General features: G+C 38.0%; 118 protein-coding genes, 1 tRNA gene and 1 rRNA gene (1 of these 120 cut by a window edge). 69 read left to right on the top strand and 51 right to left on the bottom strand.

The features are described from left to right. From IQI_RS11950 to IQI_RS20630, 3 genes are all read left to right on the top strand, one after another. On the top strand, nucleotides 1-1,005 hold the 3' portion of the coding sequence (locus IQI_RS11950; protein WP_064092875.1) for a Na+/H+ antiporter NhaC family protein. Its footprint begins 555 nt before the window's first position; only the last 1,005 of its 1,560 coding nucleotides appear in the window; its start codon lies beyond the left edge, outside the window; the stop codon is at nucleotides 1,003-1,005. 430 nt (nucleotides 1,006-1,435) lie between these two features. After that, the gene (locus IQI_RS11945; RefSeq protein WP_064092874.1) at nucleotides 1,436-2,962 is read left to right on the top strand and encodes a sodium-dependent transporter; all 1,527 of its coding nucleotides are present in this window, start codon (nucleotides 1,436-1,438) and stop codon (nucleotides 2,960-2,962) included. A gap of 1 nt (nucleotide 2,963) precedes the next feature. Then, nucleotides 2,964-3,071: a methionine/alanine import family NSS transporter small subunit gene (locus IQI_RS20630; protein ID WP_156509890.1), complete on the top strand. Its 108-nt coding sequence runs from the start codon at nucleotides 2,964-2,966 to the stop codon at nucleotides 3,069-3,071. Nucleotides 3,072-3,113: 42 nt separating this feature from the next. On the opposite strand, the gene IQI_RS11940 is transcribed toward IQI_RS20630, so the two are convergent. Continuing rightward, nucleotides 3,114-4,094 (bottom strand): M23 family metallopeptidase, encoded by a 981-nt coding sequence (locus IQI_RS11940; RefSeq protein WP_064093174.1) that lies wholly within the window; start codon nucleotides 4,092-4,094, stop codon nucleotides 3,114-3,116. Nucleotides 4,095-4,341: 247 nt separating this feature from the next. Here IQI_RS11940 and lipA point away from each other — a divergent pair, with 247 nt between their 5' ends. Continuing rightward, entirely contained in the window at nucleotides 4,342-5,259 is a 918-nt protein-coding gene (gene lipA / locus IQI_RS11935) for a lipoyl synthase (RefSeq protein ID WP_064092873.1), read from the top strand. Between the two features lie 301 nt (nucleotides 5,260-5,560). Here the strand turns inward: lipA and IQI_RS11930 are convergent, their stop codons facing one another. Further along, entirely contained in the window at nucleotides 5,561-6,283 is a 723-nt protein-coding gene (locus IQI_RS11930; RefSeq protein WP_082892685.1) for a YhcN/YlaJ family sporulation lipoprotein, read from the bottom strand. A 101-nt stretch (nucleotides 6,284-6,384) separates the two neighbouring features. On the opposite strand from IQI_RS11930, the gene IQI_RS11925 reads away from it, so the two are divergent. Then, entirely contained in the window at nucleotides 6,385-6,660 is a 276-nt protein-coding gene (locus IQI_RS11925) for a YutD family protein (RefSeq protein WP_064092871.1), read from the top strand. A 68-nt stretch (nucleotides 6,661-6,728) separates the two neighbouring features. On the opposite strand, the gene IQI_RS11920 is transcribed toward IQI_RS11925, so the two are convergent. Together IQI_RS11920 and IQI_RS11915 are read right to left on the bottom strand one after the other, a co-directional pair. Continuing rightward, the gene (locus IQI_RS11920; RefSeq protein ID WP_064092870.1) at nucleotides 6,729-7,037 is read right to left on the bottom strand and encodes a hypothetical protein; all 309 of its coding nucleotides are present in this window, start codon (nucleotides 7,035-7,037) and stop codon (nucleotides 6,729-6,731) included. A gap of 90 nt (nucleotides 7,038-7,127) precedes the next feature. Further along, the gene (locus IQI_RS11915) at nucleotides 7,128-7,397 is read right to left on the bottom strand and encodes a DUF3055 domain-containing protein (RefSeq protein ID WP_064092869.1); all 270 of its coding nucleotides are present in this window, start codon (nucleotides 7,395-7,397) and stop codon (nucleotides 7,128-7,130) included. 153 nt (nucleotides 7,398-7,550) lie between these two features. Between IQI_RS11915 and IQI_RS11910 the strand changes: the two genes are divergently transcribed. From IQI_RS11910 to IQI_RS11900, 3 genes are all read left to right on the top strand, one after another. Next, nucleotides 7,551-7,988 (top strand): DUF86 domain-containing protein, encoded by a 438-nt coding sequence (locus IQI_RS11910; RefSeq protein WP_064092868.1) that lies wholly within the window; start codon nucleotides 7,551-7,553, stop codon nucleotides 7,986-7,988. Nucleotides 7,989-8,083: 95 nt separating this feature from the next. Continuing rightward, a complete protein-coding gene (locus tag IQI_RS11905) occupies nucleotides 8,084-8,848 on the top strand; it encodes a TIGR01457 family HAD-type hydrolase (protein WP_064092867.1) in 765 nt (254 codons plus the stop codon). A gap of 555 nt (nucleotides 8,849-9,403) precedes the next feature. Continuing rightward, complete coding sequence (locus IQI_RS11900; protein ID WP_064092866.1) at nucleotides 9,404-9,643, top strand: helix-turn-helix domain-containing protein; 240 nt, start codon at nucleotides 9,404-9,406, stop codon at nucleotides 9,641-9,643. A 5-nt stretch (nucleotides 9,644-9,648) separates the two neighbouring features. On the opposite strand, the gene sda is transcribed toward IQI_RS11900, so the two are convergent. Together sda and IQI_RS11895 are read right to left on the bottom strand one after the other, a co-directional pair. Then, nucleotides 9,649-9,762, bottom strand: a complete 114-nt coding sequence (sda, locus tag IQI_RS20310) for a sporulation histidine kinase inhibitor Sda (RefSeq protein ID WP_408007420.1) — start codon at nucleotides 9,760-9,762, stop codon at nucleotides 9,649-9,651. Nucleotides 9,763-10,100: 338 nt separating this feature from the next. Next, nucleotides 10,101-10,601 (bottom strand): phosphatidylglycerophosphatase A family protein, encoded by a 501-nt coding sequence (locus IQI_RS11895; protein ID WP_064092865.1) that lies wholly within the window; start codon nucleotides 10,599-10,601, stop codon nucleotides 10,101-10,103. 200 nt (nucleotides 10,602-10,801) lie between these two features. On the opposite strand from IQI_RS11895, the gene yutH reads away from it, so the two are divergent. Further along, complete coding sequence (gene yutH, locus IQI_RS11890; RefSeq protein WP_064092864.1) at nucleotides 10,802-11,803, top strand: spore coat putative kinase YutH; 1,002 nt, start codon at nucleotides 10,802-10,804, stop codon at nucleotides 11,801-11,803. Between the two features lie 516 nt (nucleotides 11,804-12,319). Further along, nucleotides 12,320-13,282, top strand: a complete 963-nt coding sequence (locus IQI_RS11885; RefSeq protein ID WP_064092863.1) for a 2-hydroxyacid dehydrogenase — start codon at nucleotides 12,320-12,322, stop codon at nucleotides 13,280-13,282. A 63-nt stretch (nucleotides 13,283-13,345) separates the two neighbouring features. Here the strand turns inward: IQI_RS11885 and IQI_RS11880 are convergent, their stop codons facing one another. Then, nucleotides 13,346-13,582 carry a NifU family protein gene (locus IQI_RS11880; RefSeq protein ID WP_064092862.1) on the bottom strand — a complete coding sequence of 79 codons (237 nt, stop codon included), beginning with the start codon at nucleotides 13,580-13,582 and terminating at the stop codon, nucleotides 13,346-13,348. Nucleotides 13,583-13,831: 249 nt separating this feature from the next. Between IQI_RS11880 and IQI_RS11875 the strand changes: the two genes are divergently transcribed. Beyond that, nucleotides 13,832-14,158 carry a YuzD family protein gene (locus tag IQI_RS11875; RefSeq protein WP_064092861.1) on the top strand — a complete coding sequence of 109 codons (327 nt, stop codon included), beginning with the start codon at nucleotides 13,832-13,834 and terminating at the stop codon, nucleotides 14,156-14,158. Nucleotides 14,159-14,380: 222 nt separating this feature from the next. On the opposite strand, the gene IQI_RS11870 is transcribed toward IQI_RS11875, so the two are convergent. After that, complete coding sequence (locus IQI_RS11870; protein ID WP_064092860.1) at nucleotides 14,381-15,448, bottom strand: NAD(P)/FAD-dependent oxidoreductase; 1,068 nt, start codon at nucleotides 15,446-15,448, stop codon at nucleotides 14,381-14,383. A gap of 323 nt (nucleotides 15,449-15,771) precedes the next feature. Here IQI_RS11870 and IQI_RS11865 point away from each other — a divergent pair, with 323 nt between their 5' ends. Then, a complete protein-coding gene (locus IQI_RS11865; protein ID WP_064092859.1) occupies nucleotides 15,772-16,008 on the top strand; it encodes a YuzB family protein in 237 nt (78 codons plus the stop codon). Nucleotides 16,009-16,112: 104 nt separating this feature from the next. Then, nucleotides 16,113-16,487: a VOC family protein gene (locus IQI_RS11860; protein WP_064092858.1), complete on the top strand. Its 375-nt coding sequence runs from the start codon at nucleotides 16,113-16,115 to the stop codon at nucleotides 16,485-16,487. Between the two features lie 26 nt (nucleotides 16,488-16,513). On the opposite strand, the gene IQI_RS11855 is transcribed toward IQI_RS11860, so the two are convergent. Next, nucleotides 16,514-17,212: a DUF2225 domain-containing protein gene (locus tag IQI_RS11855; protein WP_064092857.1), complete on the bottom strand. Its 699-nt coding sequence runs from the start codon at nucleotides 17,210-17,212 to the stop codon at nucleotides 16,514-16,516. Between the two features lie 236 nt (nucleotides 17,213-17,448). Here IQI_RS11855 and IQI_RS11850 point away from each other — a divergent pair, with 236 nt between their 5' ends. Further along, nucleotides 17,449-17,811 (top strand): HesB/IscA family protein, encoded by a 363-nt coding sequence (locus tag IQI_RS11850; RefSeq protein ID WP_064092856.1) that lies wholly within the window; start codon nucleotides 17,449-17,451, stop codon nucleotides 17,809-17,811. 57 nt (nucleotides 17,812-17,868) lie between these two features. Here IQI_RS11850 and IQI_RS11845 read toward each other — a convergent pair whose 3' ends face one another. The 3 genes from IQI_RS11845 to IQI_RS11830 all read right to left on the bottom strand — a co-directional run bounded on the left by IQI_RS11845 (nucleotide 17,869) and on the right by IQI_RS11830 (nucleotide 20,562). After that, nucleotides 17,869-18,510 carry an SDR family oxidoreductase gene (locus tag IQI_RS11845; protein ID WP_064092855.1) on the bottom strand — a complete coding sequence of 214 codons (642 nt, stop codon included), beginning with the start codon at nucleotides 18,508-18,510 and terminating at the stop codon, nucleotides 17,869-17,871. A gap of 322 nt (nucleotides 18,511-18,832) precedes the next feature. Next, nucleotides 18,833-19,450, bottom strand: coding sequence for an FMN-binding negative transcriptional regulator (locus IQI_RS11835; protein WP_064092853.1), 618 nt, complete (start codon nucleotides 19,448-19,450; stop codon nucleotides 18,833-18,835). A gap of 113 nt (nucleotides 19,451-19,563) precedes the next feature. After that, nucleotides 19,564-20,562, bottom strand: a complete 999-nt coding sequence (locus tag IQI_RS11830; protein WP_064092852.1) for an NAD(P)/FAD-dependent oxidoreductase — start codon at nucleotides 20,560-20,562, stop codon at nucleotides 19,564-19,566. A gap of 464 nt (nucleotides 20,563-21,026) precedes the next feature. Here IQI_RS11830 and IQI_RS11825 point away from each other — a divergent pair, with 464 nt between their 5' ends. The 5 genes from IQI_RS11825 to IQI_RS11810 all read left to right on the top strand — a co-directional run bounded on the left by IQI_RS11825 (nucleotide 21,027) and on the right by IQI_RS11810 (nucleotide 24,561). Then, on the top strand, nucleotides 21,027-22,244 hold the full coding sequence (locus IQI_RS11825) for an NAD(P)/FAD-dependent oxidoreductase (protein WP_064092851.1): 1,218 nt from the start codon (nucleotides 21,027-21,029) through the stop codon (nucleotides 22,242-22,244). A 66-nt stretch (nucleotides 22,245-22,310) separates the two neighbouring features. Continuing rightward, complete coding sequence (locus IQI_RS11820) at nucleotides 22,311-22,799, top strand: NUDIX domain-containing protein (protein ID WP_156509901.1); 489 nt, start codon at nucleotides 22,311-22,313, stop codon at nucleotides 22,797-22,799. Between the two features lie 159 nt (nucleotides 22,800-22,958). Next, the gene (locus IQI_RS21255) at nucleotides 22,959-23,084 is read left to right on the top strand and encodes a YuiA family protein (protein WP_162266043.1); all 126 of its coding nucleotides are present in this window, start codon (nucleotides 22,959-22,961) and stop codon (nucleotides 23,082-23,084) included. A gap of 248 nt (nucleotides 23,085-23,332) precedes the next feature. After that, nucleotides 23,333-23,650 carry a YuiB family protein gene (locus IQI_RS11815; protein ID WP_064092849.1) on the top strand — a complete coding sequence of 106 codons (318 nt, stop codon included), beginning with the start codon at nucleotides 23,333-23,335 and terminating at the stop codon, nucleotides 23,648-23,650. Between the two features lie 197 nt (nucleotides 23,651-23,847). After that, on the top strand, nucleotides 23,848-24,561 hold the full coding sequence (locus IQI_RS11810) for a 3D domain-containing protein (protein WP_064092848.1): 714 nt from the start codon (nucleotides 23,848-23,850) through the stop codon (nucleotides 24,559-24,561). Nucleotides 24,562-24,586: 25 nt separating this feature from the next. On the opposite strand, the gene IQI_RS11805 is transcribed toward IQI_RS11810, so the two are convergent. Both IQI_RS11805 and IQI_RS11800 read right to left on the bottom strand, forming a co-directional pair. Continuing rightward, complete coding sequence (locus IQI_RS11805) at nucleotides 24,587-25,393, bottom strand: cobalamin-binding protein (protein WP_064092847.1); 807 nt, start codon at nucleotides 25,391-25,393, stop codon at nucleotides 24,587-24,589. A 10-nt stretch (nucleotides 25,394-25,403) separates the two neighbouring features. Next, on the bottom strand, nucleotides 25,404-25,883 hold the full coding sequence (locus IQI_RS11800) for a divergent PAP2 family protein (RefSeq protein ID WP_064092846.1): 480 nt from the start codon (nucleotides 25,881-25,883) through the stop codon (nucleotides 25,404-25,406). Nucleotides 25,884-26,039: 156 nt separating this feature from the next. On the opposite strand from IQI_RS11800, the gene IQI_RS11795 reads away from it, so the two are divergent. The 3 genes from IQI_RS11795 (at nucleotide 26,040) to IQI_RS11785 (ending at nucleotide 29,679) form a co-directional block, all read left to right on the top strand. After that, nucleotides 26,040-27,548 (top strand): leucyl aminopeptidase, encoded by a 1,509-nt coding sequence (locus IQI_RS11795; RefSeq protein WP_064092845.1) that lies wholly within the window; start codon nucleotides 26,040-26,042, stop codon nucleotides 27,546-27,548. 426 nt (nucleotides 27,549-27,974) lie between these two features. Beyond that, entirely contained in the window at nucleotides 27,975-29,291 is a 1,317-nt protein-coding gene (locus IQI_RS11790; RefSeq protein WP_064092844.1) for a Na+/H+ antiporter family protein, read from the top strand. Nucleotides 29,292-29,472: 181 nt separating this feature from the next. Continuing rightward, nucleotides 29,473-29,679 carry a hypothetical protein gene (locus IQI_RS11785; protein ID WP_064092843.1) on the top strand — a complete coding sequence of 69 codons (207 nt, stop codon included), beginning with the start codon at nucleotides 29,473-29,475 and terminating at the stop codon, nucleotides 29,677-29,679. A gap of 77 nt (nucleotides 29,680-29,756) precedes the next feature. Here the strand turns inward: IQI_RS11785 and IQI_RS11780 are convergent, their stop codons facing one another. Further along, entirely contained in the window at nucleotides 29,757-30,149 is a 393-nt protein-coding gene (locus tag IQI_RS11780; RefSeq protein ID WP_064092842.1) for a hypothetical protein, read from the bottom strand. A 141-nt stretch (nucleotides 30,150-30,290) separates the two neighbouring features. Here IQI_RS11780 and IQI_RS11775 point away from each other — a divergent pair, with 141 nt between their 5' ends. Both IQI_RS11775 and IQI_RS11770 read left to right on the top strand, forming a co-directional pair. Continuing rightward, nucleotides 30,291-30,692, top strand: coding sequence for a PaaI family thioesterase (locus tag IQI_RS11775; protein WP_408007410.1), 402 nt, complete (start codon nucleotides 30,291-30,293; stop codon nucleotides 30,690-30,692). Nucleotides 30,693-30,772: 80 nt separating this feature from the next. Next, nucleotides 30,773-31,141: a DUF2188 domain-containing protein gene (locus IQI_RS11770; RefSeq protein WP_064092840.1), complete on the top strand. Its 369-nt coding sequence runs from the start codon at nucleotides 30,773-30,775 to the stop codon at nucleotides 31,139-31,141. A gap of 52 nt (nucleotides 31,142-31,193) precedes the next feature. Here the strand turns inward: IQI_RS11770 and mnhG are convergent, their stop codons facing one another. From mnhG to IQI_RS11735, 7 genes are read right to left on the bottom strand one after another with little or no spacing between them, the layout of a single operon-like run. After that, nucleotides 31,194-31,553, bottom strand: coding sequence for a monovalent cation/H(+) antiporter subunit G (gene mnhG / locus IQI_RS11765; protein ID WP_064092839.1), 360 nt, complete (start codon nucleotides 31,551-31,553; stop codon nucleotides 31,194-31,196). Continuing rightward, nucleotides 31,537-31,821: a Na(+)/H(+) antiporter subunit F1 gene (locus tag IQI_RS11760; RefSeq protein ID WP_064092838.1), complete on the bottom strand. Its 285-nt coding sequence runs from the start codon at nucleotides 31,819-31,821 to the stop codon at nucleotides 31,537-31,539. Before IQI_RS11760 ends, mnhG begins: the two co-directional genes overlap by 17 nt. Further along, nucleotides 31,821-32,297, bottom strand: coding sequence for a Na+/H+ antiporter subunit E (locus IQI_RS11755; protein WP_064092837.1), 477 nt, complete (start codon nucleotides 32,295-32,297; stop codon nucleotides 31,821-31,823). Before IQI_RS11755 ends, IQI_RS11760 begins: the two co-directional genes overlap by 1 nt. Nucleotides 32,298-32,303: 6 nt before the next feature. Further along, complete coding sequence (locus tag IQI_RS11750; RefSeq protein WP_064092836.1) at nucleotides 32,304-33,785, bottom strand: Na+/H+ antiporter subunit D; 1,482 nt, start codon at nucleotides 33,783-33,785, stop codon at nucleotides 32,304-32,306. Continuing rightward, nucleotides 33,778-34,119, bottom strand: coding sequence for a Na(+)/H(+) antiporter subunit C (locus tag IQI_RS11745; RefSeq protein ID WP_064092835.1), 342 nt, complete (start codon nucleotides 34,117-34,119; stop codon nucleotides 33,778-33,780). Before IQI_RS11745 ends, IQI_RS11750 begins: the two co-directional genes overlap by 8 nt. Beyond that, nucleotides 34,119-34,547, bottom strand: coding sequence for a Na(+)/H(+) antiporter subunit B (locus IQI_RS11740; protein ID WP_064092834.1), 429 nt, complete (start codon nucleotides 34,545-34,547; stop codon nucleotides 34,119-34,121). The genes IQI_RS11745 and IQI_RS11740 overlap by 1 nt, the downstream gene beginning before the upstream one ends. Beyond that, a complete protein-coding gene (locus IQI_RS11735; protein ID WP_064092833.1) occupies nucleotides 34,544-36,940 on the bottom strand; it encodes a Na+/H+ antiporter subunit A in 2,397 nt (798 codons plus the stop codon). Before IQI_RS11735 ends, IQI_RS11740 begins: the two co-directional genes overlap by 4 nt. 300 nt (nucleotides 36,941-37,240) lie before the next feature. On the opposite strand from IQI_RS11735, the gene IQI_RS11730 reads away from it, so the two are divergent. Then, nucleotides 37,241-37,510, top strand: a complete 270-nt coding sequence (locus IQI_RS11730; RefSeq protein WP_064092832.1) for a hypothetical protein — start codon at nucleotides 37,241-37,243, stop codon at nucleotides 37,508-37,510. Between the two features lie 190 nt (nucleotides 37,511-37,700). Beyond that, nucleotides 37,701-38,276, top strand: coding sequence for a DUF5366 family protein (locus IQI_RS11725; RefSeq protein WP_064092831.1), 576 nt, complete (start codon nucleotides 37,701-37,703; stop codon nucleotides 38,274-38,276). Between the two features lie 52 nt (nucleotides 38,277-38,328). On the opposite strand, the gene IQI_RS11720 is transcribed toward IQI_RS11725, so the two are convergent. After that, nucleotides 38,329-40,179 carry a transglycosylase domain-containing protein gene (locus IQI_RS11720; RefSeq protein ID WP_064092830.1) on the bottom strand — a complete coding sequence of 617 codons (1,851 nt, stop codon included), beginning with the start codon at nucleotides 40,177-40,179 and terminating at the stop codon, nucleotides 38,329-38,331. Nucleotides 40,180-40,196: 17 nt separating this feature from the next. Next, the gene (locus tag IQI_RS11715; protein ID WP_082892713.1) at nucleotides 40,197-41,411 is read right to left on the bottom strand and encodes an MFS transporter; all 1,215 of its coding nucleotides are present in this window, start codon (nucleotides 41,409-41,411) and stop codon (nucleotides 40,197-40,199) included. A 268-nt stretch (nucleotides 41,412-41,679) separates the two neighbouring features. Here IQI_RS11715 and kapD point away from each other — a divergent pair, with 268 nt between their 5' ends. Beyond that, the gene (gene kapD / locus IQI_RS11710; protein ID WP_064092828.1) at nucleotides 41,680-42,300 is read left to right on the top strand and encodes a 3'-5' exonuclease KapD; all 621 of its coding nucleotides are present in this window, start codon (nucleotides 41,680-41,682) and stop codon (nucleotides 42,298-42,300) included. Between the two features lie 51 nt (nucleotides 42,301-42,351). On the opposite strand, the gene IQI_RS11705 is transcribed toward kapD, so the two are convergent. Continuing rightward, a complete protein-coding gene (locus tag IQI_RS11705; protein WP_064092827.1) occupies nucleotides 42,352-42,750 on the bottom strand; it encodes a kinase-associated lipoprotein B in 399 nt (132 codons plus the stop codon). A gap of 96 nt (nucleotides 42,751-42,846) precedes the next feature. Here IQI_RS11705 and IQI_RS11700 point away from each other — a divergent pair, with 96 nt between their 5' ends. The 3 genes from IQI_RS11700 (at nucleotide 42,847) to IQI_RS11690 (ending at nucleotide 44,672) form a co-directional block, all read left to right on the top strand. Then, on the top strand, nucleotides 42,847-43,593 hold the full coding sequence (locus IQI_RS11700) for a peptidylprolyl isomerase (RefSeq protein WP_082892682.1): 747 nt from the start codon (nucleotides 42,847-42,849) through the stop codon (nucleotides 43,591-43,593). Between the two features lie 222 nt (nucleotides 43,594-43,815). Next, nucleotides 43,816-44,013: a hypothetical protein gene (locus IQI_RS11695; RefSeq protein ID WP_064092826.1), complete on the top strand. Its 198-nt coding sequence runs from the start codon at nucleotides 43,816-43,818 to the stop codon at nucleotides 44,011-44,013. A 119-nt stretch (nucleotides 44,014-44,132) separates the two neighbouring features. Then, complete coding sequence (locus tag IQI_RS11690; RefSeq protein WP_064092825.1) at nucleotides 44,133-44,672, top strand: superoxide dismutase family protein; 540 nt, start codon at nucleotides 44,133-44,135, stop codon at nucleotides 44,670-44,672. 119 nt (nucleotides 44,673-44,791) lie between these two features. Here the strand turns inward: IQI_RS11690 and IQI_RS11685 are convergent, their stop codons facing one another. Next, complete coding sequence (locus IQI_RS11685) at nucleotides 44,792-45,973, bottom strand: MalY/PatB family protein (RefSeq protein WP_156509889.1); 1,182 nt, start codon at nucleotides 45,971-45,973, stop codon at nucleotides 44,792-44,794. A 77-nt stretch (nucleotides 45,974-46,050) separates the two neighbouring features. On the opposite strand from IQI_RS11685, the gene IQI_RS11680 reads away from it, so the two are divergent. After that, the gene (locus IQI_RS11680) at nucleotides 46,051-46,323 is read left to right on the top strand and encodes a DUF1871 family protein (RefSeq protein WP_064092823.1); all 273 of its coding nucleotides are present in this window, start codon (nucleotides 46,051-46,053) and stop codon (nucleotides 46,321-46,323) included. On the opposite strand, the gene IQI_RS11675 is transcribed toward IQI_RS11680, so the two are convergent. Next, nucleotides 46,307-47,215, bottom strand: a complete 909-nt coding sequence (locus tag IQI_RS11675; RefSeq protein WP_064092822.1) for an alpha/beta fold hydrolase — start codon at nucleotides 47,213-47,215, stop codon at nucleotides 46,307-46,309. The two genes, IQI_RS11680 and IQI_RS11675, sit on opposite strands and share 17 nt — an antisense overlap. Nucleotides 47,216-47,381: 166 nt before the next feature. Here IQI_RS11675 and IQI_RS11670 point away from each other — a divergent pair, with 166 nt between their 5' ends. Together IQI_RS11670 and IQI_RS11665 are read left to right on the top strand one after the other, a co-directional pair. After that, a complete protein-coding gene (locus IQI_RS11670; RefSeq protein WP_064092821.1) occupies nucleotides 47,382-47,882 on the top strand; it encodes an Lrp/AsnC family transcriptional regulator in 501 nt (166 codons plus the stop codon). Beyond that, a complete protein-coding gene (locus IQI_RS11665; protein ID WP_064092820.1) occupies nucleotides 47,879-49,051 on the top strand; it encodes an aminotransferase in 1,173 nt (390 codons plus the stop codon). The genes IQI_RS11670 and IQI_RS11665 overlap by 4 nt, the downstream gene beginning before the upstream one ends. Before the next feature lie 191 nt (nucleotides 49,052-49,242). On the opposite strand, the gene IQI_RS11660 is transcribed toward IQI_RS11665, so the two are convergent. Both IQI_RS11660 and IQI_RS11655 read right to left on the bottom strand, forming a co-directional pair. Further along, a complete protein-coding gene (locus IQI_RS11660) occupies nucleotides 49,243-49,605 on the bottom strand; it encodes a helix-turn-helix domain-containing protein (RefSeq protein ID WP_064092819.1) in 363 nt (120 codons plus the stop codon). Nucleotides 49,606-50,041: 436 nt separating this feature from the next. Further along, on the bottom strand, nucleotides 50,042-51,370 hold the full coding sequence (locus tag IQI_RS11655; RefSeq protein WP_064092818.1) for a sodium-dependent transporter: 1,329 nt from the start codon (nucleotides 51,368-51,370) through the stop codon (nucleotides 50,042-50,044). 329 nt (nucleotides 51,371-51,699) lie between these two features. Between IQI_RS11655 and IQI_RS11650 the strand changes: the two genes are divergently transcribed. Further along, nucleotides 51,700-51,984 (top strand): spore morphogenesis/germination protein YwcE, encoded by a 285-nt coding sequence (locus tag IQI_RS11650; protein WP_064092817.1) that lies wholly within the window; start codon nucleotides 51,700-51,702, stop codon nucleotides 51,982-51,984. 119 nt (nucleotides 51,985-52,103) lie between these two features. Here IQI_RS11650 and qoxD read toward each other — a convergent pair whose 3' ends face one another. From qoxD to qoxA, 4 genes are read right to left on the bottom strand one after another with little or no spacing between them, the layout of a single operon-like run. After that, on the bottom strand, nucleotides 52,104-52,469 hold the full coding sequence (gene qoxD / locus IQI_RS11645) for a cytochrome aa3 quinol oxidase subunit IV (protein ID WP_064092816.1): 366 nt from the start codon (nucleotides 52,467-52,469) through the stop codon (nucleotides 52,104-52,106). Next, complete coding sequence (qoxC, locus tag IQI_RS11640; protein ID WP_064092815.1) at nucleotides 52,462-53,079, bottom strand: cytochrome aa3 quinol oxidase subunit III; 618 nt, start codon at nucleotides 53,077-53,079, stop codon at nucleotides 52,462-52,464. Before qoxC ends, qoxD begins: the two co-directional genes overlap by 8 nt. 16 nt (nucleotides 53,080-53,095) lie before the next feature. Then, nucleotides 53,096-55,027: a cytochrome aa3 quinol oxidase subunit I gene (gene qoxB, locus IQI_RS11635; protein ID WP_064092814.1), complete on the bottom strand. Its 1,932-nt coding sequence runs from the start codon at nucleotides 55,025-55,027 to the stop codon at nucleotides 53,096-53,098. A gap of 18 nt (nucleotides 55,028-55,045) precedes the next feature. Beyond that, nucleotides 55,046-55,939, bottom strand: a complete 894-nt coding sequence (gene qoxA, locus IQI_RS11630) for a cytochrome aa3 quinol oxidase subunit II (protein ID WP_064092813.1) — start codon at nucleotides 55,937-55,939, stop codon at nucleotides 55,046-55,048. Nucleotides 55,940-56,248: 309 nt separating this feature from the next. Between qoxA and IQI_RS11625 the strand changes: the two genes are divergently transcribed. From IQI_RS11625 to IQI_RS11595, 7 genes are all read left to right on the top strand, one after another. Further along, nucleotides 56,249-56,806 carry an RNA polymerase sigma factor gene (locus tag IQI_RS11625; RefSeq protein WP_064092812.1) on the top strand — a complete coding sequence of 186 codons (558 nt, stop codon included), beginning with the start codon at nucleotides 56,249-56,251 and terminating at the stop codon, nucleotides 56,804-56,806. Further along, entirely contained in the window at nucleotides 56,799-58,460 is a 1,662-nt protein-coding gene (locus tag IQI_RS11620; RefSeq protein ID WP_064092811.1) for a hypothetical protein, read from the top strand. The genes IQI_RS11625 and IQI_RS11620 overlap by 8 nt, the downstream gene beginning before the upstream one ends. 187 nt (nucleotides 58,461-58,647) lie before the next feature. Continuing rightward, nucleotides 58,648-59,064, top strand: a complete 417-nt coding sequence (gene yugI, locus IQI_RS11615) for a S1 domain-containing post-transcriptional regulator GSP13 (protein WP_044338107.1) — start codon at nucleotides 58,648-58,650, stop codon at nucleotides 59,062-59,064. Nucleotides 59,065-59,447: 383 nt separating this feature from the next. Further along, entirely contained in the window at nucleotides 59,448-60,017 is a 570-nt protein-coding gene (locus IQI_RS11610; protein ID WP_064092810.1) for an MEDS domain-containing protein, read from the top strand. Between the two features lie 363 nt (nucleotides 60,018-60,380). Beyond that, nucleotides 60,381-61,901, top strand: a complete 1,521-nt coding sequence (gene adh, locus IQI_RS11605) for an aldehyde dehydrogenase (protein ID WP_064092809.1) — start codon at nucleotides 60,381-60,383, stop codon at nucleotides 61,899-61,901. A gap of 1 nt (nucleotide 61,902) precedes the next feature. Beyond that, nucleotides 61,903-62,235, top strand: a complete 333-nt coding sequence (locus tag IQI_RS11600) for a DUF779 domain-containing protein (protein ID WP_064092808.1) — start codon at nucleotides 61,903-61,905, stop codon at nucleotides 62,233-62,235. Between the two features lie 175 nt (nucleotides 62,236-62,410). Beyond that, nucleotides 62,411-63,871 (top strand): catalase, encoded by a 1,461-nt coding sequence (locus IQI_RS11595; protein ID WP_064092807.1) that lies wholly within the window; start codon nucleotides 62,411-62,413, stop codon nucleotides 63,869-63,871. A gap of 98 nt (nucleotides 63,872-63,969) precedes the next feature. On the opposite strand, the gene IQI_RS11590 is transcribed toward IQI_RS11595, so the two are convergent. Next, the gene (locus tag IQI_RS11590; RefSeq protein WP_064092806.1) at nucleotides 63,970-65,352 is read right to left on the bottom strand and encodes a sigma-54 interaction domain-containing protein; all 1,383 of its coding nucleotides are present in this window, start codon (nucleotides 65,350-65,352) and stop codon (nucleotides 63,970-63,972) included. A 179-nt stretch (nucleotides 65,353-65,531) separates the two neighbouring features. Between IQI_RS11590 and pruA the strand changes: the two genes are divergently transcribed. From pruA to IQI_RS11570, 4 genes are all read left to right on the top strand, one after another. Then, nucleotides 65,532-67,076 carry an L-glutamate gamma-semialdehyde dehydrogenase gene (gene pruA / locus IQI_RS11585; protein ID WP_064092805.1) on the top strand — a complete coding sequence of 515 codons (1,545 nt, stop codon included), beginning with the start codon at nucleotides 65,532-65,534 and terminating at the stop codon, nucleotides 67,074-67,076. A 95-nt stretch (nucleotides 67,077-67,171) separates the two neighbouring features. Further along, on the top strand, nucleotides 67,172-68,368 hold the full coding sequence (locus tag IQI_RS11580; RefSeq protein WP_064092804.1) for an ornithine--oxo-acid transaminase: 1,197 nt from the start codon (nucleotides 67,172-67,174) through the stop codon (nucleotides 68,366-68,368). Between the two features lie 173 nt (nucleotides 68,369-68,541). Then, nucleotides 68,542-69,786, top strand: coding sequence for a Glu/Leu/Phe/Val family dehydrogenase (locus IQI_RS11575; RefSeq protein ID WP_064092803.1), 1,245 nt, complete (start codon nucleotides 68,542-68,544; stop codon nucleotides 69,784-69,786). A 227-nt stretch (nucleotides 69,787-70,013) separates the two neighbouring features. Next, nucleotides 70,014-71,405, top strand: a complete 1,392-nt coding sequence (locus IQI_RS11570) for an aldehyde dehydrogenase (protein ID WP_064093172.1) — start codon at nucleotides 70,014-70,016, stop codon at nucleotides 71,403-71,405. 180 nt (nucleotides 71,406-71,585) lie between these two features. Here the strand turns inward: IQI_RS11570 and IQI_RS11565 are convergent, their stop codons facing one another. After that, nucleotides 71,586-71,819, bottom strand: a complete 234-nt coding sequence (locus IQI_RS11565; RefSeq protein WP_064092802.1) for a DUF378 domain-containing protein — start codon at nucleotides 71,817-71,819, stop codon at nucleotides 71,586-71,588. 213 nt (nucleotides 71,820-72,032) lie between these two features. Between IQI_RS11565 and IQI_RS11560 the strand changes: the two genes are divergently transcribed. From IQI_RS11560 to IQI_RS11550, 3 genes are all read left to right on the top strand, one after another. Further along, nucleotides 72,033-73,196, top strand: coding sequence for an iron-containing alcohol dehydrogenase (locus tag IQI_RS11560; RefSeq protein ID WP_064092801.1), 1,164 nt, complete (start codon nucleotides 72,033-72,035; stop codon nucleotides 73,194-73,196). A gap of 216 nt (nucleotides 73,197-73,412) precedes the next feature. Then, nucleotides 73,413-74,762: a glucose-6-phosphate isomerase gene (locus IQI_RS11555; protein WP_064092800.1), complete on the top strand. Its 1,350-nt coding sequence runs from the start codon at nucleotides 73,413-73,415 to the stop codon at nucleotides 74,760-74,762. A 94-nt stretch (nucleotides 74,763-74,856) separates the two neighbouring features. Beyond that, a complete protein-coding gene (locus IQI_RS11550) occupies nucleotides 74,857-75,264 on the top strand; it encodes a YugN-like family protein (RefSeq protein ID WP_064092799.1) in 408 nt (135 codons plus the stop codon). On the opposite strand, the gene IQI_RS11545 is transcribed toward IQI_RS11550, so the two are convergent. Both IQI_RS11545 and IQI_RS11540 read right to left on the bottom strand, forming a co-directional pair. Continuing rightward, the gene (locus IQI_RS11545; protein WP_064092798.1) at nucleotides 75,257-76,252 is read right to left on the bottom strand and encodes a potassium channel family protein; all 996 of its coding nucleotides are present in this window, start codon (nucleotides 76,250-76,252) and stop codon (nucleotides 75,257-75,259) included. The genes IQI_RS11550 and IQI_RS11545 overlap by 8 nt on opposite strands. A gap of 62 nt (nucleotides 76,253-76,314) precedes the next feature. Then, nucleotides 76,315-76,860 (bottom strand): GNAT family N-acetyltransferase, encoded by a 546-nt coding sequence (locus tag IQI_RS11540; protein ID WP_064092797.1) that lies wholly within the window; start codon nucleotides 76,858-76,860, stop codon nucleotides 76,315-76,317. 206 nt (nucleotides 76,861-77,066) lie between these two features. Between IQI_RS11540 and IQI_RS11535 the strand changes: the two genes are divergently transcribed. Next, entirely contained in the window at nucleotides 77,067-77,351 is a 285-nt protein-coding gene (locus IQI_RS11535; RefSeq protein ID WP_064092796.1) for a hypothetical protein, read from the top strand. Between the two features lie 439 nt (nucleotides 77,352-77,790). On the opposite strand, the gene IQI_RS11530 is transcribed toward IQI_RS11535, so the two are convergent. From IQI_RS11530 to nagA, 5 genes are all read right to left on the bottom strand, one after another. Further along, nucleotides 77,791-78,048: a hypothetical protein gene (locus tag IQI_RS11530; RefSeq protein ID WP_156509888.1), complete on the bottom strand. Its 258-nt coding sequence runs from the start codon at nucleotides 78,046-78,048 to the stop codon at nucleotides 77,791-77,793. Between the two features lie 112 nt (nucleotides 78,049-78,160). After that, on the bottom strand, nucleotides 78,161-78,691 hold the full coding sequence (locus IQI_RS11525) for a GNAT family N-acetyltransferase (protein ID WP_082892680.1): 531 nt from the start codon (nucleotides 78,689-78,691) through the stop codon (nucleotides 78,161-78,163). Nucleotides 78,692-78,851: 160 nt separating this feature from the next. Then, a complete protein-coding gene (locus tag IQI_RS11520; protein WP_197489746.1) occupies nucleotides 78,852-80,246 on the bottom strand; it encodes a methyl-accepting chemotaxis protein in 1,395 nt (464 codons plus the stop codon). Between the two features lie 364 nt (nucleotides 80,247-80,610). Beyond that, nucleotides 80,611-80,683: transfer RNA gene (locus IQI_RS11515), tRNA-Ala, on the bottom strand. A 76-nt stretch (nucleotides 80,684-80,759) separates the two neighbouring features. Next, on the bottom strand, nucleotides 80,760-81,953 hold the full coding sequence (gene nagA / locus IQI_RS11510) for an N-acetylglucosamine-6-phosphate deacetylase (protein WP_064092792.1): 1,194 nt from the start codon (nucleotides 81,951-81,953) through the stop codon (nucleotides 80,760-80,762). A 184-nt stretch (nucleotides 81,954-82,137) separates the two neighbouring features. Here nagA and IQI_RS11505 point away from each other — a divergent pair, with 184 nt between their 5' ends. From IQI_RS11505 to IQI_RS11480, 6 genes are all read left to right on the top strand, one after another. Then, nucleotides 82,138-82,581: a GNAT family N-acetyltransferase gene (locus IQI_RS11505; protein ID WP_231893415.1), complete on the top strand. Its 444-nt coding sequence runs from the start codon at nucleotides 82,138-82,140 to the stop codon at nucleotides 82,579-82,581. A 68-nt stretch (nucleotides 82,582-82,649) separates the two neighbouring features. Continuing rightward, nucleotides 82,650-83,603, top strand: a complete 954-nt coding sequence (locus IQI_RS11500; RefSeq protein ID WP_064092791.1) for an aminoimidazole riboside kinase — start codon at nucleotides 82,650-82,652, stop codon at nucleotides 83,601-83,603. A gap of 70 nt (nucleotides 83,604-83,673) precedes the next feature. After that, complete coding sequence (locus tag IQI_RS11495; protein WP_064092790.1) at nucleotides 83,674-84,495, top strand: Cof-type HAD-IIB family hydrolase; 822 nt, start codon at nucleotides 83,674-83,676, stop codon at nucleotides 84,493-84,495. Between the two features lie 337 nt (nucleotides 84,496-84,832). Continuing rightward, a complete protein-coding gene (locus tag IQI_RS11490; RefSeq protein WP_064092789.1) occupies nucleotides 84,833-85,705 on the top strand; it encodes an ABC transporter permease subunit in 873 nt (290 codons plus the stop codon). Nucleotide 85,706: 1 nt separating this feature from the next. Further along, nucleotides 85,707-86,717 (top strand): ABC transporter permease, encoded by a 1,011-nt coding sequence (locus IQI_RS11485; RefSeq protein ID WP_064092788.1) that lies wholly within the window; start codon nucleotides 85,707-85,709, stop codon nucleotides 86,715-86,717. A 57-nt stretch (nucleotides 86,718-86,774) separates the two neighbouring features. Further along, nucleotides 86,775-87,548: a DUF4931 domain-containing protein gene (locus tag IQI_RS11480; RefSeq protein ID WP_064092787.1), complete on the top strand. Its 774-nt coding sequence runs from the start codon at nucleotides 86,775-86,777 to the stop codon at nucleotides 87,546-87,548. Between the two features lie 44 nt (nucleotides 87,549-87,592). Here IQI_RS11480 and IQI_RS11475 read toward each other — a convergent pair whose 3' ends face one another. Then, nucleotides 87,593-88,006 carry a CotY/CotZ family spore coat protein gene (locus tag IQI_RS11475; protein WP_064092786.1) on the bottom strand — a complete coding sequence of 138 codons (414 nt, stop codon included), beginning with the start codon at nucleotides 88,004-88,006 and terminating at the stop codon, nucleotides 87,593-87,595. A gap of 79 nt (nucleotides 88,007-88,085) precedes the next feature. Continuing rightward, nucleotides 88,086-89,288, bottom strand: a complete 1,203-nt coding sequence (locus IQI_RS11470; RefSeq protein ID WP_064092785.1) for an ATP-grasp domain-containing protein — start codon at nucleotides 89,286-89,288, stop codon at nucleotides 88,086-88,088. 434 nt (nucleotides 89,289-89,722) lie between these two features. On the opposite strand from IQI_RS11470, the gene IQI_RS11465 reads away from it, so the two are divergent. After that, complete coding sequence (locus tag IQI_RS11465; protein WP_064092784.1) at nucleotides 89,723-90,973, top strand: ATP-grasp domain-containing protein; 1,251 nt, start codon at nucleotides 89,723-89,725, stop codon at nucleotides 90,971-90,973. Nucleotides 90,974-91,193: 220 nt separating this feature from the next. Here the strand turns inward: IQI_RS11465 and IQI_RS21045 are convergent, their stop codons facing one another. The 3 genes from IQI_RS21045 to IQI_RS11445 all read right to left on the bottom strand — a co-directional run bounded on the left by IQI_RS21045 (nucleotide 91,194) and on the right by IQI_RS11445 (nucleotide 95,914). Further along, nucleotides 91,194-92,300 (bottom strand): UDP-N-acetylmuramoyl-tripeptide--D-alanyl-D-alanine ligase, encoded by a 1,107-nt coding sequence (locus IQI_RS21045; protein ID WP_156509887.1) that lies wholly within the window; start codon nucleotides 92,298-92,300, stop codon nucleotides 91,194-91,196. 14 nt (nucleotides 92,301-92,314) lie between these two features. Continuing rightward, nucleotides 92,315-93,358, bottom strand: coding sequence for a YheC/YheD family endospore coat-associated protein (locus IQI_RS21040; protein ID WP_156509886.1), 1,044 nt, complete (start codon nucleotides 93,356-93,358; stop codon nucleotides 92,315-92,317). 579 nt (nucleotides 93,359-93,937) lie between these two features. Next, a complete protein-coding gene (locus tag IQI_RS11445) occupies nucleotides 93,938-95,914 on the bottom strand; it encodes a M14 family zinc carboxypeptidase (RefSeq protein WP_064092781.1) in 1,977 nt (658 codons plus the stop codon). A gap of 191 nt (nucleotides 95,915-96,105) precedes the next feature. Between IQI_RS11445 and IQI_RS11440 the strand changes: the two genes are divergently transcribed. From IQI_RS11440 to IQI_RS11415, 6 genes are all read left to right on the top strand, one after another. Then, nucleotides 96,106-96,537 carry a GNAT family N-acetyltransferase gene (locus IQI_RS11440; protein WP_064092780.1) on the top strand — a complete coding sequence of 144 codons (432 nt, stop codon included), beginning with the start codon at nucleotides 96,106-96,108 and terminating at the stop codon, nucleotides 96,535-96,537. Then, nucleotides 96,518-97,927 carry a UDP-N-acetylmuramoyl-tripeptide--D-alanyl-D-alanine ligase gene (locus tag IQI_RS11435; RefSeq protein ID WP_064092779.1) on the top strand — a complete coding sequence of 470 codons (1,410 nt, stop codon included), beginning with the start codon at nucleotides 96,518-96,520 and terminating at the stop codon, nucleotides 97,925-97,927. Before IQI_RS11440 ends, IQI_RS11435 begins: the two co-directional genes overlap by 20 nt. Further along, a complete protein-coding gene (locus IQI_RS11430; protein ID WP_064092778.1) occupies nucleotides 97,924-99,309 on the top strand; it encodes a UDP-N-acetylmuramoyl-tripeptide--D-alanyl-D-alanine ligase in 1,386 nt (461 codons plus the stop codon). Before IQI_RS11435 ends, IQI_RS11430 begins: the two co-directional genes overlap by 4 nt. A gap of 48 nt (nucleotides 99,310-99,357) precedes the next feature. After that, a complete protein-coding gene (locus IQI_RS11425; RefSeq protein ID WP_064092777.1) occupies nucleotides 99,358-100,749 on the top strand; it encodes a Mur ligase family protein in 1,392 nt (463 codons plus the stop codon). A gap of 198 nt (nucleotides 100,750-100,947) precedes the next feature. Further along, nucleotides 100,948-102,504, top strand: coding sequence for a C40 family peptidase (locus IQI_RS11420; RefSeq protein ID WP_064092776.1), 1,557 nt, complete (start codon nucleotides 100,948-100,950; stop codon nucleotides 102,502-102,504). Nucleotides 102,505-102,970: 466 nt separating this feature from the next. Then, a complete protein-coding gene (locus IQI_RS11415) occupies nucleotides 102,971-104,953 on the top strand; it encodes an LTA synthase family protein (RefSeq protein ID WP_064092775.1) in 1,983 nt (660 codons plus the stop codon). A gap of 87 nt (nucleotides 104,954-105,040) precedes the next feature. Here IQI_RS11415 and IQI_RS11410 read toward each other — a convergent pair whose 3' ends face one another. Both IQI_RS11410 and IQI_RS11405 read right to left on the bottom strand, forming a co-directional pair. After that, nucleotides 105,041-106,270 (bottom strand): NAD(P)/FAD-dependent oxidoreductase, encoded by a 1,230-nt coding sequence (locus IQI_RS11410; protein WP_064092774.1) that lies wholly within the window; start codon nucleotides 106,268-106,270, stop codon nucleotides 105,041-105,043. Nucleotides 106,271-106,437: 167 nt separating this feature from the next. Beyond that, nucleotides 106,438-106,647 carry a hypothetical protein gene (locus IQI_RS11405; RefSeq protein WP_064092773.1) on the bottom strand — a complete coding sequence of 70 codons (210 nt, stop codon included), beginning with the start codon at nucleotides 106,645-106,647 and terminating at the stop codon, nucleotides 106,438-106,440. A 554-nt stretch (nucleotides 106,648-107,201) separates the two neighbouring features. On the opposite strand from IQI_RS11405, the gene IQI_RS11400 reads away from it, so the two are divergent. The 4 genes from IQI_RS11400 to IQI_RS11385 all read left to right on the top strand — a co-directional run bounded on the left by IQI_RS11400 (nucleotide 107,202) and on the right by IQI_RS11385 (nucleotide 111,619). Further along, nucleotides 107,202-107,957, top strand: coding sequence for a DeoR/GlpR family DNA-binding transcription regulator (locus tag IQI_RS11400; protein WP_064092772.1), 756 nt, complete (start codon nucleotides 107,202-107,204; stop codon nucleotides 107,955-107,957). Continuing rightward, entirely contained in the window at nucleotides 107,954-108,868 is a 915-nt protein-coding gene (gene pfkB / locus IQI_RS11395) for a 1-phosphofructokinase (protein WP_064092771.1), read from the top strand. Before IQI_RS11400 ends, pfkB begins: the two co-directional genes overlap by 4 nt. Nucleotides 108,869-108,889: 21 nt before the next feature. Then, the gene (locus tag IQI_RS11390; protein ID WP_064092770.1) at nucleotides 108,890-110,770 is read left to right on the top strand and encodes a PTS fructose transporter subunit IIABC; all 1,881 of its coding nucleotides are present in this window, start codon (nucleotides 108,890-108,892) and stop codon (nucleotides 110,768-110,770) included. 126 nt (nucleotides 110,771-110,896) lie between these two features. Beyond that, nucleotides 110,897-111,619: an MgtC/SapB family protein gene (locus tag IQI_RS11385; protein WP_064092769.1), complete on the top strand. Its 723-nt coding sequence runs from the start codon at nucleotides 110,897-110,899 to the stop codon at nucleotides 111,617-111,619. A 27-nt stretch (nucleotides 111,620-111,646) separates the two neighbouring features. Here IQI_RS11385 and IQI_RS11380 read toward each other — a convergent pair whose 3' ends face one another. Beyond that, nucleotides 111,647-112,330, bottom strand: a complete 684-nt coding sequence (locus IQI_RS11380; protein WP_064093169.1) for an MgtC/SapB family protein — start codon at nucleotides 112,328-112,330, stop codon at nucleotides 111,647-111,649. A gap of 103 nt (nucleotides 112,331-112,433) precedes the next feature. Here IQI_RS11380 and IQI_RS11375 point away from each other — a divergent pair, with 103 nt between their 5' ends. Continuing rightward, nucleotides 112,434-113,363 carry a DMT family transporter gene (locus IQI_RS11375; RefSeq protein ID WP_064092768.1) on the top strand — a complete coding sequence of 310 codons (930 nt, stop codon included), beginning with the start codon at nucleotides 112,434-112,436 and terminating at the stop codon, nucleotides 113,361-113,363. After that, on the top strand, nucleotides 113,344-113,841 hold the full coding sequence (locus IQI_RS11370; protein WP_064092767.1) for a GNAT family N-acetyltransferase: 498 nt from the start codon (nucleotides 113,344-113,346) through the stop codon (nucleotides 113,839-113,841). The genes IQI_RS11375 and IQI_RS11370 overlap by 20 nt, the downstream gene beginning before the upstream one ends. A 201-nt stretch (nucleotides 113,842-114,042) precedes the next feature. On the opposite strand, the gene IQI_RS20860 is transcribed toward IQI_RS11370, so the two are convergent. Then, nucleotides 114,043-114,219, bottom strand: a complete 177-nt coding sequence (locus IQI_RS20860) for a hypothetical protein (protein WP_197489745.1) — start codon at nucleotides 114,217-114,219, stop codon at nucleotides 114,043-114,045. Nucleotides 114,220-114,552: 333 nt separating this feature from the next. On the opposite strand from IQI_RS20860, the gene IQI_RS11365 reads away from it, so the two are divergent. Further along, nucleotides 114,553-114,922: ribosomal RNA gene (locus IQI_RS11365) — 16S ribosomal RNA — on the top strand; the annotation flags it as partial.

The raw sequence follows: 114,922 nt of genomic DNA, 5'->3' as shown, positions 1-114,922 counted from the left end.
ATTACAGAATACACAGCATTCTCAGCGTTCATTCAAATGATACCAATGAACCTATATGTATGGGCAGCTATCTTACTTGTTGTCATGGTAGCGTGGAAAGGTCTAGACTTCGGTAAAATGAAAGAACACGAAGACCGAGCTTTAAAAACAGGTGATCTATATGATCCTCAAAAAGATATTCCTGGTGAACTGAAGAACGATTTACCTGTAAGTTCAAAAGGGACAGTAGGAGATCTTGCTTGGCCTATTATAGCTCTAGTAATTGGAACGGTTGGTATGATGCTATTTACAGGTTATCAAGCAGTAGGTGAATTTAATTTACTACCTGTTTTTGAAAATACAGATGTTACAAAATCATTATTATATGGTGGATTATTTGGTCTTGTCGTTGCCCTTATCTTCTTCCTACGCCAAGTTATCTTAAACGGAATTGAAGGAAAAGCAGTTGGGGTTGCAGTAGTTGAAGGAATCAAATCAATGCTGCCAGCTGTCTATATTTTAATATTTGCATGGACAATCGTTACTTTGATTGATCAGCTTCAAACTGGAACATACTTAGCAGGTTTAGTTGAACAGTCCAGTCTGCCTATGGGAGCACTGCCGGTCATCTTATTCTTAGTAGCTGGAGTTATGGCCTTCTCAACAGGAACGTCTTGGGGATCTTTCGGAATCCTACTTCCAATCGCAGGAGAAATTGCAGCTGCAACGGATGTGAGTATTTTACTTCCATCTATGGCGGCGGTTTTAGCTGGATCTGTACTGGGAGATCATTGTTCCCCTATTTCAGATACAACGATTCTATCCTCAACGGGAGCAGGAAGTAATCATATCGATCACGTAATCACACAGCTGCCTTACGCGTTAATTGGAGCGGTTGCTGCTTCGATTGGGTACCTTGTTCTTGGTTTCACTGGAAGCACGTTATTTGGATTAGCCGTTGTAATCGTGTTAATCCTGGCATATGCTTTCCTATTTGGCAATAAAGAAGAAACAATTACAGAATAAATTGATAGTAAAACCAGAAGTGAAAGAGTCATTCACTTCTGGTTTTTTTGCTTTTTAGAATATGGGTGTTTTCGTAAACACTGTTTTAATATGAGTTATGTTAATGTCTCTATCAACAAGTGTGTACTGGAGGGAGAGGGGGAGATCACATGGAGTGTAAATCAACAACTCCTTTCTTCAATTAATAGTAAGTAAGGGCCTGGATAAATGATACGAAAAATACCCCTTCAAAAATGTTTTCATGGACACAAAATCCATTATAGTGATATAGTACTATTTTTGCTCTGAAATTCTCTTTGAAAAGAAGAAATAAAGCTTTGACAATTGTCCTAGAACTAGCTATACTGACTTTAGGTTGTGAATAATCTGAAAATATAAAAATTTCAATTACCTTTTAATTGGTAGTTGGAAAGAACTAGGGGGGAACCATATGGAGAATCGTGCCCAGTTTGGTACACGAGCAGGATTTATTTTAGCTGCGGTCGGGTCAGCGATCGGTTTAGGAAACATTTGGCGTTTTCCAGCTGTAGCGTATGAAAATGGTGGAGGAGCATTCTTTATTCCTTATTTATTTGCTCTTTTAACCGCAGGTATTCCATTATTAGTATTAGAATTCACGTTAGGACATAAGTATCGTGGTTCAGCGCCTTTATCTTATTTCCGTCTTAACAAAAAGACAGAATGGCTGGGTTGGTGGCAAGTTATTATTTCCTTTGTCATATCGACCTATTACGCTGTCATTATAGCTTGGGCAATGTCATACAGTGTGTTTGCCTTTAACCTAAGCTGGGGTACTGATACAGAAGGATTCTTATTCGGTGAGTATTTAAAGCTTTCTGTTAATCCTGGTCAAACAGGTAGTATCGTTCCAGGAGTATTTATTCCATTATTATTAGTTTGGATCATTACATTAGGCATTCTATTCAAAGGTGTAAAGAAAGGAATCGAAGTAGCGAACAAGATATTTATTCCCGCATTAGTAGTATTATTCTTAATTATTGTCGTTCGTGCTTTAACATTACCGGGAGCATTTGAAGGACTAGATGCATTCTTTAAACCGGATTTCAGTAAAATTGCCGATCCAAGTGTTTGGGTTGCAGCATATGGTCAAATTTTCTTCAGTTTATCCATCGCTTTTGCGATTATGATTACGTATTCTAGTTATCTGCCTAAGAAGTCAGATATTACGAATAATGCCTTTATTACTGGTTTTAGTAACTCAGGTTTTGAATTACTTGCTGGTATTGGAGTGTTTGCTGCATTAGGTTTCATGGCTCAATCTCAAGGTGTAGCAGTTCAAGATGTTGTAAGTGGAGGAGTGGGGCTTGCATTCGTCGTATTCCCACAAATCATTAACGAATTTCCAGCACTCAATGGTCTATTTGGATTCTTATTCTTTGCGTCTCTAGTGTTAGCTGGGTTGTCTTCACTTATTTCAATCACAGAGACGTATGTAGCAGGTGTATCAGAGAAATTTGGTATCACTCGTACAAAAGCCGTTCTATTTGGTGGAGGATTATCAGCAGTCATCTCTATTTTATTCGCAACTCAAGGCGGATTATTATTCTTAGATGTGGCGGATTATTTCATTAACCAATTTGGTATTGCCTTTGTTGGATTAGTTGAAGTAGTTGTCATTGCGTGGTTCTTACGTAAGCTAAAACCATTTGAAGAACATGCAAATGGTGTTTCAGATATTCAACTTGGATCTTGGTGGAAGATATGCTTAGGTGTTATCACACCAATCGTTCTAGGTTGGATGATGTTCGGTTTATTCAAAATGAACCTTTTAAAAGAATTTGAAACGGAAACAGGTAACTATGGAGGCTATTCAGATGCCTTTATTCTATACAGTGGGTGGTTTGTTGCAGCCTTCGCAATTATCGCCGGTGTAGCCTTTACCTTTAAACGCTGGCATGCAAAAACGGATGCTGAAAGCTATAAGGAGGTAAGCTAACATGACTGGTAGTGCGATTGTAATGGCGATTGTTGGTATTGTAATCATTTGGGGTGGATTAGCAGCAAGTATCTTAAATGCTGTTTCCAAATCTAAAAAACAAGTGTAATCGTATAGAAGCAGACGATGGTATGACCATTGTCTGCTTCTTTTAACGTTTTCTACTCTTCATTCTTTCTTGGCGTTCCCACATTCTTAAATGTGGATACGGATCAAAAGACCATTCTGTATAGCCGTTATCCTTGTACATTCCATAATGTAAATGGGGAGGGAATTTACCTGATGTTCCAGGTGGACCATAACCAGAACTACCTACTCCCCCTATCAACATACCGGGTTCAACTACTTGACCAACTTGAAGGTCCTTAGCAAACCCGCTTAGATGGGCAAAGTAATGGTAGGTGTTATTAATGTCTCTAATTCCAATTCTCCAGCCTCCATAGCGATTCCAGCCCTTCATTTCGATAATGCCATAGGAAGTGGCTCGGACTGGAACCCCGTAATCTGCAAAGAGATCTGTTCCTTCATGAATTCTTCGGCCACCCCAGCCACGAGCGTCACCCCAAGTGTTTCGATAGCTGTAATTAAATCGAAGTGGAAGAGGGAATGCCTTCTGATTTAGATGAATGGTGCCATATTGTTTATATATCTTCGCGTTCCCCATGATTATACTTACAGTCTTATCCCGCTTGTAATAGTTCCATAATGCCAGTTTAAAGTTATCTCGATCAATTCCATAGGTCAAGACATAATCAGTAAAGGCTGTTAATATGTCTTCATCATTTTTAAGGCTGGCCTTTCCATCATAATCCCCATCCCTTCCCACTCCTTGAAAAAGAGTGATGGTCTTAGGGTTTTCATCTTCCAAATTCGGATTTAAAGGTCCGACCCATTTTTCCTGATCCATATGAATGGATATAAGAGAAGTCGGTTTTTCTCGATCCTTACGAGCAAAGCGGAGACTACGTTCGTATTGATCAACCGCGGCTAAGTAATACCATGGGATCTGAGTGAGGGCTTCAGCTTTTTGGAATAGCTCCATTCTCTTTGTGTGAATTTGTTCCTCAGACAGTTTTTCTTCGGCAAACGTTTGATAAGGAGAAGTGAATAAACAAATCACCACAAAGGCCATGACCAATCGTTTGTACAAAATAATCCCTCCTTATTTAGAGACCTACTTCTAGTTTGTTTCTTATTGCAGGAATCATAATCATCAATAAATGGTAATAGGGTATCACATGCTTGTTTTCATTTTTTTAGTATGATAAAGTGACAAAAGAAGTATATTGATGATGGCTTTATTTACATAGAATGAACGATCAAGAAAGCGTTTCACTCTTTGCCTAAATCAGAACTAGTTAGGATTGGAGATGAGAGGTATGACTAAGAAAGATGAACATATTCGTAAACCGGATTGGCTTAAAATAAAGTTAAATACGAACGATAATTATATGGGCTTAAAAAAGATGATGCGTGAAAATAATCTTCACACCGTATGTGAAGAGGCACGTTGTCCTAACATTCACGAATGCTGGGGAACAAGAAGAACAGCAACATTCATGATCCTAGGGGATATCTGTACACGTGCGTGTCGTTTCTGTGCTGTTAAAACAGGATTACCAAATGAATTAGATCTAAAGGAACCAGAGCGTGTAGCAGATTCTGTTCAATTAATGAACTTAAAACACGTAGTTATTACAGCGGTTGCACGTGATGATCTTAAAGATGGTGGTTCACAAGTATTTGCTGAAACCGTGCGTGCTATACGTCGTAAAAGCCCGTTTACTTCCATTGAAGTTTTACCATCTGATATGGGTGGGGTATTCGAAAATATCAAAACATTAATGGATGCTAAACCTGACATCATGAACTACAATGTAGAAACTGTGCGCAGACTGACTCCGAGAGTTCGTGCTCGTGCAACGTATGACCGTACTTTAGAATTCCTACGTCGCGCTAAAGAGTTAAACCCTGACATTCCAACAAAATCGAGTATCATGGTTGGCCTCGGTGAGACAAAAGAGGAAATTCTTGAAACAATGGATGACCTTCGTGCTCATCAAGTAGATATTGTGACATTAGGTCAATACTTACAACCATCGAAGAAACATCTAAAAGTTCAAAAGTATTACCATCCAGATGAATTTGCTGAATTACGTGAAGCGGCTATGGAAAAAGGCTTCAGTCACTGTGAGGCCGGTCCACTGGTACGTTCTTCATACCACGCAGACGAGCAAGTCAATGCTGCTGCAAAAGCAAGGCAAGAAGCTGGAGAACAGGAAGTTCAAAAGGCATAATGTTTAAAAAAGGACTGACTTGAAGGAGTTTTCTCTCTTTAGTCAGTCCTTTTTGAAAAGTGGAAAGATAAACTTGGATTCTACTGTTAAGCTTGTCAGTCGGGCTCCGCTTTTGTGATTGTCCAGCTCTGGCAGCTAGAGGCTCGAGGTCATAAGGTGAACCGCCTCCGCTTTTCTTTGTCTAGCTGCGCCTCCTAGTCCCTCGAGGTCACAACAGAAAAATACCATAAGGCAAAAAGCGCCTATTGGTATTTCCTGTTTTGCATGTCGGGCCTAACCAGTCGGGCTCCGCTTTTCTTTTTTAGTCCATCATATTTCCTGTTTTGTCTTGACGTTTTTGGCGATCTTTGTTGATTTTATGCACATCGTCGTCTTGCATTTCATATTTATCGTCCGTCATTTCGCCGTTGGCATTTTCACCAGCATCTATGTTTCTTCCTTGAGGAGATGCTTGGAGCATGAGGTTAATGGTATCATCAATGGCTGTGTTTACGTTGCGACTATCACTATCCATTTTTGCTAAGTTTTCTACATTCCTCATCAGGTTTTTATCATCTGTTACATACACGTGATACCAGCGAGGAACAACAGACATAGCTGTTTTTTTCACTTGATCGGCTACTTCAAAGCGTGCGTCCTTGTCTTTCTTATCTGTCACGTATGAAACTAACACTTCTTCGTCTGTGACAAGAGTAGAACAATCTTTTACATTTGGAAGGGCAACGCTCATTTTACTAATGCTATCAGCCACTTGTTCACGGTTAATACTATACATATTATCATTTGAAATGGTACGTCCTTGAATCGGGCTCTTCTGCTGACGAACATAACCGAAATCTTCACTACGTTGAGTTTTATCTTTACTTGGATTATTGTAAAGATCTTCTTGGTCATTTACGTTAATGGTATTTCCATTATCATGAAACAGTTCTTCATTCGCCGTATCGATCCCGTTACAGGCCGCACCAATTAGTGAAAAACTTAAAATGGTCGTACCTAAAATTAATTTGTTCAACTTAAACACCCCCTATTTGATAGGGTGACCAACTTGTATGTAAATTTTCATAGTAATTAATGGGCAATCCGTTATAATTTAAGATAAGGAAATGAAAGTAGGTGGATGCGATGATCTGTGTACAGAATACATGCTACGAAATTGTTGAGGAATATCGAGAGGGATTCAACGAAGAAGCATTTAAGGAAAGATACAGTGATATTTTAAGCAAATACGATTATATTCTTGGTGATTGGGGATACGGTCAATTGCGACTAAAGGGTTTCTTTGATGACCATAATCAAAAGGCGTCATTTGATACGAAAATCAGCACACACAAGGATTATCTGTATGAGTATTGTAATTTTGGCTGCGCTTATTTTATGGTAAAAAAAATAAATAAATAGTGGTGAAAAAGGAACAAACGATGAAAAGTTTGTTCCTTTTTGTATAGGTTTCTACAAGAGGTACTTGTTTATTTGTTTTCGGTATAAGGAGGTTCCTCGTTTCGATCAGGATCAGCATGGACGGGGTGTGAACCTGGTTCTTGACGTGGAATATCCTGATGCAAAGATTTATTCTCATAGTTGAAGGCACTATAATATCGCTGTCCCTTTTCCCATGGAGTACTTTTGTTTTCAACTGGAGTATGTTTCCCTCTTGGACTGCCATACGGCCCTTCTGGTAGGGTTTCGGGAACGATAAAGTTTTGATACGTTTCTACGTTAGAGAAATCACTGTATGCTTCGTCTTCTTTATCCCTTGAGTTAGGATCTTTACTCAATGTGTCTCCCACCTTTCATACAATTAGTATGTGTGAGTGAGTTATACTTCATTCGTTCAAAAGGGGAAAGATACCTGCAAGAGATATAAGCTATAGAATGATTTCGCTTAAAAACTCCCTCAATTCATTCGCTTCCTCTTCTGTTAGTTTAAAGACCCTTTCAACATATCCAGGTTCTTCTAAATCATCTCTACCCATAATGGCAAAGAGGCTGCCTTGTAAATCTAATACTAATGACTTTCCATAATAACGATCGGTTTGAACGATGGCTAAATCATAACGTTGTTCCTCTCCCATAAAGCTAACAAACCGAGTTCTCGTGTTTTCCATATCATCATATAAGTAAAATCGTTCAGTCATCACGATTGTCCTCCTCTATTGATTACTTTCACCATCATAACAAAATCTGTCAAGGAATGCAGGACAGAAGGATGATTTCCTACTGATAGCTTGAATATAAACAATTATGTTAAAATAAAAAGTGATGATTTTGATCTTTAAGAGGTGAAAGTAATGTATTTTGTAGACAGAGAGAAAATTGAAGCAACATTAGTATATATGAGTGACCAATTAACAATCCTACAGAGCCATGATCAATGGAAATCTACTGTAGAAAAATTAGCACTTGAAAGAATAGCTCATACCCTAACTGAATCTGTACTTGATGTAGGAAATAGCATGATTGACGGATTTATCATGAGAGATCCAGGGAGCTATGATGATATTATTGATATTCTTTTAGATGAGAATGTGATTAACAATGCAATGGGGAAAGACCTTAAACTACTCGTCAAGGAGCGCAAAGGACTGGTACAAGAATATATTTCTGTGAAGCATGATGAACTACATACCACTCTTAAAAGCATATCCTCCTCTTTAGAGGAGTTTCCTCAATGTGTTCGAGCTTATCTTGAAAATGAACTTGGTCCAGTATCTGCTTTTAAAAATTAAAATAAAGAAAACGCTTTCTGGTTTAAGGAAAGCGTTTTCTTTATTTGGAATGAAGTAATGGGATATACTACAAGCAAGAAAAATGGAGGTACATAATGAAACAATACAAAGGGTATTTAATCGATTTAGATGGAACGATGTATAAAGGGAAGGAAAAGATAGAAGAAGCTGGAGATTTTGTTCACCGTTTACAGGAAAAGGGTCTACCGTATCTGTTTGTAACGAATAATTCCTCAAGGACACCAAAGCAGGTTGCTGAAAAGCTTCAATCTTTTGATATTCCAGCCTCAAAGGAACAGGTATTTACCACTTCAATGGCAACGGCTCAATTTATTTCTCAGCAAAAATCCAATGGAACGGCCTATGTCATTGGTGAAGAAGGAATTCGCTCTGCCCTTCAAGAGAAAGGGATAACGTTAAAGGAAGAAAACCCCGATTTTGTTGTTGTGGGTATTGACAGAGATATTAACTATGAAAAGCTTGCCCTGGCCTGTTTAGGAGTAAGAAATGGTGCTACATTTATTTCAACTAATGGGGATATTGCTATTCCAACAGAAAGAGGACTGCTACCTGGAAACGGTTCACTCACGTCTGTTGTAACGGTTTCTACTCAAACAGAACCAATATTTATTGGAAAACCCGAATCGATTATTATGGAACAAGCATTATCTGTATTAGGAGTAGCGAAAGAAGATACGTTAATGGTTGGAGACAATTATGATACGGATATTTTAGCCGGGATTCATGCTGGATTAGATACGTTGCTCGTCCATACAGGAGTAACGACGAAAGAGGGTTTACGTCAAAAAGGAATACAACCAACTTATACAATTGATTCATTAGATCAATGGGATGTTTAATAGTAAAAGGTGGAGACTATACAATCTTCACCTTTTTTGTAAGTCGAAAAAAGAGTGTCTATAACATATTCATGATAGACAATTATAGTATGTATAGGTAAAATATAACTAGTGTTTAAGTAGTAACGAAAATACATTTTAATTATGTTAAGAGTAAGCACATAGATTTATTCAAACCTTCTTCTAATATAAGAATAATTACTCCTTGAGAATCACTAGATTTTCTTCTATTTAACTAACTTATCCTATTAATATATTTGAATGATTTATTAGGTCAAGGAATTGAGTCTTGAAGCAATCCAATAATGTATCCTTTTGAAATTGATACCCAATAAAATTAATTGAACGATTTTAGATTTTTATGTGTATGTGTGTTTAAGTAGGGTAAACAACTAATGAAGATGATTAGTAGGGGACTATTAGCATTGATACCTTTTCAATTTCTAACTATTCTTTACGAAAATTAACAACTTTAAGAGTGAAGTCATTGTTTCTTGATTATTGAAACAACAACATTCGTCATTTCTAAAGAATATTTAAAAGGGTAGTGAGGTAATGAGTATTACAGAAGTTGTAGGAAAGAAAATTAGACACCATAGAAGATCGAAGGAAATAACAATACAAGAATTAAGTCGAAAATGTGGTTTGACGGTTAATTATATTTCGTTAATTGAAAAGGGAGAAGCTAATCCATCCTTAAACAAATTAAATGCCATAGTTAGTTCGTTACAAGTCAATTGGTCAGATATTATGCCCTCTAATGAAGAACAAAAGAGCACACAAATAAAACAATAGGGTTATTACTGAACTATATTTCTTTTTACTAATTCTTGTTCAATTAATTTAATGAACTCTTGGTTAAGATTTAACAATTTCGCTTTTTTGTATGCATCAATAAGGGTTTGATCACTCAATATTTTAATGAAGTTTCACCTCGATTGTTTCCATGGCCCTGGAAACGTGGATTGGTATGTATTACGATTAGAGTGATAGCCTTTATTGGTGGACTGTGTTTTTTGGATGATACTCAATCCTACAACTATAATGGAAATAATTACAACTATATTTGTAATTATATATAATTTTTCAATACTGTGCAATAGAAAGTTAGTAAAAAGGATCTATCGATTTATTTGGAAGATAATTGAATGAGAAATTGCAGCACTTTAGCATATCAAATGTGGTTTCGAGACTGCTTTTACCACTGAAAAATCAGACGGCAATTTGCGTCTGATTTTCATTTTTTCATCCTCTATTCAGCACATTCTGCTCGGTGAGCTAACCGACTTGAGGCAGCCGCCGCGATCGCTCCCACGATATCATCTAAAAATGTATGACACATTCCAGAAGATTTATCATTTAATCTTTCCAACACACCAGGCTTTTGTTTATCGATATAACCATAGTTTGTAAATCCGATGGATCCATACACATTCACGATCGAGAAAGCTAAGATTTCATCTACCCCATATAAGCCTTCATCCACTTCAATGATAGACTGCAAAGGTTCTTCCAACATCTTCTTTTCAGCTAAAATGTCCAGTTGAATTCCCGTTAAAATAGCATTTTGAACTTCTCTTTTTGTTAAAACACGCTCAACATTATATACACATTCTTCTAATTCTAAATCAGGATGATATTTTTGCTGAAGGTACATGACTAGCTGAGCAATTTCCTCAATGCTCACTCCTCTGTTAAGTAACCACTGACGTGCTGTTTTTTCTAATAAATCCATCGATTTCTTGTCCTTCATCCTTTTCACCTTTTCCTTGATAGTTAATAAAACCCCTATTTCGATTAGACGAAGCCTTGTTTTTACTCATATGAATTCCCTTTAATAAATAGACATAATAATAGCTTCTATTCTCTTTTTTGCCCATCTCTGGATGTGGATATTCATGTAGAGGTTTTTTTGGGAAGATTAGACTTTAAAATTAGATGGGAGAGGTCACTATGTCACGAGAAATATTAATTAATCATTTTGGATTGCATCCTGAGCGGGCGTTCTTTGATGGAATGATGGATCGATATATGGTCGGGGGATTATTATATAGTATTGTCGGTGTTTCAAATGTGGAACAGGAAACGCTGGTTGAGATTTATAAATTAACGGAGCATCTTAAATCTCAAGGAGATCGCTATGTTTCTTCTTTTGTCCCATCAAAAAATGGACGATTTCTCGTCGTAGAAAAAGAGAAAGACTACGTAGTACTTAAAAACGAATCCATTCAATCGCCTCCAGAAAAAAAACTAGGCAGAAAACTAAGCAAATTTCATGTTAGGGGACGGACCTACGAAGAGAAGGTCGTGAAAATGAATCGAATGGGTCAGTGGAAGAACTTGTGGGAGAAACGATTAAATCAGTTAGAAAAAGCCTATTATCAAGTATTGCAGGATCAACCAATTGATGAGTTTGAAAGAATGTTTCTAGAAAGTTACCCTTATTACACTGCGTTATCTGAAAATGCCATTCAATATTTAGTAGATACAGAGCTGGATGATGATCCTAAAGCAGAAGATGCAGGGACCATTTCTCATGAACGTTTTTTGCAGTCTACTTGGGGAACAGAAGTGTGTATCCATTTTCCATTTCATTGGGTATTTGACCATAGCAGTCGGGATATAGCTGAATGGGTGAGGGAAAAGTATTTTAAGAGGAGTCAAACCTTCCACCCTGACCTGCAGGAATTCATCAAGGAATATGAATCCATCTCACCACTCTCTCCCTTCGGATGGAGATTAATGTATTCTCGGTTGTTGTTCCCTCTCCATTATTTTGAATGTATTGAGGAATATTATATTTCTGATTCCGAGCAAAAAAAGAAATCCGTTGAAGATAAGCTGGAACGGTATTTAAAAAACTCTAAGCATTATGAATCCTTCCTTTCTGATTTTTATCATTTAGCAGAAGTACCAGTGAAGAAGTGGGGCATTCCATTAGTTGGATGGCTGTAAAACTGAACTAAGGTGAATTTTTCTTAATGTTCTTTTCGTAAAGTGTGTGGCTATCTTAGAGAAGAAATTATCTCCATGATGCTCGCTTCCCACAGGGTGGCGAGTGAGCCTCCTCTCCACGCCTGCGGGGTCTGTACCTGTCCAGCAATTCCCTTAGGAGTCTGAGTCTAGTAGCTTCCGCTCCAATCAACTTTCCCATCATGTTTCTATAAACCCTTAGCAACCAACCTTATTAAAATGAGTAGAGATTGATATCCTAGAAGAAGAATTCTGTTTTAAAGATCATGAGAGGAAATGCGTAGACTCCTCCGGAAGTACGGGCGTGCCGGAACCTTGGAAGCAAAGTTGAGGAGGGTAGGCCGAACGTTGGCTGCAAAAGGGAGAAATTTCTCTCACTATCCACCACATACTTGTTGACAAAGCCATTGGCACAACTCAAGTGATAAAACAACAATCATTATGAAAAAAACTATATGGTAAAATAGGGAGGATTATGAGGTAAAGGTAGGTCATTATATGAAGCCATCCATTTTTATTACAAGAAAGCTGCCACATTCGATAATCTGTTCCTTGGAGTCACAATATGAGGTTGAGATGTGGGAATATGAAGATGTTCCCGTACCAAGAGAAGTACTTCTAGATAAATCAAAGCATGTCTCCGCTTTATTGACTATGCTTTCAGACAATGTTGACAAGGAGCTGTTATATGGCACAGCTTCCCTAAAAGTCGTCGCTAATTTAGCTGTAGGGTACGACAATATTGATCTAAAAGCAGCTGGAAATCTCGGAATTATCGTTTGTAATACCCCAGATGTATTAACAGAAACGACAGCTGATTTGACCTTTGGCTTACTGATGGCGACGGGTCGCCGTCTAATTGAAGGGGATCGATACATTAGAGAAGGTCGGTGGAAAAGCTGGTCCCCCCTTTTGTTAGCTGGAACAGACATACACCATAAAACAATTGGAATTGTGGGAATGGGTAGTATTGGTGAAGGAGTGGCAAGAAGAGCAAAAGGATTTAACATGAATATTCTCTATCACAATCGATCAAGAAAATACGAAGCAGAAGAGAGAATTGGAGCAGTTTATACTTCCTTTAATGACCTTCTTGCTCATTCAGATTTTGTTGTCATTCTTGCACCCTTAACTGAAGATACAAAAGGAATGTTTCAAAGAGAACAGTTTATTAAGATGAAGAATACAGCCATTCTTATTAACGCAGCCCGTGGTCCTATTGTAAACGAAGAAGCTTTAGTGGAAGCATTGAAAACAGGGGAAATTGCAGGAGCTGGATTAGATGTATTTCAAGAGGAACCGATTGATCCCCAGCATCCTCTTTTATCAATGGAGAATGTAGTGGCAGTTCCTCATATCGGTAGCTCATCAAAAGAAACACGATTTAACATGATGAGCCTATGTGTTGAAAATATTGAAGCTGTATTAAATGGGGAATCACCAAAAACTCCTGTGAAATGAGATTAACCATACGGAAAAATGCTTATGAAAAAGCCCAAATCCAGTTTGGATTTGGGCGATAAATTAAAATACTTGTTCTACTTCAACGATACCTGGAACCTCTTCAACAAGTGCGCGTTCAATACCTGCTTTTAACGTGATAGTCGAACTTGGACAGCTTCCGCAAGCACCTAAAAGGCGAAGCTTTACGATACCATCTTCAACGTCTACTAGTTCACAGTCTCCACCATCGCGAAGTAGGAACGGACGTAATTTATCTAAAACTTCCTGTACGGACGCAACCGTTTCTTGATCAGCCATAATTATCTACTCCTTTCCTTACTCTCTATTATAATGACATATTCCTAAAAAATCTATCAACCTGCAAACAATTGGGAATTTCTTTTTTTTAAAGCTGTTTTCGTAAACTTTGTTGATAAGTGGAGACTAAGCTGATGACTGTTCTCATAAATGGGCAGAGATTCCCAACATTAATTCGTACATAAGTGTTCCCACATTTCCGTTTTTTTTGTAAAATGAAAATAAGAGGGGAATAAAGGGGAGATTATGATGGAGCGTAAACCAGTTCAAATACACGTCTATGGTGCCGAGGTACTGTGCCCTAGTTGCGTTAATTTACCATCTTCTAAAGAAACATACGAATGGCTTGAGGCTGCTGTTGGTCGCAAATATCCAAATCAACCATTTGTTATCAAATATATAGATATTTATAATCCGCCGGAAGAAGAGGATGTAAAACAATTTGCTTCAAAAGTGATTGAAGAAGATATGTTTTATCCAGTTGTTCTTCTAGAAGGAAACGTTGTAGGGGAAGGCAACCCACGACTGAAGACGATTTATTCGGAATTAGAGAAATTTGGATATAAAGCGGTTTGATTGAGGGAGCTTCTCCATGCTGGAGGGCTTTTTTTATTTTTGAGTGCCCCAAAAATGAAATGCGTGCCCATTTATTGATTTACATGCCATAAAAATAAAATGCATGCCATTTTTTAAATTTACATGCCAAAATTTCAAAATAAAGACGATTCTTCCATTTTCGACATATCTCTAACACTACAAAAAAACCACACAAGGGAAACCTTGTGTGGTTTTGCTTCATCAACCATTATGGTATCGGTACATCCATAATACACCGGACTTTAGTAATCTGGCTACACGACCAGTTATGGAACGTTCATTTACTAATCCAAATCCGTGTTTCTTTCCAAGAGAACCAAGAATTCCTTTTAGTTTAATTTTAGGTAATTCTTCAGGTAATTCTTCATTCTTCCATCTCTTCAGCAATACGGTAACAATCTGCTCGGCTTGTCCTTCTGCTAATTGAGCACTAGGAGCTTGAGGCAGGCTTGCGCAATCCCCTACAACATACACATTTTCGTCTTGAGGCAGGTTATGATACTTAGTAAGGATGACGCGCCCACTGGAGTCCTTCTCAACGTCCATCTCTCTCACTACACGACTAGGTTGGATCCCTGCTGTCCATACAATGGCATCACAGAAAATTTGTTCTTCATGATTATGAAGAGTATTCGGCTCAACCTTTGTAATGTTAGAGCTATTCACAATGTCCACATCATTTTCATCAAACCAACTATGAACATAAGAACTTAAGCGCTCTGGGAAAGCATTTAGAATTCGAGGCCCACGGTCGAATAATTTAATTTTTAAATCTGATCGACTTTCACGAAGCTCACTTGCAAGCTCAATGCCGCTTAGGCCGGCTCCAACTATTCCAACAATGGAACCGGCTGGGAGGTTACACAGTGTTTGGTAAGTTCTACGAGATCGTTCAATGGTTTGGATACTAAAAGTAAATTCATCAGCACCTGGCACATTGTGATATTTGTCTTCACAGCCTAATCCAACCACCAGGTCATCATAGGAAACGGGATCTTGATCTTTCATGTGAACAAGCTTGTTTTTCATATCAATCCCTGAGATATCTCCATAAACATAGTTTAATCGAGAATGTTCCGGGAATGATACCCTTACATGTTGGTCTGAAATGGTACCTGCGGCCAGGGCGTAATACTCGGTCTTAAGACAATGATATGGGTTGCGGTCAATGAGTGTTATTGACACATCATCGGGTAATTGATTAGGTAATAAGCGAAGAAGAACACGCATGTTGCCATATCCTCCGCCAAGCAAAACTAATTGTTTCATGAAAATTTCCCCTTTTGCACTCTACGTATAGTCGAAATAGTGTGTTAATATATCAATTAATGGTCCCTTTATCCTTAAGTTTAAGGACAGACATGTTGTTACATAAGGGTCCTGAAAAAGTAAGCATTTTCAATATGATTCATAATTAGAAGGTTTTCATCATATGTAAACCTATTAACATTAAAAGTATATCGAAATAATGGCGTTTTCACAATAAAAATAAGGGAAAATGTTCACAATCTGTTATACGAATAGATAAAACACAATGATTGACGATTTTTTCGAAAAAAGGTAGCATAACAAAGAGTAGTGAGGTGATAGAATTGAAACCTATTATAGAATTTTGTATAAGTAATCTTGCTAGTGGTGCGCAAAAGGCGCTTGAAATATTAGAAAGAGACCCAAATTTCGATGTCATTGAGTATGGGTGTTTAGGTTATTGTGGGAAGTGTGCCCAATCCCTTTATGCTCTTGTGAATGGAGAAGTGGTAACAGGAGATACACCAGAAGAATTGGTGGAAAATATCTATCAATTTCTTGAGGAAAACCCAATGTTTTAATAGTACTTTAGAGCGGATCCTAGGATCTGCTCTATTTTTTTGACGTTTTACAGCAGGAATTTCCCATCTTTAAAGGAAAATAATGTACAGGAGGTTGATGGCCAATGAGTTATTTTCAAGGTGTTATGCAAACGAATGTAATGGTAAGTGATATGAGAAGGGCAAAAAAATGGTATTCAGAACTTCTTGGGTTAAAAGTGGATAAGGACTATGGCACGACAGTAGTGTTTTCATTTGGGAGTAGTGAGTCTCTTGGTACAATCTGTTTAATCGAGAAAGTAAATAGTCATACAGATGACGACTCTACTTACCCGGTTTTGCAGATTTCGCATCCATACAAGGATGTGCTATACCAGACATTAAAGGATAATGAGGTGAAGGTAGAAGAGAATCCAAGTCACCCAAGCCATTTTATATTTTACGATTGTGATGGAAATAAGCTTGAAGCCTACTGTTCTGGAATATATGAAGAAAACTAGAGTTATAAAAAACTCTAGTTTTTCTTTTATATCGTTTTTGCCTGCTTATATATTTCTCTCATTTCAAACCAACGATCTTTAGCCATTTCGACGATTTTAGGTTCAGTAGAAAGATGTTGTTTTTCAATTACTCTTGAAAAGTATTTTACCGCTTCATCATATTTTTCCTGTCTTCGGAGTAGTTCTGCAATTAGATATAGAAGCTTCGTCTCAGACATAGAAGAGCCTGTGAAATCATCATTTATATACGAGTCGATATATTCGTGAGTGGCAAGATTAATAAAGCGTCTTTCTTGCTCATGATTTTTTATTTTACGGTAAAGCCATGCCGTTCGAAGATATAAACCGGCAATTGTGACTTTTTTTTCTTTTTTAATTAATGCACAATATGCAGCAAGCTTATATGTTTTAATGGCATCCTCCACATTTCGATTACTCCCGTAGTCTTGTGGATGCCAATGCTGACTGATTTTGGCTTCGAGGTCTGATTTTAGAACGGGAACAATATATTTAGTGAATTCATCTGTAAAGGAAAAACCGCAATGAGGACAAACGTTTACATTGTAAAGTAAAGGGTTTACTTCGTCAGAATCGTACAAGGGGCAAAAATCGCTGTCATATCCAGTAACTTTAACAAACCTGGAACGGATTCTAGTCGTCGTATACGAATGCTTACAGGCTATACATTGAACTTTTCGATCATAGAAAGCTGATACTTTCGTCATGTTCCTCACCTCTATAACGGAATTCTTTTATTTATTATAACGCGAAATGAGTAAAACGGACTAGTCTTTTCGTTTAAAATATGAGTAATATGACATAGTCGATTCCAACTTTATGTTGACTAATATTGTTTATCGTAAATCTTTCTTACTTTATTCACCAAAGCTTCATTGGTTGAGTAGTAAAATAGAAAGGAGTATACTGAATAGTAAGATACGATAAGTTGGAGGTGTAGAGAATGAGTGAAGTTGTTATTCTTACAGAAGCCGCTGCCCTTCAAGTGAAAGATATGATGAAGGAACATGATGAAGTAGACGCCATGTTACGAGTAGCGGTTAAAGGGGGAGGCTGTAGTGGTCTTTCTTACGGAATGGGCTTTGAACACGAGATTCAAGAAGGAGATACGACTTTAGAACAGCACGGAATTAAAGTCATAGTAGCGAAAAATGATGCTGCCATCCTTAATGGCACAAAAATAGATTATAAACAATCCATGATGGGCGGCGGATTCACCATCGACAATCCGAACGCCATCGCGTCATGCGGGTGTGGATCATCGTTTGTAACGGCGACGAATAAGGGTACGCCTGAGGATTGTTAAAGAAACGCAAAGAGGGACGGACCTCCATTTTTGGAGGTCCGTCCCTCTTTCAATATATTAAATACTTTTTAATGCTTCTGAAATTGAAGTGTTTCCTTTTAATATTTCGAACACTTTGTGGTTGGTTTCCTCTGTGTTGAGGGATTCGACAAGAACTTTTGCTACATCTTCCCGAGGGATGTCGCTACTTTTATCTGTGATGGAGCTTGATGCAATGATTTTTCCGGTTCCTTCATCAAAAGAGAGGGCACCAGGTCTGACGATGGTATAGTTTAATCCGCTTTCCTTTAGGTAAGCATCTGCTTCACCTTTTGCTTTAAGGTAAAATTGTAAGCCTTCAGGACCGCTTGACGGTTGGTCTGCTCCCATGGAACTCAACATAATAAAGCGTTCAATACCCATTTTCTTCGCATAATCAACGGTTTTCTTCGCGCCCTCTAGATCAACAGCCTGTGTTTTATCGTCTCCCGTATCACCGCCACTACCAGCTGCGAAAATAACGGCGTTAACATTTTCTAACGCATAGGAGAAATCCTGCTCTAAATCCGCAACAATCGGTCGAGCACCCAAGTCTTCCATTTCTTTTGCTTGCTCGTTTTTACGAATCATGGCTCTGACAAAGTGCTGACTACTACTTGATAGTTCTTTTACTATGTGACGGCCTGTATGCCCGTTTGCTCCAATTACAAGAACATTCATTAAATACATCATCCTTTTCATGAGTTTTTTAACCTATTATTGGTCTACCCATTCAATGGCAATTTAAACAATGAAGTTGGCTTAGGGCACCTTACTTATTTATTTTTTTCCGTTTGTCTACTTCGAAAATTCAAATCAATGACCATTTCTCCAACTCCCATGGCAATCATTCCGTTCAATAATCCGAAAAAAGGCATGACGCTTATCTCACCTGTGAAAATCATCATGATCATAGCTATGAAACTAAAAAAAGTAAATACCATCCCTGAAATATAGATTAATCGGCCCATAAACAATAGAATCGGATCCTTTCACCAAAAATTTATTTTTCGTCTCTCAGGTTTTCTTTCATAAGAGAAGCAATTTCTTGACTGTTATCATCATCTTGCTTTTCTAACTCTTCGATCACTAATGCTTGCCGTTCTTTCGAATGGTTTTGACTTAGCTTTGCTTTTCCTTCGATAGAGTCAATTTTTATTTTAAAGGCGACAATTCCTTTTCGTAACCCATCCTTAGTTTTTTCATCAACACCATCTAGTGAATAGGAGCTATCTTTTCCTTCATACTTTGATACAAGGGTAGAAAGGGAATGGATGATCTCTATTTCATTTTCAATCACTTCCGCCTGGCCTTTTACTTGTACAGACACATAGTTCCAGGTTGGAACCGTTTGGTTGCTTTCGTACCATGAGGGGGAAATGTAGGCGTGGGGCCCTTGAAATAGTACAAGTAATTCCTGATCCATTAGATCCTTCCATTGTGGATTGCCCTTCGCAAAATGACCATATAAGTAGTTTGTTTTCCGATCAAGATATAGGGGCAATTGAGTTGCCGAAGGTCTTCCATTATGTTGCGAAAAAATCGTAGCAAAGCTGTTTTCTTCCATGAACTTCATGAGAGTTTCATTATCTTTCATAGAGAAATCTTTAGGTATATACATTTTTCTCATCCTTTAACAATGATTTTGAATGACTCCTATTCAATGTTTATGAAAACAGTCATAAAAAAAGATCCAGGGAACGCAGCCCTGAATCTCCCATGAAAAAATAATGATTAGTCTGTGAACATAGATGTACTATGCATCGGTTGAACTCTAGCCTTTGGATCCATATAAGCTTTCGCATTGTTAACAGCCGTTGGCGCTTCGCCAAATCCACTGGCAATGAGTTTTACTTTTCCGTCATACGTACTAATGTCTCCCGCAGCGTAAATTCCTTCGATATTTGTTTCCATACGAGAGTTGACGACAATGGAATTTTTTTCGATTTCCAGTCCCCAGTCTTTAATGGGACCAAGGGAAGAAACAAAGCCGAAGTTCACAATTAGCTCATCCAAATCAATAATTTCTTTATCGTCCCCTCGAACCTCTTCCAAAATAAGTTGATTGATTTTGGATTCATCCGTCACAATTTCAGCTGGAACGAAAGGAGTTTTAAGCTCAACAGTGGAATTATGAAGGTTTTCAACGCTATGTTCATGAGCCCTGAACTTATCTCGTCTATGAACTAAATAGACTTTTTCAGCAATAGGCTCCAGCATCAGTGCCCAATCGACAGCAGAGTCACCGCCACCACAAATCACTACTTTTTTATCTCTAAAGTGTTCTAAATTATCAACGAAATAATGAAGGTTTTTGCCTTCAAATTGAGAGGCATTTTCCAGCTCCAGTCGACGCGGTTGAAACGCTCCGTTACCAGCTGTAATAATGATGGTTCTCGTATAGTGAACTTCTTTATCAGTTGTCAGCTTGAAACAGCCATCAGCTTGTTTCTCCACACCCTCCACTGCTTGTTCCAGGCAAATAGTTGTTTCGAATTTTGACATTTGCTCTTTTAAATTATTAACAAGATCTTGAGCTTTCACCTTTGGAAAACCGGCAACATCGTATATGTATTTTTCAGGATAAAGAGTCGATAGTTGACCGCCCAGTTGGGGTAAACTTTCGATAATCTTAACTGAAGCTTTTCTCATTCCCCCATAGAAAGCAGTAAACAACCCAGTAGGTCCGCCACCTATGATTGTAATATCATAAACTTTTTGATCTTCCTTCAACGAGATCCCTCCAACGAAATAGTTGTTCATACTATAATTTATTCTATCACAGAGCATTCAATCCTTCACAATATTTGGATTTATAATTAAGAATAATCAGAATAATATTTCGACCATGTATTTTCTTAATATTCTTAAGTTTATTATTTCCTATATATATCTTGAAAATAAAATGCAAAAAGAATATTATGTAATGTAGGCATATTGTTAAGAAATTATGACAATTTTCGCATTTGCTTGATGCACTTCGTGAAAAACGTCACATACTTATTCATTTATTATTCTATATTTTATACACTGTTTTTCCTTTGAAAAGGAAAATCGTCTCGTTTATATTCGTTTTGCTTTTAGTTGATTAGGGAAAATGATAGTATCAACAGATTGAACGGGATAAAAAAACGTCATGTGGAGGACTCTAAGAGTATCCAACACAAATTTATAAAAAAAAGGTGGATGTGATTCAGTTGAGAAAGCCAAGAATCGTTGTTTTAGGTGCAGGTTATGGTGGATTAATGACGGTAACTCGTCTTCAAAAGCAATTGGGTACAAATGAAGCGGAAATTATTTTAATTAATAAAAATGATTATCACTATGAAACCACTTGGTTACATGAAGCTTCAGCAGGTACACTTCATCACGATCGTGTACGCTACAACGTAAAAGATGTAGTAAATACAAGCAAAGTAAACTTTTTACAATCTACTGTTGAAGATATTAAAGTGGAAGAAAAGAAAGTTATTACAAACCAAGGCGAAGTGGAATTTGATTACCTGGTGGTTGCATTAGGTGCAGAATCAGAAACATTTGGCATTCAAGGACTTCATGAGCATGCGTTCATGATTTCTAACATTAACTCTGCTCGTCAAATCCGTGAGCATATTGAATTACAATTTGCTACGTATAAGAATGAAGAAGAGAAGAACGATGACCGCCTTACAATTGTTGTAGGTGGTGCTGGTTTCACGGGAATCGAATTCTTAGGTGAACTGGGTAACCGTGTTCCTGAGCTTTGTCATGAATATGATATCGACCGCAAGAAAGTACGCATTGTATGTGTTGAAGCGGCACCAATGATTCTTCCTGGATTTGATCCTGAGCTAGTGAAATATGCTCGTGCTAAGCTTGAGAAAAAGGGTGTTGAATTCCACATCGGAACTCCACTTAAAGAAGCAAAAGCTGACAGCGTATTAATTGCTAAAGGTGAAGATGAAGTAGAAGAAATCAAAGCAGGTACAATTGTTTGGGCTGCAGGTGTTCGTGGTAACTCCATCATCGAAAGAGCTGGAATCGAAAACATGCGTGCTCGTGTAAAGATTAACAAGGACTTAAGAGCTCCTGGTCACGAGAACATTTTCATCATCGGTGACTGTTCATTAATGATCAATGAAGAAACGGAGCGTCCATATCCTCCGACTGCACAAATCGCTATGCAACAAGGTGAAGTATGTGCCCGAAATATTGGAGCTCTTCTTCACGGTAAAGATCACTTAGAAGAATTTACTCCAGATATCAAAGGAACAGTATGTTCACTTGGTGAAGACGACGCTATTGGTGTTGTATATGGCAAAAAATTAACAGGAACAAAAGCTTCCTTCATGAAGAAAATGGTAGACAACCGTGCATTATACATGGTTGGTGGACCATCACTTGTCTTCAAAAAAGGGAAATTCAAGTTCTTTTAAGCCTTAATAAGATAAAAATAAAGCAGGGCGCATGTCGCTCTGCTTTTTTTCTAATTTTTGGGGGGAATCAATGTGAAAAGGGGAAAAGTTTGGCTTGCAGCAGCAGGACTCGTTATAAATGCAGAAGGAAAATGGCTTGTAGTAAAGAAAAAATATGGGGGATTAAAAGGGATGTGGTCATTGCCGGCAGGATTCGTTGACGAAGGAGAGACAGTCGATGAAGCAGCTCTCAGAGAAGTAAAAGAAGAAACAGGGCTTCATACAGTAGTTCTAGGAGTGATTGGTATTCGGACAGGTGTCATTGATCATACGATAAGTGATAATATGTTGATCTTTCACTTAAGAGATTTAAAGACCCATTCACTAAAAGTAGAAGCAAGTGAACTATTGGATGTTCAATGGAAGTCCCCACATGAGCTTAAGTCTGATCAGAACACCTCTATCATGGTTCATGAAATGCTCAAACAAGAAAAATCCTTTAAACACCACCAGCCAATCCAAGGGTTGAATCCAGGTGATCAATTTAAGTACAGTAGCTATAAGTTATTTATTTAAAAATTCTGTAAATTATACGAAATAAAGAGAAAACAAAAGAAAAACATAAATGTATTCGCTTTCTTAAGGGTACATCCCATAAAATGTCCCTTTTCTTTCTCCAAAATAGATGATATATTATCAGAAAATTAAGAAATTAATTACAAGGGAGAGGGAATTATGAGAGCTACTGCAAGTACTAAAACAAAATTTTGTCTTTACTGTTCAGGAAAAGGATACTTTCAGTTAGTGTTAGGTGGTTCCGAAACGTGTCCTTGTTGCGGAGGTAGTGGAAAGCAAAAATAAGAAAGCTATCTTATATAAGGCAGGTCTAAATCTCTCGTAGAAAAAGGAGAAGATTTGGATCTGTTTTTTTGTTAGGAAATGTTTATTTTATCAGCGAGCTAAAGGTTTTTCGACAAAACTCCATTACACTTAAAATAACCAATTATGTTGATTTTGTGAATAGAGACGGAATCTGCCTTTAAAATATTGACGCTTTCATAAACATTGAGTACACTAAAGTTTAGTGTTTATGGAGGTGCAAACGGTAAATGCCTATACATGTAATGATTATTTCCATGCTTTTATTTTTCGTTCTATTTTTCGGAATAGGATTTTTGCTAAATATGTTATTACGTATGACCTGGATTATGGCAATCATCTATCCAATTATCGTTATTTTTATCGTAGATGATGTACGCTTTATCAATTATTTTCGTCAGCCTGAAGAGTCTTTCTCAGAATTAGGAACGAAATTGGGAAACTTAGCTCTTGCTGATTTGGTGATTTTAGGTAGTGGACTAGCCGGAGCTATTCTTTCAGGGATTGTAATGAGAATCCTTAGAGCAAAGGGCTATCGAATGTTTTAATAGAATCCGTTTAACTCGAGGAAATACTCGTGTTGAACGGATTATTTTTTTAGTTTAGAGTTCATTTACTTAGGGTATTTGAAATAGGAACTGGCATCCTAATAAATTCCAAATATTAAAAATATTCAATTATTTTATCAATTTGTGAATAATTCTCCTCTGGATTGGGAAGACATAAAGGTGGGAGGAGTGAATACATGAATTTGGTAAAAAAATGGACAAAACGTCTTGTCATGGTTAGTCTTTTTGTACTAGCGTTAGGTACAACATTTCAATCCGTTTCAGGTGTGGAAGCCCAAACTCTTAAGACCTGGATAATGGATCAAAAGAGTAAAGAAGAGCAATCAAGTATATACTATAAAAATCATAAAACAAACACTATAAGTTTGTCTTACAAATTTATAAAAAGAGTAGCGGGAATTGGAACGAAAATTTCTTCAAGTGAACCGGTTGAAGCCAGCCCGAGAACGTTAGAGAGCTCTATAGATTGGGAACAGTACACTAAACATACCGTGATAGCGACGGGCTATACAGCAGGTGTAGAATCGACTGGGAAGAGTCCTGGCCATCCGGGTTATGGAATTACATACTCTGGTGTAAAGGTTAAGCGTGACCTATACTCAACCATTGCAGCCGATCTAAATGTGTATCCCATTGGTACCATTCTCTTTATCCCTAACTATGGATATGGTGTAGTAGCGGATAAAGGCAGTGCTATTACCGGGAATAAACTGGATCTTTATTATGATACAGTGGAAGATGTATACAACAAATGGGGGAAACAAACCTTAGACGTATATGTCATTCAAATAGGCAATGGTGAGCTGACTGAAAAACAATTAGTCGCACTTAATGAAAATAAATCTATGCAAGTATTTAGACAACAAATTTTATCCAGTAAAAAAGAGTAGAATAAAAAAGCTCGTAGGCATCAGCCTACGAGCTTTTTTCATGGACTTCCTCATTCAGATATATATCAGGATGGAGTTTTTTAGCAAGCTCCACAGCCCCTTTTAATAAAAGGGGTGAAGGCCTGCAATAGAGAGCTTCCTCTAATACTAAAATGTGCTCCTCTTGAACAGCCTTCATGTCACTCCATCCCGGGCGTTTCCGTACAATATCAGGGTTTACACGCTTTTTCTGCACACCAACCCATGCCAGGCAGATGTAGTCAGGGTTGCGCTTCTGTACATCGTCCCAATCGGTTTGAACACTTGCAAGCTCCACGTCCTCAAATGCATTTCGAGCCCCTACCAACCGGCTGAGTTCCGTTAACCAGTTCACTTGTCCTGGGGTGAAAACAGGCTTTGGCCACCATTCCCAATACAAGGTAGGGATATTTTTCACCTTTTGACTTAATATCCTTAGCTTTTCAATGGTTGAAAAAAAATCCTTCTGACGTTGTTTTGCGTGGGCTTCAATGTCACATGCTAACCCAACTGTGAGAATGTCATTTCCAATATCTGAAAAGCTTTGAGGATTCAATGTAATATGAGGTATTTTTCTCTTATTCAGCTCTTCTATGTTTTTTTCCATTCCTGGGACGCTTAAGGATGAGAAAACTAGATCTGGCTCTAGCGACTGTACCTTATCCATATCAATGGATAAATCTGGTCCCACCTTTGGTAAGGATCTGACCTCTTCAGGATAATCTGAGTAGTCATCTACTCCAACAAGGTAAGGTGTTAACCCGAGGTAATCGATAATCTCAGTATTACTAGGACAAATAGAGACAATTCTCATAGGTTCACTCCTAGGCATAGATAATGTAATGGAGAAGAAGGGTTAGGATAATCCCTGAAAGTCCACCAAAAAAAACTTCAATGGGTTTGTGGCCTAAAAGTTCTTTAAGCTCCTTGCGTTTTTCTTGTTCAGGTTTGTTTTGCCAACCCTTTGCTTCTGACATGAATCGCTGAAAGTCCACCATCAATTGGTTAAGAACGATGGCTTGTTCACCGGCTTGCCTTCTCACACCCGTTGCGTCAAACATGGTGATGATGGCAAACATCGCGGAAACAGCAAAGATAGGGGAATCAACTCCCACTTCCAGAGCAACTCCTGTACTTAATGCCGTCACTGCTGCTGAATGAGAGCTCGGCATCCCACCAGTAGAGGTAATTAACGACCAATTTAACTCCCTCGTCGCGATAAATTGGATAGGGACCTTTACGAACTGTGCAAAAAAGATTGAAAATAAAGATGCCCATAATGGAAAATTAAAAACGAATTCCATGCTGCGAAATGCCACCCTTTCAATTGTTTGAATAAAAATAATGTTCTCATTATATCATACCCTTTCCCGTACTGAATTAACTTAACAGCTTATATAGTTAGAAAGTCGAAATAAACAAACATCTTCGTTATAATAGAGAGCGGAGGTGTCGTGAAAATGAATTTTTCAATTAATCAAAACCCGGTCACTCAAGCAGCACAGGAATGTCTAGTGGTGGGAATTTACAACCAGCCTTCTTTTGAAGGGGAATTAAAAGAACTTGACGAACAATTTGAAGGGTATTTAACAACCTTAGTAAAAGACGGAGATGTTTCATCCAAAGCAAAAAACGTATCTAAAATACATACATTTGGCAAGATTGAAAGTAAACGTATCTTATTTGTAGGTCTTGGTAAGCAAAAGGAGCTCACCTTTGATTTATTAAAAGAATCCATCGGTGTAGCTTCGAAAGCCTTGAAGGAAATGAAGGTTTCTTCTTTTTCCATCGCTTTAGACACATTCGTTTCAGAGGAAATGGTAGCAACGGACGTGGCTCACGCATTTACCGAAGCTTTTACAATGGCAACCTATGAATTCCATGGGTACAAGAAAAAATCCAATGAACCAGAAGTACATGTTGAATCTATGGAATTCTTTACAGGCTTCGATGCAAAAGAAGTAGAAACTGCGTTACAAATAGGTTCAGCATTTGGTAATGGAGTAAATTCAGCTCGTACATTAGTAAACACTCCAGGAAATCTGCTTACTTCTACAAAATTAGCTGAATATGCTTTAGAATTAGCCAAACGCTACGACTTCGAGGCTGAAATCCTTGATAAAGAAGAAATGGAGAACCTCGGTATGGGAGCGCTCCTGGCTGTAAACCAAGGATCTGTTGAACCGCCGAAAATGATTGTTCTGAAATACAACGGCAGAGACGAATGGAAAGATGTCATCGGTTTAGTAGGAAAAGGAATCACCTTCGATACCGGTGGCTATTCACTTAAACCGAAAGACGGCATTGTCGGTATGAAAACTGACATGGGTGGAGCGGCTGCTGTTCTTGGAGCCATGGAAATAATCGGTGAAACAAAGCCTGAACAAAATGTGGTAGCCGTCATTCCTTCAACAGATAACATGGTGAGTGGAGCTGCATTCAAGCCAGACGACGTCATTACGTCTATGAGTGGTAAAACCATCGAAGTATTGAACACTGACGCAGAAGGCCGCCTGGCTCTTGCAGATGGAATGACCTATGCGAAGCATCAAGGAGCGAACTACCTTGTTGATGTAGCTACCTTAACGGGTGGAGTCATTGTTGCACTTGGAGAAGACAAAACAGGTGCCTTAACAAACAACGAAGCTTTCTTTGAGCAAGTGTTAGAAGCATCCAGTGAATCTGGAGAGTACATTTGGCAGCTGCCTTACACAGAAAATGATAAAAAACGTGTAAGAGGAAGCGAAATTGCAGACCTTAACAACTCCCCAGGACGTGCTGGCCACGCCATCATGGGCGGAGCATTTGTTGGAGAATTTGCCGACAATCTCCCATGGGTCCATCTTGATATCGCTGGAACTGCCACGACCAAAGGAAAGTATGAATTAGGTCCAGCAGGGGCAACAGGTGTCATGGCTCGAACACTGGCACTGTTGGTAGAGAGATTCGAACCAATTCAATCAAAATAAATGAATAGAAAATAGCCTTTTTCCAGTATGGTGCTGGGAATAGGCTATTTTTTTCTAGATTAGTAGGGGGATATGATAAATCGATCCGTTATAGGTGGAAATCCCTCCAAATCAATCCAATTAGACGCAAAATCAATCTAAAAATAGAGAAAATCGATCCATTTACCATTTACTACCATTTCGAATTATAATCCCATACTTGTTACCAGTAAAATAACCCCATGCATCCTCCTCAACCTCTGCCAAAAGAAAACACGTTATCCCAACACCAAAACCTACCAACAAATATTTTATCGATTTATCAGACTAAAGTATTGACAGAGTCTCTTTATCTTGTTAAAGTTGAAAACGTGATTTTATTACTCTACCAATTTAGCGAACTAAAGTAAGTGTAGAATTCATATACATCTAGAAGGAGTGAAAGAAATGAATGCCGTTATTATTGCCGTTCTCGTCATGCTTATTTTAAGCTTAGTACGTGTCAATGTCGTTTTCGCCTTGATTACTGGAGCGTTAGTCGGAGGATTAACAGGTGGATTAGGGTTAGATGAAACCATATCCGTGTTTTCTGAAGGAATTAGCGGAGGAGCTAATATTGCCTTAAGTTATGCATTATTAGGTGGATTCGCTGTTGCGATTTCCTATACAGGAATTCCAAATCTACTTGTTGAGTGGGTTTTAAAAGTTGTAGGGAAAGAAGGAGAAACAAGAAAAACAGCCCTTTCTAAAGCACTTATTGTTCTTTCTATATTAATTATGGCTTGTTTTTCTCAAAATGTTATTCCTATTCATATTGCTTTTATTCCAATCTTAATTCCTCCTTTATTAAAAGTGATGACGGAGTTAAAGATTGATCGCCGTTTAATAGCTGCGGTGATTACATTTGGTCTAACAGCGCCTTATATTCTGTTACCAGTTGGATTTGGTTTACAGTTCCATGAAATTATTGCTCAGAACATGGCGAGCAGTGGAATGGAGATTACATTAAGTGATATTCCAAAAGCCATGCTTCTTCCAGTAGGGGGAATGGTGATCGGGTTGCTTATTGCTGTGTTTGTAAGCTACCGTAAACCTAGAGATTATAAAGAAGCAGAAGAAGTAGTAGCAGAAGAAAAAGTTGTCTACAATAAAAGAGCTATGATTTTTGCACTGGTTTCTATCGTTGTAGCTCTATATGTTCAGCTTCAACTTGAATCCATGATATTTGGTGCATTAGCTGGTATTTCAGTATTGTACTTATCCGGTTCAATTAAATGGAAAGAAGCAGATGGACTGCTAAATGAAGGTATGAAAATGATGGCCTTCATCGGATTTGTTATGATTACTGCTTCCGGGTTTGCTGAGGTTGTCAAAGCAACAGGTGATGTTGAAACATTAGTTGAAGCAACTGCAGATGCTATCGGTGGCAACCAGGCATTAGCTGCTCTGATTATGTTAATTGTTGGTCTACTTGTTACAATGGGAATCGGATCTTCTTTTGCCACCATTCCGATTATTGCAGCTATATTCGTACCACTGGCAATGGAGTTAGGCTTTAGTCCATTGGCTACCATTGCTATTGTTGGAACAGCAGGAGCTCTAGGTGACGCTGGTTCTCCGGCTTCTGATAGTACCCTTGGACCGACAGCTGGGTTAAATGCTGACGGCCAGCACAATCATATTTGGGATACATGTGTACCAACATTTCTACACTACAATATTCCATTGATTCTTTTCGGTTGGATTGCAGCAATTATTTTATAATTTGTCAAAAAAAGCAGGGGGCCACCCTGCTTTTTTTATTTGCACCTTTTCCTAAAAAGGCTATTCGCCCACTCAAAATCCCATTATTCTGCATAAATCAATAGTGTACCCTAAATAGAAATAAGAAGTGAGCTCCTTTTGTAAAAGGGGTAGTCTCACAAGAAACGGAGGAGGCAGCGTGATGAATGACAGAATCGTATACGGTAGAAGACCAATTGGAAGAAGGCCCTTTTTTGGAGGGGGATTCTTTGGTGGACCGTTTGTAGGAGGAGTCTTAGGAGGATTGCTAGGTTCAGCGATATTAAGACCACGTCCTTACTATTACCCATACTACCCGTATTATCCACCATATGGCTATGGATACCCACCGTACTACCCATATTATTAATGTAAAATAAATAAAGCAGTGAGTACTCGTTTTGAGTATTCACTGCTATTTTTTCTTCATACATTTAGACGTATTTATTACATCTCCCTCCAACGAACGATTACGATCACATGACAGCAATCCACTTCTCCAAGCGTTTGATCGAACACTAGACGCATTCCATCTGGATTAAAGGTGACAATGGGTTGTACCTTGATGCCAGTTGAGGTAATCAGTTTATGTACCTCTTGATTATTCGATTTTTGGGCTGCATTCATTAGTTGGAAAGCGAAGTTCTTATCTGATTTTATTCTATCTAAGACTGTTTTTGCATTGTCCAGCAAAACTAACGTTTTATCTGATGAAGACATAAATGTTTTGGTCTCTACTTGAGGAAAGGAACGATAGTGAGAATGAAAAGGTCGGAAATAGGAGTGAGGAGGAATGGTGTGACGATGGGCAGGCTGATAGAACGGGTGATAACGATACATGAAGCAACTCCTTTCATTTTAGAGAACTGTTCTTAGGAATGTATGTATTTGAAATGGAAATTATTCATTTGTACCTCTTGTATGTAGTAAAAGAAATAAAGGGATTTCATCCTCTTTATCGAAAATGTAATGTAGTAGAATATGAATGAGGTGAGCAAATTGAATATGGAAAATACATTGATTGGTGCCCTTGGCATTGAGTTTGTTGAGTTAGGAAAAGGAAAGGTTATCGCTACGATGCCTGTAAATGATCGTACGAGACAACCCTTTGGTTTTCTTCATGGGGGAGCGTCTGTTGCTTTAGCTGAAACAGTAGCCAGTGTAGGAGCAGTGGAATTGATCGACCTTGAAAAAGAGATCTGCTTCGGTCTTGAAATCAATGCAAATCATATTAAAGCAAAGCGTGATGGAGTAGTTACAGCAACAGGAACGGTTCTTCATCAAGGGAAGAGTACGATGGTGTGGGACATTAAAATCACGGATGAAGACGGTCAACTCATTTCTGTATCACGTTGTACAATGGCTGTTGTGCCGAAGAGATAATGAATCAATACAAATACATACGTTTAAAAAAGTGAAATTTTGGGAATTGGATAAGCAACCATTAAAAGGAGGTCTATTTAATGAGTTGGACAAAAAATGATTATCCAGATTCACTGAAAAACCTGCCTGCTGATGTACGAAACAAAGCCATTGAAATTGCCAATGCTCTGTTGGATGAAGGGTATGAAGAAGGACGAGCCATTGCGATTGCCACAGATCAAGCACATAAGTCCGAAGAAGGAGAATCTTCTAACAAGATTGAATATCATGTTACGCCCCATGATGATGGGTGGCAGCTAAAGAAAGCCGAGGGCAAACGTGCAATCATGGTGGAAGAGACGAAGGCTGGACTTTTGTCAAAAGCAAAAGACTATGTCACGGATCATTCTGGAACTTTAGTGGTTCATAAGCAAGATGGCAGTGTTGAAGAACACTTATATCAACGGTAAAAAAGGCTTGACCTTACGAGGAGAAACTCGTAAGGTCAAGCCTTTTGTTACTTTAAGAATTTTGTCTATCGTATTCTTTCTTATCTTTTAAATCATCCCGAACACTTTTATCCCAAAGCTTTACTCCTGTGTTGTAGGCTGCTCTTGAAATGAGGTGCCCTGCAACAGGTGCAGTCACAAAGATAAAGACAACGGCTAAAATTAATCGTGAATTAAAGTGACCATGCTCTAAATAAAAATAAAAGAAGGTCGCTATCAGAATAGACATAACGCCTAATGTAGCACTTTTAGAAGCCGCATGGTTTCGTGTATATACATCTGGGAGTCTTAATAGTCCAAATGCCGTTACGAGACTTAACAAGCCACCGACAATTAAGAAGAATCCTATGATAAATCTAATGATCTCGGTCACGTTCAATAATCTCCCCTTTCTCTAAGAACTTAGAAAAGGCCACGGTTCCTAAGAAAGCTAATATCCCCAGAAGGAGAATAACTTCCAGAAAGGCAAATGTATCAAGTACCATGGAAACAAGAGCGACGATAGCGATAAGGTTGATCCCGATTGCATCTAATGCAACAACCCGATCTGGTGTAGTCGGTCCTTTTATTACTCGATAAATAAGACCAAGCATAGAAAGTGAGACGCATAGTAAGGTAATTTGAAGAATGGTATATAGCATTAGCGACTCACCTCCATAATGGCTTTCTCAAATGAATTCTTGATTTCATCTATCGCATCATCGACATCGGGAATATCAATCGCATGGATATAAAGAATCTTATTATCAAGAGATACATCCACTACAAGTGTTCCTGGTGTTAATGTAATAAGATTTGCTAATAACGTAATTTCCCATTCTGTTTTCAACTCAGTTGGTAAAGCGAAAATCCCTGGTTGAAAATCGAGCTTAGGTCTCAGAATGGTTTTCAAAACTGAAATGTTAGCAAGAACAAGTTCTTTAAGAAATAAAAATAATAGGTTGATGACAGCCACCACTCTTAATAAATAAAAGCGAGAGTTGAAAAATCTTCTGAATGCATAAATCACAAGCAATCCTAATAAAAAGCCAATAAAAAATGACTGAGAAGTAAAGGATACCGAAAGAAACATCCAGACAAAGGCCATGAAAAAGTTTAATAAAATTTGAAAAGCCATGCTACATTACTCCTTTAACACTGCGTCTATATATAGATTCGGATCCAATAGTACTTCTGTTGCTTGTGAGAACAGGGGACGTAAGGCTTCAGCTCCAATGCCGTACAACACGGCAAGAAGTATTATGGTTGCAGAAGTAAACCATAAGTATCGTGCATGTGATTTCGTGATCCCTTTATATTCTTTAGGAGTTCCCCAAATTCCATTTAAGAAGATCTTAATGACTGAATATAGGACTAACAAGCTTGATGCAAGTACGACTCCAGCTCCTACATAAGCTCCATCGGCAAAGCTTCCTCTTAGGATCAATAGCTTCCCAATAAAACCACTCAGAGGAGGGATACCCGCTAGGGAGAATGCTGCTACTAAGAACGTCCATCCTAACCAAGGGTAATCTTTAATGAGTCCACCCATTTTCTTTAAATTGGTTGTGCCTGTAATACTAATCATTACTCCAATGAGAAGAAAGAGGCCAGCTTTGATCAGCATGTCATGAACAAGGTAATAAATAGAGCCTTCCAGTGCTTCGGGATTCATCGTTGATACACCAAATAAAATGACACCAACGGCAATAATGATGTTATAGATGATAATCTTTTTAACATCCCAATAAGCAATGGCTCCGATACACCCTAATACAATGGTTAAGATAGCTAGTATTCCTAGGATCTCATGTGTATATCCAATCTCATGATAAAAGAAAAGCGTATACGTTCGTAAAATTGAATAGACCCCTACTTTGGTAAGAAGTGCTCCAAACAAGGCAAGAACCGGTGTCGGAGGAGCAGAATAGGATCCAGGTAGCCAAAAATACAGCGGGAATATGGCTCCTTTTAAACCAAAAACCACTAAGAACAAAATGGCAATCGCCGTTAAGATTCCCGGCTGATTCACCTCTGCAATTTTCCTTGAGATATCTGCCATATTTAAGGTTCCAACTACTGAATACAGATAGGCAACCGTAATAACAAAAAGGGCAGAGGAGATCACATTGACTAGAATGTATTTAATTCCTTCACGTAATTGACTTTTCGTCCCGCCTAATACTAATAGCACATAAGAGCTCATAAGCATTACTTCGAAAAAGACGAAAAGGTTAAAGATATCTCCAGTTGTGAACGCACCATTGATCCCTACTAAAAGGAACTGTACGACTGGATAGTAATAGAATCTTTCACGATCTACTCCAATGGATTTAAAGGAATAGAGTAGGACCACTAGAGTAATGATACTCGTTGTGGTGACTAGTAAAGCAGAAAGCATATCAGACACGAGAGTGATTCCGAATGGAGCTTCCCAGCTTCCTAGGTTTACAGTCTGAATTCCTTTCGTACTAACCGTATGGATTAGTACAAGAGAAGCGGCAATGGTAGCCAAAGTAGAAAGGGCTGATAATCCCCTTTGTACTTTCACATATTTGCTGATGAACATTAAGATAATCGCCGTAAATAACGGGATTAATATTGGTAGTAATAATAAGTTAGTCATTTCCTTCGTTTCCTCTCATTTGATCCATATTATCAGTCCCAAGTTCTTGATATGCACGGTAGGCAAGAACAAGGAAGAAAGCCGTTACACCAAAGCTAATAACAATAGCTGTTAGAATTAACGCTTGTGGTAATGGGTCAACATAAGATTTGGCATGTTCTCCTAGAAGAGGTGCTGCTCCTTCTTTGAGACCGCTAACTGAAAGAATTAAAAGATGTGCTCCGTGACTTAATAAGGCTGTCCCAATAATAATTCGAAGTAAGCTTTTTGATAACATCAAGTATACAGCGCTTGTAAAAAGAACTCCGACAACAATTGCCATTAATATTTCCATTATTCACTCACTCCTATCGTTTGAATAATGGTCATCGTTACACCGATAACTACGAGATATACACCGGTATCAAACAGCACTGCTGTATGAAGAGAGGTATCTCCCAGGAGTGGAAGGTGAAAGTGATCGTAGGCATGAGTAAGGAACGGTACATCGAATAGTAAAGCACCTGCTCCGGTACCCACTGCTAAAAGTAAACCTATTGCTGTAATGATTTTATAATCAACCGGCAGGATAGTGGAAACGGTTTTGATATCATAAGCCAGTAACAACAATACAATAGCCCCGGACGTCATCAGGCCACCTATAAACCCACCACCAGGGGTGTAGTGCCCCGAGAAGAAGAGTCTCAGAGAAAACAGAATAATGATGAACGCGACAACATTTGTAACGGTTTGTAAAATGACATCATTTGTTTTTGTTTTCATCCTTCTTTCCTCCTTGTCAGACGCAATTTAATCATGGAGAAAATGCCAAGAGCCGCTATGGCTAACACGCAAATTTCAAACATTGTATCAAATCCACGAAAATCGACTAAGATGACGTTGACCATATTCTCTCCGCCAGCTTTATCATGTGTATTCTCAATATAATACTCTGAGATTGAATCAAACAGTTTTGTACTGTATGAAGATATTGCAAATAATGTAACGACAACCCCAACTCCAATTGAGATTAGGGCATTTCCAAGTTTAAAGCCCATTCTTTCCTCATGTCGACTCAATGGAGGTAAGTGGTAAAAGCAAAGTAAGAATAATGCTACGGATACGGTTTCAATGACAAGCTGTGTTAAAGCTAAATCCGGTGCACGGAACAAGACGAAGAATAAAGAAACCGTATAGCCTGCAGCCCCCAATGAAATAATGGACGTTAATCGAGATCGGGCAAATAAAATAGTAACGGAACTGATAATTAGGAGAAGGGCAATGGCCACTTCATATATTCCAATGGAAGCTAAATCATCAGTATTAATAGCGAATGCCCCATTAAACCACATGCTGAAAATCAATAAGCCTATAAAAAATGAGAAGATATAGACAAGGTACGTACGGATAAATCCTGTCATATACCCGATTGTGAAATTGTATGCTCCTCGTTCACTTCGAATTAATCCTCCGTCATAGAAGGAGTTTAAAGTAAATCGTTCAGGTATCCATGAGTATATCTTCTTCCATCTTGGTTGAAGTAGATAAAGCAGAATTCCGAAAAGAATAACACCGAAGGTCATAAACAGTTCAGGTGTAGGGCCATGCCAGAACGAAATATGTATTTCGTCTACTTTATAGTCGGGCGGCATGATTCCTTCAACAGCCGGTCCAATAATCCTGTGAGACAAAATATTTGGAAAGAAACCAAAAATAATCACAAGAGAAACTAAAATAATCGGTGAAATTAACATGCCAAGCGGTGCTTCATGTGGTTTCTTTTCAAGTTTTTCTGGCTGGTGCTTACCTGTAAAGGTTTTAAATACAATGATCATACTGTAAATAAACGTAAACACACTACCTATCCATGCAAGAACTGGGAAAATAACACCCCATGTATTTAAATGATAAAAGTCCATTTCCAGGACATTAATCATCCCAGTAAAGAACATTTCTTTACTCAAGAAGCCGTTAAATGGAGGAAGACCTGCCATTGAAAAGGCTCCAATAATGGCAATGGTAAAGGTAATCGGCATAAAATTCATTAAACCGCCAAGTTTACGGATATCTCGAGTTCCTGTTTCATGATCGACTATTCCGGCAACCATAAACAAACTACCTTTAAACGTCGCATGGTTAATGAGATGGAAGACGGCAGCCAAAGTGGCAATCCCATAAACACTGTCCTCAATGACTTCATAGTGAAGAGCAGCGGCTCCAACCCCAAGCAATGACATAATGAGTCCAAGCTGGCTGACGGTTGAGAACGCAAGAATTCCTTTTAAGTCTGTTTGTTTTACAGCATTGAAAGAACCCCAGAATAAAGTGAAGATACCAAATCCTCCAACGAGCCATAGCCATAAGCTTTCTTCTGCAAAGATCGGACTCATTCGTGCCACAAGATAAATTCCTGCTTTAACCATTGTGGCTGAATGTAAATAAGCACTAACAGGAGTCGGTGCTTCCATAGCATCCGGCAACCAGATATGGAACGGGAATTGAGCAGACTTCGTAAACGCTCCTAAAAGGACAAGAAGCATGGCTGGGATAAACATCGCTTCAGTCATTAATTGGTCAGAGATCCCCACTAATTCTCTAATACTGAAGGTTCCCCCCATTAAATAGAGAAGTAAGAATCCGGCAAGCATGGACAGTCCACCGAATACGGTGATCAGCATCGATTTTTGAGCGCCATATCTTGAACGCTCTCGATGATACCAGTAACCAATTAGTAAAAAGGAAGAAATGGAAGTGAACTCCCAGAACATGTAAAGAACAATCAAGTTATCTGAAAGAACAACCCCAAGCATAGCCCCCATAAACATCATTAAGTACACATAAAAGTTATGTAACTGTTCCTTTTTCTTATCCAAATAATAAATCGAATACAAGACAACTAAGGAACCTATGCCTGTAATAAGGAGGGCGAAGAGCAGCCCGAGCCCGTCGATATAGGCAATAAAGTTAATTCCAAACGATGGCATCCATCCCACCGTTTCCTTTATTGTGTCCCCATGTTTGGTAATGGAGATAAATTGAAAGAAGTAAATAAATAATGCGACTGGTAAGAGTAGTACAAACCAACCGGTATGTACATTTCTGAATGCTTTATACAGAAATGGAACAAGTATGGCAAATAAAAAAGGCGATAAAATAGCCCAGTGTAATAAAGTCATAAAAACCCCCCTCATATAAAATTCATGTATGTATGTTCTCGTTTTTCTACTTCATTCTATTAGAGGATTTTTTTCTCTATAGATTAAGACCGAAAGCCGAACCTCAAAGAGCATTATAACGTAAAAAATAAATGCTTGCATTACTCAGCATCCCAATCTCTTCAGATTGTTCAAGGAGTATTAAATATGTAGAGAAACGGAATTTAAACATAAAAATTATTTGATTTTTGCTTAGTGATTTTCCTTATATAGAATAGTTTCGGTCATTTTGGAGAATCCTATCCATAAGGTGGTGAAGTTATGAAAAAGAAAACATTTGCTGTAACAACCATATTTTTTACTTTATTTGGATTTGCGTGGCTCATTGAGTCCCAAGATCGTTTTAATCGAGGAATATTTGAAACCGAAGATCCCGCTTTAATGAATATAGCACCCGTTCAATACGGTGAAACGGAAAAAATGGATGGAGAGGTTACAAACGATCCCATTCAAAGACGTCCGTTTAAGTCTAGGGAGTATATCCGGATTGTGCCAACATCTACTTCCCAAACAGAAGAACTCACAGATTGACTGCTTTTTCATGAAAAACATGAAAAGGCAGTCATTTTCATTTTATAAGGCTATTGGAGGGAATGTTATCTTTTGAACGTTATCAAACCATGCTTTTCTTCCTAATACCCTTTTCAAGTTCTTCATAAACGATTATGATGAGAGGAAGAAATTAGTTGATTTCTTAACAATCGTTATGGGAGAGTTACTATTGAAAAATACATATTTAACGAGCTATTTGCCGTTATTTTCAATTCTGTTGTTTAGTTTAACGTTTTCCGTTTATGGAGTAGAGATATTTGTGGACCTATTTAAGAAAATAGGTGTTTATCCCGGAATGAAAGAGTTTTTATCTGATATGCAGCTAAAGCTTGCGATTTTAGTACTATTGATGGTGGTCTTCTTTATGGTCTTTGCTGCTTTAAAGCTGATAGCTGAGACGATTAATGGAGTGTCGATGCTGTTTTTCTCAAATGATTCAGAAGGGGAATTATATAATCAGGTTCGTACAGGCTCTATGGTGTATTTTATCGGGGGCTTAGTGTCGGTGGTCAGTTTGAAATCCTTTTTAGGGTTACTCATTATCTTTTCTGCCACATCCATCGTCTATTTTATTTATTTTGTTTATAAAATAAGTCCGTCCCTCTCGAAAGCCGGTATCTTAGGAGTTGTGAGCTTGCAGGTTTTTTCCTGGGCGTCATTGTTTTTAACAATATTCTTCGTGTTTTTGAAATTATACAACGGTGTTATGGCAAGTCTGCCGATTATGTCGAAGGTCAAATTTTAAAAAAATGCGTTGATTCTAAGGGTAGTCCTTAGAAGCAACGCATTTTCGTTTTTTATTTCATGATTTGCTGCCAGATTTTATGGCTAGGCCGCTGTCTTTCTATTTGACTCATGTTCTTTGGAATATCGTGACCAACCCAAACTCCCGTTGTAAGCTCGTTCGTTAACCCCATTACCCAGTAGTCATGATAGTTATTGGTGGTTCCGGTTTTAATTCCTACATAAGGTTTCGATACAAAAGCTGCCTTACCCGTTCCAGTTCTAGCAGCTTCATTAAGCATTTGTCGCATCTTGGTTGTTGTATCACTTGACCAAACCTTCTCAGGGTCATCCTTCCATTCGTATAGCACATTTCCTTTTCCATCCTTGACGTTAATAATCCCATGGCTTTCTACGTAATTTCCATCAATAAAGGAAGTATAAGCATCGGTTAATTCCAGTGGACTCATACCGTACGTAAATCCACCAACGGATGAAGCTAGAGTTTGGTCCTTCTTTGAAACCATTTCAAATGAAAAAGAAGATAGCTTTTGAAAGGCATCCTTTAGACCGACCTTCTCCATCAGTCTAAGGGAAGAAGAGTTATAAGATTGTGCCATTGATTGATTTAATGTGACAATGCCTGGCTGAACGCCACCATAGTTAGTTGGACAATATGACCCAACACAATAATTGTTGGCATTGACTTTTTCATAAATAGATGGTTGGAATTTTTCTAAATATGGTGCATAAACGAGTATAGGCTTTATGGATGAACCTGGTTGTCTGTATGCTTGAAAGGCATGGTGAAAGTTATATTTTTGATAACTTTTGCCACCCGTCAATGCCACCACGTTTCTAGTAGTATTATCAATTGTCACAGTAGCCCCTTGAAGCTCTCCATTTTGAAGCTCCCCGTTTAAGGCCTTCACGCTTTTTTGTTGGATGCTTGGATTTAAGGCTGTTTGAATCGTAACACCAGATGAGATGACTTCTTCAAAGCGGTCATTAAGCTTCTTTACAATCTTCTCTCTTTCTTGTTGAGATGCTGCATTTTGTAGATCTACTTTAAAACCTTCCTGTAACGAAATGAGCTCTTTCAGCTCTTCCTCTACAAAAAAAGCATAATCTGGATACTGATCTATTTTCCTTCTTATATTCAACTTAATGGGTGTATTCTTCAGCTCTTCTGCTTCTTCCTTTGTTAGCTTATTCGTGTTAACAAGAATATCAAGAAGTCGTTCCTGTCGTATTTTTGTTTGATCAAAATGATCGACAGGGTCATATTTAGCAGGATTATTTGGTATGGAAGCAATAAATGCAAGCTCTGCTTTATTTAGTTCCTCCACGTTTTTTTGGAAGTAGTACTGTGACGCGGTTTCAACTCCATAAACACCGTTGCTAAAATAGATAACATTAAGATACAGCTCTAATATTTCATCCTTTGTAAGGGATTTTTCAATTTCATGTGCATAAAATAATTCAGTTATTTTCCGGTTATAGGTTTTTTCTTGACCTAAATAGAGATTTCGCGCCAATTGCTGTGTAATCGTACTGCCACCCTGCTGAATATGGGTGAAGACCAAATTTTTCACAACGGCTCTTAAAATGGCACCGGCATCGAAGCCCACATGTTCATAAAAGTGCTGATCTTCTGAAGCAACCAATATGTCCTTCATAAACGGTGGAATATCTTCGTCATTCACATACAATCGGAACGGACGATTTACTTCAGAAAAGACTTTTCCATTGTGATCAACCAATAAACTGGTTCTGTTAAGTTCTAGTTTATTGGTATTTACAGTCTTTTGTAATTCATTTTGAAAGCCTTGAACCTTGTCTAATTCTTCCGTTGTTAAAAGCAAGGTAGCAAAAAACATTGTAATAAAGGTTAGTACAGTTAGATATCCTACATAGACTCTCATTTTCCCACTCTACTTTTCTAGTAATCTTGATTCACATGGCGGCTCGATTCAGAATGTCTTATACTCCACCATAATAATCCAAATGCGCCTAAGAATAAAGCACCTGTTACATAGAAAACAGAAGAAATGCCGATATATCCTGATACAATCCCTCCAAATGCCGGCCCAACAACATTTCCTAGAAATCGAAAGCTTTGATTATATCCAAGAACCTCACCCTGCATACGAAGGGGCGCTTCTTGACGAATATAAGCTGTCACACAAGGAATCATCCCACCAATGGCAATCCCAAATAAGAAACGAAATAGCACAAGCTGCCAAAGTTCTTCAGCGAGGGCTTGAGGAATAATAAAAATGGATGCTAAGACAAGAAGGATTGAAAGCACTTTCTCATATCCTATGTCATCTCCAAGCTTTCCCCATTGACGAGTAGCTAATAAATTTCCAAATCCAGTTGCAGAAAAGGCAATTCCAGCTAAAAAGGCAAGGTTTGTAGAAGAAGTGAGCTCATCTACATACAAAGCAAGAAGAGGTTGAATGCTGAAATTTGCTACTTGAATAAGAAAAGAAAGGAGTATAACAGTCACCAGCAATTTGTGTTCGAAAATATGCTGCAACACTTGTTTACGAGTATAATGATTTCTCCTGTCTTTCTGTTCCTGATTACGTTGTTCATTAATTCCAAACAAAACGAAGGTTGCCGCCGTAGCAATTGCAATGGAGGTGAAAATAAATGTATAGGAAAACCCTACATTATCAGCTAAAAGCCCACCAATGACAGGACCGAATAAACCGCCAGATACTGTTCCCATTTGGAGAGTTCCTAATGTTCTTCCAGCTTCCTTTTTAGGAGTCTGAGCAGAAATAAGCGCCATAGAAGTAGGGATAAATCCTGTCACAGCTCCCATGATCATTCGAAGGAAAAATAGTCCCCAAACAGAGTTCATAAATCCCATAAAAAAGATCGATAAGGCTATTCCATAACCTGTGATGAGCAAAATGGGCTTGTACCCATACCGATCACCTATGCGGCCCCATAAAGGAGAGATGAAAAAAGCCGTTAGAAAAGTAATTCCGAAAACAAACCCAGACCATCGTTGTACATATTCATGACTAAAAGAGCCAAAGGTCTCTATATAAAGAGACAAAAAAGGTAAAACCATTGTCGCACTTGCTGCTACTAAGAAATTGGCTATGAGCATAATGGTTAGATTCTTTTTTTCTATTGAAATGGTAAACACCTTCTAATAAATTATTTCGTATACCTAAATATTCATTCTATTAAAGAATGATAGGATAGTCCAATAACTTACAATTAATCATGCTTAAAAAACATGGATTTAGTCATAATTGTTAGGTAGAACATGATATAATATAAGAATAAGAAGTGTGGAGACTTTCGCTTTCAGAACCAGTTTTTTTGAGGGCGTAATTTTAAGAAAATAGTATCCTTTTAAAATATAAAAAGGGGTCATAACGACCAAAAGGTGAGGAGGGTTAGTGGTGAAAGCAAAGCAGATTGTTTTTATAGATTTTGAGTTTTCTATGCCGGAACGTCATAAAGTCCCCAGAGGTTTTTTTCCTGAAATTATAGAAGCTGGAGTAGTGGTTGTAGAAAATGGCCAAGTGACAGATACTTTCTCATCTTATGTAAAGCCTACTGCATTTCCCAGGTTAACACATCGTTGCAAACGCTTCTTATCCATCTCTCAAGAGAAAGTAGATGAAGGGATATCCTTTCAAAGGTTAATGGACTATTTTAATGGATTAAACGAAAGAGGCATTGAAAAGGTGGTAACGTGGGGGAACATGGATATGAAAGTGTTACGGGATAATTGTTCTCAAGCTAGGGTTCCTTTTCCTTTTCAAGCCCAATTTGTTGATTTGTCTATGGAGTACAAACGTTTCTTTGGTGATCAAAATCAAACGGGACTTTGGAAAGCAGTACAAGAATATGGAAGAGAAGGTGTTGGAAAGCATCACAAAGCATTAGATGATGCCATCACCACTCAGCATATATACAATCTAGTGGAACAAGACAAAAAGTACCTAGACAAAGCCGAACCCACAACCATCGGCGACCGAATAGACCTGAGTAAACTTTACAATTTACTAGCATAGTAGGAAGAGGGACGGACCTTCATAAATGAAGGTCCGTCCCTCTTCCTGTAATCAAAAAGTTAGTCCATACATTAGTTCGTATTCACGTTGTACGGATTGGAGAGTGTCTAGACTTTTGAGTGCATAGGGAGATGAGTCAGCTTGTAGCTCATTCCTTAGTTCTTGAAAGGAGGTGACCAGCGTATTGTTGTATTCAGGGATTTCACCTTCATATGGTTTGACCATTTTCTCAGGCATATTTGCTTGTTCACGATAGGCTAGGGCTTTCCGTTCATGAAATAATGGAACATCTACAAGATTAGGGTTATGCAAGTCCCCTTGACGAGGATGCTTTAACACTGCATGTATCTTAACAACATAAGCCCCTGGTCGTTCTCCCGTTACCTCACCAATATATTTTCCTGTTTTATAAAATGCGGTGACATAATCACCAATATGTATGTTTTTCATAAAAAAACCTCCTCTATTTCCTCTCTAACTATTATAATAAAAGACAAAGGAAATAATAAATAGACTATTATTAAAGTAACATGTGGAGGTACATAGATGAAACGTTTAATGATATTGATCCTGTGTGTCGTAGGTTTAATGTTGGCAGCATGTGGACAAACAGAAAAGGACAATGCTAGTGAAAACAAAGATATGCCCAAAAAAACAGAAGAAAAAAACAATGACGAAGTAGGAAAGGGAGAAGACACAATGACGTATCCACAACTCACAAAAGAAGTGTTAGAAAATGAAAAAGTCGTAGAAATGCAAACGAATATGGGGACAATTACGATTAAATTATTCCCTGAACAAGCTCCAAAAACAGTAGAAAATTTCATTACTCATAGCGAGAATGGATATTATGATGGGGTTAAATTTCATCGAGTGATTAAAGATTTTATGATTCAAGGTGGAGATCCTAACGGAACAGGAACAGGTGGAGAAAGCATCTATGGCGAGCCTTTTGAGGATGAATTTTCAAGAGAATTATTCAATCTTCGTGGAGCTCTATCCATGGCGAATCCTGGTCGGCCAGATAGTAACGGCAGTCAATTTTTTATTGTTCAAAATAGTGAAATGAACCCTGCATTTGAAGAAAAATTAAAAGAAGCAGGATATCCGGAAGAGGTTACGGAAGCATACTTGAAAAACGGTGGTACACCTTGGCTTGATTTCAAGCATACTGTATTTGGACAAGTAATCGAAGGAATGGATATCGTAGACAAAATTGCTCATTTGGAAGTTGGGGAAAACGACCTTCCAAATGAAGAAGTCGTGATTGAAAAAATAACTGTTAAAAAATAATCGTTATGAGAGAGCTGTAAACCAATTTTTAGTTTATAGCTCTTTTTTTGCTCATAGGTAGAGAACACTCATATTTCCTCGGAAATTGTCGAGTCTTAAGAATCTCATATGAATGCTGATGAGGTGTTCAATAAATTGTTATAAATCATCTATATTAGAAGTTGGTCTCTGCATTTTTGTCTTGCTATAATGGAAACAGAGTTTTTTTGAAAGGAGCTAATTATGCTTTCTTTATTTGTATTAAATCTATTTTTATACTTTCCAGAAGACAAATCCGAATACATTCCAGCCAGCATTACCATGGCAATATTCTTGATAGCTGCCTTTCTTACCTTTCGTTTAATTAAAAAAGTGTCAAAACGAGAAGAATTAAAAACAAAGGAAATGGAAGAAGAAGTGAATAGGCGAAATAAGGAATAGATGTATGCAAGTACGCTTCTACTAACAGAGGCGTACTTTTTTGATTCCTCAAAAGGAATACTTTTCTTCTTCATCGTCAAGAATGGAAAAAGAGTATGTACATTTGGAGGAATGACAAAATGGAGAAAAGAACAATACTACTATATATGGCCGTCGTTCTCATAGCTTTCTTAGGAGCTTGTGCAATCGAAAATCCGAAAAAAATCAATCTTGATATGAAAAATGATGTGGGAGACTCCTTAGGAATTGTCGTTCTTCAAGAGAAAGCGGACGGAGTAGAAGTAGATCTCGATTTAGAAGGCTTACCGCCAGGGGAGCATGCCATCCATTTTCATGAAAAAGGAAAATGTGAACGACCGGATTTTGTTTCAGCGGGAAATCACTTTAACCCAGATGATAAAATGCACGGACTCCTCCATCCAGAAGGTGCTCATGGAGGCGATCTTCCGAATATCATTGTGAATGATGATGGCTCCGTAAAAGTAAAGTTAATGGATCCACTCGTTACTTTGTCAAAAGGGCACACATCGCTTTTTACAAAAGACGGAACATCGCTGGTGATTCATGAAGGCGTGGATGACGGGATGAGTCAACCTTCTGGTGATAGTGGTCAGCGAATTGCTTGTGCTGAGATTGCGAAGGAGAAAAAGAAGAAGTAGTAGTGTGTGTCGAATTTTGGTAGATGAAATATAGAAAATACGGATAAATGGAGTGTAGATACAAATTTAAGGTCCGTCCCTCAAACAAAAAAAGGAGAGCAGTGATTGCTCTCCTTTTTTTAGTGTAATGCCCGGTGTAATCGTTGGAGTCCGTCTTGTAAGAGTTCTCTTGGGCATGCGATGTTCATTCGGACGAAGCCTTCTCCGCCGGGTCCGTATTTTGAGCCGGGCTCAAGGGCGAGTTTTCCTTTGTCTAAGAGGCGACGGGTTAATTCTTTTTCTGAAAGTCCAAGTTTTTGGCAGTCAATCCACAGTAGGTATGTTCCTTCAGGTTCGACTACGTGTAGCTCTGGAAGATGTTTTTGAATAAATTCTTTTGATATTTTTACATTTTCTTTTAAATAAATCAAAATGTCTTTTAGCCAAGGCTCCCCTTGCCGATAGGCTGCTTCCATGCCAACAATCCCAAATGTGCTCAAGGTGAAGAAGCCTTGTTTTTTATGCACATTGGCAATCTTTTCACGCGTTTCTGCATTTTTGACAATCATGGCTGACGCCTGCAGACCAGCAAGGTTGAAGGTTTTGCTTGGAGCTATGCAAGTAATGGTCTGTTCCGCAAACTTCTCGTCAAGAGAGGCGATGGGGATATGCTTATGAGATTCGTAGACAAGGTCACAGTGAATTTCATCTGAAACGATTACTACATTGTATTGATTGCATAGCTCTCCTATTTTCATCAACTCATCTTGAGTCCATACCCGACCGCTTGGATTATGAGGATTACACAATAAGAAGAGCTTCACCCCCTTTTTAAGAGACTGTTCAAACGCTTCAAAGTCAATCGTATAAGCCCCGTCTTGATAAACTAATGGTGCATTCTCAATCATCCTTTCGTTGTCTTCTACCAGGCTAAAAAAAGGTGTATAAACAGGAGACTGAACCAACACCATATCACCAGGGTCAGTAAGGGCCTGAATAATAGTAGAAATGGATGGTACAACACCAGGGCTATATAGAAGCCACTCCTTGTTCACTAGCCAATGATGGCGCTTTTTAAGCCATTGGGTAATAGAATCGGCTGTAGCATCTCCAACAAAGGTATAACCAAAGATTCCATGCTGAAGTCTATCCTGAAGTGCGTTCAGCACCTCTTGAGGAGGCTTAAAGTCCATATCAGCTACCCACATAGGAAGGACATCTTCTTTTCCGAACACGGTTTTCGTTAAATCCCACTTTACCGATGATGTACCTTTTCGATTGATAACTCCTTCGAAATGATTCAATAGTGAGCCCCCTTCCATGATTTTTATGTTAGGATTTCATCCTCAAAGATGAAATTGTTTGTTTAAGGTTTATTCTTGAAGTACAGATGATACAGATGAATAGGAGAGAAACAAATGAAACACTGGTAAACACATTAAAAGAGTGGGATTTCTTTTTCATTGGCAAAGAAGGCTATGATACAGAAATTGCCGAAGTCATTGGTGCTGTTCATGATCTGGATAATCCCAATGTATTATCAAAAGAAATTTATGGTATTTATGAATTTTTATTCGAAGAGTGGATTCCTATGGAGGATTGTCCCATTTCGTATAAGCTGCTTCTTGCTCAATATAGAATAAGGGACATTCCCCTTACGTTTCAGAAATGAGCGTTTGGGAAAGTCCTTTTTTGTATGGAGATTCCTTTCGCTTGGAATCAGCAAACTCTTCTGCATCGAGACGTACAAAATTTCTAATGTGATGGAGAACTTCCACTGGCTTTTCTTCAGGTACAAGATGACCTGTTTCCTCCAACACAACCAATTTCGAGTTCGGAATATCTTCTTTGAGTCTATGTCCAGTCGTAAGGGGAACCACTTTATCATGCTCTCCCCATAAAAGGAGGCAGGGTGTATCGATATTCCTTAAATCTTGTGTACTTAAATCTCCTTCACGGTCTCGAATCATCCTCGTTAATGCTTTAAAGATATCATCCTCAAGAAATGGTTTGAGATATCCAAACATCATCTCGTCATCAATTAAATTTGCGTTATGAACGACATTTTCAAGATTATTTCTTACACCTGAACGAGTGAGCCACAGCTTTACATACAGGTGGAAAAAAGGGACATAGCTTAAAAGCGTTACAGGCCATTTCATCCTCTTAAGATAGCCGGAACTACAAAGGAGAATCCCCTTCTCGACTAATGAAGGCTCTTTTTTCATGACATTTAATGCAATTTGACCTCCCATTGAATGACCTGTTAGATGGATATTGCTTACATTTAAATGGTCTAATAAAGCAATAACCGTATTGGCTAAATTATCATATGAATATCTGAATGAATTGTTCTTTTCACTATTCCCAAAGGGAGGTAAGTCAATGGAGATGACATTATAATTTTCTTTTAGAAGAGGCGTTAATCGCCTAAAGCTAAAGGTTGATGAGAGAAAACCATGAAGCAGGACGAAGGTTTCAGTTGCTGTTGGGTGTTGATGGTATTCAAAATAGACGTTAGCCCCATTAACTTGTACCATTTTCGAAAAATCCTGATCTTGCATGTTTCGTCACTCCTCTAGAATTCACTTAAAGGTATTTTACCCCCATAGAGTAAATTAACACCTGGATATAAAAGTTTTTGATGGCGGAGAGACTTATTTATACCTATATCATTTGCATAGACTTCTGATATAATGAAACCATTTAGAGGCTATGAGGAGGATTAGAATGCAACTTAGAGAGTTAGAGCTTGATTTATTAAGGATTTTACAAAAAGATGCGCGAATTTCATCTGAGAACTTAGGGAAGATGCTTCAGGCTTCTACTGAAGAAATTGACGATGCAATTGCAAAGCTTGAAAAGGAAAATATTCTGGTTCGCTACAGTACCATTATCGATTGGTCGAAAGTTGAAGGTCACGAAGGTGTTACAGCCATGATTGATGTTAAGGTTGCACCTAAACGTGGTGTAGGTTTTGATGAGGTTGCTCACCGTATTTATCGCTACAAAGAAGTGAAAAGTGTGTACCTGATGTCAGGTGCCTACGACCTTTCTGTTACGGTTGGAGGTCGTTCCATGAATGAAGTAGCGAAATTTGTATCCGAGAAGCTCTCAACCTTGGATTCCGTTTTATCAACAACCACTCATTTTCAGTTAAAAAAATATAAGCATGATGGCACTATTTTCGGTGACCATGGAGAAGATAAACGAATTGTGGTGTCACCATGACAACGAAAACATCTTCTTATATAGCAAAATCAGTAGAACAAATAAAACCTTCAGGTATACGTAAGTTTTTTGACTTGGCAGCCAATATGGAAGGTGTCATTTCTTTAGGGGTTGGAGAACCTGATTTCACTACATCTTGGACTGTTCGAGAAGCAGCGATTCTTTCATTGGAACAAGGGTATACCTCCTATACAGCGAATGCAGGTTTGTTAGAGCTAAGGGAGAAAATCGCCACCTATATGAGTGAAGGCTATCATGTTACCTACGATCCTAAAGAGGAAATCATCGTAACGGTTGGGGCAAGTCAAGCCCTCGACATAGGTTTGAGAGCTATTGTAGACCCGGGAGACGAAGTGATTGTCGTTGAACCAAGCTTTGTTTCCTATGTTCCACTAGTTGAACTTGCAGGAGGAACGCCTGTAACGGTAGAAACCAAAGCGGAAAATGATTTCAAGGTGATGGCATCGGAATTAAAGGAAGCTATTACGAGTCGAACCAAGGCGGTGCTTCTTTGTTCACCGAATAATCCCACAGGGACGGTTCTGGAAAGAGAGGATCTGGAGAAGCTAGCTGAGGTAATTCGTGAACATGATTTAGTGGTTTTATCCGATGAAATATACTCTGAGTTAGCCTATGACCATCAACATGTCTCCATAGCTTCTTTAGAGGGTATGAGAGAGAGAACGATAGTGATTAATGGCTTTTCTAAAGGGTTTGCCATGACTGGTTGGCGGTTAGGATATATTTGTGCTCCAAAAGAAATCGCCCTGCCCCTGCTAAAAATCCATCAATATGCCATGATGTGTGCTTCTACACCTGCACAATATGCAGCAGTTGAGGCCTTAGATAAAGGAATTGATGAAGTAATGGAGATGAAGCGAAGCTATCGACACCGTCGACATTATTTTGTGGACTCCTTAAATGAATTAGGGTTGACTTGTCATACTCCTGGTGGAGCTTTTTATGCCTTTCCATCCATAAAGAAAACAGGTCTATCTTCAGAACAATTTGCAGAGAAACTGCTCCTAGAAGAGAAAGTGGCTGTCGTTCCTGGAAATGTTTTTGGTAAAAGTGGAGAAGGCTATGTACGATGTTCATATGCTTCTTCAATGGAACAACTCCAAGAAGCTGTAAAAAGAATTAAGAGATTTGTTGAAAATCATCAATAAAAAGGAACGAGGCACAGTATTTGTGTCTCGTTCTTTTTTGGTCAAAAAAAATAGGACGATTACTCATCGTCCAACAAATGAAAACAAAAGGGGGAATACTTAGAAAGCTTATTTTCAGTATGACCCTCTTTAAAAGATTATATACATATTTTTTTATTTTTTTGTTATATACCCATAAGGTAGTTTAATGATTATTCCTCATATTTTAATTCATACAGCATTTGCATGACTCGTAAAAAGTCTTCTTCAGAAATTTCTTTTGCTTTACGAAGGATTAGCTTGGTACGTTTGGGACCTAATTCTTGGATGAGTTGCTCCATTTCAGCATCTACTCCTGTAGGATGATGATCCAGCATTTCACGTTCTAAGAGCTCGGAAGCCGGAATGTCAAGTACCGTCGACAGTTTTAAAATCGTTTGTGTATCAGGAATTTGCTCATTCGCTTCATATTTCTCAATCGTTCTTGTACCAAGTCTTGCTCTTAAGGCCAGATCCTTTTGAGTAATCTTTCGTTCTTCCCGAACTCGCTTTAAATTTTCACCAAAGAAAGACATCCTAAATCCCTCCCAATTAATATACCATCTATCTTTATACTTTTAGTTTATCACGATATGGAAAAAAATAGCCCTCCACTTAGTGAACAAAATGTTAAAAAATAAGCTGTTTCGTAAAGATGTTTGCTAGTTCAAACGGTTTTTATGTGGATTATTAAAGATCTACACCTTCAATTATCACTTCCTCCCATCTTATGCGCCGGTTTTCACTCTTTTTGAGTCCACTTTTAAGATATATGAGCCGCTTTTGGGAATTTATGAGCCGAAATTGTGATATATGAGTCACTTTCAAATTTTATGATCCTTTTGCCAAAAAATAGATATTCTTCGCATTTTAAAAATTTTGCTCTCATTAAGGCAAAGCTTGCGAAAACAGCTTTGTGAAAAAAACTAAAAAGAAGAGGCCCGGGATGGACCTCTTCTTTAAAAAAGTTCTTTAGGTAAGAAACACAATCAGAATCGCAATAGGAACAACATATCGAAGGAGGAAGATCCAAAAGTTGAATAGTCCAGTTGATATGGATGAACCAGATTTAAGTTCGCTCCATACATCATCACGCTTCATTCGATAGGACACAAAAATACTGATTAAAAATGCTCCAATTGGTAAACCGAAATTACTTGTCATATAATCGGCAAAATCAAAAAAGTTTTTACCATATATCAAAAAGTCATTAAAAACTCCAAATGATAATGCACTTGGAATACCAGCGATGAACACAAGTATCCCCACCATCCAAGTAAATGGCATACGTCTTTTCTTATTTCCTTTAGCCAGTGCGGCTACACCAATTTCAAGAATGGAAAAGGCTGATGTTAAGGTAGCGAACAAAAGCAAAATAAGAAAGACAACAAGAAAGATACCACCAAAGGCGATTTCATTAAATACAGCTGGTAAAACAACAAATGCGATACCGGGACCTTCATCAGGTTCAAAACCGAGGGCATAAACCGATGGAAAAATAACAAGTCCTGCCAACAAGGATATAAAGATATTTAATGCGGAAACACTAATGGCGGATCGTGGCATGCTATCCTCTTTTGGAAGATAGGATGCATACGTCACCATGACGGAAAGTCCAACACTTAGAGCGAAGAAAGCTTGTCCCAAGGCAAGTAAAGCTGTTTCTCCAGTTAGATAGCTCCAGTCAGGAAGAAGTAAAAATCGAACACCCTCCATGGCACCGTCTAGGGTAAGGGAGCGAACGACTAAAATAATAAATAGTATAAATAATGAAGGCATCATATAACGACTTGCCCGTTCAATCCCTTTTTGAATCCCACCCTGAACCACTAAAATGGTGAGGACAATAAACACAAATTGTGCAATCAGTACTTCCCAGGGGTTTGCAATGATACTATCGAATAGTGCCCCGTACTGTTCTTGTGTCTTCCCTGTTAGTGAGCCTGTAAGGCTTCTTGCTAGGTAGGATAGAATCCATCCTCCAACAACACTGTAAAAAGAAAGAATAATAAATGAGACAATGGTTCCCAGGTATCCAATCCAGTGCCATTTCGAGTTAGGAGCCAGTTTCTTATATGATGTGACAGCATCTGCCCCAGCCTTTCTTCCTATAACAAATTCAGCTAAAAGAATAGGTGTTCCAATTAGAACAGTAAATAATATGAATAAAAGGAAGAATACTCCTCCACCATTTGCTCCTGCCATGTATGGGAATTTCCAAATGGCACCTAGTCCAATAGCTGAACCAGCGGCTGCAAGTATAAATCCAAGTTTTGATGTCCATTGCTCTCTTTTTGCCATAAAAATCCCCTTTCAAAAAAATAAGATTTTTTAATACTACTATGTTTTAAATGGTGTGTACATATGATTTTCAAATTTTCAATATATATTTAAAATGGTTTTAAATGTAAGTTAATTCTCCATTTTAGAAGTGAAGATTTTCATCTCCTTCATTAGTATGATACAAATTTTCTCATTTCATTACGATAGACCTAAATTCTAAAGGTAGAGTTAAATTAGGCTGGAAAATTTCCCTTGTTGTAGTATACTAACTGTAACAAAACGTTCACAAAGAATTCTTTTTTTAGTCACAATTGAAAGCGTTTACTATATTAATAGGAGGAAAGAATATGGATGTTTTCATTGTTTACTTATTTATTGCAACGGCAACTCCTCTGTTTTTATGGGTAGAACATCGTAAATGGGCTATGTTACATATTCCATTTGTTATAGCGTTATGGTTTGCGTTTATCTATTATGTAGCGGTACCTGAGCTCGGAGGATGGGGGCATATAACCCTTTGGAGTTTGTTTATTGCAAACTTTGCCTTTGCTCATCTTGCAGCTTTTTGGCTGTACGCAGCACCATTTATTCGCAAAGAAAGAGAAAAACGTATGATTTCAACAACAAAATAAAAAAAGACTGAGTACAGGGGGATTCATTACCTTGTACTCAGTCTTTTTTATCTTTAGCGACAAGATTAAAAAACACCCCCCGTAAAGAATTAACTTTAAGGGGGGATGGAAATCTTCAACTATTCATTCATGTCATGTTCCATATGAGTGTCGTGAGAATCCGTTTCTCCCATATTATCCATGTCCATATAGTCCATTCCAAAGGACATTACCCAAATAGTACCTGCTACAACAGCAACGGCAATAAAGGCTGCGTAAAGCATGGTAGCTGTTTGATATTTACCATCTTCACTCTCTCTAATATGCATAAACATGAGGAGCTGAATGCTTGCTTGAATAATGGCAAGGCCGACGATTATGATGATAATTGTATCTGTACTAAATCCACTGGATAAAGCCACCCACAATGCTATAAGGGTAAGAACAATAGACAAAGCGAATCCGACAATATGTGACCAAGGGAACTTGCTATGACTATTAGCCATTATGCATCACCATCCCTATTAAATAAACTCCAGTGAAAATGAAAATCCAAACCACATCAAGAAAATGCCAATATAAGCTTGTAATAAAAACCTTGCTTGATGTGATAGGGGTAAGTCCACGTTTTCTTACTTGAATTAATACAAAAGAAATCCAGAAGACACCTAAAGTTACATGGGCTCCATGTGTTCCAACGAGTACAAAGAAAGCGGACCAGAAAGCACTCGATGACAGGGATGCTCCTTCATGAACATAATGAACAAATTCTGTTATTTCAAATCCAAGGAAAGATACACCCATCAGTAAGGTAGTAATCATCCAAATCATTAATCCTTTTTGATTTCCATTCCGCATTTCATGGATTGCTAAGCCACAAGTGAAACTTGAAGTAAGCAGCAAGAAGGTTTCGATTAGAACACCTTTTAATTCAAATAATTCTCCAGGTAAAGGACCGTTTGCCGTTCTACCGGTAAGGGCGAAATAAGTACCGAATAGGGTAGCAAAGAGAGCGATCTCAGCACCTAGGAAAATCCAGAATCCAAGAATATTTAATCTACCAGTTTCAGATTGATACTCCAGAGGAGATGTTGAATTTTTTTGACTCATTTCCATTTTGCTAAGACCTCCTTTACCTTTTTTGTTGTTCTGTTTCGTTTATTTCTTCAACGGATACATAGAATCCATTGTCATATTCAAAGGAGCGAAGACCTAAACAAGCCAATACGCCGATTAAGCCTGCGATTCCCATCCACCACCATTGGAATACTAAACCGAATCCACTAACAAAGAAGAATACAGACATGATAATAGGTCTGCCGGAATTGCTTGGCATATGAATAGGTTTGTATGATTCAGATGGTTTCGTTCTACCTTCTTTTTTCATTTCCCAGAAAGCATCAAGTTCTGACACCTCAGGTACGATAGCAAAATTGTAGTGAGGGACTGGTGTGTGAGTAGCCCATTCAAGGGTACGTCCATTCCAGGCATCTCCTGTAGTTTCACGCTTCGCGTATCGGAAACTGTAATAGATGCTGTACACCATCACTAAGAATCCAAGTCCCATTAGTACACCGCCAATGGAAGCGACAACGTTTAGGCTGAACCATCCGTCAGCTTCTCCATATGTGTAAACTCTTCGAGGCATTCCAGCTAAGCCCAGGAAGTACATCGGGAAGAAACAAACGTTAAACCCAACAACAAATAACCAGAATGAAATTTTGCCTAATGTTTCATTCAGCTTGTGACCAAACATTTTTGGGTACCAATAGTAAAATCCTGCAAAGCACGCAAATACTGTTCCTGAGATTAGAACATAGTGAAAGTGAGCCACAAGGAAATACGTATTGTGATACTGATAATCGGCTGCTGCCATTGCCAGCATGACACCTGTTACTCCACCGATAACAAAGTTCGGAATAAAAGCGAGGGACCAGAGCATTGGTGTCGTAAATTTTATCCTTCCTTTATAAAGGGTGAACAACCAGTTGAAAATCTTCACACCCGTAGGTATGGCAATGGCCATGGTCGTAATGGAGAAGAAGGAGTTTACAGCTGCTCCGGCTCCCATTGTAAAGAAGTGATGAACCCACACAACAAAGCTTAAACCAGCAATGGCTACCATTGAAATGACCATCGCTTTGTATCCAAATAATACTTTTCTCGCAAACGTACTGATAATCTCAGAGAATATACCGAATGCTGGAAGTATAACAATATATACTTCAGGGTGTCCCCAAATCCAGAATAAGTTCGCCCAAAGCATCGGCATGCCGCCTTCAGCTAATGTGAAGAAATGAGATCCGAATAAACGGTCAAATGACATTAGTGCTAATGCGACTGTTAACACTGGGAATGCAAAAATAATAATGATACTGGTGATTAACGTCGACCAAGTAAACATTGGCATTCTTAATAACGTCATACCTTTGGTTCTCATCTTCAAAATTGTTACAAAGAAGTTAATTCCCGTCATTAAGGTTCCGATACCTGCTATCTGTAACCCGAGTAAATAGTAATTCTGTCCAGGACCAGGGCTGGCCTCGTTTCCTGCCAGAGGCATGTAGCTGGTCCAACCAGCTGCTGGAGAGCCACCAATAATAAAGGAAATATTAAATAGCATAGCTCCAAAGAAGAATGTCCAAAAGCTTAGGGCATTCAAGTAAGGATAGGCAACGTCTCTTGCACCTATTTGAAGAGGAACGACTACGTTCATTAATCCAATCAGGAAGGGCATAGCCATAAAGATAATCATGATGGTTCCATGAGTTGTGAAAATTTCATTGTAATGCTGCGATTCTAGAAATTTCGAATCGGGTACCGTAAGCTGTGCTCTCATAAGCAAGGCGTCTACGCCTCCACGGAAGAGCATAAGTACAGCTGCGATAATATACATGATTCCTAGACGTTTATGATCAACCGTTGTTAGCCAGTTTGTCCAAAGCCACTTCCATTTCTTGAAGTAGGTAAGACTAGCGACAATGGCAATAGTAGTTAAAATAATTGAAACATCGGCTCCATAAATCAGTGGATCGCCGGTGACAAAAAATTCATCCCATTTCATAATGTGGTTTCCTCCTCTCTATTGAGTTTCTTCTGCTTTCTCATCTAACTGTTTTCTCACTTTTTCAGCGTAATCCGAATTTTTATTTTTCGAGTGATCAACCCATTTTAAGTGAGTAGAAGAGAAAGTCTCAGTGTTTGTGTGTCCTTTAAGTAAGAGATGATCGTAGTGATCTTTTGTTAATTCTGGAGCTGAGCTTTGAGTTTCTTTCACCCATTGATCAAAGTCTTCCTGGGTTTCTGCTTTCACTTCAAAAGTTTGATGAGTAAAGCCCTCTCCATTAAAATTTGCATTTCTACCTTGATAGGTTCCGATATGATCTGCTTGAAGAAATAGCTCAGTCTGCATACCAGCCATATTGTATTCCTGACCACCGAGCTGAGGAACCCAGAACGCAGCCATAGAGTCAGCTGAAGTCAATTTAAATAAAATTGGACGATCTTCAGGAATGACTAAGTGGTTAACCGTTTCAATGTTTTGCTCAGGATAGCTGAAAATCCATTTCCACTCGACTGAGGTTGCATGAATCACGACAGGATCCTTATGTGAAGTTTCTGCTGGAGCATCTTCAAGAGCATATATCGTTTTAACTGTCGGGATGGATAAAGCCACAACAATAATAATCGGAATGATTGTCCACACCAATTCCAGCCAAAGATTACCTTCATGGTGGGGCGGTTCATATCCGTCGTAGTCTTTCCGTTCTCGATACTTCACGATAATAATTGAGAAGAGCACGAAGACCACAGCCACAATAAAGAGCATAAATCCAATGGACAATAAAATAAGGTTCTTCTGCTGCTCTGCCACAGGACCTTTAGGGTCAAGTACGGTTAATTCACTACACCCACTTAATAAGGACGTTAATGTCATAAGAAATAAGAGTAGTAGTGGCTTACTAATTTTTCTCAATGTATTCACCTACCTTTAATATTTAAGAAGTTTAAATGCGTTTAAATAGGAAATGCCTAGTTATCGTAACAGAATGATACCCTGTACAATCTTTTGAAAAACAAGTGTCAAAAGATTATCACCAAATTGTCATCATCCATTCAAGAAGTCGTCACTATATTGGAATGAATCGGCTGAAATGGATATGAAAACACTTTTATTAGAAAGAAAACACCCCTGGGATATTTTATGAGAAAATGAAACAAATCCCATTATTGTTACGTTACATATATAAATACTTTCATAAACAGGAAGGAGTGCTTAGGGAAAGTGGAAGAGACCTTGTTAATTCAACAAGCAAAAGATGGAGACCTTGATGCTTATAGAAAATTAATTCAGCAATATTCTCCCATTGTGGAACGGTTTGCTTATCAGATGGGGAATGAAGCAGATGATATGCAAGATATTTGTCAGGAAGTTTTTATACGGGTATATCGATTTATAGATGGATTCTCTCACGCAAAGTTCACAACCTGGCTTTATAAAATAACCTTAAATGTATCACGGGATTTCAAACGAAAAGAAAATCAACATTACCGACGAATTCAAAAGGTGATGAAAGAGGCAACAGATGGATATCCCCCCCCCGTCGATAATGTTCTTAGAGAAGAAGAAGACAAAATTCTCCATGACTGTCTGCAGAAATTAGATGAAAAATATCAAGTGCCGATCATATTATTTTATTTTCATGAAAAGAAGTATGAAGAGATTGCAGATATTCTTTCTTTAAACCTGTCCACCATTAAAACAAGAATATTAAGAGGGAAAAGCCTGTTAAAGAAACTGCTGGAAGCTGCTGAAGAAAGGGAGGGGACCATTAATGGATGATAAAATGTTCGAAAAAAGGATGGAATTATTAAATAAATCTTATAAAAAAATACCTGCTAAATCAGATGCAACAACGATCATAAAGGCCATTAAAGAAGAACAACCACCGAAAAAAAAGCGCCCTTTCATTCATTGGCCATATGTAGCAAGCTTTATAGGGGTCCTATTAATTGGTACAGTACTTGTTCTTCAACTTACCCTTGAGGACCCGGATCTCACTACAAAGAATGGAAATCAGTCTCAAATGATGAATGATATTCAAACAGAACTGTTGCAAGAGATTAAAGAAGCGAAGGGGTTATACGATATTCGAAAGATTCAAGCTATGGAGGGATTGGGTTTTTCAGAAGCGGTGTTTAGCAAAACAAGTATGGCAAAAGAAGCACAACAGGACTTGACGTATATTACGAGCCTGCCAAAAAGTAATATGTCAGTCAACACAAAAATCCGAATGGCCAAAAGCGCAAAAGATCGAATAAATGAAACCCTTACAATTCCAAGCGTTATGATGAAAAACATGAAAACACCATTAAATCAAGATGAAGCAGAGCAATGGACACGAGATTTTATTGAAAAACAAAGAGATATATTCCCGCTTTATGAAGAAATTTTAGAGGGAAATAAGAATCTTTGGAAAAAGCATATAGAAAATGGCAAGCTAAATATGAATAAATTTAATGATATGAGTAGTAACGATTATGGACGTTTCTGGATAATCAACGGAGGAATAAATAACAACGGAGTGAAGTTAACGTATGACATGGATGAGGATCAACTAAATACGTCCTTGGATTACGTGTACTTTAATATGTTTGTTGACGAAAAGTTCCTTCCAAATCCATATAAATTATATATAAATGCAAGTTTAAATCCTATCATAGAAGACGGTGAATTTAATGTATCCTGGGAAGATGCGATGGAAAGGCTCATGCAGTATGAAAGAATATTAAAAGAACTTCCGAAAAATTCTCGCTTCCAGGAAGAAGTGAAGCTTCAATTCGACCATCATTATTATTTCATTGTAAATGGAGGGGTAAGCAACTCTATTTTTACAAAAGAAAACAAATTAAAACCAGAGGTTAAAAAAGCATATAAGTATGTAATGGAAAAATACCCTCATTATCAAACCACTGGAGATCTGAAGAAAGTTTACAGTGAGTTAAAAGAATTGGATTTTAAGAAACCAGAAAATTGGGTTCAACACACACCGGCTATCGTATCTTCAGAGTTAGAAAGTAATTCTCCAGAAGAAATGGACTATAACATGTCTCCGTTACATTCAGATGAAAAACTGATGGATATCTATAATCGTTTTTCTCAATCGCATAGAGTCGGGATCCTGGAAGACCTTTCAATTTTTGATGTAGCGAGACTCTATTTGTTTACTTTAAGTGTAGAGGATTTGGATTCTGAATATGAACTATATGCCAAGGAAAGCTTAAGCGTAGATGAAGAAATGTTTAAAATGAAAAATCAAAACAGGAAAGAACCTTTATATATCATAGAGGGAATTGATGGAATGTCATATATGTATGACGGGGAGTCAGACGAAGTGATTGGAGTAAACCTTCATTATGCTAACGGCGACTTTGCTAACATTCATTTTATGAGAGAAGATCAAGCATGGAAGGTATTATACACCGAAGCTTACTAATGTTTTAAGAATTTTAGTTATTGGGAAGCATAACTAGTGAGATGGTGATTTTAGATAAAAAGACCTGGGAATCAAGAGAGTACACCTTAATCCAGTTAAGAAAACCTTTTGCCGAATCCTAGATACTATGATATAATCTAAAATTGCGTGTAAAAGGAAAAATAATATATATACTAGGAGTGTTACCATGACTACAAAATTCGAAACAGGAACTGTTGTAACAGGTAAAGTTACAGGCATTCAACCATATGGTGCGTTTGTTGCACTTGACGAAGAAACTCAAGGATTAGTTCATATCTCTGAAATTACTCACGGCTTTGTTAAAGACGTAAGTGAGCACCTTTCAGTAGGTGACGAAGTAAAGGTTAAAGTTTTATCAGTGGACGAAGCAGCTGGTAAAATCAGCCTTTCAATCCGTGCTACTGAAGAAGCTCCAGCAGCACCTCAAGCAAAACCAGCCGCAGCGAAAAAACCTCGCCGTCAAGGTCAAGGAAGTGTGAAGCAAGCGAACGAAGAAACAACTCCAGCTGGCTTTAACACTCTTAAAGACAAGCTTGAAGAGTGGATCGAGCAATCAGAGCGTGAAGATCTAATCAAGAAGTAATAGTATATAAAGGACCTCCCAAGACGGGTGGTCTTTTTTTGCAAGAAAAACAGGGTTTTTGTTCTATTTTATTGAATGTATTAATTTAAGCCGATATCTAAAAAAAGGTGCTTTAAGACAGAATTTTCATTTTGCTCTGTAAACAGAAACTCTTGATGAAATGTAGGGGAATGTGCGGGACTCCATGGGAAAAAGACTAGGCAACCCCTTTAGTGAAACGAGGAGGCTTAACTGTCCGTTCCCATGAAGTGAGCACTGAATGCAATATAATCAAGCGCCGTTTTACAGTGCAATATTTGCACAATTATTCTGAAACAAAGGTTGATAAAATAGAGCTTATTTTATGAAAGAATCGAAGGAAAAGTGAAGAGGGGGGAAACCACATGAAAGAAACATTTAATCATATGTTAAGAGAAAAGAATTGCACTCATATTTTATACCCTTATGAAAGCCAAGAGCTATATTTGATGAATGTTGTAGCCTATGTCACTGATGGAATTGAGTCAGGGGATTCAGTTGTTATTATTGAAAATGAAAGAAATTTGGACTTGATATTTACACAGTTGAATAAACAATTATCAGAAGAACAATTAGAAAAGATAGAAGCTGTTAGTAATTTTGAATTCTATCAATCTAGTGGAAGTTATCATCCCCCTGCTATTTTTGAAGAACTTAAAAAAAACATCGCTCCATATTTAGAGAACGATATCTCCTTTCGTACTTGGACACATGTGGAATGGGGAAGTCTTGAAAATCCCACTCATATCGTCGAATGGTTTGAAAACGAAACAGATATAGTAATGCATAAGTACAATATGGATGTCGTATGCGCCTATGACTCTGAAAAAATGCCCGCTGATTTAAAAGCTTCCTTAAGGAATAATCATCCTCATATTATGACAGATAACGATATCATTGAATCCAATTCGTACAAACCCCAAGAGGTAAAATAAATCCTGAACCTTAAACATCCTTAACAGATGTTTAAGGTTTTTATATTGGAAAAATATTTTTAGAATTAGCTTCTAATGAAAATCCTACAATTTAAAAATCTAGGTTGAAAGTAATAGCCACAATCTATAAGAAGAGAGCCTTTTAAAATAAAAATACAAGAACGAAAGATAAAATTTCAATTACATTAACTCGCTCTATAATATGGAGATGAAAAAGGAACATATTAATTATTGCGAAATAACATTTACCTGTAATTAACTAAAAATAAAAAATTTTTAAACAAATAACTTGTCCGTACATCTGTTTTGGAATATAATAAAAATGTAAGCGCTTTACAATACATATAATTGGGAGGACCTTGAATGCTTTATAATAATCCGAATACAGAAGGATCTTTAGTACAGTTTAAAGAAAAATACGATAACTTTATTGGTGGTGAATTCGTAGCACCAGCAAGTGGTGAGTACTTTGAGAACGTATCACCTGTTACAGGAAAGGTCTTCACAAAAATTGCTCGTTCTAATAAGGAAGACGTTGAAAAAGCATTAGATGCTGCACATGCTGCAAAAGATGCATGGGGCAAAACATCAGTTACTGAAAGATCTACTATTTTAAACAAAATTGCTGATCGCATTGAAGAAAACCTGGAAATGCTTGCAGTTGCTGAAACATGGGATAACGGAAAGCCTGTTCGTGAAACATTAGCGGCAGATCTACCATTAGCAGTGGATCATTTCCGTTACTTCGCTGGATGTATCCGAGCTCAAGAAGGATCTCTTGGTGAGCTTGATGAAGATACGGTATCATATCATTTCCATGAACCAATTGGAGTGGTGGGACAAATCATTCCTTGGAACTTCCCAATCTTAATGGCAACATGGAAGCTTGCACCTGCATTAGCAGCAGGAAACTGTGTTATTTTAAAACCAGCAGAACAAACGCCAGCATCTATAATGGTACTTGTTGAGCTTATCCAAGACCTTCTGCCAAAAGGAGTGCTAAATGTTGTTCAAGGCTTCGGTGTTGAAGCAGGTAAACCATTAGCTCAAAGCAAGCGTATAGGCAAAGTTGCTTTCACTGGAGAAACGACTACTGGCCGTTTAATTATGCAATATGCTTCACAAAATATTATCCCAGTAACGCTAGAGCTTGGTGGTAAATCACCAAATATCTTCTTTGAAGATGTAATGAACGAAGATGATGATTTCCTAGATAAAGCAGTAGAAGGCTTCGTTATGTTTGCCCTTAACCAAGGGGAAGTTTGTACATGCCCTTCACGAGCACTCATTCAAGAGTCTATCTATGATAAATTCATGGAAAGAGCGATTGAGCGTGTAAAACAAATCAAACAAGGAAACCCGTTAGATACGGATACTATGCTTGGAGCTCAAGCCTCTCAAGAGCAATTAGACAAAATTCTTTCTTACATTGAAATTGGTAAAGAAGAAGGAGCAGAACTTCTAATTGGTGGAGAGCAGAATACATTAGATGGTGATCATGAGACAGGTTACTATGTGAAACCGACTGTTTTCAAAGGCAATAATAAAATGCGAATCTTCCAAGAAGAGATTTTTGGACCTGTAGTTTCTGTTACAACATTCAAGACAAAGGAAGAAGCATTAGAAATTGCTAATGACACGCTTTACGGACTTGGAGCGGGAGTTTGGACACGTGATATGAACACGGCATACCGTTTTGGAAGAGAGATTCAAGCAGGACGTGTATGGACAAACTGCTACCACCAATATCCTGCACATGCGGCATTTGGTGGCTACAAAATGTCTGGTATCGGACGTGAAAATCACAAGATGATGCTATCACACTATCAACAAACGAAGAATCTACTAGTGAGCTACAGCCCTAAAGCGTTAGGATTCTTCTAAAATGGAAAATCGACTAGAGGCAACAGAACAAGCTCTCCTATTGATTGAAAAACTTAAGAGTAAGCATGGTGCTCTTCTTTTTCATCAATCTGGAGGATGTTGTGATGGCAGTTCTCCCATGTGTTTAAGTCAAGATGATTTAATCATTGGTGACAGTGATGTGTTAGTGGGTACTGTGGCCGATTGTCCTTTCTATATGAATGAACAGCAATATGAGTATTGGAAGCACTTCAAGATCATATTGGATGTAAAAAAGGGAAGAGGTGGCGTATTCTCTTTGGAGTCTACTGAAGAAGTAAGGTTTATTACCGATTCCAAATTGATAAAGTCATAGAATTAAAGTTCTACTCTTCTAATCTTTTTAAAGACAACTTATTTTTATAAGTTGTCTTTTTTTAGTGATTCCTTTTTTATAATGATTATAATTTAATATTGACTTTGGAAAATAAATGATTAAAATAAAACTATAATTACTTAATAATCATTATAATCTGGAAGGGTGTTGGAATATGAACAATAAAAAGTTGACCACAAATCAAGGGACTCCTATTGGAGATAATCAAAATTCAATTACAGCTGGTGAAAGAGGTCCTACGTTACTTGAAGATTATCAATTAATTGAAAAACTAGCTCACTTTGATCGTGAACGCGTTCCAGAGAGAGTTGTTCATGCAAGAGGTGCTGGTGCACACGGAGTTTTTATTACAAAAAACAGTATGAGAAAATATACAAAGGCTGGATTCCTACAGGATGCTGGAAAGGAAACTCCGGTATTTGCACGCTTTTCAACGGTTGTTCATGGGCAGCACTCTCCTGAAACGTTACGAGATCCACGTGGATTCGCCGTTAAATTTTATACGGAAGAGGGAAATTGGGATTTTGTAGGGAATAATCTACCTGTATTCTTCATTCGAGATGCGATGAAATTTCCAGATATGGTTCACTCCTTAAAACCGAATCCGCAGACGAACATTCAAGAACCAGAAAGATATTGGGATTTCATGTCCTTGACGCCAGAATCCACCAATATGCTTCTTCATTTATTTACTGATGAAGGAATTCCAGCAAACTATCGTCAGATGCGTGGATCGAGTGTACATGCCTACAAATGGGTGAATGCAGCAGGAAATACCGTATATGTAAAGCTACGCTGGAAGCCTAAACAAGGTATTGAAAGTCTATCGGCAGAAAAAGCTGCTGAAATCCAGGGGCAGGATTTCAATCATGCAAGCCGTGATTTATATGAAAGCATTGAAAATGGAGAGTATCCAGAATGGGATTTATACGTTCAAGTTCTTGATCCAATGGATATGGATTCTTTTGACTTTGATCCACTTGATGCAACGAAAGATTGGCCAGAAGAAGAGATCTCTTCGCATTTTGTGGGAACGATGATTTTAAATGAAAATCCAGAAAATATCTTTGCCGAAACAGAATCAGCAGGTTTTAATCCAGGAGTGCTCGTAAATGGAATGCTTCCATCTGAAGATAAATTATTACAAGGCAGACTATTCTCCTATTCTGATACACAACGCTATCGAATCGGGGCAAATTATTTACAGCTTCCAATCAATTGTCCATTCGCACAGGTAAACAATAACCAGAGGGACGGACATATGCCATTCAAGCAACAAACAAGCTCTGTGAATTATGAGCCAAATAGCTTTGATGAAACACCGAAGGAAGTAGAAGGGTATTTAGATGTCAATCAGCCAATGACAGGTAAAAGAGGAAGACAAAAAATATCAAAGGCTGATGATTTTGCACAAGCCGGTCGCATTTATCGGGGCTACTCTGACGAAGTGAAAGGGCAAATAATTAAAAACATATCAGGCGAATTATCAACGATTAATGAAAAAATTGCCTTGCGTGCTATTTGTAATTTCTATCAAGCAGATGAGGAGCTTGGTAAAGCGTTAGCAGAGAAAATTGGGGTAGATTTAGCACCTTATTTACAACATCTTCAATAATTCAATAAGGACTAGACTTAACCTCAAAAGAGAAATTAGCATAGTGCCAATCCACTAAAAGAGCCCCTTCTTCACCAAAAGAAGGGGCTCTTTTACCATTAAAAAGAATTCCGCTCTATGCCATACTTTCGAATCCGATACTGTAAGTTTTGGCGACTCATGCCAAGAGATTTTGCGGTTTTCGTAATGTTGTAGTCGTGATACTTTAAAGCCTTTTGAATATAGTAGGTTTCAGCTTCCTCTACAAAAATCTCAAGAGGCTTGATTTCGCTTCCGGATTGATAGAGGAACTCTGTTTCATCCTGGCTTTCTTCACTAGAAGTTGAATGCTGAATTCGTTGCCTGAAACCGAATGGAAGGTGAATGAAATCAATTGTTTCTTCAAATCCAACTAAATTGAACGCACCTTCAATGACATGCTCCAACTCTCTTACATTTCCCGGCCAGTCATATTGTTGAAAAATGCTCTCCACTTCTGGTGTAAGCCCTTGAATGTTCATGGCAAAATGGTGATTAAACTGCTCAATGAAGAAAGAAGTTAAGGCAGGCAAATCCTCTTTTCTGTCTCTAAGAGAAGGAACGAAAATGGACACAATGCTTAATCGATAATATAAATCCTTTAATAGTCTTCCTTCTGCAATGGCGTCAATAGGGTCTTCATTCACTGTTGCCATGATTCGAACATCGTATGGGAGGTCCGTCCCTCGATTTAAAAAGTTTAGAAGCTTCCCCTGGAGGGAAGTGTTTAATGAGTTGATTTCATCAAGTAGGAGGGTGCCTCCTTGTGCTTGTTGAAAGAGGGAGGGACGGGCCTCTTCTTCCATGTTCTCTTTCAGGTCTGTGTTAAATAAAAGCTTTTCTAGCATGTCATGGGATAGGGATGAGCAATTTTGAGTAATAAATGGCTTATTTGAGCGAGCACTGTCGTTATGAATGCTTTGGGCAAATAATTCTTTACCTGTCCCGATTTCTCCACAAATAAGAATTGGAGACGAGGTTCGCGTAGCTCGTTTACTTGTTTCAATGGCTTCTTGCAAACGGATTTGCTCTCCAATAATACTTTCAAAAGTATATAAGCTAGCCGAGCGTTTATGAGCTTGATCTCTCATTACTTTTTCGAGTTTGGTTACATCCCTTGCAATTTCAATGGCCCCTATTAACACCTCATCATGGAAAATAGGGAAGGTGTCATTGATGGTGGTAATCTCAATTCCTGCTATATTAAAGTACGTTTGTTTTACATTTAAGGTAGGTTCTTTTGTATTTAGAACCTGAAGAAGAGTACTTTCTTCTTCTGAATGAAACTGAAACACATCCAATAAATTTTTATCTAATACATCTTCAATTTCCATGCCTTCGATTTCACGCATTTTACGATTATATATGATGGTTCTTCCTGATGAATCGATTACATGAATGCCTGATTCGAGGTGCTCAGCGACTTTTTCATACATAAATAAATGTTTTTCTAGATCCTGCATGCAGCCTCTCTCCTCGTGATTATAAAAAATTTTGAAAAAACTCTTGAAAAATGCAACTATCTTTTGCATTATTATAAGTGTAAGGGTTTTCTAAATGCAAATTTTTTTTGCATACCTGTTAAAAAGCCTCGTCACTCGAGGATGAATAAAAATCTTTGTTTAAAGGGGGAAATGCCCACATGATTCCTTACAAACACGAACCATTCACAGATTTCTCACAAAAAGAGAATCAAAAAGCATTTAAAGAAGGTTTAAAAGTAGTAGAAAGTTATTTAGGTCAAGACTATCCGTTAGTCATTGGTGGAGAAAGAGTAACAACTGATGACAAGCTTGTTTCTGTAAACCCAGCAAACAAAGAAGAAATCATCGGACGTGTATCAAAAGCAAACAAAGATCTAGCTGAAAAAGCTATGAACGTTGCCTATGATACTTTCCAATCTTGGAGAAAAGTTAAGCCTGAAACTCGTGCAGACATTTTGTTCCGCGCTTCTGCTATTGTTCGTCGTCGTAAGCATGAATTCTCAGCTTTATTAACGAAGGAAGCAGGTAAACCATGGAAAGAGGCGGATGCGGATACAGCAGAAGCAATTGATTTCATGGAATACTATGCTCGTCAAATGCTTCGTTTAAAAGATGGGTTCCCTGTTGAAAGTCGCCCTGGTGAATACAACCAGTTCAACTACATTCCTCTTGGCGTAGGTGTAGTCATCTCACCATGGAACTTTGCTTTTGCCATTATGGCTGGTACAGCTGTAGCGGCAATTGTTACTGGAAACACAGTTCTTCTAAAACCAGCTTCAACGACTGCTGTTGTAGCAGCGAAGTTCATTGAAGTATTAGAAGAAGCAGGACTTCCTAAAGGTGTAATCAACTACGTTCCAGGTAGCGGAGCTGAAGTTGGCGACTACTTAGTAGATCATCCAAAGACACGCTTTATTTCATTCACCGGTTCTCGTGACGTAGGTACTCGTATTTACGAAAGAGCAGCAAAAGTGAACCCAGGCCAAAAATGGCTAAAACGTGTTATCGCTGAAATGGGCGGTAAAGATACAATTGTTGTAGATAGTGAAGGAGACCTTGAGTTAGCAGCGCAATCAATCGTTGCTTCTGCATTCGGTTTCTCTGGACAAAAATGTTCAGCTTGTTCTCGTGCTGTCATCGTAGAAGATGTTTACGATCAAGTACTGGAGCGTGCAGTTGAATTAACGAAGGAATTATCAGCTGGAGATCCAGTAGACAATGATCATTTCATGGGTCCTGTGATCGACCAAGCGTCATTTGATAAAATTATGAGCTACATTGAAATTGGTAAAGAAGAAGGTAGATTAATGGTTGGAGGAGAAGGAGATAACTCTAAAGGTTTCTTCGTAAAACCAACAATTTTTGCTGACTTGGATCCTAACGCTCGTTTAATGCAGGAAGAAATCTTCGGACCAGTTGTTGCATTCTCTAAAGCAAAAGACTTTGATCATGCGATTGAGATTGCAAACAACACAGACTACGGTTTAACAGGAGCAGTAATCACAAATAACCGTGCGAAGATTGAGCAAGCTCGTGAAGATTTCCACGTAGGAAACCTATACTTCAATAGAGGATGTACAGGAGCGATTGTTGGTTACCAACCATTTGGTGGATTCAACATGTCAGGTACAGATTCTAAAGCAGGCGGGCCAGATTATCTACTTCTTCACCTTCAAGCAAAAACAACATCTGAAACACTTTAATCGTTGAAATGGGAAGGAGCCTTTGTTTGCAGAGGCTCCATCCTTGTTTATAAATCTTTTTTTGAAAAAGTATGAAAATTAAAGGAGGAACTTTCATGACAGTAAGTACTCATTCGATTATTGAACAAACAGAAAAGTATGGTGCAAAGAACTACCATCCCCTGCCAATCGTAATTTCAGAGGCTGAGGGTGTATGGGTAAAGGATCCTGAAGGAAACAAGTATATGGATATGCTAAGCGCTTATTCTGCTGTTAACCAAGGACATCGTCATCCGAGAATCATTCAAGCATTAAAAGATCAAGCGGATCGCGTAACATTAACTTCACGTGCATTCCATAACGATCAATTAGCTCCGTGGTACGAAAAGATCTGTGAAATGACTGGAAAAGACATGGCCTTACCAATGAATACAGGTGCCGAAGCGGTTGAGACTGCGATTAAGACGGCTCGTCGTTGGGCATACGATGTTAAAGGTGTTGACGAAAACAGTGCGGAAATCATCGCATGTAATGGTAACTTCCACGGTAGAACGATGACAGCCGTGTCTCTTTCTTCAGAAGAAGAATATAAGCGTGGATTCGGACCGATGCTTCCAGGTATTAACCTCATTCCTTATGGTGATTTAGAAGCCTTAAAAGGAGCCATTACTCCAAATACTGCCGCATTCTTAATTGAGCCGATTCAAGGTGAAGCTGGAATTGTATTTCCACCAAAAGGTTTCTTAAAAGCAGCTTATGAGCTATGTAAAGAAAACAATGTTCTCTTTATTGCAGATGAAATCCAGGCGGGTCTTGCTCGCTCAGGAAAAATGTTTGCCTGTGAGTGGGAAAATGTTGATCCTGACATGTACATCTTAGGTAAAGCACTTGGTGGGGGCGTATTCCCGATTTCTTGTGTGGTAGCAAACAAGGAAGTACTAGGCGTGTTCAACCCGGGTTCTCATGGTTCTACCTTTGGTGGTAATCCTATGGCGTGCGCAGTTTCAGTAGCGTCTTTAGATGTCTTGATTGATGAAAAACTGGCAGATCGTTCTTTAGAAATGGGAGAATACTTCATGAGTAAACTCCGTGAGATAGATAATCCTATGATTAAGGAAGTTCGCGGTAGCGGATTATTTATTGGAGTTGAACTTAGAGAGCCTGCACGTAAATATTGTGAAGAACTTAAAGAAGAAGGCTTACTGTGTAAAGAGACACATGACACAGTGATCCGCTTTGCTCCACCACTTGTCATCTCTCAAGAAGATTTGGATTGGGCTATCGACAGAATCAAAAAGGTTCTTTCGAAGTAATCTTTTTATTCCAAACTTCAATAGCGAAGATTGCTACAGGGTCATCAAGTTTAGCTTAGTCACAGAATAAAACGAAAAATTTATTTTCTTTAGAAAAGTCAATGGTTTAGTACAAGGTAATATGTTACAATAACAACGTTTCAGATCACATAATAAAGAGGCGAATGTTTATAATGGGAGAAAACCTTAATCTGTTTACTTCTACACAGCATGTCATTAATGATGCTTTATCAAAGCTTGGATATTCAGAAGAAATGTATGAACTGCTCAAAGAACCTATTCGTATGTTAACGGTTCGAATTCCAGTGCGAATGGATGACGGAAGTATTAAAGTATTTACCGGTTACCGTGCTCAACATAACGATGCAGTAGGTCCTACTAAGGGAGGCGTACGTTTCCACCCTGAAGTAGATGAAGAAGAAGTAAAAGCTTTATCTATGTGGATGAGCTTGAAATGTGGAATTGTTGATCTTCCATACGGGGGAGGAAAAGGTGGTATCATCTGTGATCCTCGAACCATGTCATTCACAGAGCTTGAAAAACTAAGTCGTGGATATGTTCGTGCCATCAGTCAAATTGTTGGACCAACGAAAGATATTCCTGCACCTGACGTTTACACAAACTCTCAAATTATGGCGTGGATGATGGATGAATACAGTCGTCTTCGTGAAAATGATTCTCCTGGTTTTATTACAGGAAAGCCTATCGTATTAGGTGGATCCCAAGGTCGAGAGAAAGCAACAGCTCAAGGAGTAACCATCTGTATTGAGGAAGCGGCAAAAAAACGTAACATTAAGATTAAAGGTGCACGAGTTGTCATCCAAGGATTTGGAAACGCGGGAAGTTTCTTAGCTAAATTCATGCATGATGCTGGTGCGAAAGTCATTGCCATTTCAGATGCACACGGAGCACTTCACGATCGAGCAGGATTAGATATTGACTATCTGTTAGATCGTCGTGATAGCTTCGGAACCGTTACGACATTGTTTGAAAATACGATTTCAAATAAAGAATTACTTGAGTTAGATTGTGATATTCTTGTTCCAGCAGCCATTTCAAATCAAATCACAGAGCAGAATGTCTATGATATTAAAGCATCTATAGTGGTAGAAGCTGCAAATGGTCCAACTACCTTTGAAGCAACACGAATCCTGTCAGAAAGAGGAATCTTACTGGTACCAGACGTGCTAGCAAGTGCTGGTGGTGTAACGGTTTCTTATTTCGAATGGGTACAAAACAATCAAGGGTACTACTGGACGGAAGAAGAAGTAAACGAGAAGCTTCATGCTAAACTTGTGGAAGCTTTCAACAATGTATACGAAACATCAGAGAATCGTCGAGTCAACATGCGCTTAGCCGCATACATGGTCGGCGCACGCAAAATGGCTGAAGCCTCAAGGTTTAGAGGTTGGGTTTAATTAAGGCTTAAAATCAAGAACACGTTCCTTCGGGAATGTGTTCTTTTTTATGTAGAACTTGAGCAAAAAAGGATTCCTGAAAGAAATATAGAATTGATTAAAGAGTAACGGATGTGGATAAAATCATTATAAAATTGACAGGGTGAGGATTTCATTATACGATATTACGTTATTATGTTTAAGCGGTTAAACATAATAGTTTTGGAGGGATATTTTTGTCAACTGATATGACAATCGAGGAAGTTTCTTTGGATATTGTTCAAACAGCACTTCAACAGCATAAAGAATTTTTTAAAACAGGAACGACAAGACCTATAAAATATAGAAAGCAAATCCTTGAACGATTTGCAAAAGTCATTAAAGACCATGAGAAAGACATCATTGAGGCATTAAAGACGGACTTGGGTAAGTCTGAAATGGAAACCTATGCAACAGAAATTGGAATATTATTAGAGGAAATACGATTCATTCTTAAGCATATAGACGATTGGGCTGAAGCTAAGAAGGTGAAAACAGCCAAAACCCATATTGGCTCTAAGGCATACAAAGTACCGGAACCCTATGGAGTGGCACTGATCATTGCTCCTTGGAATTATCCCTTTCAGCTTGCCCTATCTCCAGTCATTGGAGCTATTGCAGCGGGTAATACAGCCATCATTAAACCATCTGAACTCACACCTCATACATCGAAGTTATTGGAACGGTTGATCAATACACAGTTTGAAACAAATCATATCATGGTGATTGAGGGGGGAGTCGAAACCACTCAACACTTATTAAGGCAGCCATTTGACTACATCTTCTTCACGGGAAGTGTACCGGTTGGAAAAGTGGTCATGGAAGCTGCTGCGAAACAATTAATCCCAGTCACTCTTGAGCTTGGTGGGAAAAGTCCATGTATCGTGGATGATACAGCTGATATTCCTCTGGCTGCTAAGCGTATTGCATTTGGAAAGGTCACCAATGCCGGTCAAACATGTATTGCGCCTGACTACCTTTTCATTCATAAAAAAGTAAAGCAACAATTCATCCAAGAGTTTAAAAAAGTAATTGTGGAATTTTATGGAACTGAACCTCTTCAAAGCGATACATTTGGACGTATTGTCAATGAACGTCACTTTAATCGTCTCACCAATTATCTACAAGATGGAGAAATCCTTTTAGGTGGAAAAGTAGATCATGCCAGCTTGAAAATGGAACCTACTTTACTAGTACCGCGAGACGTCACAGTTCCTGTTATGCAGGATGAAATTTTCGGACCGATTTTTCCAGTCCTGGAATACGAAAATCTTCAAGAAGTGATTGATTTTGTGACTGAGAGGCCAAAGCCTTTAGCCCTTTACCTGTTTACAAGTGACGAGAAAGTAGAAGAACGAATTAATCATTCCATCTCTTACGGTGGGGGATGTGTCAACGACACCCTAATGCATATCGTGACACCATATCTTCCCTTTGGAGGAGTGGGGGAGAGCGGTATTGGAAATTATCATGGAGAATCAAGCTTTTCAACCTTCTCTCATTATAAAAGCGTATTAAAACAAACGACCAAATTTGATATGAGCTTTCGCTATCCAAATGGACGATTTGGAATGCAAATTATAAAAAAATTATTGAAATAGAGAAGAAAGGTGACCACAATTAGTGGTCACCTTTCTTATTTGGGAGCATATTTATATTTGCGAAATTCTCAATATATCGAGCGTAATCTGGATTTTATTTGCGAAATCGTCAATATATCAAGCAAGATTTCAATTATATTTGCGAACTACCGATTTTTCTCCATAAACCGATAAAAATACCTAACGGGTTGGTTCAGTATGTGGTTCTCTTTCTAATTCTTCTGTTGGTTTGAATAGTAAACCTAAATTTATTAGACCAGCAATACCGACTAAACCGTAAATGATTCGAGATAAAGCGGCAGATTGACCGCCAAAGATGGCTGCAACAAGATCAAATTGAAAGAATCCAATTAATCCCCAATTGACTGCACCAATAATGGTAAGAACTAAAGCAATACGTTGAATTGCACTCATGTTGTTTTCCTCCTTATTAAATGGCTCATTTATAACGTCTCCTATCGATTTTATTCTTATTCATAAATAAAAAAACAAATTTGTCTGTGCAAGTTCTTTGCATTTTGGGAAAGATATATTCGATAATAGGAATTGTGTTAAAGAAATTTTGGGTAACGAAATGTCTTCTCGCATTTTCAATATCCCTTACAAAATATAAGGAGGTAACATGAAATGAATGAATTTACTTTTTATAATCCTACCAAGTTGATTTTTGGTGAAGGGCAAGTAGAACAATTGAAAGAATTGGTACCTCAATATGGGAAAAAGGTGCTTCTTGTATATGGTGGAGGAAGCATTAAACGAAACGGATTATATGATCAAGTAGTAGGTATTTTAAACGATATAGACGCTGAAGTTTTTGAATTGGATGGCGTTGAACCAAATCCTCGTCTTTCAACAGTTAGAAGAGGCGTTGAAATTTGTAAAGAAAACGATATCGATTTCTTACTGGCAGTTGGTGGAGGAAGTGTCATTGATTGCACAAAAGCCGTTGCGGCTGGTGCGAAATATGATGGAGATGCTTGGGATCTTGTGACGAAAAAGGCTGTTGCAAGTGAAGCGATTCCATTCGGAACAGTCTTAACTCTTGCAGCAACAGGCTCTGAGATGAATGCAGGTTCTGTTATTACAAACTGGGAGACAAATGAGAAATATGGTTGGGGTAGTCCAGCAGTGTTCCCTCAGTTCTCCATTCTAGATCCTAAAAATACATTCACTGTTCCAAAGGATCATACAATCTACGGAATGGTAGATATGATGACCCATGTGTTTGAGCAGTACTTCAATGATGCAACCAACACACCACTTCAAGATCGTATGTGTGAAGCAGTATTAAATACTGTGATTGAGACAGCTCCAAAGCTGATTGATGATCTTGAGAATTATGAGCTTCGCGAGACGATTCTATATTCAGGTACCATTGCATTAAACGGAATGCTTCAAATGGGTTACCGTGGAGACTGGGCAAGTCATAACATTGAGCATGCTGTATCAGCTGTCTATGACATCCCTCATGCAGGAGGACTGGCAATCCTGTTCCCTAACTGGATGAAACATAATCTGAAGGTTAATCCTGCTCGATTCGCCCAACTGGCAGAAAGAGTATTTGATGTTGATCCTGCTGGCAAGTCAGAAGAGGAAGTTGCTCTGGAAGGAATTGAGAAACTTCGTGAGTTCTGGACAAGCATCGGTGCACCATCTCGTTTAGCCGATTATGATATAGATGATAGTCAATTAAATTTAATGGCTGACAAAGCAGTTATCAACGGTGAGTTTGGTAACTTTAACAAACTAAACAAAGAGGACGTTCTTTCTATTCTAAGAGCTTCTTTATAATAAACACTTTTTCTTTAAAGGTCGATCCAGCATACAATTGGATCGACCTTTTTAGGTTTTAAGAGCATAGCAAACGGGAAAAAGACGGAAGAAAAAACGTTTGATGAAAAAAGTTCACATTGGACACGCTTACATAAAGAGAGCTTTCTTGATTATGGAGTCAGCTTTCGATAAAGTGAGAGAGAAGAAAATAATTTAACTAATCGGAGGATGGTTATGACACACATTCGTTTTGATTATTCAAAAGCGTTATCGTTTTTTGGAGAACACGAACTTACATATTTAAGTGATGCTGTAAAAGTTGCTCATCACTCATTACATGAACAAACAGGTGCAGGAAATGACTTTTTAGGGTGGATCGACCTTCCTGTGAACTACGACAAAGAAGAATTCTCCCGCATTCAAAATTCCGCTGAAAAAATCAAAAGTGATTCTGATGTTTTACTTGTGATTGGAATTGGTGGATCTTACTTAGGAGCTCGTGCAGCCATTGAAATGCTAAATCACAGCTTCTACAATGCACTTCCGAAAGAAAAGCGTTCTACGCCTCAAGTTCTTTTTGTTGGTCAAAACATTAGCTCTACTTACATGAAGGATTTAATGGATTTACTAGACGGCAAAGATTTCTCCATAAATGTCATTTCAAAATCAGGAACGACAACAGAGCCAGCTATAGCATTCCGTATTTTCCGTAAGATGCTTGAAGAAAAATATGGGGTAGAAGAAGCACGTCAACGTATTTATGCAACGACGGATAAATCGAAAGGTGCTTTAAAAACATTGGCATCTGACGAAGGATATGAAACATTTGTAGTTCCAGATGATATTGGTGGACGCTATTCAGTATTAACAGCAGTAGGTCTGCTTCCGATTGCCGTAAGTGGTGTAGAGATTGAAAACATGATGAATGGTGCTGCGCAGGCTCGTGAAGATTTCAGTAAATCTGAGCTGACAGAAAACGCTGCTTATCAATACGCTGCCGTTCGAAATGCACTTTACAACAAAGGGAAAACCATTGAAATGCTGATCAACTATGAGCCAGGATTACAATATTTCTCTGAGTGGTGGAAGCAATTATTTGGAGAAAGTGAAGGGAAAGACCAAAAGGGAATCTATCCTTCCTCTGCTAACTTCTCAACAGATCTTCACTCACTTGGACAGTATGTTCAAGAGGGTCGCCGTGATTTGTTTGAAACAGTCATCAAAGTATCAGAGCCTCGTCATGAGCTGACAATTGAGAAAGCTGAAAGTGATTTAGATGGGTTAAACTACTTAGCAGGTGAAACGGTTGACTTTGTGAATAACAAAGCCTTTGAAGGAACACTACTTGCTCATACTGACGGTGGAGTGCCAAACCTAATTGTTGAGATTCCAGCAATGGACGCTTATACATTTGGTTACTTAGTGTACTTCTTTGAAAAAGCGTGTGCCATGAGTGGATACCTATTAGGTGTGAATCCGTTTGATCAACCTGGAGTAGAAGCTTACAAAGTAAATATGTTTGCACTTCTAGGTAAACCAGGCTTTGAAGAAAAGAAAGCTGAACTTGAAAAACGTTTGAAATAATAAGAAAGAGCACTGAGATATCTCAGTGCTCTTTTTTTACATTTTTCCTCTTCTTTAGGAAAAACTAACCCTAAAAGAAAGGGGATGGATTTACGTGATTGAGCTTTCATCTAGCATTGAAGGTCAACATTATGAATTGTATAAACTTGAACAGCTATTGAAGCCACTTGGCTATTCCATTGGAGGTAATTGGGATTATGACCACGGGTATTTTGATTATAAAATCGATGATGAGGTTGGTTATCAATTTTTAAGAATACCTTTTACATCTGTGGATGGTCAATTGGATTCACGGGGAGCTACCGTTGAGTTTGGTAAACCGTTCTTACTCTCTCATAAATATCAGGTAGGCTTAGACGATTTCGCATCTACTGGAAGCTTCTCCGGTTCGGTCAATCAATTTTCAGAACCACAGGATCCGGATGCAAGCTTTCCTGAGAAGTATATTGCTGTTGGCAAAGAACTCGTAAAAGAGTTGGAAAACGTTATTGAGACTAGCTAGAAATCACAAGAAGCTCATCCGAGGCTTCGACCATCGTAGACAAAGGAGGATTCACTGTGGTGTTTTCTCCTTTTTTTATGCCAAGAAGAATGATGTTTTTATCGAGAAGCTTAACACTCAAATCGTGAAAGGTTTGATCAATGAGATCCTCTGGGACAGGAATAAGCTTTAGGTTGTTTCCTTTTAAATGATTAAGAAGCTTTAAAATGGTTTTTGACATTCCTTGAGAGATAATGCTGTTCATCATAACATAGCTCGTCTGCATATTCGTTTGAATGATCTCATCGGCACCTGCTCGCTTCGCATTCGCTACTTGATCTTTTTGCAGGATTTCTACAACAGTGTAAAGAGAAGGCTGATTTCCTTTGATGGCTAAAAGGGTTAAAACTGAATTCATATCAGCGTTCATTTCATCTTTATTTTGGTCTGCTGTAATGATGGCAATGGATGCCCCTTCAAGGTTTACCTTCTTCAAAACCTCATCTCTAAATGGAGTACCTCTCACAAAGTGAATATGATGATTGCTGTAAGGATTCTTCGTTAAGGTTTCATCTATTAAGATAATGTCACAATGAGATTGAAGAGACGTAAGCTGATTAATCACTTCTCTTGCACGTTCATTCCAGCCCACGACAATCACTTGCTCTTTTTTTCCTTTAAACGTCGCTCTTCCTTCCAGGTACGCATTTTGAGTCATGACCGTTTCTGCCGCCAATGTAACAAAATAAGTGGACAGAAATCCTGCTCCAACTAAAATGAGGGCAATGGCAATCACACGCCCCTCCAGTGTAGCTGGAACAAAATCTCCGTATCCCACAGTAGAGGTCGTAATAATCGCCCACCAAATCCCGTCAAATAATGAAGGGAATGTCGACGGCTCGATAAAATGAATCATTGTTCCAAACGTGAGCATGACCATCACAGCTATCATAAAAATACGTATAACTAAAGGCCAGCGCAAGAATTGATGAAACACATGCTGAACCATGCTAAACCAGCTCCTTTTTCATCTGCACTGACCATTATTGCCTTTTCAGCCTCTTCTCATAACTAAGAGAGCCATTCTTTCTTCAATATGCTATACATATATGCATCGTACATCGTACCGTCTTGAAGAATATACTCCCTGAGAAGCCCTTCTTGCTGAAATCCCAGTTTCTCCACTACCCGGCTTGAAGCCTTATTATGAGGAACAATCGTTGCTCCAATTCGATTCATTTCCTTTGTAGAAAACAGATACGTCAGCACCGGCTTCAGTGCTTCTCCCATGATTCCCTTTCCCCAATATTCAGGACTAAGGTCGTACCCAATCTCACAGCGTTTATAGGGTTTGGAAATGCCATGAAACCCACAAGTACCTATAAGTGAATTCGTCTCTTTATCGACGATCCCCCAACGCATGGGTCCGCCAATCTCCAGCTGCTTCTCATAATTCTCTACCATTGATATTGCTACCTCTTTCGAAGCGATGGGACTCATCCCAAAATACCGCAAAACCTCTGAGGACGTATAGAGAGTGAATAGAAAATCCACATCGTCCTTCGTCATTTGTCGCAGCATTAATCGTTCTGTTTCAAATACTGGATAACTTTCCATCGTATTCATCCCCCTTGTCCTCAAAAGTATAACATGGAAAAGATTTCTAGTATGAGGAGAAAAAGGATTCTAAGCTATTACTTCATGATGTGGTAATAGCAATTTAAAGGAAGGGAATGCGTATGCTTTTAAGTGTGGTTTTAAGTATTAAAACGGTGGGTAGAAGGAGATTATCAAATATGAAACCATTCGAAGGAGTGTAATACATGAACGTACACTTTTGTGTAGAAGGACTTCCATACGTGTTTCACAAACAAGAATTTAAAGATATATCTCATCTTCTCTTGATGAAAGAAGCTGGCACCATTATGAAATTTTCAACAGAACTGGAGGATTCCTGTTTTATTGAAGCCAGAATCATTAAAACTTCTTTTGAAACGGTATTAGACACTGTGAATGGGATTAAAGAACAGTTCTTGGCCGTGCATTTGTTTGTAGAAAATGAAGATTTAAAGAAGAGGTTTTTTGCAGCTAAAGCTCATACTGAGTAATGAAAATGGCTGACTCATTTATTTGATCAGCTTAAAAATAGTATTACCTACTATTTTTTCTCAAACTCAGAAACAAAAAACGACGAAGAGCTAAGCCAATTAAAGGCTACTTATGTAGGAGAAGAAGCCTTTTAAGAAGCAATTGCTGCAAGAGGCGTTACACAAAGAGTAGTGGAAGAAGATGTAAAGAGATATCTAATGATAGAGAAGCTGTTAGAACCTCGTTTTTTGGTTACAGAAGAAGAAATGAAAACGTACAAGTAAAGGCGAGTCACATATTAGAAACAGCACAACAAGTAAAGGAAAGCTAGAGGAGATCTTGGGTTTTTCGAAAAAGAACAGAAGGTGCTTTAAAGGCACACTGCATGATCAAAAGAATTGAAACTCACCTCTAATGAAGTTCATAGAAAAAGGTCAGCTTATGGAGCTGACCTTTTTCTTAGTTATTTTCCTTAGGGTTTCTTATGAAAATTATGATACACATAAAAAGAGTTAAAGATGTAATTGTAACAGCAATCATATACCAGATTCTAGTTGAAATACGAATAAACAGCCCATCATCACTTATACTCAAACTGAATAATTCAAACACACCTATTGATTGGTTGGTAATAAGAGAGTAGCCGGTTATTCCTAAAATGACGATTGTCATGAAAGCAACACAGATGAATATAGATGCCAAACTCGTTTTCAACATCATTTGCCCCATTTATTACATCACTCTTTCTTAGAACTCATTTATGAATATTTTACCATTTTTTTCGAGTGGAGTGCATTATCCATAATTAACAACTATCTTCGTTCTTACTTTACCTATTGTTTCGCAAGACAGTTATAAACCCATCCAATATATCATGACTTACAGAAAATCCTTTTCTCCTGTAAAATTCTAAAGCATTTGTATTTCCATTCGAAACAAAAATAAAAGTATCCTCCACTTCATCGAACTTCTTTAACCACTGCATGGACATATTGAATAATGTAGACCCAACCCCATACTTTCTATATTCTTCTTTAATATAAAATTGAGATAGACACCCAACATATTCGCCGTTAACTGAAGAAAGATCAAAAAAAGTAGCAAACTCATTGGAATACGCTTCTTTGGCAGAGATATTTGAATAGACATATCCTACGATTTTATCTTCATCTTTCGCCACCACAGTATAATTGTATTTTGCCTTATTTATAGAAGGTACTAAGCGAGTATCAAAATTCATGTCATCAAACAATTCAGGTTTTATGTATGCTATTGACTGTTGATAGTCCATGAGTTCATTGCAGATATCTCGGCATACTTCAATTTGATTATCAGAAATTGTTTCATAGGTTAGCTTCATGTGGTTCACTCCCGGGTTTTCATTAGGTATGCAGGTATCGTTTTCTAAAGGTGGTCTCCTATGATTATATTTACATAAATCAATTGGAACAAGTAGAGAGTTACTATTCTAAAATGATTCCATAGAAAAGGTCAGCCCTATTCGGTCTGACCTCTTCTTATTATTTATTCTCAATTACCAAGCTGGAAACTAAATCGTTTAAAGAAGTAGCGATATCTTCAAGCTTTGAAGATAAGTCATTAAGGGTTTCCATAGTAGCTAACTGCTCCTCTGAGGCAGCGGCAATATTTTCAGAACCTTCCTGATTGGATTCTGCTATGCTGTTTACTTCGTTCATTGCATTACTCAGGAGGGATATTGTTTGATCAATCTGATGAACATTGTGAATCATTCCATTCATTTTAGCAACAACGTCATTGGATGCATCAAAAATCCCAGCAAGTACTTCCCCTGTTTCTTGTGAAAATCTTTTTCCTTTATCAACTTCTTTTTTTCCTGTTTCCATAACGTTTCGAATAGCGATAGTCTCGTTTACGGTTTCGGTAATAATGGTATTAATACGTTTTGCATATTCTTCTGATTGTACGGCAAGCTTTCTTACTTCCTCTGCAACAACTGCAAACCCTTTCCCTGCTTCTCCTGCTCGGGCAGATTCAATGGCTGCATTAAGGGATAGGAGGTTGGTTTGTCCTGCAATGTCAGAAATATACTTCGAAATGTCGTTCACTTCATTTGAACGCACTTCTAAGTTTTTCACAACGGCATCCATTTGAAGGACATTATCTTTAATGACATCAAGTTGTGCACTCGTTTTCTCAACACTCTCTTTTCCGAGTAATACCTTTTCTTTCGTTTCTTCAGATGATCGAGAAAGTTCAAGTGAAATGGTGTTTATTTCTTTTACATCTAATGTCGTTGCCTCTAAATGACGTTGACTATTATAGATGGATTGAGATTGAAGTTCAGTTCCCTTTACCATCTCTTGAATAGATGTGGCAATTTGTCTACTAGCCATAGAGTTCTCATTGGCTCCGCTCGTAATCGTTTGCACTTCATTTAATAAAAGATTAGAAGAGCTTCTTAATTCATCGAGAAGTGTATTGATCACATTCTCTTGACCTTCATTATCTTTTTGAAGGAGAGCTGTATGTTTATTTTGAGAATACAATTGAATGGAAATAACGGTAGTAGTAAGAATTAAATAAAAAGCATGAATCAAAAGTAGACCAAATGAATAATCACTTGTACCACAAATAATTTCAGGAGTGACAAAATAACCAACTAAATGTTGGACAGCAAAAATGACTGTACTTACCAATAGTAGGTCCAAACGTTGGTAATAAGCCAGACTAGCTAAAACCATAAAAATGGAGAAGTGGTATTCTACTAATCCATTTCCTCCAGCAATGATCGATATGGACGCGAATGTCAAAGTAAGCATAATAAGCCATGGTATGGCTGGGTGCTTACGATCTCTCATTAAAGACCATCCCACTAACACTAAAAGCAAGATAGGCAAAATGAACAAAGTACGTACAAGCCATACATTAGCCATTTCTTGGCTTCCTTGCAATAAAAGAATATGATGTTCAAACACATTAAAAAAACTGTGAGAAATATGAGTTGAAATGGAGACAAGAACAACGAAAAAACTGAAATAAAACATGATTCTGTTTTTCTTCTGAAGCATAAATGGACACCCTTTAACTTTTAAATTTTCCCTTTGTAAGTACGTATTGTCATAGGAGTTAATAACTAGGATTATTTCACTATACTACATCTCTAATCTGAATGAGAACTTTTAATATGTTAATAGGGTGAAAATTTACTGTGGTAGTTAGGTGAAGGTATATTTAAAAAGAAAACCTAGAATTTAGAATTCTAGGTTTTCAGAGTACTGCTATTAGGTTTGGAAAGTATGGAGCATAGCGGGATCGAACCGCTGACCTCTACGCTGCCAGCGTAGCGCTCTCCCAGCTGAGCTAATGCCCCGAGTTGCGTCATTAATTATTATAAAAAGGATTGAAGAGCTCGTCAATATAAAATTTTCAATATTTGCGCATGAACTTCATTCTTCTTGTTTTATATAAGCGATTCTTCCTCTACAAATTGTCATATAGACTTCCAATTCTTCATCTAAAATCACAATGTCCGCATCTTTTTCTGCTTCAAGGCTTCCTTTTCGGTCAAAGATATTTAGTTGCTTGGCCGGGTTTTCAGAAGTCATCTTGATTGCGCTTTTGATAGAACAGTCCGTGAATGCTTGGATATTTTTAAAAGCATCTATCATCTTCAAGACACTGCCGGCAAGAGTAGACTCATTTAAATAGGCCCCTCCATTTCCAACGGTCACAGTTTGTCCACCAAGTTCATATTGACCATCCTTTAAGCATTTCGCCCTCATTGAATCAGTGATAAGAAGAATACGCTGGTCTGAAATTTGATTACAGGCAATTTTGACAGCTTCAGGAGAAACATGCACCCCATCTGCAATAAGCTCAACCATTAATTCCTTCTGTAAAAAGGCAGCTCCTACAATCCCAGGCTCGCGATGGTGAAATCCAGACATTTGATTGTAGAGGTGAGTCACGTGCTGAACCCCTGCTGAAATGCTGGTACTCACTTGGTCAAAGGTGGCATTGGAATGACCAACGGACGCTATAATATCATGCGTGGCTAAATAACGTATCAATTCATGGTTTTGATCAAGTTCCGGTGCGAGGGTGACTAGTTTAATTGAATTTCCCGAGAGCTCTTGCCACTTTTTAAACAAGTCGACATTTGGTCTTTTGATAGAATCTATAGGCTGTGCACCAGCCATGTCTCTATTAATAAAAGGGCCTTCCAAATGAACTCCGAGAATTTCTGCCTGACCTGGTTTTTGGTGAGCATTCATGTATTTGGCAGCATTTATAAGGGCTTTCTCAATGTTGGTTTCTTTCTCTGTCATGGTGGTTGCAAGGAAACTAGTTGTTCCTTCCTTAGGAAGAGTTTGGGTCATGATATCCAGGGCTTCTTTAGAACCATCCATAGTATCGGCACCGTTTACTCCGTGGATATGGACATCAATCATGCCGGGTATGGCGGTAGCACCGTCTGGAAGAGAAAATATTTCAAAACCCTCCTTGCTAGAGAGTACACCTGCTTCACCTATCTCAACGATGATTCCAGTTTCGATTTTGATGTACCCTTCCTTTATAAAACTGTTTTCAGTATGTATGTTTATATTAAGTAATAAGAGCTTTAATGGGTCTGAATGCATAACGAACTCTTCTCCTTCACTTAGTATAAATAATGATTCTCACTTTTATAGTAACATGACTACACTAAATCACCTTGGAGAATTTTTAACAAGGGATGTTTATTAAAATATTACAGTTGAGCTTTTTTGGGATGATACAATAAGGAAACAAGAACTCGAGTACAAATTAAAGGAGGAAGGAAATTTGGAAATAAACTATACTAACTTCAATGAGGTACCTAATAGTGAGACGTTAGATAGTATGACAAAGCTACATACAAGTATTTTTGGTGTGCCAGATGACTTGGCAGGAAGAATGAAAGAAAAACCTAATTTGAGAATTGATATTGCATTAATAGATAAAAAGGTTGTTGGGTATAAGATAGGATATGCTCTGAATCGTGAACAATTTTATAGTTGGTTAGGTGGAGTGGATGCTGAGTACAGGAATCAAGGCATCGCCTCTAGATTAATAGAGCAACAGCATCAACACGTTAAAGAAATGGGATACAAATCCGTTCAAACAAAAACGAAAAACAAGTGGCGTAGTATGTTGATATTAAATATTAAAAGTGGCTTCGATATCATTGGGACATACACTGATCATGAGGGAGAAACAAAAATCATCCTTGAAAAAAAGCTGATTTGAAAAAAATAATTAGCTTTGGTTAGAGATAAGGGACGAAAAAATCTACTAGAGAGTGAGGAGGAAATCAAATGAGGCAAGGGATTATTTCTTTAGGAGAAGCATTAATCGATTTTATTCCGTTAGACAGTGAAAATACGACCTATCAAAAAAGCCCAGGAGGTGCACCTGCAAATGTGGCTGTTGGATTGGCTCGCTTAGGAGCAAAGTCTACTTTTCTAGGAAAAATAGGTGACGACGTCCTCGGTCAGTTTCTTGTTCATACATTAAACGATTACGGTGTCAGAACGAATCAAATGATGTTTACAAAGGATGTTCGCACCGGGGTCGTATTTGTAACAAATGCTGCAGACGGTGAAAGAAGCTTTGATTTTTACATCAATCCTAGTGCAGATCGTTTCTTGAATATAGAGGATATAGAGGAAGACGATTTTCTTGATCATAAAATTCTTCATTTCGGTTCGATTTCTATGATAAGCAGCCCATCGAAGGAAGCAACTCATCATGCAGTAAAACTGGCAAAGGAAAATGGAATGATGATTTCCTATGATCCAAATCTACGAATGGGATTATGGAATTCAGAAGAACTTGCACGTGAAACGATTACGAGTATGCTTTCTCAAGCGGATGTATTAAAAATCTCTGAAGAAGAACTTGCATTTATTACTGGAGAACATGATATTTCAACAGGAATGGAGAAGTTAAGCCCCTACAATATTCCGTTCGTCATTGTCACGCTGGGAGCTGAAGGAAGCCATGTTTATGTCAGTGGTTCTCACCAGCACATTCCGGCCATGAAAGTGGAGGCTATAGATACAACGGGAGCAGGGGATGCCTTTGTATCTGGTATTCTCTATTCCCTTCATGAATACAAAGGCGTCATATCGTCCCTTACGATTGAGGAAGCGACGGAAATGGCCCGATTTGCCTCCGTTTCAGGTGCTCTGGCTGCTTCAACCAAGGGTGCTATGACCGCACTTCCAACTTTAGAGGAAGTAAAGAAACATCTTGAGATTAGGGAGTAACTTTTTCAAATTCATTGAATGATGTTATAGTAGGATAATATAAAAATGACTTTCGAAAGGATTTTTACACATGTCCTACAAAATGATTGTACTAGATTTAGATGACACCCTTCTTCGTGACGATCAAACTATATCTGATCGTACGAAAGATGCTTTACTACAAGCTCAAGAAGCAGGAGTGAAGGTGGTTCTTGCATCTGGACGACCAACATATGGTATGCGATGGGTAGCAAAAGAATTAAAACTTGACCATTACGGCAGCTACATTCTGTCGTTCAATGGATCAAAAATTATAGATTGCAAGACAAACGAAGAGAAATACAGTCGCACTCTTTCTGCAGAAACAGCTCATCGTTTATACGATTTAAGTAAACGCGAAGGAGTAGGGATTCTTACTTATGCAGAGGATGCCATTCTGGTAGAAGAGGAAAATGAATTTGCCACAATCGAGAGTGAATTGACAGGACTTCCGGTACAGGTGGTTTCCAATTTCAAAGAAGCTGTTACAAAACCTGTCGTGAAAGCACTTATGCTTAAAGAGGCAGAAAGATTGGTAGATGTTGAGAAGAAGCTGCAGACTGAGCTCGAGGGTGAGTTAAGTGTTATGCGCTCAAAACCGTTTTTCCTGGAGTTTACACAGCTGGGAGTGACAAAGGGTGCGAGTCTTGACTACTTGATCACGCCAATGGGCATTACCTCTGATGAAGTGATCGCGATTGGTGACAGCTACAATGATTTGGCCATGATTGAATACGCTGGTTTAGGTGTCGCAATGGGGAATGCTCCGGAAGATATTAAGGAAAGAGCAGACTATGTGTCTTCTTCTAATATGGAGGATGGAGTTGCTGAAGTGGTTGAGAAATTTGTCCTGAATCGACTTTCTCGAGTATAGGTTATACGATGATTGGAGTCCTTGAAAGGACTTCAATCATTTTTTTGTAGATAGAAAGGATTTATCAGCCGTTTTCGAGATTTATACGACTAAGAATTCAATTTATCAGCCGCTTTAAGAATATATCGGCCATATTTTAAGTTTATCTGCCAAAAATCCAATTTATCTGCCATTCTTCAATATGCGACAAATTCCGCGCACCTTGATCACATTCCCCAAAGCCCGAGCGCTCAGTTACTCCCCTCCTCGATAAGGGAAAAATTGTATAAAACTCCATCCAATCCCTACCAATCTATGCTACTATAAAAATAATCATCGCAAAGCGGGGGGACATGCATTGAGGATTGTCGGCATACTACTAAATTTCATCCTATCCATTATTGGAATCATCTTTATAGGTGCACTACCTGTTTTGCTCTCTGGAATAGGGTACCGAGAATTGCGTTTAAAAGAATACTGGAACTCTATCAATGAGATCTTTTACGCTATTTTTCATCCAGGTGAATTAACCTATATCACTATTGGGGGACAAAAGGAAAGAGATTTATTTCCCTACCTTTGGGAACCCATCCTTTACTCTTTAACTGTTTTATTTTCTGCATTTCTACTAGCCTGCTTTTTAGGTATTCTCCTTACGATTCTCACCATGCTGTTCTCACCAAGAAATCGAAACAAAATTAAGTTTATTTTCTACCTTTTTGAATCTCTGCCTGATATTTTGATTATCCTGGTATCGCAGCTTGCGGTTATCTATGTCTATAAACAAACAGGTGTGTTGTTTTTTGATATTGCTTCCGTTGATACGGAAAGAGCTTTTGTAATGCCTGTTCTTGTGTTAGCGGTTCTGCCAACGATTCAATTATTCCGGCTCTCCATTCTTTCCTTTGAGAACGAAGAGAGAAAAGACTATGTCACGTTAGCTCAATCGATTGGATTAGGGAAGCTTTTTATTTTGACGGTTCATATTCTTCGGAACGCAATCATTAGCGTGTTTTTTCAATCCAAAAAGACCGTCTGGTTGATGTTGTCAAATTTATATGTTCTAGAATTATTGTTTAATATGGCTGGCATTACAAGATTTTTGATGTCTACTCTTCAGCCAAAAATGTTTACGATTGCGATTCTGTCTATTTTCATTCCTCTTTTTATTTTTTACACCGTCGGAGAAACTGTTCTTGCTAAAAAAGCTAATAAAGGGGAGGAAATCTAACATGAAAAAAAGTGTTTGGAAAAATCCTCTTTTTCTTATTGGATTTAGTTTTATCTCCATCATGCTTATTGCAAGCTTCAGTTACTCCTTTGTTTGGGGAAATGAAGTAAGAAAACTCTATTTTATATCTGAAAACGGATTTCCGATTGAAGCTGCACCGATTTCACCTAAATGGGATTATCCATTTGGAACCGATGCCTTAGGACTGGACATGCTTGGGAAAATCCTGCTTGGAGCAAAGTATACTCTCCTTACGGCTTTTGTTATTGCTTTTCTTCGAGTGTTCCTGGCAATTCCTTTTGGCTTGATTCTTGGTACATATCTAGTGAAATATAAAAAGTATTTTAATGGACTCATTGATTCTTTCCATTACATACCCTTAACGATTCTGACCTATTTTCTGCTGAAACCCATTCTTTGGGAGCCGTTTGGGGGATTCCCAAACTCGATCATTGAACGATTTGTTCTAGAGATTTTGGTTCTGTCTCTACTGATTGTGCCAATTATTTCAGCTCTTTTAGGAAATGAAGTTTCCTTGCTGTATAAGCAAGAATATATTTTAAGTGCGAAAACATTAGGAGCGAGTAAATGGAGAATCATCGTTAAGCATATTTTACCTGGTATGAAAGAAAAGTTAATCATTTTGTTTGGGCAGCAATTAATGCAAACGTTGATCATTTTCATTCATTTAGGACTGTTGACATTATTTTTGGGAGGAACGAATGTTGATTATCAGTTAGTAAACGATCCACCTCGTTCCATTACCAATGAATGGTCAGGCTTGATTGGGGATTCATTCCGTTACTTGCAGGGAGCTCCATGGATTCCATTAACGCCGATTTTATTTTTTACTTTAAGTATGTTATCGGTGGCCCTTATGATGGAAGGGTTTATCCAGGCAAAGAGAGGTTACTCATATTACATGAAAAAATTCAAAAAAGCCTATTCACCTGCTGACAATCAGAAAGAATATATTCCAGACAAAAGTGATTTTAACCGTGCAGAAATGTAGTAGGAAAATGATAAAAAGTTAAAATAGAGTATTCAGCGAAGAAAGAAGGGTTTTAGTTTGTCAAAAGAAAACAGGCATCTCATCTTCGATTTATCAATTGGAAAAACAAAACCAGAAAGCATTGTTAATAAAGAAACTTCATGTCCGTTTTGTGATGTAGAAAATCTTGAGGGGATCTTTGAGAAAAGAGGCTCTATCATTTATTTGCAAAATAAATATCCTACTCTTTATAACACCGATCAGCGACTAATCATTGAAAGTGATATTTGTGATTCGGATTTGTCTCAATACCCTAAGGGACATGCTACGGAACTCATTACCTTTGGAATTGAGAAGTGGCTTGAATTAAAAAGAAGAGGGGACTTTGCTTCCGTACTTTTTTATAAAAATCATGGTCCCTTATCAGGAGGGACCATCGCACATCCACACATGCAAATTGTAGGTTTGAAAGAGGTTCGATACGAGGAAAATATTCGTCAGGACATGTTTGAAGGATTACTAATTCATAAAATAGAAGAGGTCGAATTTAATCTTTCCACACATCCGAAAATGGGCTTTATTGAATTTAATATTCTCTCCGGAAACAAACATTCCTTTGGTGAGATGACAGAGTATATTCAGCGTGCCATTGACTTTATTTTAAATCATTTTCCATTTAATTGTAGGAGCTATAACCTATTCTTCTATGAGACGGACGAGTCGATTATTGCTAAGGTCATTCCAAGGTTTGTCGCCAGCCCTTTGTATATAGGCTACACAATTCCTCAAGTTCCTCATGAATTGGAGCCAATGATAGAGATGATCAAAACAGTATTTCCAGAATTGAAATAGTCACAAAATGAGCTCCTTCTTTTTATAGAAGGGGCTCGTTTCCATTACTTTATTTCAACCCATGGAAGGGGACGATCAACGAGTTTAGGAGGGCACGGCTGAATTCCGAGAAAGCAGTTTAGGTCTACTGTAATACAATGATCCGTTTTTATGAGAGAATAAACTTCTTCCATTTCGTTAGTTGGATACTCATCCATATCAATGCCTTTAAGTAATCTTAATGTTGCACAGCAGCTATCCTTTTGAATATTTTCTAATCTGAAGAAGATGGTGCCATGAGAGTCTATATGTGCTTCAAAGGGGTCACTATTTTCTTTTGAAAATAATAAAAAAGGGATGGTATCGACTTTATCTGTGTTGCAAATAAATTTAAAGGCTTGATGTGCTAGTCGGTCCTGTTCATCCAATAACTCCTTTAGGAGAGTGCATAAACAGCTTGTATGTTCACATGTCATCATGAAAAAATCCTCCCTTCACCTTCATCCTATTCCTATCTTATTTTTCTTTAGGTGATTGGTGTAGTGCATATATAACGGATTAAAGAAATTCCATATAAAAACGTATCTCCTTTGAAGCTTTTCTTGCCCTCATTTCTGCTTCCTCCAGTGAATCTCCAATAGCCATCACATACCCATAGCGATGCCCCATTGAAGTAGGGGGACGTAGTATTTTGCCTTTTTTAGGCTTAATAAATACCTCTTTAATTCCCTCTATTTTTTGAGCACGGTTTCTTCCTGTTACTTTTAAAAGCTTGCCTACTCTTTTTACAGTCATATAGTGAGTGTAAACGGTTCGTTCCCACTTTCTAGTAATGTTTAAGGGCTTTTTTAAATAGATTCGTAACGTTTCTTCAACCAAACTAATTCCAAAGGCTTCATAAATCATCTTATTCATGGCACTACCTGAGATGCGGGGGTTGATTTCGATTAACTTCCATACCCCATTAACTAATCGCATCTCAACATGACAAGTCCCGTTTTTAAAATGAAGGTCCTTCATGAGTTGGTGAATGGTTTGAATAAGTGCTTTGTCATGATGAACGGATGAAACACTGTATCCAGTCACAATGAAGCGTTTGTCCAGTGTAACCTCTTGCTTGACGACAGCCACAACTGTAGGTTTTCCATCTTTGATGACAACTTCTATTAAGTATTGAGGTCCATCTAAATATTCTTCCATAAGAAGGGCAGAAGGTTTTTTCCGTTTCATTCGTTCTATTCCTCGTATTAATCCTTTTTCATCATGAATAAGATAAACGTCCTTTGATCCATTGGAGATAGGCGATTTTAATATCAATGGAAAAGAGATTCTTTTTAGTTTTTTTATGGAGAAAGGAGAAGAAATGCGATTAAATTCAGGGGTGTAGTCTTTATCTTTCAGCTTTTCGCGCAGGGTAGATTTATTAAGACAGAGTGTGATGGGAGTTAATGTGATAGATGATTGGCAATATTCGTTTGAAAATCGTGCTGCAGTGTATACATAGGCATCAAGAAAACTGATAATACAAGCGATTTTATTCCCTTTGTTCATGATAGAGTCAATATTCTCTTTTATTTCCTGTTTATCTAAAAGATTTACAAAGTACATCTCATCGACATCTGTAAAGCTTTCTCTGTCTCTAATGAATTTCTTTCGATTTGTAAACAGAATGGTTGTATACCCAAGCTTTTTCCCAGCCTCAATTCCATCACGAGAGGAGCCTGATCGATTGGAATCCAGGAAAATAATACATTCTTTCATGAAACATTCGCTCCTTTCGAGTCTGTCATTCACTGTTAATACTATATGAATGAAGGAAAGGAGAAGTTTGGGCAATAAAAGCCCTATTGTTTCTTTTTATTTACTTTGGGTTTTTATTTATGTCTGTTTTCGTAAACTTTGTGGCTATTGATAAAGCGAGTAGTAGTTGATTTCCGCTCACCACCTGGCACACACTGGTTGACAGAACCATTAACAGACTAAGTATAAAACAACAATCTTTGCGAAAAAAGCCTTATTTATTTAGTTGAATAACAACAATAGCACGTAAACAGACTTTGAAAAGAATAAGCGAAATCATCAAGGAATCAGCCTACACCAGCAGATGTATCTGAGAATAAACTGTACGGTAAAGCATTGCTCGTTACCAATTGGGATTTTTATATTGAATACTAATATGAAGGAGCGTACCTTGAATGAAGTCAATCATCTTTATTGAAACGACTAAATCAGGGTCAAGTAGGGAAGCAATTAAGACGGCAGAGAGACTCGGATTTTATACCGTATTGTTTACTGAAAGACCTAACTTTATTGCGAAACGTGAAGAGTTTCCTGATGTTCATTATATGAAACTATGTAACCTTCAAGACATAGGGGAATTGAGAAAAGAAGTGAAAGCCCTCCTTTTTAAAGGAATAGAGGTTACGACGATCATAAGCTATGTTGATCCGTTTAGTTATACTGCTTGTTTATTGGCAGATGAGTTTGGTGTGAATCATTTTTCCACTGAAGGAATGAAAAATATTCAAAATAAAATCCATTCTCGCCACATCATGAAGGATTCAACTCTGTCTCCTTCCTATTGGACCATCCATACAAAAGAAGAAAAGGTGGCTCTTGAGGATGAAATCGTCAAAAAGCTACCATTGATTATGAAATCTCCACAATCCACAGGATCTAAGGATGTATATAAAATAGAAACTCTAAATGATTATCATAAATCTTATAAGTCATTAAGCAAGAGATATGAAAATGTTCCAATATTATTAGAAGAATTTGTTCCTGAACCTCAGTATCTTATTGAAGTTGTCGTTTATCAGGGGAACGTTCATATTATGGCAGTGATTAAGCAAGACATTCACTTTCATCGTCGCTTTATCATTATGGGGTATCAGCTGATACTCAATCCTGAAAGATGCTTCCTGAAGGGAATAAAAAAATCGATAGAAGAGATTATCTCTAAGCATGGTTTAGAGACAGGCTCTTGTCATTTGGAGCTTAGACAAAAAGGGGATGAGTGGAAGCTTATTGAAATCAATGCACGTATTTCGGGTGCAGGTATGAATAATATGATAAAAGCAGCATATGGAATTAACCTGGTAGAACAAACGTTGAAAATGGCTTTGGGTCAGAAGCCAGAATTAAAACCAAAATTTAAAAAACATGTGTATATGCAATATGTGACTGTTGAAAAGGAAGGTACCTTATTGAAAGTAACAGGGAAAAAAAGAGCAAGGTCTTCAAATGGAGTAGCTGAAGTGTACGTGAAGCCACGAAAGGGCTCCATTATCACACCACCTCTCTCCATGGGACATCGTTATGCATATGTAACCGCCGTAGGTGATACAGCAGAAGAGGCAGAAGCAAACGCGAAACAAGCAGCTTCTGAAATTCAATTTTGGATTGAAGAATCCCCAGAGGAATCTATTACAACCGTTATTAAGTAATGGTGTATTCTAAGAGTTTTCTGCTTGTGTACTTTCAGTATTGTATCAATTGATTTTTGTCACTAATGTTCTTATAGATGGTGAGGGGAACGGAGAAGACTTATTGGGAAGTACGGGCGTGCCTAGACCCCGGAAGCGGAGCAGCTCCCCTCACAATCAAGTACATACTAGTTTTCAAAGCTAAAAAAAGATCGGGAAGCTGTTACCTCCCGATCTTTTTTTAAGTTAAATTTTTTCTAATATGCTCGACTGTATCGACCATCTTTAAACCACTAGCTCCTTTTACAAGGATGGTCCAGTTCGGTTGAATTGTTGCAAGAAGTTTAGCGTGGAGTTGGTCTATCGCAGTTCTAGGGAAATGGAAAATCTTATTTTTAAACATCCCGGCCTCCCTAGCTCCAACTCCAATATTTTTTGAAATATTTCCGTATGTGAATAAGTAATCAATCTTGTTCTTCACAACGTATCTTCCAATTTCTTTGTGTACTTCTTGGTGTTGATCTCCAAAGCCCGGCATTGATCCTAAGACCGCTATCTTTTTCTTTCCTTCAAATTCTGCCAGGACATCTAGAGCTCCTTTGACAGCATCGGGGAATGCATGAACTGTGTCATCAATAAGAGTAATGCTACGTTGGAGATGAAACACCTCTAAGCGATGACGAGGCTTCTTTACTTCGTTCATTCCTTGGATGATTTCTTGTGGAGTAAAGCCCAAAAGGTCGGCAACGGCAATGGCAAGAAGGGCATTATAGACGTGAAACTCTCCATGATAAGGAATAGAGATTGTATGGTCTTTATTTCCTAACCTAATTTTAAAAGAGATTCCGTCCAGGGAATATTGGACATTTTTTGCTTGATAGTGGGATGGAGTGTGGATACTGATGGTTTTAATCGTTCCTTTAAAATTTTGAGTATGAAGGAGTTTTGAATGGGTATCATCTCCATTTAAGAATAAATGACCGTCAGGAGACATCCCTTTAATAAGCTCGGACTTGGCAGCGGCAATTCCTTCGATTTTCCCATCAAAGTTTCCGGCATGTGCCATGCCTATATTGGTAATCGCACCGATATTAGGTTGAATGATTTTACAATGTTTTTCAATAACTCCTGGGTAAGCCATGCCATATTCAAGAACGATTGCCCTGTGAATAAAATTGATCTCTTCTTGATGCTTTTCAGTATGGTCTGTTCGATTCCAATAGTCGCTTGATTCAAAAATAATCCACCGAGTCCGTAAAATAGAAGCTATAAAAGATTTGGTTGTTGTTTTCCCGGCACTTCCTGTGACGGCGATAATAGGTCTTTCAACGGTATAGTCAATACTCAACGTGTTTCCTCCTTTCACGCTTTTACATGAGCATTTGCTAAATAAATACAGTACTGAATCGTATTTTTAACAACATCCATTTCAAGGTAGAAGGTAGGGGGACAACCTGGACGCCAGTTCACTTCATAAATCCAAATTTTCCCGATATCATCAAGGGCGACATCAATTCCTAATTCATCAATCGATTCTGAATAGTGTTCCTGTTGAAGATCATCCATATGATGGGCCAGAACCAAAGAAAAATGTTCAAGGTATCGTTTAATATTGAAATAGTCATCGCCAAACTCTTGTTTTAAAAACGGAACAAGGTAATTCATTGAGCCCCCATTATTAATATTAGAGACGATGGTTCCGAGAGCGCCAATTCTTGGATAAACCGAAGTGATCACCCAATTCCCTTCTCCATTTTTTTGAACATGAAGGCGAAAATCATATACGTTGCCACCCTTTGTTCTGCAATTAATATAAGGTTGAACAAGAAAGTCCTCTTGTCGCAAATGTTCTTCTATAAAGCTCCTTAATTCATCATAAGAAAGTTGCTCTTCAATGGTGTCAATTAATACTCTAAAGTCATTCCCAACTCGTTCGATAAATACAATGCTTTGTCCTTTTCGACCATTTACTGGCTTGAAGACAATTTTTCGATAGGAATCTAAAAAGGAAAAAAAGTGTCGTGTTCCCTTTAAAACCTCCGATGGAATTAAGTATTGCTTTAGTTCACCAGCTTCTTTTAAACGATGATAAACAGCCATCTTATTTCCAATAGAATGAGTGGTAAAGGGTATTTTTTTCTTTAACTTATTAATGATGTCACTGGATTTAGCCAGTTTTTCAGGACTGCCTGTATTGTAAATGACGTGGGGAAAAGGTGTCGTCACTTCTTCCCACTTTCCATCGTTATACATATATCCAGTTATGGTCTTCGTTTTAAAATCAACCCCACTTGGGGAAAAGTAAACCATTTCAGTTCCTTCTGCTTTCGCGATAGCTCCGTATGCATACGCTTTTATGACGCTATCAGGGTGTTTTCGATGATGAAGCATCCCTATACGAATCAAAGGATTAACCTCCTTTTTTAACGGTTTGTTAATGCTGTTCCTTTCATTGATATGCTAGACTTTGTCAGTGTAGGAAAACGGACTCCTAAGCATATCCTCTTAGAAAATCAACCATAAGCGTTAACATAGCCTTTTTTTGAAAAATATCTTCCTAACTAGTTAATGATGGAAGTCCACTTTTGGTAACGACTCTTGTATTAGAAGAAGCGCCTTTTTTTCTGAAAGGCTTTTTGTAAAGTTCGTTGTTTTATAACATGAGATCTGCCCCAGGCTCTGTCAACTGTTACGTGTCAGATGGTGAGGGGAGCTGCTTCGCTTGCAGCTAGCGTTCCGCCTAGCCTCCGGGGCTCTCCATGCCCCAACTTTCGCAGGAGTCTACACAGTTCCCCCCAATCGAACAGTTTCATAGTTTCCAATCAAAAACGAGTAGAATAGCAGGAAGGTGAGTTCCCTCAGGAGCACTGCCACGAGGATGCTCACCGCTTGCCCCGCGGAAAGTGAGCATCCTGCAGCGAAAATCAACTACTACTGTCTTCTCTGAAATAGTCCATTTTTTCAAAAAACCTTTGAATACACAGATTACAAACAAATGGCATTCCACAACAATCGATAAAAATATTTTGTATGCCCTCTGAAACAAATTTCGAGCCCGAAGAGTATAAGGTTTCCTGTTTTGTTTGTGACTATGGCTGGGGCACCTTGAGCTTTTTCAAAACTTGGCCAGTAACCACATAGTAGGGACTCAGGATCTTTGGAATAGGAAGCTATTACGTTCATATTCTCTACATTAGAAAACCAAGCCGGACGATAGACAAATCCGAGATCATCTTTGTCATAACCAAGAGTCAAATTACTTTCTTCATAATGAATGTTTAATAGGGCATTCTCATTCCACCCACTCGTGTGTACCTTAACGGGACTAACCTTTAACGTTGTAGTAAGAGCTTTGGCAGCACCTGCTCCAATTCCAATAATCTTTCCTCCTGTTTTTAAAAAGGACTGGATCGTTTGTTGACACATTTCCTGTTGTTGTCTCGAGTTAAGAACAAGCTCTTCATAGGTGGACCTAATGTCTGATGGAGTGTAGAAGAGGTGTTCATATCCGTTATAAATAAGAATGTCGATAGGAGATAAGGATTCTCCTGACAATAAATCCTTCGCTTTTAGTTCTATAAAAGGAATCTCCATCTCTTTTAGTGCCATTTTTAAGCCCGCATGTGCCTTCTTATGAAATAACCCTTCATCAACCAAAATACCAATTTTTTTCACATCATGGTCTACTCCTGTTATAAACTCCAGGGGCATCCCTTCTTGAGTTAATTCTTTCTCTACTAATTTCACTTTTACATGTATGGAATGAAAAATCGTGTAACAGTTTACCCCCGAGTGTAAAGGTAGACTCCAAGAGCAGAACTCTGAAATCTTTTCTTTGCTTGAAGATGCATTCTCACCTTTTGAAAGAAAGCAATAAGCAAGATTACACAAAGACTGGTTCATGGGAACAATAACGGATCCTTTGGGATAAGTAGTATGTCCATCTGTAAATTCTTCTTCTGTCATATAAGTGGTTATTCCGTTTTTCACTAGATGCTGTGTTAATGAATAGAAAGATGAGTGGAGTTCTTTTTTCTCTGTCAGGACAAAGTATCTTGGGAAATGGGAAGAAGGGTGAGTAGGATGATGTCTGTTTATTCCACGATCGTAGAACTTTGTGAGATTTTCTGCCAATTTTTTGTGATGCTTTGCAGAAAATTGAAGGGCGGCGATGATGGATTGGAAATGCCACTCTACACCATCCTCTGTTTTGCTCGGTGTTTCAAGGGTAACCCCAATGGAACCATGTAGCATGGAATAGTTGGTACAGGTAATAGGACTAAAATCATCCCATCCTCTAGTGCCATCTCGGTATGGAATACACGTCCCTTTATGGTTTTTGAAACCTTCTAAAGAGAACTCGTCCTGTTTGGAAACCAAACATGATTCAATATGTTCTGCAAGAGGTAAAGCCCACCTAACGAATAAATCATATTCATAGGAAGAGTTGTGTGGAGGGCCACTTGGTTCGATTAGTCCAATAAAGGAAGTGCTCTTGCTTACATATCCATGGAGATCTAGTACGACAACTGGCTTTTTCTCGACAATCAGTTTTACGATGCTTGCCGTTTCTGGCTGAGACTGTGTAAGGAAATCCCTGTTAAGATCGAAACCTTCTCCATTAAAGCGGGTCTTTTCTTGATAGCCGTCTGGATTACAGCAAACAATGCAATAAATAATCAAATCCTCCAAAAGCCCGAAAGAAAGCTCATTTTCCTCTTCCATTTTTTCAATAAAACGCAGCAAAGCACTCGTCCCAGTCGATTCATTTCCGTGTAAGGAAGCCGTGAGTAAAACAGGTGTCTTCCTTTTAAGTTGGTCTTGTTTGTGAATAGTAAGACACCAGATGACTCTACCTTTAGTAGATTCTCCTATGGGAATTAACTCCATATGGGGGTTGTTTTCTGACTTCATCTTTAAGAGGGCTTCTAGTTTATTGTAAGAAATTTGTGATTGACCCATTCATTTCATACCTCCTTTCTATTTAGTTAATTCAAAAGGGTACAAGCTTGACAGTGTGGATGTCCTTTTTATGAAAAAAAATTGCGTTCACACCTTTTTGAAATTGAGACTTCAGCCGTTTCAAAGGAAGGAACTTGTACATATAGTAGTACATACGAATGAGAGTACGTCATATGTAAAAGGTGATGAAAGTGATTATTACAATAAAAAAAACCACATTTCAAGAACTTTCTCCTCTTATTGAAATGGCCACTAAAGAAGGTATGAGGATCTATGACATAGCAGGATCAGATTGGTTCTGTGCGGTGGTTGATGGGGAACTGGCAGGGTTTGTGTCTTGTTATATCAGGGAGAAACATAAAAAGGCTATCTTCAAAAGCGATTACGTAGCGATCTCTTATCGTCGCCAAGGAATATATAAACAACTATTTGAATACAGGTTGAATTACGCTAAAAAATTTGACGTTACGACCATCACAGCTGCTTGCACTAAAAAATCAATGGGATGCTTTGAATCCTTTGGTTTTATTAAAAACGGTAAGGATTCCAATAAATATAAAGGTGTGGTCATGCATTTGATTAGGGAAGAAGGAGTTGAAGAAAATGAAGGCAATACCTCTTAAAGACGTTCGAAAGCTTGTTAACGGGACAGTCATTCAAGGTTCCGAAGACATGATAATCCAAGATGCAATTGTTTTTCATCAGCATAAGTTAGTTAAAGCAAACTCCTTAGTGTTCATTGATAAAAGAAAAACCATTTCACAAAAGAAATTGAATAAAGTGATTCAACACCAATGTGCCATCGTTACGGATCTTCATCCTGAAGGAATATCCAATATAGAGAATCTACCAATTATAACAGTACAAAATGTACGAAAAGCATTAATGGATTTTGCTCATTACTATCGTGGTTTACTATCGATTCCGGTAGTAGCGATTACGGGGACATGTGGGAAAACAACAACGAGAGAGATGCTGACTCATATAATGGAAGAATCACATACAGTCAGGTCCACCACCCGAAACAATAATCAGCCTCATAAATCTTTTCAATACTTAATGAGTATAGATGAAAACGTGGAAGCAGGAGTATTTGAAACAGGTTTAGGTGGTCCAAATGATTTACATTATCATTGTCAAATTTATCAGCCCACTATTGGAATTATCACGAATATTGGGATCTACCATTTAGATCGCTGTAAAACCTTTGAAGGCTATCTAGCTGCAAAGGCTGAAATGCTAGAAGGATTACAAAACAAAGGAACGCTTCTATTAAATGGAGATGACGATAATATCAAAAAGATAAATTTGGATCATTATAAAGGAAAGATTCACTACTTTAGTATCCATAAGGATTCTCCATGTAAAGCTTCAACTATTTTTTTTACAAAAGAAGGCACAAATTTCACATTACATTTTCAAGGGAAGCGTTATTCTGTGTTCTTACCTGAGTTCGGTGAGCATCAAGTTTATAATGCTTTAGCTGCCATACGTGCTGCCCATGAAATGGGGATAGAAATAGAGCAGTCCATTCGAAAACTACGTTCGTTTAAGAATATTGAAAGGCATTTACAAATTATAAAAGGCATTCAAGGAGCAACCATTGTAGATGATACTTGGAATTCAAATCCAACATCCTTAAAAGAAGCCTTCAAAGTGTTAAAAGTCTTAGCAAGAGGCAAGAAACGCGTTGCTGTCATCGGAGACGTGGATAAACTAGGTGATTATTCAGAAATGGTTCACCGTGATATCGGTGATACAGTTGTGGAGTGTGGCGTAGATACGTTAATTACGTATGGTGAAAATGCCCGGTATGTGGCAGATCAAGTAATTACGAAGAGTAAAAATACAAAAGCGTACGCATTTACCTCCATCGAACAAGTATACGAAACAGTCCTGCTTAATCTTGATCCTGACACATACGTCCTCGTAAAGTGTAGGAAAACCAATAAAGCTTTATTAGAAATGAAAGATAAGTTGATTCAATCTAAAGATGGGGGCGAGGGAATATGAAGCCGTTACACCTCAAGAAAATAATTGAAGTAGTGGAGGGAGAGTTGGTGTTTGGGACGGATGATATTTACGTTGAGGATGCCATTATTTATCACCTTCACCGATTGAAACAAAAGAATTCACTTCTTTTTTTAGATAGAAGAAAAGAGTTTCAGTTTGAAGATGTAAAGTCCTATGAGCCGGTAGTTATTATAACAGACGCTAGATCTATGAAAGAAGAATATAAAAATGCCTTAGCAGTAGTAGAAGTGAAGAATATTAGAACGGCGGTTTTAACATTTGCCCGTTTTTATAGAGGTTTATTTCAAATACCTATTATCGCCATAACAGGCACAAACGGTAAAACAACAACAAAAGATATGGTAGCCCACATATTAACTCAATATTACTCTGTCCAAGGAACGATTAGGAGTCGTAATGCACCAAAGAAATCCTTTCAATATCTTATGGGTATTGACGATGACACAGATGTAGGTGTGTTTGAAACGGGATTAGGAGCACCAGGGAACCTGCGTTATCACTGTGATATCTTTCAGCCTACAATCGGAATCATTACCAATATTGGTGTTTTTCATTTAGATAAATGCAAAACCCTAGAGAATTATATACAAGCAAAAGGAGAAATAATCGATGGCTTAAATAATAAAGGAACCCTGCTTTTGAATAGTGATGATGAGAACATTGCCACTCTTAGCTTAGAAAATTATCGGGGGAAGGTACTATATTTTGGGAAAAAGAAAACCGCAAACTTAAGGGCATCTAATATAGTCATTCATGATGATGGAACTCAATTCACCCTGACCAATAATCAAAAAAAATATCAAGTCCACCTTCCATGTTTAGGTGAGCACCAAGTATATAATGCCATGGCTGCCATAGGAGCAGCGGTTGAAGCAGGTGTTCAAATAAGGTATGCAATAAAAGCACTTGAAACGTTTAATGTATTGGAACGGCATTTACAGATTTTAAAAGGGATAAAGGATTCGACGGTGATTGATGATTCGTGGAGTTTAACACCTGATGCTTTAAAAGCGGCTTTAAAGGTTCTACAATCCATTTCCAATGGACGAAGAAAAATAGCACTTGTTGGAGATATAGGCCGCCTTGGGGAGCATACTGAAAAGTATCATAGAGAGGTAGGAGACATGATCGCAGAGCAAAATATCGATGTTCTTCTCACTTTCGGTCACGCTGCTTTAAATATGGCAAAACAAGTCAGAGAACAAAACAAAAACATTCGTGTATTTTCCTATGTAGATGTAGAAGAGGTTTATATAAAAGTACGTGCTCTCTTAGATTCAGAAAGCATTCTTCTATTTAAATGTTCGAATACGGATAGCGAGCTAGTGAAAATAAAGAATCGATTAATAGATTCTCAGTAAAATATAGGTTGACACCCTTAACCCCTACAATATAAAGGGAGTGATAAAATGAAACCTATCCCTCTAAAGGATATAATCCAAGTCATCAATGGAAGGCTCTTAATAGGACAGGAAGACTTCATGGTTGAAGATGCCATGGTGTTCCATCTTCATCGAATAAAGATGAAAAATACTCTGATATTTTTAGATAAAAAGAAAGAATTTGACATACGAAAAGTAAGAAGATACAAGCCTTATGTTCTCATAACAGACAAAAACGAGGAAGAGCTCAGAGATTGTGAAGCATCTGGCATCATCACAGTGGAAAGCATGAGGAATGCTTTCTGGTCATTTACTCGCTTCTACAGAAAATTATTTAATATACCAGTCATTGCCATCACTGGGACTTGTGGAAAAACCACCACGAAAGAGATCATCTCACATATCCTCTCCTCCTCACATAATGTTGTCTCAACTTTTAGAAGTAGAAACGCTACCAGGAAATCGTTTCAATATTTATTAGAAATCGATGAACATACAGATGTGGGAGTGTTTGAAACCGGGTTAGGAGGTCCAGGTAACCTTCAATACCATTGCGATGTATACGAACCCACCGTTGGAATCATTACAACCATTGGAATCGATCACCTTGATAAATGTAAAACAATTGAAGGGTATATTGAGGCGAAATCAGAGATTGTCGCTGGATTAAGAAAGAATGGCACCCTTATATTAAATAAGGATGATGAAAATACTCAAAAAGTATCCTTAGAACATTTTCAAGGCAAAGTGGTTTACTGTGGTTTCACATCGGAAGCGGATTATACAGCCCAAAACATATCCTACGGAAAAGACGGAATGCACTTCACTTTCGTGTGTCAGAAAAAAGAATACACCAGTTTTGTTTCTGGATATGGTCGTCACCAAATATATAACGCTCTTTTTGCTCTTGCAGCCATTCATACAATGGGTGTAGACATGGAATATGCTGTGGATCGCTTGAAGACCTTTGAGAATCTTGAACGCCATTTACAAATACAAAATGGTGTCAATCGGTCCATCCTCATCGATGATACTTGGAGTACGAATCCCACTTCTCTGGCTGCTGCCATTGAGGTAGTAGAACATGTGAAAAAGGAGGAGGGAAAACAGAAGACGGCTTTATTATTAGGAGATATTGCCTATCTAGGGGAAAAGGAAGAAGAAATTCATCGGGAACTTGGATCATTAATTGCGTCAAAGAGCATCGACGAGTTAATTACAATTGGAAAAAATACAAGAGAATTAGGGAATCAGGCAATTAAGGATGGATTCCAAGGAGCAGTGTGTTCCGTAGATTCTCCACAACATGTCTTAGAATACGTCAAGTCATTAGTAGATGATACGACGGTACTTTTAATAAAAGGGTCCATGATGGATACAGAACTTATGAATCTTGCTCTTGCATTGAAGAAAACTTAAGAGATAGAGAGGGATACAAAATTGCAAACCTATGATTATCTTGTAATAGGGCAAAAGTATCCCTTTTCATTTGAATATTTGCTGCATAGAATCCTCATGTTGGTTTGGCAATTATTACATCCTAAATAGGAGATTCTTTGATGTTATACTGAAAATGTTTGATAATTAAATGTATTTCATCATAGGAGGTAGACGAACATGAAAAAACTCATGACAACGGCAGCATGTACTGTTGCACTAGCTTTTGGCAGTATGACAGCACCCCCTCTAGCAAGTGCAGTAACAACAACTCAAGAATCTTCACCATCGGTAGAGCAGAAAGCCGATGATATTATTCAAACAGCAAAGAATCTTATCGGTAAAGCAACATACGAGCGTTATGTGTACAAACCTACATATCCATATGAATTTGGATGCAGTGGCTTTATTTATTATGCATTTAAACAAAATGGAATCGATTTGGCTACAAGAGATACTGATGTACAAGCTCAATTAGGAGAATATGTACCAAAGGATCAATTACAAAAGGGTGACATTGTCTTCTTTGATTCCAATCCTAATGATAATGATCCAATCGATCACAATGGTATCTACATTGGTGATAATAAAATCATTCATATGGCAGACGAAGATAGCGATATTTTAATCTCTGATTTAGATGGTAAACGCTACTATTCTGACAATTACAAAACAGCTCGTAGAGTCCTTCCTTCCTTCATGTCAAATGAATCACCATCCTCAACGGCAGATAAAGTTGTGGAAATTGCAGAAGGATTGATAGGAGAAGCAAGATATGGTTCTCCCTATAATGAAGAAACGTTAACATTTAAAGGTGCTGGCTTAACATACTACACCTATAAGCAGGTAGGGATTGATTTAGAATCTAAAACAGCAATTGAACAATCTAAATTAGGGGAACCTGTTAATCGTGAAGATTTACAAAAAGGGGACCTCGTATTCTTATCCAATAATTCCAGTGATGGTAAAATTGTTCATGTAGGGGTCTACATTGGAAACGATCAAATCATCCATGCTGCAGGCTCAGACTCGGGCGTGAAGAAAAGTGTTATATTAAACGGCTATTACAATGAACATTATGTCACAGCTCGCCGCGTGATTGATGTAGAACCTTCTACATCAACAGATGCAGCTACGGAGGAAAATAAGGAAGTGGCCGTACAATCAACCAATCCTTCAACAACTGAAGAACAAAAAAATGACTCTACACAGCAAACAGAAGAAGCGGCTGTTGAAGAGACAAATGTAAAGCCTGAAACTCCTGCTGAACCGAATGAAGAAGCAGCAGTTGAACAGAGTACAGTAGAGGAAAAACCTGAAGTAGTAGAGGAGAAACCAGCTACTACTCAGAATCTGGGAAGTAATATTTCCAACTATGCTTTAAGTATAATGGATAAAGCATCATATGGTCGCTCATATGATGAACGTACGTTAAGCTTTAATGGAGCAGGGCTTGCTTACTATGTATTCAAGAAAAATGGAATAGATCTTCAAGATAAAACGGCTATTGGACAAGCCACTAAAGGCCAGTTTGTTTCAAAAGATCAACTAAAAGAAGGAGACTTAGTATTCTTCACTAACTCTTCTAATAATGGAAAAATCGTCAATACGGCCATTTACGTTGGTAACAATGAAGTCATTATGTCAGCTGGCTTCTCACCAGGAGTAGTAAAAAGAAGTCTGGATCGAAGCTGGTATAAAGAAAACTATGTTACGGCACGTCGTGTTATTCAATAAACATTTTAAGAAAGAGGGGACTTTTCTCCTCTTTTTTTCTTTGATTCATTCTCTTCTATTTAATACCCCTTCTTAAGTACGGGTAAACCTCTTAACTTTATTCCTTTACATTTGGGAAATATTTCATCGTTGTTTTTTGTTTACTTTAATAAAATTGTGGGAATAAGTTTACAGTGAGTAAATGAAAATGATAAATTTTTTACAATGATAGTATGAATATCCATTTTCAGTAAGGTTTATTTCCTTCCTCGCTTCTTTCTTTTATGATGCAGCATGCATTCTAAAAGGGTTAACCTCAAAAAAATAATTTTTGTCGAATTCCCATGAAATATTTTTGTTACGTTTTACAAGAAATTGTTATACATTTGAAATCTATATTTGCTATAATACTCAATGTTGATTTGAAATGTCCTTTACAAATTCTCAATGTATTTTTAATAAATAATTTAAACAAAGGTGATGGAGTATGAACTTCTTAAAAAGACAGTTTGATGATTTGCGTACTGGGAAGTTATCGTTCTTCTTTACAGTCGTTGTTTTATTTTGGATAAAAACGTATGCCGTATATTTAGCTGAATTTAACTTAGGTATTCAAAATGCTCTTCAGCATTTTCTTTTATTTTTTAATCCATTAAGTTCAGCGATATTATTCTTTGCTATTGCTCTATTCTGGAAAGGAAGAGCACGAAATATAGCATTTGTCATGATTAATCTATTAATGTCATTCGTATTATACGCAAATGTTGTTTACTATCGTTTCTTTAATGACTTTATTACGGTTCCCGTGCTTCTTCAGGCTAAAACAAATAATGGTCTTGGAGGAAGTGCACTAGAACTTATTAATCCATTAGACATTCTGTATTTCTTAGATTTAATTGTCATTATTGGTTTAATGATATTTAAGAAAGTAAAACCACAGGAAAGATTGCGTTTCCGTTCAGTAATGGCAGTCATGACATCAGCTGTTCTAGTGTTTCTATTGAACCTGGGATTAGCTGAAATTGACCGTCCTGAATTATTAACTCGAAGTTTTGATCGTAACTATCTGGTGAAATATTTAGGTACGCACAACTTTACAATCTATGATGTCATTCAAAACTCAAAAACTTCAGCAAAACGCGCAATGGCGGATAGTAATGAAGTGTCAGAAGTAGAAAACTATGTAAAAGCTAACAAGGTAGATCCAAACCCTGAATACTTTGGTAAAGCTAAGGGGAAAAATGTTATTTACGTTTCAATGGAATCTTTACAAACCTTTGTTATCGATAAAGAGATTAATGGTAAGGAAGTAACGCCTTTCTTAAACTCATTGGTTGAAAAAGAAGATGCTATTTATTTCGATAACTTTTTCCACCAAACAGGTCAAGGAAAAACATCTGATGCTGAATTCATTATGGAAAACGGATTATTCCCGTTGCCTCAAGGTGCAGTGTTTATGACTCATGCTAATAATACGTATCAGTCAGCACCTGCAATCCTGAAAGGTGAAGGCTATACTTCTGCCTCTTTCCACGGAAATTATAAAACATTCTGGAATCGCTCAGAAATGTACCGTTCTTTCGGTTATGATGAATTTTACGATGCGACTTACTATGATATGAGTAATGAAGACGAACAATTGGCATATGGATTAAAGGATAAGCCATTCTTTGAAGATTCAATGCCAATGCTTGAAAAACTACCACAACCGTTTTATACGAAATTCTTATCACTGTCTAACCACTTTCCTTTTGATAAACATGCTGAGGACTCAGGATTTCCTGAAGGTGAATTCGGTGATGGTGTTGTGAACCGTTATTTCCAAACGGCTAACTACATGGATCAAGCACTGGAAGATTTCTTTAATAATTTAAAGGAAAATGGCCTGTATGAAGATACAGTGATTGTACTTTACGGGGATCACTATGGTATTTCTGAGAATCATAATAATGCCATGTCTAAAGTAATGGGGAAAGAAATTAATGATTTCGAAAATGCTCAACTGCAACGTGTACCATTATATATCATTGCCCCTGGGGTAGAAGGTGAAGTAAACCATACCTTTGGAGGTCAAGTAGATGTACGTACTACGTTGATGCACCTGCTTGGTGTAAACACGAAAGATTATTTAAGCTTCGGTCAGGATTTACTTGCTGAAGATCGCAAGCAAATTGTTCCATTCCGTAACGGTGACGTAATGTCTAATGAATACTCTGAAATCAAAGGGGTTTGTTATGACAACGAAACAGGCCAACCAGTCGAAGAAGGAAGCAATGCATGTGAAGAAATAAGTAAGGAAGCAACAAAGCGACTTGAACTTTCAGATAAAGTTGTTTATGAAGATTTATTACGATTCTATGAACCAGAAGGCTACAAGCCGATTAATCGCGAAGACTACCAATATATTAATCCAAACCCAAAAAGTACAGATAACCCAGATGAAGTTACACATGAAGAGAATCATGAATAAGATGGCAATATGAATAAGCCAACTCTAATCCACCAAGGTGGAAGAGTTGGCTTTTTTATTGTGGCTAAAAATTATTGATGCTAACCATTATTCAACTCCTGAATACCCAATCCTCCTCTTACCATTACTATACAGATCCAAATTGGTCATTTTGTTTTCCACGAGAAGTTCACCTAATATTTTTGCCAGCACCATATTATATACAAGCCCGTTATCACCGTATCCGCATAAAAAATAAGCATTAGGCATGTCTTCATACAATCCTATAAATGGTAGACCATCATGGGTACCTCCATATGAAGCACCTATATAAAATTCCACCTCTGCTTGAATGGAAGGGAAAAGCTTGAATAATTCTTTTAGTAGTTGTTCTTTTTTATGAAGTAATTTGCTATCCCGTTTTTCAGCGTTATTGGTGTCTTCATCTAGACCGCCAACTATAATACGATTGTCACTTGTGGTTCTAAGATAAATATACGGACGAGCAGATTCCCAAATGAGCTCCCGATTTTCCCACCCTGAAAAGTCTTTTACAGGTGTGGTTACAATATTGTAGGTTGATGAAATGACAGCATTTTTATCCACTTTAATATCTTGGTTTTCATATCCTCCAGAAAAAATGACATGCTTTGCTTTTATTGAATGCTTGTCTTTAGTGTGAAGAATCGCACCGTCATGGTGAAATTCTTTTCCGACAATTTCTGTATTTTCATATATATTCACGCCCTTTGACTCGACTAATTGAAGTAAACCAAGTGTGAATTTGTAAGGGTTGATCTCTGCATCACCTTTAACTAAGAGGCCGTATCTTTTGGAAAACGGAAATTTTGATTCTATATCCTGTTGCGAGAGGATTTCAGCATTAAATCCATGTTTATGGAGGTAATAATAATCTTTATCGATTTTTTCTATATCCTCTGGATAACTGGCGTAATAGAAACTGTCTCTTCTAACAAACTCACAGGGGATAGGTACTTCTGATGCCGCTGTTTCCATCTCGTTGATTGCTTGCTCGCACAATTGATAATGTCGAACGGCTAATCCCTCTCCAAAAGTATTTACATTCTCATAAAAGAGTTTATCTCCTAGATATTGGACGAGTGCTGTGTTAACAACCGTACTTCCAAAGCCGACTTTTCTTTTATCTACAAGAGCTACATTAAGTCCTTTATCAGCTAAATAGTAAGCGCATTGGGCCCCGGCACTTCCTCCTCCTACAATCAGGACATCACATTCTAAATCTTGATTTAGTGCAGAATAAGCAGGAGGCTCTTTTACGGTTGTATCCCAATATGTTTTGCCAGATAATAAATCCATATTTCAAACCACCTTATTAATTTTGTATGTACAACGTTAGTGTGTCCAAAATAATTCTACACAATAAAAAAACACCACAAGATTTGTGATGTTTTGATGAGTCAGACCCATTCCCCTATTCTATAAGTCAGCTTGTCTTATGTTTGTCCCTTCGAGAAAAAAACTGTTTATTCAAAGGGTTCGATATGGTCGATTTGATTGATGTTGATGTTGATGACTTCTTTTTTATCGTCGGCGTAGAAAAGTAATTGATCTTCGTTAACTTGAAGAAGTCTTCCTGAGAAAGAGATCGGCCCCTTGCGCTTCTCTGTATATTGAACAGTAACTAGTTGATTGTGGGTAATCCAGTTGGCCATTTTAGCTAGCCATTCATTCATCTGATCTCTCTCCTTGCTGTGAAAAAATGATTTACTCTTTGGTGAAAGATAAGTATATGACCATTTTACAATTTTTAATAGAAGGAATAAATGATTGTTTATGTGGTATTTTTTTACAAGGATCTTTTCTTAAGATAGTTTTATCACATTAGTTCTGCTGATGGGAGCTGCTTCGCTTTGTGCCCGTTCGACCGAGCCTCCTCAGCTTTGCTTCCGGGGTCTTTGCACGCCCGTACTTCTGCAGGAGTCTACGCCGTTCCCCTCACCATCTAAAAATAGATTTTCATCACATAGCTTAAAAGGGAGAAAAAATATCTCTACTATACAAACTATAATCGACCACTGCACACCTTGAAAAAGACATGCAAAATAGTATCAAAGTTTGCGAAATGAGCCTGTATAAAAGAAAGCAAATAAACGGTCCAGTTATATGCGTGATTAATACTGAAAGATTTAATGAATGATTTTGAATGTTTTTGAAAGAAAATGATTGATTTTTGGAAGCGGTCTCATTATAATGAAAGTATCAAAGTAAAGAGAATTAGGAGGCTTTTATGTTAACAGAGGAAAGGCATCGAATTATTTTAGACCTTTTAAAGGAAAAAGAAGCAGTGAAAATTCAAGATATTGTTGACGTAACAAGCGCTTCAGAGTCTACTATTCGCCGTGACTTAACCCAGCTTGAGGAGCAGAAATATTTAAAAAGAATCCATGGAGGAGCTTCAAGGCTTCAAGGGAAGCTTAAGGAATTGAGTGTTTCTGAAAAATCATCCAAAAGCTATCAAGAAAAACAAATGATTGGTGAATATGCAGCTAATTTAATTGAAGATGGGGATTGCATCTTTATTGATGCAGGAACTACTACTCTAAGTATGATCGACTACCTGTCTTCAAAGGATATTGTCGTCGTAACGAATGGATTAACACATATAGATCTACTTCTTCAAAAAGGCATTAACACCTATATTATCGGTGGACGGGTAAAACCAGTTACGAAAGCAATGGTAGGGAGCGGAGCAGTAGAATCACTTCGTCAGTATCGATTTGATAAAGCATTTATGGGAACAAATGGAGTGCATCCACAGTATGGATTTACTACACCAGACCCAGAGGAAGCGCAAGTAAAACGAACAGCCATTGAGCTTTCCAGAGAAGCAGTATTTCTTGCTGATGAGTCTAAATTTGGAGAAATCGCCTTTAGTAAAATTGTTGATCTGGAAAAAGCGGAGATCATTACAAATGCATTCAATGACAAGGAACACAGTGTATCATTTAAAAATCAAACAACAATAAAGGTTGTGACGACATGATCTACACTTTAACTCTAAATCCATCAGTTGATTATATTATGGAGCTTCAAACCTTTCAAAAAGGTGGGTTGAACAGAGGGACAAAAGAAGAGACGTTTCCTGGAGGGAAAGGGATTAATGTATCACGGGTCCTTCATGTATTAAATGTAAAAAGTGTTGCCCTCGGATTTGCCGGTGGATTTACAGGAGAATACATTAAACAATTTTTGTATCAGGAAACCATTGAGACAGATTTTGTGGAAGTGAATGAAATGTCACGCATCAATGTCAAATTGAAGTCAGATGATGAAACAGAAATTAATGGTAGTGGACCTTCTATCTTAGAGGAGCACTTAACACATCTGCTTCAAAAAATTTCTCTTTTAACAGATGAGGATATGCTTGTACTCGCAGGAAGTATACCCTCATCGGTTCCAAAAACATTCTACCATGAGATAGCAAAGCAGTGTGAAAAGCAGGGAACGAAAGTCATCATTGATGCAGAAAAATCATTAATTGAACCAGTACTCCCATTAAGACCATTTTTGATTAAACCGAATCATCATGAGTTAGGTGAAATATTTGGTGTAACGATTAATACAGTTGAAGAGGCGATTCATTACGGCAAAAAATTAAAAGAAAAAGGTGCACAAAACGTGATTGTATCCATGGCTGAAATGGGTGCACTCCTTTTAACCGAAAATCATGTTTTTTATGCCGATGTACCAAAAGGAGAATTGAAAAGCTCAGTCGGAGCAGGAGATTCTACGGTGGCTGGATTTTTAGCAGGGATATCAAAAGGATTTGCTCTAAAGGATTCCTTTAGGTTAGGGACAGCCTCAGGCTCTGCAACAGCTTTTTCCATTGGACTGTGTGATTTTGAAAAAGTAGAAAACCTATTTGAGAAAATTGTGATTTCAGAAAAACAATGATTGAAAGGGGAGGAATATTAAATGAGAATTACTGATCTTTTGACAAGGGAGACAATTGTATTAGATTTATCCTCAGATTCCAAAAACGGTGTCATAGATGAGCTTGTGTCTGTATTAGACAGAAGCGGAAAGCTGCAAAACTCAGAAGAATATAAAAAAGCCATACTGAATAGAGAATCTCAAAGTACGACGGGAATAGGAGAAGGCATTGCCATTCCACATGCTAAAACAGCAGCTGTAAAAGCACCTGCCATAGCTTTCGGGAAATCTGTGACAGGTATTGACTATGAGTCCCTTGATGGAGAGCTGGCACATCTCTTCTTTATGATTGCTGCAACAGAGGGGGCAAATCAAACCCATCTAGAAGCCCTTAGCAGACTTTCTGCAATGCTTATGGATCAAAACGTTCGTAAATCTTTGATCAATGCGTCTTCTATAGAAGAAATTTTAGAGATTATTAATTTACATGATAAAGAGGATGAAGAACCAACTGTTGATTCTGAAGAATCATCAAATCGGAAAATATTAGCTGTAACTGCATGTCCGACAGGAATCGCTCATACGTACATGGCAGCTGATGCGTTAAAAGGGAAAGCGAAGGAATTAGGAATAGCCTTTAAAGTAGAAACAAATGGTTCTGGCGGAGCGAAAAACGTTTTAACTACGGAGGAAATTGAAAACGCTGTCGCAATCATTGTAGCAGCTGATACAAAAGTAGACATGAATCGCTTTAAAGGAAAGCCAGTAATTGAAGTGCCAGTAGCAGAGGCGATACGACGTCCTGAAGAATTATTAAATCGTGCAATAAAAAAGGATGCTCCCGTTTACAAAGGAACGGATCAAACAACTGATGGAGAAATCACCAATAGCCAAAATGAGAAGAAACAAAGAACAGGCTTTTATAAGCATCTCATGAATGGTGTATCGAATATGCTTCCTTTTGTAGTGGGTGGAGGTATATTAATCGCCATATCCTTCTTATTTGGTATTAAATCAGCAGATCCTAACTCTTCTGAATTCAATGAATTCGCGGCCATGCTAATGCAAATTGGTGGAGATAACGCCTTCTTCTTAATGGTACCGGTATTAGCTGGTTTTATTGCTATGAGTATAGCTGACAGACCAGGTTTTGCTCCAGGGATGGTAGGGGGATTGATCGCTGCCACAGGACAAAGCGGATTTTTAGGAGGGATTATTGCTGGGTTCTTGGCTGGATACGTGGTCCTCGGAGTGAAACGATTAACGGAGAACTTCCCTCAATCATTGGAAGGAATTAAGCCGGTATTGATCTATCCTTTACTTGGTATATTTATCACAGGTTTTATCATGCTTCAATTTTTAGTAGAACCATTAAGTGCTGTAAATACAGGAATTCAAAATTGGTTAGATGGTTTAGGGACTGGTAATCTCGTCCTTTTAGGATTGATCTTAGGTGGAATGATGGCTGTTGATATGGGTGGTCCAATTAACAAAGCGGCATTTACATTTGGTCTTGCTATGATTGAAGGTGGGAATCTCGCTCCCCATGCTGCGATCATGGCTGGAGGAATGGTTCCTCCGTTAGGCTTAGCTATTGCCACTACGCTCTTTAAAAAGAAATTTAATGATAATGAGAGAAAAGCAGGAATTGCAGCTTACTTCATGGGAGCTTCTTTTATTACGGAGGGTGCTATCCCTTTTGCTGCAGCTGATCCATTCAGAGTTATTCCTTCCATTGTAACGGGTTCAGCCGTTGCTGGAGCGTTAACGATGTTGTTTGGAATTGGATTACCTGCCCCTCATGGAGGATTGTTCGTGTTCCCGGTAGTTGAAGGAAATCCTTTCTTATATCTACTAGCAGTGTTAATCGGCTCAATCATTACGGCGTTAATGGTTGGCTTCTTGAAAAAACCAGTTAAATAAGATGAAAATGTGAACCAGGTCCTCGACAGTGACCTGGTTTTTTTGTTTGGAATAAGAAGTTTTAAAATGCTCTATTAAGTTAAAAGTAATATTAACCATATTGAATACGGCGAAAGGAGGAGGTTTATGGGATTGCTTGATTTCCCAAGTGAATTTTATACGTATCTCATACGAATTGTGTTAATCGTCATTCTAAGTGGAATAATTGGTATTGAAAGAGAATCCAAAAACCACCCGGCAGGTTTGCGAACTCATATTCTAGTAGGGGTGGGCTCGTGCTTGCTTATGCTTGTTTCCTTGTATGGATTTGAACCTTTTTTAGAGGAACATCCAAAGTTGGTTGGCTTTGATCCAAGCAGGATTCCATCTTATGTTATCTCTGGTATTGGATTTCTTGGAGCAGGTACCATAATGGTTCATGGAGGTGTCACCGTACGAGGGTTAACCACTGCTGCGAGCATTTGGGTAGTTGCAGGATTAGGCTTGGTTGTGGGGATTGGGATGTATTATGAAGCGATTCTAACAACCTTTATCATAGTCATAACGTTGATGTTTTTAAATAAGTTTGAAGCTTTTTACAAGAAAAGGGTAGAGCATAAAAAGTTACTTCTATTAAGTTTAGTTGTTCAAAAAGGCCATGGGAATATTAGTAGTATCAACAATGCTTTAAATGAGAATGGGATTGAAATCACTCAGTATCAAATGGAAAATGATGACGAAATGAAAAGTGAAGGTAAATTTAAGTATACTCTGATTATATTAACTCCTAGTGTCCTTGAATTTAACGAAGTGCTGGAAGTTGTACAGGAATTAGATTGTATAAACAAGGTTCAGCTACATAATAAATAAATGAGGGTGCAAGAAGCATCCTCATCATCATAAGCTTTCTATTTCTACATCCTTTATCCCTTTGATTTCAGAGATGGTGTAGTAGATATCTGTTGTTTTTCTTCGGAAATCTACAATGATTTTTAACTCTAAGAGGTGATGTTGATTCTTTAAATCTTTAATGCGAATACTTTCAATTGCAATTTCTTCTTCTTTAATCTTGTCGATAATGAATTTTATCTCATGTTTATCTTTAATAGTAGCACGAAGAAATAGCTCTTTTTCTCGTAATCTTTTAGGACCTAAATAGGTGATGACAACCGGAACCACTTCAACAGACACAATTAACAAAATCACTCCAGCAGTCGCCTCCATATAGAATCCTGCACCAACGGCTATCCCAATCCCCGCAGCACCCCAAATCATTGCGGCAGTTGTTAATCCCGAAATACTATCATTGCCCCTTCTTAAAATAACTCCTGCTCCTAAAAAGCCAATACCTGATACAATCTGTGCTGCTAAACGCAGGGGATCCATGGTAATATTCACTTTATCTGATCCTTCAGATATATAGGCAGATTCAATGGAAACGATAGTTAGTAAGCAACTTACTATACAGATGACAAGTGATGTTTTTAGACCGACAGGTTTTCTTTTTAATTCTCTCTCTAACCCTATAATTAGTCCTAAAATGGCGGAAATCCCTAATTTTATGAATAAACTTGTGTCCATTAGTTCCACATAGACCCCTCCATTTTCTCGGTAAATCAAGTAGTAATTTCCTTCAACAGGTTATAAAATAAGAGCAGATATCTTTATATAGGGGTGTGGTCTCATGTCAGAAGCAAAGATTAATCCATATCTTTTGCTTGCTATTGGTGTTATCTCCGTCTCTACTTCTGCCATTTTGGTGAAAATATCAAGCGCACCAGCGGGAGTATTGGCCTTTTATAGATTGTTTTTCACAGTCTTGCTCATGTCCCCGGTATTTTTCTTAAAATATGTAAGGGAATTGAAAGTTATTACTCTAAGAGATTGGATGTTTTCTATATTAGCAGGAGTATTTTTGGCGTTTCACTTTATCCTTTGGTTTGAATCTTTGAACTATACCTCCGTTGCGAGTTCGACAGTATTAGTGACATTGCAGCCGTTATTCGCATTTATTGGAGCATATATGTTTTTTCAGGAAAAAATAACAGGGAAAGCTATTCTCTCTGGTGTCTTAGCCGTGAGTGGAAGTGTCATTATCAGTTGGGGGGATTTTAAGATAAGTGGCAGCGCTCTTTGGGGAGATGTACTAGCTTTATTGGCTTGTGCACTCGTTACGGGTTATCTTCTTTTTGGACAAACCATTAGAAAACGCCTTTCGCTTATTACTTATACATACCTGGTTTATGCCATTAGTTCTGTAATCCTCTTACTATATGTTTTAGTGACGTCTGAAAGCTTATCACCCTATCCTAAAGAAGACTGGATTTACTTCCTATTATTAGCGATTATCCCAACCTTGCTTGGTCATTCGCTTTTTAATTGGTCACTTAAATGGGTAAGCACTTCAACAATATCAATGGCGATTCTGTTTGAACCGATTGGAGCATCTCTCCTTGCTTATTGGCTTCTAGCTGAAAAAATAATGATTACTCAAGTAATTGGAGGGTTCATCATTATAATAGGTGTCACGTTCTTCTTAATAGAAGAACGAAAAATAAAAAAGGTGGTTCATCAAATCAATGAGGTGAAGAAGAATGAAGAACTACAACATTAGAAAAGCAGTGAAAGAAGATGCTCTTGGAATTGCTATCGTTCACGTTCATAGTTGGAAAACAACATATGAAGGAATTGTAGATGATCACTATCTTGAATCATTATCAATAGAAGAAAGACAGAAAAAATGGATTCAAATTCTTTCTAGTTCAAGCAATACTTATGTTTGTGAAGGGAAGGACGGAAGAATTGTTGGATTTGTTTCATATGGGAAAGAACGAACGGGTGAATACGAGGGGGAGCTGTATGCATTATATCTTTTAAAAGATTACCAAGGCAAAGGGATTGGAAAAGATTTATTTACAAGTGCAGTTACCTCATTAAAAAACCAAGGGTTCAACTCGATGTTTATTTGGGTTTTGAAAGATAATCCCTATAAACACTTTTATTATCATTTTAACCCTTCCCTTATTAAGAAAGGTGAATTAAAGATTGGAGGACGGGATTACGAAGAAGAAGGTTTGTTATTACTTATATAATTAATTGGAAAGGAGTGAAGATATATATCTTCACTCCTTTTTATATCGTTAGCTTAATAATAGTAGTTATTTTTGAAATGATGATAGGGTAAATTTCTGCTATCGTATTTGACAGTAAACTTTGTCATCGACTTTCCATTCTATCTGGCACATGCTGTGACAGAGTAATTGGTGAACTCAACATTTTTCGAGAGAAAAGCCTTATGAAAAAACATATGTAAATCCTGAAAAGATAAAAGCCATTACGACTGAAAAGATAAAGGTAAATCCTCTTACCGGTTGGTCACTCTCGCATATTTTAAGAGCTTGTACATAAGAGTATGCAAACAAATAAATAGCCATAACAAAGGATAAGAATAGTGCTACGTTGGTAAGCATGATCAAAAGAACTCCTTTCCATAATGCGTAGTACTATCTTTATGTAAGAATCAAGGTAAAAAGAACATTAAATGTTTTTAAAGTTTTTCTTAAAAATATATTGCAATAGTATTATCACCGTGGTATATTAATAAACGTCGCTGATACAGCAAACAACATTTTGAAAAAACAAATGAAAAAAAGTTGTTGACGCGAAAGGAATAAACGTGTTATATTAATAAAGTCGCTTCAAAGGGAAGTCGACACACATTGAACCTTGAAAACTGAACAAAACAAGACAATACGTCAACGTTAATTCTAGATTTACAAGTAACACAAGAGCTATTCAAACTTTTATCGGAGAGTTTGATCCTGGCTCAGGACGAACGCTGGCGGCGTGCCTAATACATGCAAGTCGAGCGGATTGATGGGAGCTTGCTCCCTGATATCAGCGGCGGACGGGTGAGTAACACGTGGGTAACCTGCCTGTAAGATTGGGATAACTCCGGGAAACCGGGGCTAATACCGAATAATTCATTTCCTCGCATGAGGAAATGTTGAAAGGTGGCTTTTAGCTACCACTTACAGATGGACCCGCGGCGCATTAGCTAGTTGGTGAGGTAACGGCTCACCAAGGCACGATGCGTAGCCGACCTGAGAGGGTGATCGGCCACACTGGGACTGAGACACGGCCCAGACTCCTACGGGAGGCAGCAGTAGGGAA

The organism is Rossellomorea aquimaris TF-12 (genome assembly GCF_001648555.1).
In the GTDB taxonomy this organism is placed as follows: Bacteria; Bacillota; Bacilli; order Bacillales; family Bacillaceae_B; genus Rossellomorea; species Rossellomorea aquimaris.
This window is presented reverse-complemented; position numbering and strand designations above follow the sequence as displayed.

Excerpts from the sequence above, each read along its gene's own strand:
- IQI_RS11945 (WP_064092874.1), top strand. The coding sequence starts at position 1,436 with ATGGAGAATCGTGCCCAGTTTGGTACACGAGCAGGATTTATTTTAGCT.
- IQI_RS20630 (WP_156509890.1), top strand. The coding sequence starts at position 2,964 with ATGACTGGTAGTGCGATTGTAATGGCGATTGTTGGTATTGTAATCATT.
- IQI_RS11940 (WP_064093174.1), bottom strand. The coding sequence starts at position 4,094 with ATGGCCTTTGTGGTGATTTGTTTATTCACTTCTCCTTATCAAACGTTT.
- lipA (WP_064092873.1), top strand. The coding sequence starts at position 4,342 with ATGACTAAGAAAGATGAACATATTCGTAAACCGGATTGGCTTAAAATA.
- IQI_RS11925 (WP_064092871.1), top strand. The coding sequence starts at position 6,385 with ATGATCTGTGTACAGAATACATGCTACGAAATTGTTGAGGAATATCGA.
- IQI_RS11915 (WP_064092869.1), bottom strand. The coding sequence starts at position 7,397 with ATGACTGAACGATTTTACTTATATGATGATATGGAAAACACGAGAACT.
- IQI_RS11910 (WP_064092868.1), top strand. The coding sequence starts at position 7,551 with ATGTATTTTGTAGACAGAGAGAAAATTGAAGCAACATTAGTATATATG.
- IQI_RS11905 (WP_064092867.1), top strand. The coding sequence starts at position 8,084 with ATGAAACAATACAAAGGGTATTTAATCGATTTAGATGGAACGATGTAT.
- IQI_RS11900 (WP_064092866.1), top strand. The coding sequence starts at position 9,404 with ATGAGTATTACAGAAGTTGTAGGAAAGAAAATTAGACACCATAGAAGA.
- IQI_RS11895 (WP_064092865.1), bottom strand. The coding sequence starts at position 10,601 with ATGAAGGACAAGAAATCGATGGATTTATTAGAAAAAACAGCACGTCAG.
- yutH (WP_064092864.1), top strand. The coding sequence starts at position 10,802 with ATGTCACGAGAAATATTAATTAATCATTTTGGATTGCATCCTGAGCGG.
- IQI_RS11885 (WP_064092863.1), top strand. The coding sequence starts at position 12,320 with ATGAAGCCATCCATTTTTATTACAAGAAAGCTGCCACATTCGATAATC.
- IQI_RS11880 (WP_064092862.1), bottom strand. The coding sequence starts at position 13,582 with ATGGCTGATCAAGAAACGGTTGCGTCCGTACAGGAAGTTTTAGATAAA.
- IQI_RS11875 (WP_064092861.1), top strand. The coding sequence starts at position 13,832 with ATGGAGCGTAAACCAGTTCAAATACACGTCTATGGTGCCGAGGTACTG.
- IQI_RS11870 (WP_064092860.1), bottom strand. The coding sequence starts at position 15,448 with ATGAAACAATTAGTTTTGCTTGGCGGAGGATATGGCAACATGCGTGTT.
- IQI_RS11860 (WP_064092858.1), top strand. The coding sequence starts at position 16,113 with ATGAGTTATTTTCAAGGTGTTATGCAAACGAATGTAATGGTAAGTGAT.
- IQI_RS11855 (WP_064092857.1), bottom strand. The coding sequence starts at position 17,212 with ATGACGAAAGTATCAGCTTTCTATGATCGAAAAGTTCAATGTATAGCC.
- IQI_RS11850 (WP_064092856.1), top strand. The coding sequence starts at position 17,449 with ATGAGTGAAGTTGTTATTCTTACAGAAGCCGCTGCCCTTCAAGTGAAA.
- IQI_RS11845 (WP_064092855.1), bottom strand. The coding sequence starts at position 18,510 with ATGAATGTTCTTGTAATTGGAGCAAACGGGCATACAGGCCGTCACATA.
- IQI_RS11835 (WP_064092853.1), bottom strand. The coding sequence starts at position 19,450 with ATGTATATACCTAAAGATTTCTCTATGAAAGATAATGAAACTCTCATG.
- IQI_RS21255 (WP_162266043.1), top strand. The coding sequence starts at position 22,959 with ATGAGAGCTACTGCAAGTACTAAAACAAAATTTTGTCTTTACTGTTCA.
- IQI_RS11815 (WP_064092849.1), top strand. The coding sequence starts at position 23,333 with ATGCCTATACATGTAATGATTATTTCCATGCTTTTATTTTTCGTTCTA.
- IQI_RS11810 (WP_064092848.1), top strand. The coding sequence starts at position 23,848 with ATGAATTTGGTAAAAAAATGGACAAAACGTCTTGTCATGGTTAGTCTT.
- IQI_RS11805 (WP_064092847.1), bottom strand. The coding sequence starts at position 25,393 with ATGAGAATTGTCTCTATTTGTCCTAGTAATACTGAGATTATCGATTAC.
- IQI_RS11800 (WP_064092846.1), bottom strand. The coding sequence starts at position 25,883 with ATGGAATTCGTTTTTAATTTTCCATTATGGGCATCTTTATTTTCAATC.
- IQI_RS11795 (WP_064092845.1), top strand. The coding sequence starts at position 26,040 with ATGAATTTTTCAATTAATCAAAACCCGGTCACTCAAGCAGCACAGGAA.
- IQI_RS11790 (WP_064092844.1), top strand. The coding sequence starts at position 27,975 with ATGAATGCCGTTATTATTGCCGTTCTCGTCATGCTTATTTTAAGCTTA.
- IQI_RS11785 (WP_064092843.1), top strand. The coding sequence starts at position 29,473 with ATGAATGACAGAATCGTATACGGTAGAAGACCAATTGGAAGAAGGCCC.
- IQI_RS11780 (WP_064092842.1), bottom strand. The coding sequence starts at position 30,149 with ATGTATCGTTATCACCCGTTCTATCAGCCTGCCCATCGTCACACCATT.
- IQI_RS11775 (WP_408007410.1), top strand. The coding sequence starts at position 30,291 with ATGAATGAGGTGAGCAAATTGAATATGGAAAATACATTGATTGGTGCC.
- IQI_RS11770 (WP_064092840.1), top strand. The coding sequence starts at position 30,773 with ATGAGTTGGACAAAAAATGATTATCCAGATTCACTGAAAAACCTGCCT.
- IQI_RS11760 (WP_064092838.1), bottom strand. The coding sequence starts at position 31,821 with ATGCTATATACCATTCTTCAAATTACCTTACTATGCGTCTCACTTTCT.
- IQI_RS11755 (WP_064092837.1), bottom strand. The coding sequence starts at position 32,297 with ATGGCTTTTCAAATTTTATTAAACTTTTTCATGGCCTTTGTCTGGATG.
- IQI_RS11750 (WP_064092836.1), bottom strand. The coding sequence starts at position 33,785 with ATGACTAACTTATTATTACTACCAATATTAATCCCGTTATTTACGGCG.
- IQI_RS11745 (WP_064092835.1), bottom strand. The coding sequence starts at position 34,119 with ATGGAAATATTAATGGCAATTGTTGTCGGAGTTCTTTTTACAAGCGCT.
- IQI_RS11740 (WP_064092834.1), bottom strand. The coding sequence starts at position 34,547 with ATGAAAACAAAAACAAATGATGTCATTTTACAAACCGTTACAAATGTT.
- IQI_RS11735 (WP_064092833.1), bottom strand. The coding sequence starts at position 36,940 with ATGACTTTATTACACTGGGCTATTTTATCGCCTTTTTTATTTGCCATA.
- IQI_RS11730 (WP_064092832.1), top strand. The coding sequence starts at position 37,241 with ATGAAAAAGAAAACATTTGCTGTAACAACCATATTTTTTACTTTATTT.
- IQI_RS11720 (WP_064092830.1), bottom strand. The coding sequence starts at position 40,179 with ATGAGAGTCTATGTAGGATATCTAACTGTACTAACCTTTATTACAATG.
- IQI_RS11705 (WP_064092827.1), bottom strand. The coding sequence starts at position 42,750 with ATGAAAAACATACATATTGGTGATTATGTCACCGCATTTTATAAAACA.
- IQI_RS11700 (WP_082892682.1), top strand. The coding sequence starts at position 42,847 with ATGAAACGTTTAATGATATTGATCCTGTGTGTCGTAGGTTTAATGTTG.
- IQI_RS11695 (WP_064092826.1), top strand. The coding sequence starts at position 43,816 with ATGCTTTCTTTATTTGTATTAAATCTATTTTTATACTTTCCAGAAGAC.
- IQI_RS11690 (WP_064092825.1), top strand. The coding sequence starts at position 44,133 with ATGGAGAAAAGAACAATACTACTATATATGGCCGTCGTTCTCATAGCT.
- IQI_RS11685 (WP_156509889.1), bottom strand. The coding sequence starts at position 45,973 with ATGGAAGGGGGCTCACTATTGAATCATTTCGAAGGAGTTATCAATCGA.
- IQI_RS11680 (WP_064092823.1), top strand. The coding sequence starts at position 46,051 with ATGAATAGGAGAGAAACAAATGAAACACTGGTAAACACATTAAAAGAG.
- IQI_RS11675 (WP_064092822.1), bottom strand. The coding sequence starts at position 47,215 with ATGCAAGATCAGGATTTTTCGAAAATGGTACAAGTTAATGGGGCTAAC.
- IQI_RS11670 (WP_064092821.1), top strand. The coding sequence starts at position 47,382 with ATGCAACTTAGAGAGTTAGAGCTTGATTTATTAAGGATTTTACAAAAA.
- IQI_RS11665 (WP_064092820.1), top strand. The coding sequence starts at position 47,879 with ATGACAACGAAAACATCTTCTTATATAGCAAAATCAGTAGAACAAATA.
- IQI_RS11660 (WP_064092819.1), bottom strand. The coding sequence starts at position 49,605 with ATGTCTTTCTTTGGTGAAAATTTAAAGCGAGTTCGGGAAGAACGAAAG.
- IQI_RS11655 (WP_064092818.1), bottom strand. The coding sequence starts at position 51,370 with ATGGCAAAAAGAGAGCAATGGACATCAAAACTTGGATTTATACTTGCA.
- IQI_RS11650 (WP_064092817.1), top strand. The coding sequence starts at position 51,700 with ATGGATGTTTTCATTGTTTACTTATTTATTGCAACGGCAACTCCTCTG.
- qoxD (WP_064092816.1), bottom strand. The coding sequence starts at position 52,469 with ATGGCTAATAGTCATAGCAAGTTCCCTTGGTCACATATTGTCGGATTC.
- qoxC (WP_064092815.1), bottom strand. The coding sequence starts at position 53,079 with ATGGAAATGAGTCAAAAAAATTCAACATCTCCTCTGGAGTATCAATCT.
- qoxB (WP_064092814.1), bottom strand. The coding sequence starts at position 55,027 with ATGAAATGGGATGAATTTTTTGTCACCGGCGATCCACTGATTTATGGA.
- IQI_RS11620 (WP_064092811.1), top strand. The coding sequence starts at position 56,799 with ATGGATGATAAAATGTTCGAAAAAAGGATGGAATTATTAAATAAATCT.
- yugI (WP_044338107.1), top strand. The coding sequence starts at position 58,648 with ATGACTACAAAATTCGAAACAGGAACTGTTGTAACAGGTAAAGTTACA.
- IQI_RS11610 (WP_064092810.1), top strand. The coding sequence starts at position 59,448 with ATGAAAGAAACATTTAATCATATGTTAAGAGAAAAGAATTGCACTCAT.
- adh (WP_064092809.1), top strand. The coding sequence starts at position 60,381 with ATGCTTTATAATAATCCGAATACAGAAGGATCTTTAGTACAGTTTAAA.
- IQI_RS11600 (WP_064092808.1), top strand. The coding sequence starts at position 61,903 with ATGGAAAATCGACTAGAGGCAACAGAACAAGCTCTCCTATTGATTGAA.
- IQI_RS11595 (WP_064092807.1), top strand. The coding sequence starts at position 62,411 with ATGAACAATAAAAAGTTGACCACAAATCAAGGGACTCCTATTGGAGAT.
- IQI_RS11590 (WP_064092806.1), bottom strand. The coding sequence starts at position 65,352 with ATGCAGGATCTAGAAAAACATTTATTTATGTATGAAAAAGTCGCTGAG.
- pruA (WP_064092805.1), top strand. The coding sequence starts at position 65,532 with ATGATTCCTTACAAACACGAACCATTCACAGATTTCTCACAAAAAGAG.
- IQI_RS11580 (WP_064092804.1), top strand. The coding sequence starts at position 67,172 with ATGACAGTAAGTACTCATTCGATTATTGAACAAACAGAAAAGTATGGT.
- IQI_RS11575 (WP_064092803.1), top strand. The coding sequence starts at position 68,542 with ATGGGAGAAAACCTTAATCTGTTTACTTCTACACAGCATGTCATTAAT.
- IQI_RS11570 (WP_064093172.1), top strand. The coding sequence starts at position 70,014 with ATGACAATCGAGGAAGTTTCTTTGGATATTGTTCAAACAGCACTTCAA.
- IQI_RS11565 (WP_064092802.1), bottom strand. The coding sequence starts at position 71,819 with ATGAGTGCAATTCAACGTATTGCTTTAGTTCTTACCATTATTGGTGCA.
- IQI_RS11560 (WP_064092801.1), top strand. The coding sequence starts at position 72,033 with ATGAATGAATTTACTTTTTATAATCCTACCAAGTTGATTTTTGGTGAA.
- IQI_RS11555 (WP_064092800.1), top strand. The coding sequence starts at position 73,413 with ATGACACACATTCGTTTTGATTATTCAAAAGCGTTATCGTTTTTTGGA.
- IQI_RS11545 (WP_064092798.1), bottom strand. The coding sequence starts at position 76,252 with ATGGTTCAGCATGTGTTTCATCAATTCTTGCGCTGGCCTTTAGTTATA.
- IQI_RS11540 (WP_064092797.1), bottom strand. The coding sequence starts at position 76,860 with ATGGAAAGTTATCCAGTATTTGAAACAGAACGATTAATGCTGCGACAA.
- IQI_RS11535 (WP_064092796.1), top strand. The coding sequence starts at position 77,067 with ATGAACGTACACTTTTGTGTAGAAGGACTTCCATACGTGTTTCACAAA.
- IQI_RS11530 (WP_156509888.1), bottom strand. The coding sequence starts at position 78,048 with ATGTTGAAAACGAGTTTGGCATCTATATTCATCTGTGTTGCTTTCATG.
- IQI_RS11525 (WP_082892680.1), bottom strand. The coding sequence starts at position 78,691 with ATGAAGCTAACCTATGAAACAATTTCTGATAATCAAATTGAAGTATGC.
- IQI_RS11520 (WP_197489746.1), bottom strand. The coding sequence starts at position 80,246 with ATGGCTAATGTATGGCTTGTACGTACTTTGTTCATTTTGCCTATCTTG.
- nagA (WP_064092792.1), bottom strand. The coding sequence starts at position 81,953 with ATGCATTCAGACCCATTAAAGCTCTTATTACTTAATATAAACATACAT.
- IQI_RS11500 (WP_064092791.1), top strand. The coding sequence starts at position 82,650 with ATGAGGCAAGGGATTATTTCTTTAGGAGAAGCATTAATCGATTTTATT.
- IQI_RS11495 (WP_064092790.1), top strand. The coding sequence starts at position 83,674 with ATGTCCTACAAAATGATTGTACTAGATTTAGATGACACCCTTCTTCGT.
- IQI_RS11485 (WP_064092788.1), top strand. The coding sequence starts at position 85,707 with ATGAAAAAAAGTGTTTGGAAAAATCCTCTTTTTCTTATTGGATTTAGT.
- IQI_RS11475 (WP_064092786.1), bottom strand. The coding sequence starts at position 88,006 with ATGATGACATGTGAACATACAAGCTGTTTATGCACTCTCCTAAAGGAG.
- IQI_RS11470 (WP_064092785.1), bottom strand. The coding sequence starts at position 89,288 with ATGAAAGAATGTATTATTTTCCTGGATTCCAATCGATCAGGCTCCTCT.
- IQI_RS11465 (WP_064092784.1), top strand. The coding sequence starts at position 89,723 with ATGAAGTCAATCATCTTTATTGAAACGACTAAATCAGGGTCAAGTAGG.
- IQI_RS11445 (WP_064092781.1), bottom strand. The coding sequence starts at position 95,914 with ATGGGTCAATCACAAATTTCTTACAATAAACTAGAAGCCCTCTTAAAG.
- IQI_RS11435 (WP_064092779.1), top strand. The coding sequence starts at position 96,518 with ATGAAGGCAATACCTCTTAAAGACGTTCGAAAGCTTGTTAACGGGACA.
- IQI_RS11430 (WP_064092778.1), top strand. The coding sequence starts at position 97,924 with ATGAAGCCGTTACACCTCAAGAAAATAATTGAAGTAGTGGAGGGAGAG.
- IQI_RS11425 (WP_064092777.1), top strand. The coding sequence starts at position 99,358 with ATGAAACCTATCCCTCTAAAGGATATAATCCAAGTCATCAATGGAAGG.
- IQI_RS11420 (WP_064092776.1), top strand. The coding sequence starts at position 100,948 with ATGAAAAAACTCATGACAACGGCAGCATGTACTGTTGCACTAGCTTTT.
- IQI_RS11415 (WP_064092775.1), top strand. The coding sequence starts at position 102,971 with ATGAACTTCTTAAAAAGACAGTTTGATGATTTGCGTACTGGGAAGTTA.
- IQI_RS11410 (WP_064092774.1), bottom strand. The coding sequence starts at position 106,270 with ATGGATTTATTATCTGGCAAAACATATTGGGATACAACCGTAAAAGAG.
- IQI_RS11405 (WP_064092773.1), bottom strand. The coding sequence starts at position 106,647 with ATGAATGAATGGCTAGCTAAAATGGCCAACTGGATTACCCACAATCAA.
- IQI_RS11400 (WP_064092772.1), top strand. The coding sequence starts at position 107,202 with ATGTTAACAGAGGAAAGGCATCGAATTATTTTAGACCTTTTAAAGGAA.
- pfkB (WP_064092771.1), top strand. The coding sequence starts at position 107,954 with ATGATCTACACTTTAACTCTAAATCCATCAGTTGATTATATTATGGAG.
- IQI_RS11390 (WP_064092770.1), top strand. The coding sequence starts at position 108,890 with ATGAGAATTACTGATCTTTTGACAAGGGAGACAATTGTATTAGATTTA.
- IQI_RS11385 (WP_064092769.1), top strand. The coding sequence starts at position 110,897 with ATGGGATTGCTTGATTTCCCAAGTGAATTTTATACGTATCTCATACGA.
- IQI_RS11380 (WP_064093169.1), bottom strand. The coding sequence starts at position 112,330 with ATGGACACAAGTTTATTCATAAAATTAGGGATTTCCGCCATTTTAGGA.
- IQI_RS11375 (WP_064092768.1), top strand. The coding sequence starts at position 112,434 with ATGTCAGAAGCAAAGATTAATCCATATCTTTTGCTTGCTATTGGTGTT.
- IQI_RS11370 (WP_064092767.1), top strand. The coding sequence starts at position 113,344 with ATGAAGAACTACAACATTAGAAAAGCAGTGAAAGAAGATGCTCTTGGA.
- IQI_RS20860 (WP_197489745.1), bottom strand. The coding sequence starts at position 114,219 with ATGCTTACCAACGTAGCACTATTCTTATCCTTTGTTATGGCTATTTAT.